The 115,343-nt window shown below is 36.8% G+C and carries 113 protein-coding genes, 1 tRNA gene, 1 other RNA gene, 3 pseudogenes, 1 riboswitch and 1 other annotated feature (1 of these 120 only partly in view); of the genes and pseudogenes, 29 read left to right on the top strand and 89 right to left on the bottom strand.

Annotated elements, in window-relative coordinates; translation table 11 throughout:
• Positions 1–187: 187 nt before the first annotated feature.
• Positions 188–1,630, bottom strand: coding sequence for an alanine/glycine:cation symporter family protein (locus ABH959_RS09550; RefSeq protein WP_113936305.1), 1,443 nt, complete (start codon positions 1,628–1,630; stop codon positions 188–190).
• Positions 1,631–1,852: 222 nt separating this feature from the next.
• On the bottom strand, positions 1,853–3,283 hold the full coding sequence (locus tag ABH959_RS09545; RefSeq protein ID WP_113936304.1) for an alanine/glycine:cation symporter family protein: 1,431 nt from the start codon (positions 3,281–3,283) through the stop codon (positions 1,853–1,855).
• A gap of 301 nt (positions 3,284–3,584) precedes the next feature.
• Between ABH959_RS09545 and ABH959_RS09540 the strand changes: the two genes are divergently transcribed.
• Positions 3,585–4,223: an NAD(P)-dependent oxidoreductase gene (locus ABH959_RS09540; RefSeq protein ID WP_113936303.1), complete on the top strand. Its 639-nt coding sequence runs from the start codon at positions 3,585–3,587 to the stop codon at positions 4,221–4,223.
• A gap of 44 nt (positions 4,224–4,267) precedes the next feature.
• On the opposite strand, the gene ABH959_RS09535 is transcribed toward ABH959_RS09540, so the two are convergent.
• From ABH959_RS09535 to ABH959_RS09515, 5 genes are all read right to left on the bottom strand, one after another.
• Positions 4,268–8,686: a putative mucin/carbohydrate-binding domain-containing protein gene (locus tag ABH959_RS09535; RefSeq protein ID WP_113936302.1), complete on the bottom strand. Its 4,419-nt coding sequence runs from the start codon at positions 8,684–8,686 to the stop codon at positions 4,268–4,270.
• 520 nt (positions 8,687–9,206) lie between these two features.
• Positions 9,207–9,674: a GNAT family N-acetyltransferase gene (locus ABH959_RS09530; protein WP_063218067.1), complete on the bottom strand. Its 468-nt coding sequence runs from the start codon at positions 9,672–9,674 to the stop codon at positions 9,207–9,209.
• Positions 9,675–9,796: 122 nt separating this feature from the next.
• Complete coding sequence (locus ABH959_RS09525) at positions 9,797–10,735, bottom strand: thioester domain-containing protein (RefSeq protein WP_078185084.1); 939 nt, start codon at positions 10,733–10,735, stop codon at positions 9,797–9,799.
• A 123-nt stretch (positions 10,736–10,858) separates the two neighbouring features.
• Positions 10,859–11,698, bottom strand: a complete 840-nt coding sequence (locus tag ABH959_RS09520; protein WP_113936301.1) for an aldo/keto reductase — start codon at positions 11,696–11,698, stop codon at positions 10,859–10,861.
• Between the two features lie 16 nt (positions 11,699–11,714).
• Positions 11,715–12,878 carry an MFS transporter gene (locus ABH959_RS09515; protein WP_161939635.1) on the bottom strand — a complete coding sequence of 388 codons (1,164 nt, stop codon included), beginning with the start codon at positions 12,876–12,878 and terminating at the stop codon, positions 11,715–11,717.
• 394 nt (positions 12,879–13,272) lie between these two features.
• Here ABH959_RS09515 and ABH959_RS09510 point away from each other — a divergent pair, with 394 nt between their 5' ends.
• The 3 genes from ABH959_RS09510 to ABH959_RS09500 all read left to right on the top strand — a co-directional run bounded on the left by ABH959_RS09510 (position 13,273) and on the right by ABH959_RS09500 (position 15,714).
• Positions 13,273–13,620, top strand: a complete 348-nt coding sequence (locus ABH959_RS09510; protein WP_000760478.1) for a winged helix-turn-helix transcriptional regulator — start codon at positions 13,273–13,275, stop codon at positions 13,618–13,620.
• Between the two features lie 430 nt (positions 13,621–14,050).
• Positions 14,051–14,491 carry a DUF1641 domain-containing protein gene (locus ABH959_RS09505; protein WP_002016003.1) on the top strand — a complete coding sequence of 147 codons (441 nt, stop codon included), beginning with the start codon at positions 14,051–14,053 and terminating at the stop codon, positions 14,489–14,491.
• Positions 14,492–14,535: 44 nt separating this feature from the next.
• A complete protein-coding gene (locus ABH959_RS09500) occupies positions 14,536–15,714 on the top strand; it encodes an NAD(P)/FAD-dependent oxidoreductase (RefSeq protein WP_113936300.1) in 1,179 nt (392 codons plus the stop codon).
• Between the two features lie 264 nt (positions 15,715–15,978).
• On the opposite strand, the gene tyrS is transcribed toward ABH959_RS09500, so the two are convergent.
• From tyrS to ABH959_RS09475, 5 genes are all read right to left on the bottom strand, one after another.
• The gene (tyrS, locus tag ABH959_RS09495) at positions 15,979–17,241 is read right to left on the bottom strand and encodes a tyrosine--tRNA ligase (RefSeq protein WP_012261963.1); all 1,263 of its coding nucleotides are present in this window, start codon (positions 17,239–17,241) and stop codon (positions 15,979–15,981) included.
• A 53-nt stretch (positions 17,242–17,294) separates the two neighbouring features.
• Positions 17,295–17,511, bottom strand: a binding site (T-box leader).
• 107 nt (positions 17,512–17,618) lie between these two features.
• On the bottom strand, positions 17,619–18,536 hold the full coding sequence (gene murB, locus ABH959_RS09490; protein WP_002034675.1) for a UDP-N-acetylmuramate dehydrogenase: 918 nt from the start codon (positions 18,534–18,536) through the stop codon (positions 17,619–17,621).
• Positions 18,537–18,922: 386 nt separating this feature from the next.
• On the bottom strand, positions 18,923–19,318 hold the full coding sequence (locus tag ABH959_RS09485; protein ID WP_000573650.1) for an SET domain-containing protein: 396 nt from the start codon (positions 19,316–19,318) through the stop codon (positions 18,923–18,925).
• A 210-nt stretch (positions 19,319–19,528) separates the two neighbouring features.
• A complete protein-coding gene (locus tag ABH959_RS09480; protein ID WP_088040404.1) occupies positions 19,529–21,031 on the bottom strand; it encodes a DUF4077 domain-containing protein in 1,503 nt (500 codons plus the stop codon).
• A gap of 34 nt (positions 21,032–21,065) precedes the next feature.
• Positions 21,066–22,124: an endonuclease/exonuclease/phosphatase family protein gene (locus ABH959_RS09475; RefSeq protein ID WP_404492514.1), complete on the bottom strand. Its 1,059-nt coding sequence runs from the start codon at positions 22,122–22,124 to the stop codon at positions 21,066–21,068.
• A gap of 219 nt (positions 22,125–22,343) precedes the next feature.
• A riboswitch (Fluoride riboswitch) is annotated at positions 22,344–22,403 on the top strand.
• Between the two features lie 54 nt (positions 22,404–22,457).
• On the opposite strand from ABH959_RS09475, the gene crcB (ABH959_RS09470) reads away from it, so the two are divergent.
• Together crcB (ABH959_RS09470) and crcB (ABH959_RS09465) are read left to right on the top strand one after the other, a co-directional pair.
• A complete protein-coding gene (gene crcB, locus ABH959_RS09470; protein WP_404492548.1) occupies positions 22,458–22,862 on the top strand; it encodes a fluoride efflux transporter CrcB in 405 nt (134 codons plus the stop codon).
• Positions 22,859–23,215 (top strand): fluoride efflux transporter CrcB, encoded by a 357-nt coding sequence (crcB, locus tag ABH959_RS09465; RefSeq protein WP_404492513.1) that lies wholly within the window; start codon positions 22,859–22,861, stop codon positions 23,213–23,215. Before crcB (ABH959_RS09470) ends, crcB (ABH959_RS09465) begins: the two co-directional genes overlap by 4 nt.
• A 195-nt stretch (positions 23,216–23,410) precedes the next feature.
• Here crcB (ABH959_RS09465) and ABH959_RS09460 read toward each other — a convergent pair whose 3' ends face one another.
• From ABH959_RS09460 to ABH959_RS09430, 7 genes and pseudogenes are all read right to left on the bottom strand, one after another.
• Positions 23,411–23,635, bottom strand: a complete 225-nt coding sequence (locus ABH959_RS09460) for a DUF3947 family protein (protein WP_113936296.1) — start codon at positions 23,633–23,635, stop codon at positions 23,411–23,413.
• A gap of 100 nt (positions 23,636–23,735) precedes the next feature.
• Positions 23,736–23,969, bottom strand: a complete 234-nt coding sequence (locus tag ABH959_RS09455; RefSeq protein WP_078204922.1) for a DUF3955 domain-containing protein — start codon at positions 23,967–23,969, stop codon at positions 23,736–23,738.
• Between the two features lie 156 nt (positions 23,970–24,125).
• Complete coding sequence (locus tag ABH959_RS09450) at positions 24,126–25,319, bottom strand: MFS transporter (protein ID WP_113936321.1); 1,194 nt, start codon at positions 25,317–25,319, stop codon at positions 24,126–24,128.
• Positions 25,312–26,874, bottom strand: coding sequence for an ABC-F family ATP-binding cassette domain-containing protein (locus ABH959_RS09445; RefSeq protein WP_113936295.1), 1,563 nt, complete (start codon positions 26,872–26,874; stop codon positions 25,312–25,314). The genes ABH959_RS09450 and ABH959_RS09445 overlap by 8 nt, the downstream gene beginning before the upstream one ends.
• Positions 26,875–27,308: 434 nt before the next feature.
• Positions 27,309–27,824 (bottom strand): spermidine N1-acetyltransferase, encoded by a 516-nt coding sequence (speG, locus tag ABH959_RS09440; protein WP_113936294.1) that lies wholly within the window; start codon positions 27,822–27,824, stop codon positions 27,309–27,311.
• Positions 27,825–27,961: 137 nt separating this feature from the next.
• A pseudogene (locus tag ABH959_RS09435) lies at positions 27,962–28,165 on the bottom strand (phosphate-starvation-inducible PsiE family protein); the annotation flags it as partial.
• 259 nt (positions 28,166–28,424) lie between these two features.
• The gene (locus tag ABH959_RS09430; RefSeq protein ID WP_404492512.1) at positions 28,425–28,781 is read right to left on the bottom strand and encodes a hypothetical protein; all 357 of its coding nucleotides are present in this window, start codon (positions 28,779–28,781) and stop codon (positions 28,425–28,427) included.
• Between the two features lie 229 nt (positions 28,782–29,010).
• Between ABH959_RS09430 and ABH959_RS09425 the strand changes: the two genes are divergently transcribed.
• Positions 29,011–29,484: a DUF4362 domain-containing protein gene (locus ABH959_RS09425; protein ID WP_404492511.1), complete on the top strand. Its 474-nt coding sequence runs from the start codon at positions 29,011–29,013 to the stop codon at positions 29,482–29,484.
• A 105-nt stretch (positions 29,485–29,589) separates the two neighbouring features.
• On the opposite strand, the gene psiE is transcribed toward ABH959_RS09425, so the two are convergent.
• A complete protein-coding gene (psiE, locus tag ABH959_RS09420; protein ID WP_002129862.1) occupies positions 29,590–29,994 on the bottom strand; it encodes a phosphate-starvation-inducible protein PsiE in 405 nt (134 codons plus the stop codon).
• A gap of 71 nt (positions 29,995–30,065) precedes the next feature.
• The gene (locus ABH959_RS09415) at positions 30,066–30,422 is read right to left on the bottom strand and encodes a winged helix-turn-helix transcriptional regulator (RefSeq protein ID WP_215584219.1); all 357 of its coding nucleotides are present in this window, start codon (positions 30,420–30,422) and stop codon (positions 30,066–30,068) included.
• 164 nt (positions 30,423–30,586) lie between these two features.
• Here ABH959_RS09415 and ABH959_RS09410 point away from each other — a divergent pair, with 164 nt between their 5' ends.
• The 3 genes from ABH959_RS09410 (at position 30,587) to ABH959_RS09400 (ending at position 32,555) form a co-directional block, all read left to right on the top strand.
• Entirely contained in the window at positions 30,587–31,234 is a 648-nt protein-coding gene (locus ABH959_RS09410) for a nitroreductase family protein (protein WP_404492510.1), read from the top strand.
• Between the two features lie 69 nt (positions 31,235–31,303).
• On the top strand, positions 31,304–32,296 hold the full coding sequence (locus ABH959_RS09405) for an LLM class flavin-dependent oxidoreductase (protein WP_242310110.1): 993 nt from the start codon (positions 31,304–31,306) through the stop codon (positions 32,294–32,296).
• A gap of 19 nt (positions 32,297–32,315) precedes the next feature.
• Positions 32,316–32,555: a DUF896 domain-containing protein gene (locus tag ABH959_RS09400; protein WP_404492509.1), complete on the top strand. Its 240-nt coding sequence runs from the start codon at positions 32,316–32,318 to the stop codon at positions 32,553–32,555.
• A 260-nt stretch (positions 32,556–32,815) separates the two neighbouring features.
• Here the strand turns inward: ABH959_RS09400 and ABH959_RS09395 are convergent, their stop codons facing one another.
• Positions 32,816–33,247, bottom strand: coding sequence for an Lrp/AsnC family transcriptional regulator (locus ABH959_RS09395; RefSeq protein ID WP_002016035.1), 432 nt, complete (start codon positions 33,245–33,247; stop codon positions 32,816–32,818).
• A gap of 167 nt (positions 33,248–33,414) precedes the next feature.
• On the opposite strand from ABH959_RS09395, the gene ABH959_RS09390 reads away from it, so the two are divergent.
• The 3 genes from ABH959_RS09390 to ABH959_RS09380 all read left to right on the top strand — a co-directional run bounded on the left by ABH959_RS09390 (position 33,415) and on the right by ABH959_RS09380 (position 35,888).
• Positions 33,415–33,996 carry a beta-class carbonic anhydrase gene (locus ABH959_RS09390; protein WP_113936289.1) on the top strand — a complete coding sequence of 194 codons (582 nt, stop codon included), beginning with the start codon at positions 33,415–33,417 and terminating at the stop codon, positions 33,994–33,996.
• 34 nt (positions 33,997–34,030) lie between these two features.
• Positions 34,031–34,480 (top strand): cyanase, encoded by a 450-nt coding sequence (cynS, locus tag ABH959_RS09385; RefSeq protein WP_113936288.1) that lies wholly within the window; start codon positions 34,031–34,033, stop codon positions 34,478–34,480.
• A gap of 127 nt (positions 34,481–34,607) precedes the next feature.
• Entirely contained in the window at positions 34,608–35,888 is a 1,281-nt protein-coding gene (locus ABH959_RS09380; protein ID WP_404492508.1) for a purine/pyrimidine permease, read from the top strand.
• 51 nt (positions 35,889–35,939) lie between these two features.
• On the opposite strand, the gene alo is transcribed toward ABH959_RS09380, so the two are convergent.
• From alo to ABH959_RS09315, 13 genes are all read right to left on the bottom strand, one after another.
• Positions 35,940–37,478, bottom strand: a complete 1,539-nt coding sequence (gene alo / locus ABH959_RS09375) for an anthrolysin O/cereolysin O family cholesterol-dependent cytolysin Alo (protein WP_404492507.1) — start codon at positions 37,476–37,478, stop codon at positions 35,940–35,942.
• A 493-nt stretch (positions 37,479–37,971) separates the two neighbouring features.
• On the bottom strand, positions 37,972–38,724 hold the full coding sequence (locus tag ABH959_RS09370; protein ID WP_000590058.1) for an iron ABC transporter ATP-binding protein: 753 nt from the start codon (positions 38,722–38,724) through the stop codon (positions 37,972–37,974).
• Positions 38,721–39,785, bottom strand: coding sequence for an iron chelate uptake ABC transporter family permease subunit (locus ABH959_RS09365; protein ID WP_002144933.1), 1,065 nt, complete (start codon positions 39,783–39,785; stop codon positions 38,721–38,723). Before ABH959_RS09365 ends, ABH959_RS09370 begins: the two co-directional genes overlap by 4 nt.
• A complete protein-coding gene (locus ABH959_RS09360) occupies positions 39,782–40,798 on the bottom strand; it encodes an ABC transporter permease (protein WP_098593423.1) in 1,017 nt (338 codons plus the stop codon). The genes ABH959_RS09365 and ABH959_RS09360 overlap by 4 nt, the downstream gene beginning before the upstream one ends.
• A 19-nt stretch (positions 40,799–40,817) precedes the next feature.
• The gene (locus ABH959_RS09355; protein ID WP_404492506.1) at positions 40,818–41,831 is read right to left on the bottom strand and encodes a siderophore ABC transporter substrate-binding protein; all 1,014 of its coding nucleotides are present in this window, start codon (positions 41,829–41,831) and stop codon (positions 40,818–40,820) included.
• 432 nt (positions 41,832–42,263) lie between these two features.
• On the bottom strand, positions 42,264–42,941 hold the full coding sequence (locus ABH959_RS09350; RefSeq protein WP_002089527.1) for a response regulator transcription factor: 678 nt from the start codon (positions 42,939–42,941) through the stop codon (positions 42,264–42,266).
• Between the two features lie 382 nt (positions 42,942–43,323).
• Positions 43,324–43,678: a transfer-messenger RNA gene (ssrA, locus tag ABH959_RS09345) on the bottom strand.
• Between the two features lie 125 nt (positions 43,679–43,803).
• Complete coding sequence (gene smpB, locus ABH959_RS09340) at positions 43,804–44,271, bottom strand: SsrA-binding protein (protein WP_002034685.1); 468 nt, start codon at positions 44,269–44,271, stop codon at positions 43,804–43,806.
• Positions 44,272–44,609: 338 nt separating this feature from the next.
• Positions 44,610–47,036, bottom strand: a complete 2,427-nt coding sequence (gene rnr, locus ABH959_RS09335; RefSeq protein WP_396022277.1) for a ribonuclease R — start codon at positions 47,034–47,036, stop codon at positions 44,610–44,612.
• A gap of 222 nt (positions 47,037–47,258) precedes the next feature.
• Positions 47,259–47,999 (bottom strand): alpha/beta hydrolase, encoded by a 741-nt coding sequence (locus ABH959_RS09330; protein WP_162836430.1) that lies wholly within the window; start codon positions 47,997–47,999, stop codon positions 47,259–47,261.
• A gap of 161 nt (positions 48,000–48,160) precedes the next feature.
• Positions 48,161–48,394, bottom strand: coding sequence for a preprotein translocase subunit SecG (gene secG / locus ABH959_RS09325; protein ID WP_002016062.1), 234 nt, complete (start codon positions 48,392–48,394; stop codon positions 48,161–48,163).
• 506 nt (positions 48,395–48,900) lie between these two features.
• On the bottom strand, positions 48,901–49,593 hold the full coding sequence (locus ABH959_RS09320; protein ID WP_113936283.1) for an LrgB family protein: 693 nt from the start codon (positions 49,591–49,593) through the stop codon (positions 48,901–48,903).
• Positions 49,590–49,967: a CidA/LrgA family holin-like protein gene (locus ABH959_RS09315; protein WP_404492505.1), complete on the bottom strand. Its 378-nt coding sequence runs from the start codon at positions 49,965–49,967 to the stop codon at positions 49,590–49,592. The genes ABH959_RS09320 and ABH959_RS09315 overlap by 4 nt, the downstream gene beginning before the upstream one ends.
• A 286-nt stretch (positions 49,968–50,253) precedes the next feature.
• On the opposite strand from ABH959_RS09315, the gene ABH959_RS09310 reads away from it, so the two are divergent.
• A complete protein-coding gene (locus ABH959_RS09310; protein WP_404492504.1) occupies positions 50,254–51,204 on the top strand; it encodes a nucleoside hydrolase in 951 nt (316 codons plus the stop codon).
• Positions 51,205–51,254: 50 nt separating this feature from the next.
• Here the strand turns inward: ABH959_RS09310 and eno are convergent, their stop codons facing one another.
• The 11 genes from eno to ABH959_RS09255 form a co-directional block, all read right to left on the bottom strand.
• On the bottom strand, positions 51,255–52,550 hold the full coding sequence (gene eno, locus ABH959_RS09305) for a phosphopyruvate hydratase (protein ID WP_000103948.1): 1,296 nt from the start codon (positions 52,548–52,550) through the stop codon (positions 51,255–51,257).
• A 30-nt stretch (positions 52,551–52,580) separates the two neighbouring features.
• Positions 52,581–54,110, bottom strand: a complete 1,530-nt coding sequence (gene gpmI / locus ABH959_RS09300; protein WP_002129880.1) for a 2,3-bisphosphoglycerate-independent phosphoglycerate mutase — start codon at positions 54,108–54,110, stop codon at positions 52,581–52,583.
• Positions 54,107–54,862, bottom strand: a complete 756-nt coding sequence (gene tpiA / locus ABH959_RS09295; protein WP_002016069.1) for a triose-phosphate isomerase — start codon at positions 54,860–54,862, stop codon at positions 54,107–54,109. Before tpiA ends, gpmI begins: the two co-directional genes overlap by 4 nt.
• 32 nt (positions 54,863–54,894) lie before the next feature.
• Positions 54,895–56,079 carry a phosphoglycerate kinase gene (locus ABH959_RS09290; RefSeq protein ID WP_002016070.1) on the bottom strand — a complete coding sequence of 395 codons (1,185 nt, stop codon included), beginning with the start codon at positions 56,077–56,079 and terminating at the stop codon, positions 54,895–54,897.
• A gap of 139 nt (positions 56,080–56,218) precedes the next feature.
• Complete coding sequence (gap, locus tag ABH959_RS09285; RefSeq protein ID WP_002016071.1) at positions 56,219–57,223, bottom strand: type I glyceraldehyde-3-phosphate dehydrogenase; 1,005 nt, start codon at positions 57,221–57,223, stop codon at positions 56,219–56,221.
• A gap of 26 nt (positions 57,224–57,249) precedes the next feature.
• On the bottom strand, positions 57,250–58,278 hold the full coding sequence (cggR, locus tag ABH959_RS09280) for a gapA transcriptional regulator CggR (RefSeq protein WP_002089545.1): 1,029 nt from the start codon (positions 58,276–58,278) through the stop codon (positions 57,250–57,252).
• A 135-nt stretch (positions 58,279–58,413) separates the two neighbouring features.
• Positions 58,414–58,659, bottom strand: coding sequence for a glutaredoxin family protein (locus ABH959_RS09275; protein WP_002089547.1), 246 nt, complete (start codon positions 58,657–58,659; stop codon positions 58,414–58,416).
• 9 nt (positions 58,660–58,668) lie between these two features.
• Positions 58,669–59,976 (bottom strand): RNA polymerase factor sigma-54, encoded by a 1,308-nt coding sequence (gene rpoN, locus ABH959_RS09270; RefSeq protein WP_002016074.1) that lies wholly within the window; start codon positions 59,974–59,976, stop codon positions 58,669–58,671.
• Between the two features lie 510 nt (positions 59,977–60,486).
• On the bottom strand, positions 60,487–60,753 hold the full coding sequence (locus ABH959_RS09265) for a hypothetical protein (RefSeq protein WP_367964063.1): 267 nt from the start codon (positions 60,751–60,753) through the stop codon (positions 60,487–60,489).
• Positions 60,754–61,158: 405 nt separating this feature from the next.
• A tRNA-Arg gene (locus ABH959_RS09260) sits at positions 61,159–61,234 on the bottom strand.
• 285 nt (positions 61,235–61,519) lie between these two features.
• On the bottom strand, positions 61,520–61,720 hold the full coding sequence (locus ABH959_RS09255; protein ID WP_002129884.1) for a hypothetical protein: 201 nt from the start codon (positions 61,718–61,720) through the stop codon (positions 61,520–61,522).
• Positions 61,721–62,632: 912 nt separating this feature from the next.
• On the opposite strand from ABH959_RS09255, the gene ABH959_RS09250 reads away from it, so the two are divergent.
• The 8 genes from ABH959_RS09250 to clpP all read left to right on the top strand — a co-directional run bounded on the left by ABH959_RS09250 (position 62,633) and on the right by clpP (position 67,232).
• Positions 62,633–62,839 carry a DUF1657 domain-containing protein gene (locus tag ABH959_RS09250; protein ID WP_000216167.1) on the top strand — a complete coding sequence of 69 codons (207 nt, stop codon included), beginning with the start codon at positions 62,633–62,635 and terminating at the stop codon, positions 62,837–62,839.
• 107 nt (positions 62,840–62,946) lie between these two features.
• Positions 62,947–63,435: a YhcN/YlaJ family sporulation lipoprotein gene (locus ABH959_RS09245; RefSeq protein WP_003192317.1), complete on the top strand. Its 489-nt coding sequence runs from the start codon at positions 62,947–62,949 to the stop codon at positions 63,433–63,435.
• A 28-nt stretch (positions 63,436–63,463) separates the two neighbouring features.
• Positions 63,464–63,940, top strand: coding sequence for a stage V sporulation protein AC (gene spoVAC, locus ABH959_RS09240; RefSeq protein ID WP_002129887.1), 477 nt, complete (start codon positions 63,464–63,466; stop codon positions 63,938–63,940).
• Positions 63,941–64,957, top strand: a complete 1,017-nt coding sequence (gene spoVAD / locus ABH959_RS09235; RefSeq protein WP_000938981.1) for a stage V sporulation protein AD — start codon at positions 63,941–63,943, stop codon at positions 64,955–64,957.
• Positions 64,954–65,304, top strand: a complete 351-nt coding sequence (spoVAE, locus tag ABH959_RS09230) for a stage V sporulation protein AE (RefSeq protein WP_000575919.1) — start codon at positions 64,954–64,956, stop codon at positions 65,302–65,304. The genes spoVAD and spoVAE overlap by 4 nt, the downstream gene beginning before the upstream one ends.
• 9 nt (positions 65,305–65,313) lie before the next feature.
• The gene (locus tag ABH959_RS09225) at positions 65,314–65,520 is read left to right on the top strand and encodes a DUF1657 domain-containing protein (protein WP_002034728.1); all 207 of its coding nucleotides are present in this window, start codon (positions 65,314–65,316) and stop codon (positions 65,518–65,520) included.
• A 20-nt stretch (positions 65,521–65,540) separates the two neighbouring features.
• A complete protein-coding gene (locus ABH959_RS09220) occupies positions 65,541–66,410 on the top strand; it encodes a DUF421 domain-containing protein (RefSeq protein WP_404492503.1) in 870 nt (289 codons plus the stop codon).
• Positions 66,411–66,650: 240 nt separating this feature from the next.
• On the top strand, positions 66,651–67,232 hold the full coding sequence (gene clpP / locus ABH959_RS09215; protein ID WP_001049163.1) for an ATP-dependent Clp endopeptidase proteolytic subunit ClpP: 582 nt from the start codon (positions 66,651–66,653) through the stop codon (positions 67,230–67,232).
• Positions 67,233–67,868: 636 nt separating this feature from the next.
• Here the strand turns inward: clpP and ABH959_RS09210 are convergent.
• The 25 genes and pseudogenes from ABH959_RS09210 to ABH959_RS09090 form a co-directional block, all read right to left on the bottom strand.
• On the bottom strand, positions 67,869–68,117 hold the full coding sequence (locus tag ABH959_RS09210) for an HPr family phosphocarrier protein (RefSeq protein WP_002016081.1): 249 nt from the start codon (positions 68,115–68,117) through the stop codon (positions 67,869–67,871).
• Between the two features lie 23 nt (positions 68,118–68,140).
• On the bottom strand, positions 68,141–69,091 hold the full coding sequence (whiA, locus tag ABH959_RS09205; RefSeq protein WP_002016082.1) for a DNA-binding protein WhiA: 951 nt from the start codon (positions 69,089–69,091) through the stop codon (positions 68,141–68,143).
• 88 nt (positions 69,092–69,179) lie between these two features.
• Positions 69,180–70,133 (bottom strand): gluconeogenesis factor YvcK family protein, encoded by a 954-nt coding sequence (locus ABH959_RS09200; RefSeq protein WP_113936267.1) that lies wholly within the window; start codon positions 70,131–70,133, stop codon positions 69,180–69,182.
• 3 nt (positions 70,134–70,136) lie between these two features.
• On the bottom strand, positions 70,137–71,018 hold the full coding sequence (rapZ, locus tag ABH959_RS09195; protein ID WP_002016084.1) for an RNase adapter RapZ: 882 nt from the start codon (positions 71,016–71,018) through the stop codon (positions 70,137–70,139).
• A gap of 20 nt (positions 71,019–71,038) precedes the next feature.
• Positions 71,039–71,497 carry an NUDIX hydrolase gene (locus ABH959_RS09190; RefSeq protein ID WP_001190080.1) on the bottom strand — a complete coding sequence of 153 codons (459 nt, stop codon included), beginning with the start codon at positions 71,495–71,497 and terminating at the stop codon, positions 71,039–71,041.
• Between the two features lie 215 nt (positions 71,498–71,712).
• Positions 71,713–72,519, bottom strand: coding sequence for a DUF368 domain-containing protein (locus ABH959_RS09185; protein WP_002016085.1), 807 nt, complete (start codon positions 72,517–72,519; stop codon positions 71,713–71,715).
• A 162-nt stretch (positions 72,520–72,681) separates the two neighbouring features.
• Entirely contained in the window at positions 72,682–73,638 is a 957-nt protein-coding gene (gene trxB, locus ABH959_RS09180; RefSeq protein WP_404492502.1) for a thioredoxin-disulfide reductase, read from the bottom strand.
• An 84-nt stretch (positions 73,639–73,722) separates the two neighbouring features.
• Entirely contained in the window at positions 73,723–75,234 is a 1,512-nt protein-coding gene (locus ABH959_RS09175; protein ID WP_113936266.1) for a tetratricopeptide repeat protein, read from the bottom strand.
• Positions 75,235–75,379: 145 nt separating this feature from the next.
• The gene (locus tag ABH959_RS09170; protein WP_002139159.1) at positions 75,380–75,886 is read right to left on the bottom strand and encodes an acyltransferase; all 507 of its coding nucleotides are present in this window, start codon (positions 75,884–75,886) and stop codon (positions 75,380–75,382) included.
• A gap of 53 nt (positions 75,887–75,939) precedes the next feature.
• A complete protein-coding gene (gene ppaX, locus ABH959_RS09165; RefSeq protein WP_002112826.1) occupies positions 75,940–76,587 on the bottom strand; it encodes a pyrophosphatase PpaX in 648 nt (215 codons plus the stop codon).
• 66 nt (positions 76,588–76,653) lie between these two features.
• Positions 76,654–77,466, bottom strand: a complete 813-nt coding sequence (gene lgt / locus ABH959_RS09160; protein WP_002034719.1) for a prolipoprotein diacylglyceryl transferase — start codon at positions 77,464–77,466, stop codon at positions 76,654–76,656.
• A 24-nt stretch (positions 77,467–77,490) separates the two neighbouring features.
• Positions 77,491–78,420, bottom strand: coding sequence for an HPr(Ser) kinase/phosphatase (gene hprK / locus ABH959_RS09155; protein ID WP_002016091.1), 930 nt, complete (start codon positions 78,418–78,420; stop codon positions 77,491–77,493).
• A 156-nt stretch (positions 78,421–78,576) separates the two neighbouring features.
• On the bottom strand, positions 78,577–78,957 hold the full coding sequence (locus ABH959_RS09150) for a phage holin family protein (RefSeq protein WP_002089574.1): 381 nt from the start codon (positions 78,955–78,957) through the stop codon (positions 78,577–78,579).
• 114 nt (positions 78,958–79,071) lie between these two features.
• Positions 79,072–79,521 (bottom strand): DUF4275 family protein, encoded by a 450-nt coding sequence (locus tag ABH959_RS09145; RefSeq protein WP_404492501.1) that lies wholly within the window; start codon positions 79,519–79,521, stop codon positions 79,072–79,074.
• A 58-nt stretch (positions 79,522–79,579) separates the two neighbouring features.
• Positions 79,580–82,450 (bottom strand): excinuclease ABC subunit UvrA, encoded by a 2,871-nt coding sequence (uvrA, locus tag ABH959_RS09140; protein ID WP_098167525.1) that lies wholly within the window; start codon positions 82,448–82,450, stop codon positions 79,580–79,582.
• 5 nt (positions 82,451–82,455) lie between these two features.
• A complete protein-coding gene (gene uvrB / locus ABH959_RS09135; RefSeq protein WP_404492500.1) occupies positions 82,456–84,432 on the bottom strand; it encodes an excinuclease ABC subunit B in 1,977 nt (658 codons plus the stop codon).
• Between the two features lie 152 nt (positions 84,433–84,584).
• Positions 84,585–85,016 (bottom strand): DUF4362 domain-containing protein, encoded by a 432-nt coding sequence (locus ABH959_RS09130; protein ID WP_080118320.1) that lies wholly within the window; start codon positions 85,014–85,016, stop codon positions 84,585–84,587.
• Between the two features lie 47 nt (positions 85,017–85,063).
• On the bottom strand, positions 85,064–85,684 hold the full coding sequence (locus ABH959_RS09125) for a hypothetical protein (RefSeq protein WP_016102252.1): 621 nt from the start codon (positions 85,682–85,684) through the stop codon (positions 85,064–85,066).
• Complete coding sequence (locus ABH959_RS09120; RefSeq protein WP_061689022.1) at positions 85,681–86,442, bottom strand: MerR family transcriptional regulator; 762 nt, start codon at positions 86,440–86,442, stop codon at positions 85,681–85,683. Before ABH959_RS09120 ends, ABH959_RS09125 begins: the two co-directional genes overlap by 4 nt.
• Before the next feature lie 100 nt (positions 86,443–86,542).
• Positions 86,543–86,770, bottom strand: a complete 228-nt coding sequence (locus tag ABH959_RS09115; RefSeq protein ID WP_404492499.1) for a hypothetical protein — start codon at positions 86,768–86,770, stop codon at positions 86,543–86,545.
• 20 nt (positions 86,771–86,790) lie between these two features.
• A complete protein-coding gene (locus ABH959_RS09110) occupies positions 86,791–87,186 on the bottom strand; it encodes an ATPase (RefSeq protein ID WP_113936263.1) in 396 nt (131 codons plus the stop codon).
• Positions 87,183–87,404, bottom strand: a complete 222-nt coding sequence (locus ABH959_RS09105; protein WP_002143738.1) for a hypothetical protein — start codon at positions 87,402–87,404, stop codon at positions 87,183–87,185. The genes ABH959_RS09110 and ABH959_RS09105 overlap by 4 nt, the downstream gene beginning before the upstream one ends.
• A gap of 17 nt (positions 87,405–87,421) precedes the next feature.
• Positions 87,422–87,809, bottom strand: a pseudogene (locus tag ABH959_RS09100) (hypothetical protein).
• 11 nt (positions 87,810–87,820) lie between these two features.
• Entirely contained in the window at positions 87,821–88,018 is a 198-nt protein-coding gene (locus tag ABH959_RS09095; RefSeq protein WP_002143740.1) for a helix-turn-helix transcriptional regulator, read from the bottom strand.
• Positions 88,019–88,140: 122 nt separating this feature from the next.
• Positions 88,141–89,163: a YeiH family protein gene (locus tag ABH959_RS09090; protein ID WP_404492498.1), complete on the bottom strand. Its 1,023-nt coding sequence runs from the start codon at positions 89,161–89,163 to the stop codon at positions 88,141–88,143.
• Positions 89,164–89,315: 152 nt separating this feature from the next.
• Here ABH959_RS09090 and ABH959_RS09085 point away from each other — a divergent pair, with 152 nt between their 5' ends.
• The 4 genes and pseudogenes from ABH959_RS09085 (at position 89,316) to ABH959_RS09070 (ending at position 92,845) form a co-directional block, all read left to right on the top strand.
• Positions 89,316–90,209 carry a LysR family transcriptional regulator gene (locus ABH959_RS09085; RefSeq protein ID WP_341026135.1) on the top strand — a complete coding sequence of 298 codons (894 nt, stop codon included), beginning with the start codon at positions 89,316–89,318 and terminating at the stop codon, positions 90,207–90,209.
• 51 nt (positions 90,210–90,260) lie between these two features.
• Positions 90,261–90,629 (top strand): MerR family transcriptional regulator, encoded by a 369-nt coding sequence (locus ABH959_RS09080; RefSeq protein ID WP_002016114.1) that lies wholly within the window; start codon positions 90,261–90,263, stop codon positions 90,627–90,629.
• 4 nt (positions 90,630–90,633) lie between these two features.
• Positions 90,634–91,179, top strand: a complete 546-nt coding sequence (locus ABH959_RS09075) for a flavodoxin family protein (protein ID WP_113936260.1) — start codon at positions 90,634–90,636, stop codon at positions 91,177–91,179.
• Between the two features lie 264 nt (positions 91,180–91,443).
• Positions 91,444–92,845, top strand: a pseudogene (locus ABH959_RS09070) (ABC-F family ATP-binding cassette domain-containing protein).
• 282 nt (positions 92,846–93,127) lie between these two features.
• Here the strand turns inward: ABH959_RS09070 and ABH959_RS09065 are convergent.
• The 10 genes from ABH959_RS09065 to ABH959_RS09020 all read right to left on the bottom strand — a co-directional run bounded on the left by ABH959_RS09065 (position 93,128) and on the right by ABH959_RS09020 (position 105,798).
• Positions 93,128–93,439, bottom strand: coding sequence for a heavy metal-binding domain-containing protein (locus ABH959_RS09065; RefSeq protein WP_002068307.1), 312 nt, complete (start codon positions 93,437–93,439; stop codon positions 93,128–93,130).
• Between the two features lie 65 nt (positions 93,440–93,504).
• The gene (locus tag ABH959_RS09060; RefSeq protein WP_002089591.1) at positions 93,505–95,220 is read right to left on the bottom strand and encodes an ABC transporter ATP-binding protein; all 1,716 of its coding nucleotides are present in this window, start codon (positions 95,218–95,220) and stop codon (positions 93,505–93,507) included.
• 128 nt (positions 95,221–95,348) lie between these two features.
• Positions 95,349–96,533 carry a PDZ domain-containing protein gene (locus tag ABH959_RS09055; RefSeq protein WP_219300923.1) on the bottom strand — a complete coding sequence of 395 codons (1,185 nt, stop codon included), beginning with the start codon at positions 96,531–96,533 and terminating at the stop codon, positions 95,349–95,351.
• Positions 96,534–96,628: 95 nt separating this feature from the next.
• On the bottom strand, positions 96,629–98,065 hold the full coding sequence (locus ABH959_RS09050; RefSeq protein WP_444992483.1) for a S41 family peptidase: 1,437 nt from the start codon (positions 98,063–98,065) through the stop codon (positions 96,629–96,631).
• A 118-nt stretch (positions 98,066–98,183) separates the two neighbouring features.
• Positions 98,184–99,077: a permease-like cell division protein FtsX gene (gene ftsX, locus ABH959_RS09045; RefSeq protein WP_002089596.1), complete on the bottom strand. Its 894-nt coding sequence runs from the start codon at positions 99,075–99,077 to the stop codon at positions 98,184–98,186.
• Complete coding sequence (ftsE, locus tag ABH959_RS09040) at positions 99,067–99,753, bottom strand: cell division ATP-binding protein FtsE (protein WP_002016128.1); 687 nt, start codon at positions 99,751–99,753, stop codon at positions 99,067–99,069. Before ftsE ends, ftsX begins: the two co-directional genes overlap by 11 nt.
• A 323-nt stretch (positions 99,754–100,076) precedes the next feature.
• Positions 100,077–100,400 carry a cytochrome c551 gene (gene cccB, locus ABH959_RS09035; RefSeq protein WP_002089600.1) on the bottom strand — a complete coding sequence of 108 codons (324 nt, stop codon included), beginning with the start codon at positions 100,398–100,400 and terminating at the stop codon, positions 100,077–100,079.
• A 456-nt stretch (positions 100,401–100,856) separates the two neighbouring features.
• Positions 100,857–101,955 (bottom strand): peptide chain release factor 2 gene (prfB, locus tag ABH959_RS09030; protein ID WP_100248371.1). Its coding sequence is split into 2 segments (ribosomal slippage): positions 100,857–101,882 and positions 101,884–101,955, totalling 1,098 coding nucleotides; the frame shifts between segments, so codons are not numbered across the junction.
• Between the two features lie 143 nt (positions 101,956–102,098).
• On the bottom strand, positions 102,099–104,606 hold the full coding sequence (gene secA, locus ABH959_RS09025; RefSeq protein WP_002034761.1) for a preprotein translocase subunit SecA: 2,508 nt from the start codon (positions 104,604–104,606) through the stop codon (positions 102,099–102,101).
• Between the two features lie 253 nt (positions 104,607–104,859).
• Complete coding sequence (locus ABH959_RS09020) at positions 104,860–105,798, bottom strand: helix-turn-helix transcriptional regulator (RefSeq protein WP_113936256.1); 939 nt, start codon at positions 105,796–105,798, stop codon at positions 104,860–104,862.
• Positions 105,799–105,880: 82 nt separating this feature from the next.
• Between ABH959_RS09020 and ABH959_RS09015 the strand changes: the two genes are divergently transcribed.
• Entirely contained in the window at positions 105,881–106,324 is a 444-nt protein-coding gene (locus tag ABH959_RS09015) for a VOC family protein (RefSeq protein WP_002139133.1), read from the top strand.
• 102 nt (positions 106,325–106,426) lie between these two features.
• Here ABH959_RS09015 and hpf read toward each other — a convergent pair whose 3' ends face one another.
• The 7 genes from hpf to ABH959_RS08980 form a co-directional block, all read right to left on the bottom strand.
• Positions 106,427–106,969 (bottom strand): ribosome hibernation-promoting factor, HPF/YfiA family, encoded by a 543-nt coding sequence (hpf, locus tag ABH959_RS09010; RefSeq protein ID WP_002034758.1) that lies wholly within the window; start codon positions 106,967–106,969, stop codon positions 106,427–106,429.
• Between the two features lie 320 nt (positions 106,970–107,289).
• Positions 107,290–107,487, bottom strand: coding sequence for a cold shock protein CspC (gene cspC / locus ABH959_RS09005; protein WP_001990088.1), 198 nt, complete (start codon positions 107,485–107,487; stop codon positions 107,290–107,292).
• 126 nt (positions 107,488–107,613) lie between these two features.
• On the bottom strand, positions 107,614–108,318 hold the full coding sequence (locus ABH959_RS09000) for a ComFC family protein (protein ID WP_107887211.1): 705 nt from the start codon (positions 108,316–108,318) through the stop codon (positions 107,614–107,616).
• Positions 108,318–109,667: an ATP-dependent helicase ComFA gene (comFA, locus tag ABH959_RS08995; protein WP_404492547.1), complete on the bottom strand. Its 1,350-nt coding sequence runs from the start codon at positions 109,665–109,667 to the stop codon at positions 108,318–108,320. The genes ABH959_RS09000 and comFA overlap by 1 nt, the downstream gene beginning before the upstream one ends.
• 130 nt (positions 109,668–109,797) lie before the next feature.
• Positions 109,798–111,144, bottom strand: coding sequence for a C40 family peptidase (locus ABH959_RS08990; RefSeq protein WP_113936253.1), 1,347 nt, complete (start codon positions 111,142–111,144; stop codon positions 109,798–109,800).
• Positions 111,145–111,377: 233 nt separating this feature from the next.
• A complete protein-coding gene (locus ABH959_RS08985) occupies positions 111,378–111,692 on the bottom strand; it encodes a winged helix-turn-helix transcriptional regulator (protein WP_002089608.1) in 315 nt (104 codons plus the stop codon).
• 173 nt (positions 111,693–111,865) lie between these two features.
• Positions 111,866–112,708 carry a DegV family protein gene (locus tag ABH959_RS08980; RefSeq protein WP_113936251.1) on the bottom strand — a complete coding sequence of 281 codons (843 nt, stop codon included), beginning with the start codon at positions 112,706–112,708 and terminating at the stop codon, positions 111,866–111,868.
• 238 nt (positions 112,709–112,946) lie between these two features.
• Here ABH959_RS08980 and ABH959_RS08975 point away from each other — a divergent pair, with 238 nt between their 5' ends.
• Both ABH959_RS08975 and ABH959_RS08970 read left to right on the top strand, forming a co-directional pair.
• Positions 112,947–113,582 (top strand): YigZ family protein, encoded by a 636-nt coding sequence (locus tag ABH959_RS08975; RefSeq protein WP_404492497.1) that lies wholly within the window; start codon positions 112,947–112,949, stop codon positions 113,580–113,582.
• 74 nt (positions 113,583–113,656) lie between these two features.
• Positions 113,657–114,784 (top strand): LCP family protein, encoded by a 1,128-nt coding sequence (locus ABH959_RS08970; protein ID WP_404492496.1) that lies wholly within the window; start codon positions 113,657–113,659, stop codon positions 114,782–114,784.
• Positions 114,785–114,889: 105 nt separating this feature from the next.
• On the opposite strand, the gene wecB is transcribed toward ABH959_RS08970, so the two are convergent.
• A protein-coding gene (gene wecB / locus ABH959_RS08965; protein ID WP_002034751.1) for a non-hydrolyzing UDP-N-acetylglucosamine 2-epimerase crosses the window boundary here: on the bottom strand, positions 114,890–115,343 show its final stretch. The gene runs 662 nt beyond the window's last position; the window shows 454 of its 1,116 coding nt (coding positions 663–1,116); the start codon falls outside the window, past its right edge — the gene reads right to left on this strand; it ends in the stop codon at positions 114,890–114,892.

Raw genomic sequence — 115,343 nt, 5'->3', positions numbered from 1 at the left:
ACCATAAAATCTCTTGTCTCAAAGCCATTTTCCATTCTAACACAAATTATAACTCACATCCGCACTTTTCTTAAAAAAATACATTTTATTATAAAACACTCATTAATGTTCGTATTTTCCCTCTTCCTTTAGTTTATCAACATAAAAAAAACGAGCATCAAATTTCTCTGATGCTCGTTCCTTTTTATTATACAGCTTTTTCTTTATCTGCTACTGCTGGCTTGTCCCAGCACTCTGTATTGTTTAAACCAGGAATAGACTCCGCATAAAAGACTGGATCTTTTCCTTGTTTCTTTTGTTTTACGTAATCTGATAATGCCGCGAAAGCATACTTAGAAAGGAATACAATCGCCACTAAGTTAATAATAGCCATGATACCCATGAATAAATCTGCTAAGTCCCAAACAATTTGAATTGTTGCTACAGAACCTAACATAACCATACCAAGTACCGCGATTCGATAAACATTTAGCAAAACTTTACTTCCATTTAAAAACTCAATATTTGTTTCACCATAGTAGTAGTTACCTACTAATGAACTAAATGCAAACAAGAAGATTGCAACTGCTACAAATACAGAAGCCCACGGTCCGATATGTTGACTTAACGCTTGTTGCGTTAATTGAATTCCGTTTAAATCAGCCGCTCCAGGCACATCTGATAATAAAATAATAAATGCTGTACAACTACAAATTAATAATGTATCTGTAAATACCCCTAAAGTTTGAATGAAACCTTGTTTCACTGGATGCGTTACGTTAGCTGTCGCTGCAGCATTTGGCGCACTACCCATACCAGCCTCATTTGAGAATAATCCACGTTTTACCCCTAGTAAAATCGCAGCTCCTAATCCCCCGCCCACTACTTCTTTAATTCCGAAAGCATGTAAGAAAATTTCTTTAAATACATATGGAATTGCCGTAATGTTTGTTACAACAACGAATAATGCAACTGCTACATATATAATTGCCATTACTGGAACAATCATTTCAACCGCACGTGCAATACGTTTTACTCCGCCGAAGATAATGATTGCAAGTAAACCAGCCATAAACAGACCTACAAACTTACCATCTGTGTTAAATGCTCCATCAAAAGCCGCCGCTACTGTGTTTGACTGCACGGCGTTGAAAATCAATCCGAAACTAACTGTTATTAAAACAGAGAAGACAATCCCTAGCCAGCGTTTCTTTAAACCCTTTTCCATATAATACGCTGGACCACCACGGAATGCGTTCCCATCTTTTACTTTATAAATTTGCGCTAATGTGCTCTCTACAAATGCAGAAGCACCCCCAATTACCGCGATTAACCACATCCAGAATACCGCTCCTGGTCCACCTGCTGAGATTGCGATAGCTACACCAGCTAAGTTACCAGTACCTACACGAGAAGCTGTACTCATACAAAATGCTTGAAATGACGATACACCACTTTTTTCTTTTTGTGCTTTTCTTGTTTTTGAACTCGCTCCATCCCCAAGTAAACGAATCATTTCTCCAAAGTAACGTATTTGAACAAACTTTACTCGGAAAGAAAAATAAAGCCCAAGTCCAATTAGCATTGCAATAATAATATATGACCATAGAACATTATTTATATCCCCAATAACACTAGTTAAAAAATCCATCATTGCGTTCCCCCTCTTCATAACACTAAGAAGATTATATTCTAAAAACTTTTAACAATCAAGAATTTTCGACAAGAAATGTAAGGTTTTATGACATGAAAATGTTAACAATTATAACATCCTTATTTTTCATAAAAATTATATTAATCATCTTTTAGCCTTAATATCATTAATTACAACAAAAAAACGAGCATCGAATTCATCTCGATGCTCGCCTTTTTATTATACTGCTTTTTCTTTATCTGTTACCGCCGGCTTATCCCAACACTCTGTGTTCGTTAAACCTGGAATAGAATCTGCACTGAATACCGGATCTTTTCCTTGTTTCTTTTGTTTCACATAGTCCGCCAACGCAGCATACGCAAATCGGCCAAGAAGTGTAATCGCAATTAAGTTTGTAATTACCATTAGACCCATAAATAAGTCTGCCATATTCCATACAACTTGAAGCGTCGCAATAGAACCGAATAATACCATTCCCACTACCGCAATACGGTAAATCGTTAACCAAGTTTTACTTTGCTTAATAAACTCAATATTCGTTTCACCATAATAGTAGTTTCCTAGAAGTGAACTGAAAGCAAATAAGAAAATGATAATCGCTAAGAAGCTACTTGCCCATGGGCCAATTTGTGAACTTAATGCATTTTGCGTTAATTCAATACCTTCTAAATTTGTTGCTTTATATGCACCAGAACATAGTACGATAAACGCTGTTGATGTACATACTAAGAACGTATCTACTAAAACACCGATTGTTTGAATAAAACCTTGTTTCGCTGGATGCGTTACATCCGCTGTTGCAGCCGCATTTGGCGCACTCCCCATACCTGCTTCGTTCGCAAATAATCCGCGCTGAATACCATATTTCATTGCAGCACCGATACCGCCACCTACAGCTGAATCTAAACCAAATGCCCCTTTAAAGATTTCTGTAAACATATCCGGTATTAAATAATAATTTTTAATAACGACGAAAATTGCTACTGCAATATAAATAAGCGCCATTGGCGGAACGATCATTTCAGACATACGCGCAATACTTTTTACACCACCAAAAATAATAACCGCGACTAGTACCGCTAACACAATCCCAACAACGTAACGCTCAATACCAAAAGCATTTTTAAATGCTAATGTCACTGTATTTGCTTGTACTGAGTTAAAAATTAAACCGTAAGTAATTGTAATTAGAATAGAGAACCAAATTCCCATCCAACGTTTATTTAAACCTTTTTCCATATAATAAGCAGGACCACCACGGAAGCCACTGCCATCTTTTACTTTATAAATTTGTGCAAGCGTACTTTCTACGAAACTTGAAGACGCCCCAATAATCGCAATAACCCACATCCAAAATACCGCTCCAGGTCCTCCCATTGAAATAGCTAACGCTACCCCAGCTAAGTTCCCAATACCAATACGAGCTGCTGAACTCATACAAAACGCTTGGAAAGAAGATACACTACCTTTTTTACGTGTCTTTCCAGTTAATCCATCACTCATTAATCGAACCATTTCCCCTAAATGAGTAATTTGTACGAATTTCAATTTAATAGAAAAATAAAGACCTAAACCAATTAACATTGCAATAAGAATATATGACCAAAGAATTGTATTCGTTGACGAAACAAATTGCTCTAAAATATCCATACAATTAACCCCTCCTTTTCTCCATAAAACGAATTATATTTAAAAAACATTTAAAAATCAACATTTTTCGACAATTTACTCTTTTCCAAATGTTAGTGATTTATAACGTAACAATCTTTTTATGACTCTCCTCCCTTTAAATGTACATACTAAAACAAAAAATAAATCTACAAACAACACCATTGACAAAAATACCGACCTGTAACTATAATAGTTACATCAGGTTGTAACAAACCTAATTACAATACATTCATTTACTTTCAGATATACATTTTAACAAAACACTTTGGAGGGATTTATTATGAAAATCGGAATCATCGGAGCAACTGGTAAAGCAGGAAGTCGTATTTTAAAAGAAGCATTAGATCGCGGACATGAAGTAACTGCAATCGTAAGAAACGCTGCAAAAATTACAGAAGAAAATATAAAAGTTTTAGAGAAAGATGTATTCGCTCTTACATCTAATGACCTACAAGCATTTGATGTAGTTGTAAATGCATTCGGCGCTCCAGCCGGACAAGAACACCTTCACGTAGATGCAGGAAACGTACTTATCGAAGCTATGAAAGATGCACCTAACACAAAATTACTTGTAGTTGGCGGCGCTGGAAGCTTATTTGTAGACGAAGAGAAAACAACGCGTGTATTTGATACGCCAGGTTTCCCAAATGAATATCTTGCAACAGCTCAAAACCAAGGTAAAAACTTAGAAATCCTAAATCAAACAAATGATATTACTTGGACATTCATTAGCCCTTCTGCACTATTCGCATTAGGAAAACGCACTGGCTCTTATACAGCTGGCAAAGACAACCTTCTTGTTAATGCGAAAGGTGATAGCTACGTAAGTTACGAAGACTTTGCGGTAGCAGCACTTGATGAAATCGAAAATCCAAAACATGTAAACGAACGCTTCACAGTTGTTTCTGAAGCTGAGTAATAGAAAAAAATGCGCGTAGATCCAATATCTACGCGCATTTTTTATTATAATGTTCCCTTTACTAGTTCTAATCCACTTTGAGTGATTTTAAATACAACTTCTGCTGAAGCTACTTGTTCTGCTAACTCATTCTTTTTATACCATTTCAGACGACTTGGTTCTGCATGATACACTTTTACAACATCCCCATACTCAAATGGAGTACCATTTACTTGTTCTGCAAAATTCTTTGAGGTTTCTTGACCGTCTGCTGCTATATGCTTTTTCTCATTTCCATTTTGATCATAAATTGTAAAACCTAAATACTGTTCGTTCACAAAACGATAATGAATCACATCATTCGTAAATGTTGCATGTAATTTCTTTTCATCATGATTTAACGTAACAATAGAACGTGTGACATTGGACACACCTTGATACACCAGGCTATCTCCATACGTCACTTCAATCGGTACTTCTGTTATTGTCTTATTCCCAAAACGATCTTTCGTCTCTACTTTTACTTTTTGCTCACCGAGTTTCATTGTGTCTGGTTTCTCTACAAATCCAATTACTTCTCCGTCTTTTACTTCAACAAAGTTTTTCACTTCTAACTTTTCAGCATCTGTTCCGATTACTACTTTTTGCTGTACTGCCTTTACTTCTTGTAGAGCTTCTATTCTTTCAAAACCTTTTTCTGTTACTTTAAAGAATAATTCTTTTTCTACTTTCGCCTTACCTTGACCAGTAAAGTTATTATTTTGATACCAATTAAATCGATCCGATTCTGCATGATACACTTTTACAACGTCACCGTATTCAAATTCTAAGCCGTTAATCGCTTTTGCAAACTCTTTCGTGTTTTCAACACCTTTTACAGTCGCTTTCTTCTTCTCTATTCCTTTTTGATCTAATAATGTAAATTCAAAGTACGTTTCTTCTTTAAAATAATGGTGCACCGGATTCGAATCAGCTGTCGTACTGAATTTTTTCTGATCATGTTGCAATGTTACAATCGATTTAATATCAGTACTATAATTTAGCCCTTTAAATACCAAGCTATCCCCATACGTTACTTCTAGTGATACTTCCGTTACTTTCTTATTCCCGAAACGATCTTTCGTTTCTACCTTTACTTTTTGTTCTCCGATTTTCGTTGTATTTGGTTTCTCTACAAAACCAATCACTTCTCCATCTTTCACTTGAACAAAATCTTTTGCATTTAATTTTGCATCATCTGTTCCGATTACTATTTTTTGTGGTACTGCCTTTATTTTTTGCTGAGCTTCCATTCTTTCGAAACCTTGCTCCGTAACTTTAAAGAACACTTCATGAACGCCATACTGTGCATCCACGAATTCATTCTTTTTATACACTTTAAATCTATCAAACTCTCTTTGATACACTTTTACTATATCGCCATATTCGAACGACATTCCCTTAAATTGCTCTGCGAATGCTTTCGTATTTTCAGACGCTTTTACAGATACTGCTTTCTTCTCTTTCCCATCTTTATCATATACAGTCATTCCCATATATTTCTCATCCGCAAATGAAGTATGCATTTTACCTTCTGAATCTGTTGTACCGAATTTCTTCTCTTCATGGTTCAAAGTTACAACCGATTTAATGTTTGTTCCGCCATAACTTGTACCAAAGAACATAATGCTATCTCCGTAAATTACTTCTAACGGCACTTCTGTCACTTTCTTATTTCCAAAACGATCTTTCGTCTCTACCTTTACTTTTTGCTCACCGATTTTTGATGTATTTGGTTTCTCTACAAATCCAACTACTTCTCCATCTTTTACTTCAACAAAGTTTTTCGCTTCTAACTTTTCTACATCCGTTCCGACTACTACTTTTTGTGGATTTTCTTTTACTGTTTGCTCACCGTCTAACCTTTCAAATCCATTTCCAGTAATTTTGAAGACTAATTCCTTTATCTCTTTACTATTTCCTTCTCCCACATATAAATCTTTTTGGTACCAATGTAAACGAGAAGATTCTGCATGGTATACTTTCACAACATCTCCATACTCAAATGCAAGTCCATTTACTTCCTTGGCAAAAGCTTTCGTATTCTCCAAACCTTTTACCGCTATATTTCCCTTCTCTTTTCCCTCTTTATCGTACAGTGTGAATTCAAAATACTTCTCATCTTTAAAGTAATCATGAATCAGATTCTTTGTATCTGTTGCACCCAGTTTTTTCGTATCATGATGTAACGTTATAATTGACTTCATATCGTCAGTACCATAGCTTAATCCATATACAAGTAAGCTATCTCCATATGTTACTGTTAGAGGAACTTCCGTCACTTGCTTATTTCCAAAACGATCTTTCGTCTCTACTTTTACTTTTTGTTCACCAATTTTTGATGTATTTGGTTTTTCTGCAAAACCACTCACTTCTCCATCTTTTACTTGTACGAAGTTTTTCGCTTCTAACTTTTCAGCATCTGTTCCAATTACTACTTTTTGCGGTACTGCTGTTACTTCTTGTAAACCATCTTTAAATTCGAACCCTTGCGGAGTGATTTGGAATAATTTTTCTTTTTTATTTTTAGCATTTCCTTGATCTACAAGTGCGTTATTTTGATACCACTTCAAACGGTCTGGTTCTGCATGGAATACTTTTACTACATCACCATATTCAAAATCCAATCCATTTAGTTCAAGCGCAAATCGTTTTCCATTTTCTTGCCCTTCTGCCGATACACTTTTCTTTTCAATCCCATTTCGATCATATACCGTTAAGCCCATATATTCTTCTTTTTCAAAACGGTAATGTATTTTATTATTAGTAAAGTTTACATTTATTTTTTTTTCATTGTGACGAAGCATCACTGTCGACATTACTTCATTTGAAAGTCCTTGAAAAATTATACTGTCACCATAAACTCCATTAACTTGGACAGGAATTGAATTTTTATTTCCTTTCTCATCTTCAATTTCTACTAACACTTCCTGTTTTCCATTCTCTAATTTAGGCCATATGATCTTACCTGTTACTTTTACATTCTCACCTAAATTTTGAACGAGTTTACTCGCCTCGTTTTCATCAGAATCCGTACCAACTAAAAGGTTTTGCACCTCATTAGCAGGTTCACCATACGGAACCTTATACGGTTCAACTTGCCTCTCGCGAATATCATTACTATCAGTAGCTTTCCATATTTCTTTTTCTAATTTAGGTAAATTTAATTTTTCTATCTTCTCTCTAGTATCATCATTTGGCGTTAATCCCCATTCCTCAAAGAAAGGAATTAAATTTTGCCCCGCCACTTTTGATGTCATATAAATAAATAGTTGCTTTTTCTCTTCATCAGAATTAGGCATTTCACTCTGAGGCAACAAACGATAAGCTTGATGTAACCTAGGATAAAAATGTTCTCCATACACTACATTTAATTGCCAAAACATTGTAAGAGGATTGATTTCATCAATGACCCTTTCTGCTTTAGGTCTCTCTAAATACTCAAATGACTCTTTATAGTGCTCATCCATTTCTAATTGATTCCCTAATGCCTTTTGAACAGCTAATGAGTAAATATTTACTGTGACTTCCCTTACTTTAGACCACTTCCAAGGTTCTTGCTGATGTAAATGTCCAACTTCATGCCATGGTCCCCAGCCATCCTTTTCAAGTACTTCTAAATCTAAAACTCTATTCATTGCCGTCGGGATATATCCTGTATGATAATTTGTCGCAAACATAAAGTTCCCTTCAGCAGGCTTCCGTTTTTCAACAAACTGAACATAATGAGTTGGAGATTTTGCAACCCCAACACCGTCCTCAGATAATCCTGCCACCGCGTTTTCCAAACGAATAATCTTATCGTGTAATTTCATTAGCTCTGTTGGATCCGTATTCTTCATATATTTCTGCACAGAATCGTAAGTAGTAGTAATTAAGCTTCGCTCACCTTTTAATTCAACTGCATAAGGATCCTTATATTTTTTTAACATTTCATCCCAATCTTTTTTCGTATGTTTACCTAAAATAAACAAAGGGAAATGGCTACCACCATTCGTAACTGAAGCTGTTACCTCTCCTTCGTTATTCATATTATAAAAATATAAAATACCGCCTCTTGGAGATGAAATAACGTTTTTCCCTGGTTTTAAATCAAACTCTTCTGGATCCTTTTCATCATAAGATCTCGTTCCTATGAAAGCTTGAATAGACTGCGTTTCTTTTATGTCAATTGTAATCTCTTCATTTGGCGCTGCATAAATTCCAGTTGGCTCATTAGCAGAAAGTTTCCAAGTAACTCTTAAACGTTTATTTTCTTCATCTACGCTACCTTTACCCGGCAACTGAAACGTCCTCTGCTCAAATTTATTCTCTTCTAAATTCCCACCCTTATTTTCTTCCAAAGGTGCTGCATATACTTTTGATGCTTCGAAAGCTACTGGCGATAATAATGTAGATATACATATTCCAGCTACTAATACCCTACTCGTCTTTTTCTTCGACATAATCTGTGTCCCCTATTCTTTTTGTAATGCAAACCATCATAGATATATTCATTTACTGCAAAATCAATTTATCCTTATACACTCATTTAAAATACACAACAAAACTTCGCGCCCCAATACCGCTTAACTTTATTCCCTATATGTATTCGCTTTTTTATATAACAAAAACTTTTAAGTCTAAAATTCCGCCTCATCTTTCTCTATGTTTTATGATGAGTTCTCCTTTTTTCATCACGGGTAATGATAAGAAATACACCTAACAAGTATTGTTGTCTATACATGAAAAATGTGTATAAAAATATTGTTTTTTACAATTCATTCATAGGCATCCATCTATGGACAGTTTTTCCAAAATGAATTGTACATGATTTCTTTCTCGTTAGATAGCCTTTTCGATTAGATTAATATTACAATTTTATGAATTTAATCCAAAAATCGTAATGTTTAGATTTCTAATTTTTAATGTTATTTTAAAATAAAAACCTGTCCGAAAGATACTATTCTTTCGGACAGGTTTTTATTAATCCAGCATTCGTTTCATTATAAATCCTTTTCCATGTAACCACTCATCCTCTATTTCACCGGTTAAATGGAATCCAATTGATTCATATAATTTTTGCGCGAGTTTGTTTTCTGGATGTATGCTTAAATACATCACTTTGTAATTATATTCTGTTTTAAAATGCTCCATTAACAAATGCAATAATGGTTTTGCATACCCTTTTCCTTGGCATGCACTATCGATGACAAATTGATTTAAATATACAGCCTTTTCTTCTTCCTCAAACCAGCCATACATTGCATATCCAATAGGCACATCGTCATCATATAGACCTACTGAAATTGCATCTTCTTTATATTTTGTTTCAGCATCAACTAAACAATTTTCAACTGTACTTTCAATAAATTTATGCTGTTCTTCTGTTACTTTTAAGTTAGCAATTTTATGCCGATTTTCTTTCGTTATTTCACGAATACGAAGTTTCATTTTTTATCTCTCTTTCTAATTTCTTGTTTCCATTATACCGTGCGGATCAAAACATTAATGCTGGCGATATAAGAAATCCAAAGCATGCAAAAAAGCACTGGCAAACGCCAATGCTTTTTCCACTATCTTTTAATTTGATTCGGTTTATGTGGTTCATTTGGTGTATAGGGTTTATTTGGTTTATTATCATGACCATTTGCTTTCTTCCAACTTACCGCCAACTCTGGACTTGTTTTCTCTTCACTACGCTCAAGTAATACAACCGCATTTTGAATAGTCGGTGTACCTTTATGTGCAATTCCTTGTAGTTTCGTTAAATTCCCTGATACTTTAAAGCTAAATCCACCCGATGGTGTTTGTTTCGGAATTAAAATGCGGAACTTTTCTCCTACATTAAATTCTGTTTTTCCCTCGCCTTTTTCATTTACGAACTTCGCGCCTTCTGGTGCACCTGTTGCTTGCACTTTATACGTTCCACTTTTTGCATTTGTTTGCACTGTGTATAAACCTGTTTCAAAAAACTCATTTTTTAATACTGCCTCTTGTTCTTCTGATGGTACTACACTCATCGTAATTTCTTGTAGTTCTTCACTAGCGTTTGCTTTCGCAACGATATCTTTCGTTACTTTTTCTACATTTTTATTACGGAAATCTAAATCGTTAATATCAATTTGTTTTAACGCATTCCACACCGCGAGCTGCGTTGCGTAATGTGCCTCTCTCCAATCGGAAACGCCTAATTCTTGTGGACTCTTCTGCGGATACCCGTTTAATAGTACACGGTATACGTTAATATCTACTTTACCCATTTCAGGTAAGTCTTGACCGCTCGGAGATTTCAAATCTACATTTAAGCAAAATGCAATTTTTCCATCTGCCGTTTTAATAAGCTCTGTTCGAATTGGTTTCTTCTTTGACCTACTATAACTCCAATCCATTTCATACTTCGTATGATCCATAACTTCCGCGAATGCTTTTTGAAGCGGGAATAATAAGTTCGCAAATACAAATAAAACACTCAAAAAAGCGGCCATTATCTTGAACGATCGTTTTATATTCATGTCTACAACCCCTTATAAAATAACAAATTTACTACTGTTTATTATTTAGTTAGAAATGTTTTTTATGCATAAGTAAAATAAAAAAGAGTGCAAACTATTTGCACTCTTTCTTCCACTATAAGTTTAGAAATCAAAGTTATCAGGATCTGGACCAACGCGGTGGTTCTGATTTAAAGCATCAATCTTTTCCATATCTTCTTTTGTTAATTCAAAGTCGAATATATTAGCATTCGCAATAATACGCTGTTCTTTCGTTGATTTCGGAATCGTTACAACTTCATTTTGAAGATCCCAACGTAAAATGATTTGCGCTGTTGTTTTACCGTACTTATCAGCAACTTCTTGTAAAGTTTCATTATCTAATAATTGCCCTTGCATAAGTGGTGACCATGCTTCCATTTGGATTCCTTGTTCTTTACAGAAAGCTTGTAGTTCTTTCTGCGTTAAACGCGGGTGATACTCTACTTGGTTAATCATCGGCTTAATTTCCGCACCTTCCAGTACGTCTTTCAGATGATGGATTTGGAAGTTACTTACGCCAATTGTACGCACGCGTTCTTCTTTATAAAGTGTTTCTAACGCTCTCCACGAATCTTTATATTTCCCTTCAACAGGCCAATGGACAAGATATAAATCTAAATAATCTAGTTCTAATTTTTTTAAGCTCTCTTCGTATGCAGCAAGTGTCGTTTCATATCCTTGATCTGCGTTCCACACTTTTGAAGTAATGAATAAATCTTCTCGAGAAATTCCTGCTTCTTTTATACCAGCGCGAATGCCTTCTCCAACTGCTTTTTCATTTCCATAAATCGCAGCTGTATCAATGCTACGGTATCCTTCTTTAATGGCTACTTTCACAGCCTCTACAAGTTCCGGTCCATCTTCTACTTTAAATACACCTAAACCGAACCAAGGCATTTCCACACCGTTATGCAATGTTGTTTTACTTTGTAAATTTTTCATTATATTTTTCTCTCCTTTATTTTGCTTGATCTCTTTTTTCTAAGTTCATACTCCAAGCTGTTAAAATAACAGCGCCTACTACCATAATGCCGCCTACCCAAGCTGTATGAATTAATCCTAACGAGTTCGTTACAATACCGCCCAAATAAGCCCCAAGAGCAATTCCTGCGTTAAATGCTGCAATATTCATTGCTGATGCGATATCAACGGCACTCGGCACGAAACGCTCAGCCAATATAACGACATACACTTGTAGTCCTGGAACATTCATAAACGCGAATAGCCCCATAAAAATAATTGTGATAAGCCCCGCTACTTGAAACGGCGCTGTAAATGTTAGTACGAATAATACAATTGCTTGAATAAAGAACATGTAAAATAGTGCACGAATTGGATTATGATTCGATAATTTTCCGCCGACCATATTCCCAATCGCAATTGCAATCCCGTACACTAACAAAATGATTGTAACGGTACTCGATTTAAATCCTGTTACTTCTTGTAATAGCGGAGATAAATACGTAAATGTTACGAATGTTCCTCCGTATCCTAATGCAGTAATGACGAAAACAAGTAAGAGTCTTCCGTTCGTGATAAGTTTGAATTGATCACGAAATGATACTCGTGTACCCTTTTTTAAGTTAGACGGAATTAACATGCTGTTTGCGACTAAGGCAACAATTCCAATGACCACAATCACCATAAAAGATGCTCTCCAGCCAAATTGTTGACCAATAAACGTTCCAATTGGTACACCTGTAATCGTCGCAACGGTTAAACCAGTAAACATAAATGCTATTGCACTAGCACGTTTATTCTCTGGTACAAGCGCAGCCGCAATTGTGGATCCGATCGACATAAAAACGCCGTGTGCAAACGCAGATACGACCCTCGCCATAAGCAACACAGTAAAACTTGTTGCCACTGCCGCAATTCCATTACCAATAATGAAAATAATCATAATCCACATTAATAACGTCTTTCGCGACATACTAGCTGTTAATGACGTTAATACTGGGGCACCAAACGCTACCCCTAATGCATATAAAGAAACGGTTAAACCCGCTGTTGTAACAGAAACATGTAAATCCTCTGAAATAGATGGTAATAAACCGACACTAATAAATTCGGTTGTACCAATTCCAAACGCACTAATTGCTAGTGCTAATAAAGCAAACATACTTCTTCGATTCGTCTGTACCGCTGAAGAAGATACTGTATATGAATTCAATTGAACTCCTCCTTAATGCGAGAAATCCAATCATAATAGTGTGATAAAAAGGCCTTTTTATCTTCTACAAAAATAATGTTACTGCTGATATATGCTATTATGAATGGCTTCACTCTTTTTTTGAAGAACGCACTTTAAAGTACGATAGGTACCAAAAAGTAACATAGGCACTTTTTAGTACCGTACTACTCATTTCCCTCTTACGTATGCTATTATGGAACATATTCAACATGATAAAAAGTACGTACTTTAAAGTGCTATAGGTACTTTTTAGTAACATTTAAATTATTTGGCTTCTTTTGTTGGAGAACTGAAATCTACATTCATCAAAGGAGATTTTTATATGAAGAAATATAATATTCCCGTTGAAGCGACTTTAGAGGTTATCGGCGGAAAATGGAAAGTCGTTATTCTTTGCCACTTAACGAAAGGTACAAAGAGAACGAGTGAATTAAAACGTCTCATGCCTGGTATTACACAAAAGATGTTAACACAGCAATTACGCGAATTAGAAGAAGACGGAGTTATTCAAAGAAAGGTATACAATCAAGTACCACCGAAAGTAGAATATTCTCTTACAGACTACGGTTGGTCTTTAGAATCCATTCTTGATTCTCTTTGTACTTGGGGCGAATGCCACCTTGAAAAAAGCGGTAACACATCAATGCTAATTACAGAAGGTGAACAATAAAAAAAGGAAAAAATGAACATAAATTTGTCCATTTCCTCCTTTTTTTCTTTATATATATGTACATTTTTAAGATAGATAAAATAATTTATGCGCTTTCATGCCTTGTCAGTACTAGGTTACAGAATCAATATCAAATAATTAGGAATCATTTTTATGTTAACATACGTGTATATAGTATATAATATAGGATATATATTATATACACTTTCCGATAAGGGAACTTTCCATTATGCGGACAAGCCATGTATCGGACAGTTCATAAATAATAGGTAGGACATTATGGTTTTGGATTTATGATTTCAGCTTACTTGCTGTCATAAATTTAAAGGCATTTTATTGTGCTTTGTGAAACTTTGTATAAAGTTTCGCAAGTGTTTACTATCTTATCTATCAAAAATAAGAGTATTGCTATCGTAAAGGAGAATTGGAGATGCCAGAAACTATGACTCAAACAAAGCCAGAACAAGAAACTGTACAAATTTCTGCTAGCCAAGGACAACTTGATGTACTTGATCAGTTGTTAAAACCTGAGGTACAAGAATCATTAACAACACTAGTGGAACAGCTTCCAAAATTAACTGAGCTTGTTAACATTTTAACTAAGTCTTATGACTTCGCTCAAACTGTTGCTACTGATGAAGTATTAAAAAGCGACACTGTTAGTGCAATCACAGAGCTTGTAGAACCTGTAAAAGATACAGTGAAAAGCATGGCTGCAACTGCTATCGAAGCGAAAGATCGTGCTGATGAAAGCAACGAAGTTATCGGCCTGTTCGGTCTATTAAAATTATTAAAAGACCCACAAGCACAAAAAATGTTCCGCTTTGTGAACGCATACCTTCAAATTAGTGCAGAACGTAACAATAAATAATTTAACTTATAACAACAATTAGTAAAGACGGGGGATATCATACTATGTCAAAACAAATTGTCATCTTAGGCGCTGGTTATGGCGGTCTTCTTGCCGCTTTAAACGTACGTAAATATTACAGCAAATCAGAAGCACAAGTTACAGTGATTAACCAATACCCAACGCACCAAATCATCACTGAACTACACCGCCTTGCAGCTGGTAACGTTGCTGAGCAAGCAATTGCAATGCCACTTACAAAGCTTTTCAAAGGTAAAGACATCGATCTTAAAATTGCAACAGTTGAGTCATTCTCAGTTGATAGCAAAGAAATCAAACTAGCTGGTGGCACTACGCTATCTTACGATGCACTTGTAGTTGCTTTAGGAAGTAAAACTGCTTACTTCGGTATTCCAGGACTAGAAGAAAACAGCATGGTATTAAAATCTGCTGCTGATGCAAACAAAATCTACAAACACGTTGAAGACCGTATTCGTGAATACGCTAAAACGAAAAACGAAGCTGATGCTACAATCGTAATCGGTGGTGGCGGATTAACTGGCGTTGAGCTAGTTGGTGAGCTTGCTGACATTATGCCTAAACTTGCAAAAAACCACGGCGTAAATCCAAAAGAAGTTAAACTTCTTCTTGTTGAAGCAGGTCCAAAAATCCTTCCAGTATTACCAGACCACTTAATCGAACGTGCAACTGCTAGCTTAGAAGCACGCGGTGTTACATTCTTAACAGGTCTTCCTGTAACAAACGTTGCTGGTAATGAAATTGACTTAAAAGACGGTCAAAAAATCGTTGCTAACACATTCGTTTGGACAGGCGGCGTACAAGGTAATCCATTAATTGGTGAATCAGGTCTTGAAGTAAACCGCGGTCGTGCAACTGTTGATGCACATCTACAATCTACTTCTCACAAAGACGTATTCGTTGCCGGAGACAGCGCTGTTGTCTTCTCTCCAGACGGTCGTCCATACCCACCAACTGCACAAATCGCTTGGCAAATGGGTGAGTTAATTGGATACAACTTATACGCAGCACTAGAAGGCAAAGCATTCGAAGAGTTCGCACCTATCAACTCTGGAACACTTGCTAGTCTAGGACGTAAAGATGCTGTTGCTACAATCGGAGCAAGCAATACTCCGCTTAAAGGTTTACCAGCATCATTAATGAAAGAAGCAAGTAACGTTCGTTACTTATCACACATTAAAGGTCTATTCAGCTTAGCATACTAATCTGAATATAAGCCCGAATCATGCCCTGCATGGTTCGGGCTATTTTTATCCCGCTATTTGCGGGCTGATAATCAGTGGGGATGAACAAAACCCCCCACTGATTAAAGTTTCACTTTATCCGTAATTTTCTCTAACTTATTTATTCGACAAAAGAATAATATAACCTCTTTAATTATCAAAATATACTGACTTTTTTATGTCGAAATTGTGTATATGAAAAGAGCGGAAGTAGATATCTTCCCTACTTCCGCTCTTTCACAAGAACTATTCTCCTAATTCCACTAAGCTGTAGTTCTTCTTCCCTTTACGAATAATGATGAATCGTCCATCAAATGAATTTTCTACAGTAACATCCCTACTGACATCCGTTACTTTTTCACCATTCATAGATATAGCCCCATTATTAATATCTTCACGCGCTTGACGTCTAGAAGGTTCAATTCCTAAATCAACTAGCCACTCTACGATATTTTTCGTCTCTTTTGAAGATTGGAATGTCGGCATCTCTTTAAAACCTTGTTCAATTTCATCAGCTGTTAACGACTTAATATCTCCGCTAAATAACGCTGCTGTAATTTTCACTGCCTGTAAAAATGCTTCTTCTCCATGAACGAATTTCGTCATTTCTTCCGCTAATACTTTTTGTGCTTCACGTTTATGAGGCTCTGTTTCTACCTTCGCTGCTAATTCATCAATTCGCTCTTTCGTTAAGAACGTAAAGTATTTCAAGTATTTAATTACATCACGGTCATCTGTATTCACCCAGAACTGGTAAAATTCAAACGGTGTTGTCTTTTCCGGATCAAGCCAAATAGCACCACCTGCTGATTTACCAAACTTCGTACCATCTGATTTTAATAATAATGGAATCGTTAATCCGAATACTTTCGCTTCATGACCTTCTAACTTACGAATTAAATCTAAACCACTCGTAATATTTCCCCATTGATCACTACCACCAATTTGCAATTGAACATCTTCTTTTGTGTATAAATGATGAAAATCCATCGCTTGCAAGATTTGGTACGTGAATTCTGTGAAAGAAATCCCTGTATCTAAACGACTTGCGACAATATCTTTCGCTAACATGCTATTTATGCTAAAGTTTTTTCCGTAATCACGTAAAAACTCGATAATGTTTATTTTATGTGTCCAGTCATAGTTATTTACCATCTTCACTTCGCTATTCCCGCCAAAGTCAAATAGCTTTTTCATTTGCGCTGTTAACGCATCTACATTATGCTGCACCACTTCTAAAGTTTGCAGTTGACGCTCTGATTGACGTCCACTTGGATCACCAATTGTTCCTGTTGCCCCGCCAATTAAAATAACCGGATGATGACCAGCTAATTGGAATCTCTTCATCATCATAAACGGAATCAAATGTCCGATATGCATACTATCACCAGTCGGATCAACTCCGCAGTATAGTGAAATCTTTTTCTCTTCTACTAACTTACGTAAACCTTCTTCATCTGTCTGCTGATTCACAGCACCGCGCCATTCTAATTCATCAATAATATTCATCTTTTGTCATCCCCTTTATTTTTTTGAAAACAAAAAAGCCCCTATGTCTACGACATAGGGACGATTATTCACCGTGTTACCACCCAGTTTGCATAAATAGCATAGCTATTCATACCACTCTTAGCAATAATATCGATTGCTAGTCCGCTTAGCGTTACCTAAGATACTCCAGAGTGTAATTCACAAGTTTGTTTGTGCTAGGTTCCAGCAATCCCTAGCTCTCTTTGATAACAGTGACAAACTGCTACTGGGCTCTTTCAACGTATAATTTATTTGTTAAATTATTAGCCATTATATTGAATCAAAATCAAATTGTCAACAATACCCAAATGTTATTTCGAAATAATTCATACTTTTATACGTTTTTTATTCAAAGATTACTGTAGATTTTCTCCAATAATCCTTACTTCTCTCTCTAATTTCACACCGAATTTTTCTTCAACTGTCTTTTGTACAAAATGAATTAAATCGATATAATCTTGTGCAGTTCCGTTATCAACATTCACCATAAATCCAGCGTGTTTTAAAGAAACTTCAACTCCGCCAATTCGCTTACCTTGCAGTCCTGATTCTTGAATAAGCTTACCCGCGAAATTATTTGGTGGACGCTTAAATACACTGCCACATGAAGGATACTCTAAAGGTTGTTTTGACTCACGTTTAAACGTTAAATCATCCATTTTTTCTTTAATTTCTTCACGCACACCTTCTTGAAGCTCAAATCTCGCTTCAAGAATAATGTAATGGTTGTTCGCAAATACACTCTTACGATATCCAAATTCAAATGCTTCTTTCGTTAAAGTACGTAGCTCTCCATCACCTGTCATTACGACAGCTTCTGTTAATACAAACGATACTTCACCGCCGTAAGCACCAGCATTCATATATAACGCTCCGCCAACTGAACCTGGGATACCACAAGCAAACTCAAGACCCGTTAAATTATGATCTAATGCAATACGTGATACATCAATAATTGCTGCACCACACTGTGCTACAATCGTCGTTCCTGTTACAGTAACACCTGTAATATGAATTAAACTTACTGTGATCCCACGAAGACCACCGTCTTTAATAATAACATTCGATCCGTTTCCTAAAAACGTAACTGGAATATTGTATTGATTCGCATACTTTATAACTTCTTGAATTTCATCATAATTCGTAGGAGAAACGAACACATCCGCTTTCCCGCCCACTTTAATATGCGTATGATTCTTTAACATTTCATCTTGCTTCACATGACCTTCAGGCAATACTGTACTTAAATATTTATAAACCTCGTGCATATTCATTTTACAATTCCTCTATTTCTATAATCTTTTTATCCCGCTATATACGGGTCCATAATATCCCCACGTAAAAATGCATTACAGAACAACAGCTAGCGTGGTGAATACAGTGTACATAAAGCACACCTATAAACCTCTTAAATTATAAGAGGTTCCACTCATATTAAAATATATATCGCATAATAAAGCAACCCAAATGGGCTACTAAACTTGACATGTAACTATATAGACAACAATTTGTAAAATATATAGGTTTTTCAAAGTAATACCCTTCATTATCTTACTATACCACACGAAAGAAAAGTGGTATTTTTTTGTAATCTTTACTTTATTTTCATCAATAAAAAAGAGCACATCCCACAGAATGTGCTCTTTTTATACTCTTTAATTTATTTTTCGTTCTCTTCTTTTTCCTTATCAAACCATAATAGCTCATCGTCATCAACTTCACCATTATAATTGATTAGAATCTCTTCTCCCGCTTTTATATCTTTGTAAGCAAAGAAGTTAAACGTATGATTCTCGAAGACAATATCATACGTTGCATTCGGATTATATGCATGATTAAATAACATACCGTATCCTAACAGGAATGCCGTATGATTTACCCCATACTCAAATGCGTAGTCAGCAAGTAACGTTTTCTCAATGTGTTCATGCTGTTCATTCGGATAAGAGATAACTGGTGCTGAGTGTATCAACTCACCCTTTTTAATATCACGAGTTGCAAATACCCCTCTATTAAATTCTCCATCACTAAGTTCAGAAGTCTTAACTTCGATCATATGCGTCACCTATATAATTCTTTCTTTGAAGTATTTTATTCCGCTATTTGCGGGGTTCAACTAATAATCAGTAGCGTATAGCCCCACTAATTAAAGTCTCAGTTTATCTCCTTAAGCTTGGCAGAAAACGCGCAGAAAAGCAATTAAATTACTATCAAGTATTCATTTAAATGAAAAAAGAGCACACATGGTGTACCCTTTTAAGAGATATTACTTTTCTAGAATATCTTCTAGCAATTTCACTTGCTCGCTAACAGTATGTAACGTCTTCACCGATGTATCATTTCGATGCTTTTCTTCTTCAACACTCGCTAACACTTCTTCCGTAGCTGCAGAAGTTTGTTGAATTACGTTAGAAGCATGTGTAACGTCCTTTACGATATTCGTCGTTTTAGCTTGGAAACTTTCTTGATGACCAACAATCTCCCTCATTACATCATTAATCGCATCAATAAACTTCCCTAAATCCGTTACATTCGTCAAAACACTTGCTAACATTTCGTTACATTCTTCTTGTACTCTTTCTGACTTCTCTACCTGCACTTCTACTTTACTTGCTTGATTACTAAACTCCTTCAAAATCCCTTGAATTCTCCCCGCAGAACGATTCGATTCTTCAGCAAGCTTTAATACTTCATTCGCTACAATAGCAAAACCTTTTCCATGCTCGCCTGCCCTTGCAGCCTCAATATTTGCATTTAAAGCTAGCAAACTCGTCTGACTTGAAATATTCGTGATTACATCTACAATTTCATTAATTTGTTTCGATTGTGTCATTAATTCTCTAAATATCGTTCCTGATTGTGAAACAACATCATTTAAACTTCTCATGTTAGCTTCAAAATTTCTTAAAGTATTTACACTACCCTTTGAGATTTCCAAACTTTTATCAACACGCATCGACGCATTTCTTACTTGAGAGATGATTTGGTCAATATTTCCCTCCATATCATTCAATACTTCTACTGAACGTGACATCATCTCTGATTGCGATTGAGTTCCCACTGCTACTTCTTCAAAAGCAAAGTTAATTTCACTCATTGACTCCATCGATGTATTCATATTTTGTCTTAAATGATTGAAATTACTATCTAACTTCACAACAGTCTCCTCAATAAGCCTTTGCGTTTCTTCTAACTCCTGAGCTTTCTTCATCACCGCTTGCTTCTCATCCCTTAAACGAGCCAAAAGATTAGAACCAATCTTTGTGACACCCCACATAGCGATCGTTACAATCGCTAACAAGCTTGCGAAATTTGCAGCTTCAGATGACGCTGTATACGCAAAAAATTGATTTGGCCAATAACTACAAAGTATAAATGTAACAACAACTGCTACCCCGCCAAGAATTAAAATAAGACGTTCACTCAAATAAATAAGTGAAACCGCTAATGTAAAATAGATCATTTGAAATACAGCTGGGCTTTCATTAAATGCTTGTACCATAATGAAAGACATAATAAGTAGCATACATGTCATGATGTATTTATACATTGCTTCCATACTTTCTATAAAAGTAAGCAGCGTTCCAAATACTACGATAGAAATACCACACATCCAAAATGCTATTGCTCTCTCTGTAAAAATATATCCGTAATACCCAATCGCGATTATCCCAAGGAAGAAACTACAAATCGTGATAAACAACAATAAATGATTTTTCTGTGATTCTTTCTCAAGGTTAGAAAAACAAGTTCTCTTTAACCACTCCATATATGAAGCCCCACCTTCTACTCATACGTATCGATTACTTCAGCTTGAATACCGCACTCACTGGGTTATGATCGCTATTTTCAAACTTCAAATCTTTCCCTTGTACATTTACAATTTCAACATTCGGTGAAACGATAAAGCCATCAATAATCGTGACAAAGTTTTCACCTTCCACGTATTTCTTTACATCATCTCTCACAGTCATAACAGACGGATCTACAGCCCACTTAAAGCCACCATCAGTAAAGTCCTTCGGTAATTCTACTAACCACTCAGGACGCTCTTTCACAAACTTCGGATCGCTTAACTGAACGTTAGAAAGTAATTGATTCCAGTCTCCGCCCATTATGACATAATCACCATTTTCATAATGCTTGTTCATATATTTTTTTAAATATTCTACTTGCTGTTTTCTAATTTTCCCGCCTTCATCATAAGCAGACAAATGTAGATTTACGAGTCTAACAAATTTCCCATTATTAACAGGTATTTTATGTTCAACAATCGCTCGGTCTAAATCAAATAAACGCTTTGGCCACGGCTCCATTCCAGGAAGCTGAAATCTCTTCGCTGTTTGAACCGTATATTTAGAAAATGTACTTAATCCAGCTTCAGCATATCCCATTGGATTTGTTATTGGCACCGGAACCCATTTCGTATCGTAGTTCTTTCCGAATGACGAAGCATAATCAGGTAATCCTTTTTTCAAAAATTCATGCCCATTTACATCAAATGATCGCATTGATTTTATATCTGTTTCTTGTAATAGTGCAAAATCACTATTCTCATTTTGTAAAAACGAAAGCATATTCTTTAAGTTAGTTTCCGTTTGTTCTTTACTACTTGAACCAGACCCTTTTCCCCCATCCATAAAGAAGTCTTGCTCCTTATCTAGTCCAGCATATCCAATATTAAATGTTGTAACTTTAAATTCATTTCCAGGCGCAATTACGCGCTCCTTATTGTTTTCCACCTTCAAGCTTATAACATCAGCCGGCTGTTCTTTTGTAAGTGTCATATACGCTAAAAACCCACCTACAACTCCCACCCCTACTAAAATACATATAAGTACTATTTTTAATAATTTTTTCAAACAAACGACTCCTTTTCTAAAACATACGATTTTACTTTTCTTTATTTTCAGTTAAATAAAAAAATGACAGACATACGAAACATTTTATCACACCGAAAACCTTATATCACTATATTTAGTTTATAAGTAAGGATTCCTTATCTTAAACTATTATATAAATACAAAATGCACTAACTTCTCCACTGGAAATTAAACGCAATGTTTAGTACACTATATGTAATAATCATAGGCGATGGAGTTCGCCATAACCGCTGCTTAGCTAATGACTCCTACCAGTATAACTACTGGTAGGAGTCTATTTTTTTGAGCAAGCTATTTAAAGAGGTGAGAAAATTGATTTATATTATCGTTGGCATCGCCGGCATATTAGGAGCCCTTTCCCGCTATTATTTAGGTCTTACTATTCATACATTTTGGCATCATTCTTTTCCATTAGCTACATTACTCATTAACTTAGCCGGCTGCTTCTTATTAGCATGGCTAACTACGTATATCGCCCGGCTAAACATCTTACCTTCAGAGCTTATCACAGGCATCGGGACTGGATTCATCGGTTCCTTTACGACGTTTTCAACATTTAGTGTAGAAACTGTGCAATTAATCAATCATTCTGAATGGAGCACGGCTTTCTTATATGTATCATGTAGCATACTTGGCGGTCTCATTATGTCTGGACTTGGCTATACACTAGGTGATTTCTTAATTAAGAAATCACTTACGGAGGGTGATCACTTATGATGGAAGCTTTATTAGTAGCAACTGGAGGATTTTTCGGTGCGATTACACGATTTGCAATTAGCAATTGGTTTAAAAAAAGAAATAAAACATCCTTTCCAATTGCTACATTCCTTATTAATATAACAGGAGCATTTTTACTCGGGTATATAATTGGCAACGGAGTCTCTACAGGATGGCAATTATTATTAGGAACTGGATTTATGGGCGCATTCACCACATTTTCGACACTTAAATTAGAGTCCATTCAGCTTCTCAATCGCAAAAAAATTTACACATTCCTTTTATATTTAAGTACTACTTACATAATTGGTATCCTATTCGCATTCCTTGGAATGAAGCTCGGTGGAATATAAAAAAGCGACTCTATTGAGTCGCTTTCTTTCATAAAAAGTATGTTCCGTCATACGGGATGGAAAATAAAGTAAAACTTTAATCAGTGGGGGTTTTGTTCTTACCCACTGGTTAATAGCCTTCACCAATCGGGCGTTTACGGGCAGCCCGACTCCCACCTAACTTCTTTTTTCCTGCCGAATTTTGAGGTGGGAATTTTACTGCCCGTTAATGCGGGATAAACCAGCTGGATCCACATCGTAATGTACAATTTGCATCGGAAGCTGTGAATACAGCATATACTGACTTTGCATCATTTGTGCAAGCTGTGCTTGTTGCTGCATTTGAATAACTTGATTCGCAGCATGAATGGTCCCCTGTGCCCCGGCTAGCGTTATAGCTGCCCCTACTTGTCTACCATTATAAAAATAATGATTCATCATTATTCAGCTCACTTATTATTTTTCTTCCATATGGTATGTTTCTATTTCATAGTGCGTATTTTGTCCCGATTGATGAATCTCTCACTAATTAAACTTCACTTTATCTATTACTTTTTCTCAGCTTTGAAGTAATAAATCCAAATAGTAATACACCAATACCACTAAAGAACAATACATAACTTATCGGTACTAGGAAAAAGAAAGGTTCTTCAAGAAATCCATCCGCTCCTACTTTACTGTTTGAAGCATGTATAGTTAAAGAAATAATCGCTAAGATCATGAAAGAAATAGCTACTACGTATTTATTTTTCATTTTACATTCTCCTCTATTCATATAATTCTTCTTAATTAACATCATATTATCCAAAATAAAATCATTAGTCAATAAAAATTTATCGTTTTACAATAAATTGTTATTGACTAGAATAAAAACAAAAGGTTTATGAAGCATCTTAAATTGCCTCACAAACCTTTTATAGACAATAATTATTTACACTTCAAACTTCCTGCTTAATACAACATACATTGAACACAATAATACGAATATCCCAGCATAAATTAACAAAACCTCTACACTAAACACATCAGCCAAAGGACCAAATATTATCATCCCTAAAGGAAGCGCGCATGAGTTAGCAATTTGCACAAGGCTAAACATCCGCCCGTGCATAGAAGGCTCTACTTTCTCCTGCAATAACACAGTAACTGGCGTATTAAAGCATGGCATTGTTATACCAATTAAAAAATTAAAGATTAAATACATAATAAATATCGGTGCAATTCCTAGTCCTATCATAAGCAGACCATATAAAGCACAGGCTAGCGCTGTTGTATGCATACGATTACGGAAGCCACCCCACGCTGCAATTAATACTCCACCAGCTGCTGCACCAGCACTAAATGTCATCTCACTAGCAGTAAGTCTCCACATCTCCGCCCCGTAAGAACGAGTTACCATTAACGGTGTTAAAAAGGCAGCTGGACTTATTAAAATCATGACAATGATTAATAAAACGAGTAGCCTTTTAATAAATACATTTTCTTTTAAATAAGCAAATCCCTCTTTTATCCCTTGTAGATTAGATTTTTGCTTACTCTCTGCATTCACATGTCCTTCCACTTGAATAATAAACATCATACTAATTCCGATCATAGCCGTAATAACATCAATAAAAAATGTTGTTTCAATGCTAGCAATAGAAAGAATTGCGGCACTTGCCGCTGGTGAAAGAAACATAATTAAAGATGTAATACTGCTATTTATCCCATTTACTTTCATAAGGTTTTCTTTCGGAACGATTTGTGGAATTAACGCATTCACAGCTGGCGTTTGCACCCCTGTACCAGCTGAGCGAATGAGTAGTACTATAAAAAGTAACCAAATACTTTTATATCCTGTTAAAAATAAAATTGCCAAAACTAACGTAGCAATTGCTATAATCCCATCCGATAACATAATCATCTTTTTACGGTCATAACGATCAATCCACACACCTGCAAACAAAGATATCGCAATTTGTGGTAGGAAACCGCAAACAGTTGAAATGGTCAACATCACTCCTGATGATGTTGTAAGGGTGATATACCATATGATCGCGTACTGTACGAGAGATGAACCGAACAACGAAATCGTTTGAGCGGTCAAAAACATTATTATTTTCACTTTCCAATCATTATCATTTATCATCTTTTTTACTCTCCTCAATTAAACCGCTCTCTATGTTGAAAATACTATCTGTCCAATCAAGATAAAAACTCGCTTCGTGAGATACGAGTATAATGCTGCCCTTAAACTGCATTAATGCCTTTTGCAAAGATTCCTTCGCTTCTGCATCTAAATGATTCGTCGGCTCATCTAAGATTAAAAAATTACACGGTGATAATAACAATCCACACAGTTTCACCTTCGATTGTTCACCACCACTTAACGTACGAATTTCTTGCGAAACATGAGTATCTTTCACACCACACGCAGCTAAATGATGACGTATTTCCTTCATATTCAGTTTAGGAAACTGTTCTGAAATAATTTGAAGTGGCGTTAAAGAATCATTGCTCCAATTTAAATCTTGCTCATAATATCCAATCTTTATTTGCTCTGAAAATTGAAATTCTCCAGAAATACTAGAAATAGTGCCAACGATTGTTTTTAATAAAGTAGATTTCCCTACTCCATTAAATCCTGTAATAACAAATTTTTGTCCTCCTACTACCGAGAAATTCAACTTTGGTAATAAAGCAAACTCATATCCAACCTCAAGGTCATTTACTGTCAAAACCGTCTGTGCTGAAATTGAAAGCTCACGAAAATGAATAGATGGTTTATGAGTAAAATTCGGAGGTGCAATTCTTTCCATACGCTGTAGCTGTTTTCTGCGTCCTTGCGCTATTTTTGAATTCACTCCAGCAATATTTCTACGAATATACTCTTCCGTTTTTTCAATTTTCTTTTGCTGTGCATCATATTGGCGAATATAATCTTTTCGCAAATGCTCCTTTTGTCTTACAAAATCTGAGTATTTTCCGTAATACTTCTTCACCGTTCCAAACTCTACATCACATATGCAAGAAGTCACTTTTTCTAGAAAATCAAAATCATGTGACACTACAATAAACGCTCCTTCAAAACTCATTAAATAATTAGCAAGCCACTCAACATGCTCTTTATCAAGGAAGTTCGTCGGTTCATCTAGTAATAAAATATTAGGCTCTTCTAATAAAAGCTTCGCTAAAATTACTTTTGCACGTTGTCCCCCGCTTAGTTCAGCGATTATACGATTCATGCCAATAGCATCAATACCTAAGCCAGCTGCAATTTTATTAATTGTGCTATCTAACGAATAAAAATCACGAGCCTCAAGTTGTTCTTGATATGCGGCCGCTTTTAACAATTTGTCAGGATCACCTGTCATAGCACTTTCTTCATACAATTTGTTCATTCTATCTTCCATTTCAAACAAATCATGAAAAGCTCTCTTTAAATATTGTGAAATGGTATAATTTCCATCAATTTCTGCATATTGATCAAGATGCCCAATTTGAATATTAGGCTGCCACTTTATGTCTCCCTTATCAGGAATTATTTCTTCAATTAATATTTTCATTAACGTACTTTTCCCTGCACCATTCTGTCCAACAATCCCCATATGTTCTCCTTTATGCAAATCAAAAGAAGCATTTTCATATAAGGCTTTATCTATAAAGCTATGTGATAAACTTTCAACTTTAAGTAAACTCATCCGTATTCCTCTTTTCCTGAAATTAAAAAAAGCAGAGAGATAGCGTCATTCGACACTAGCCCTCTGCTTCGTGGTTTTTTCCTATACTACTCCAATTTTTGTAAATCTCATTGGAATAGCATACACAAAGGGCCATAGACAAAGCATTGTCTATGGCCCCTTAATCTATTTTATACATCAGCTAAAAACCATAACCAAATAAGCATAGATACACTATACTTTTCAGAAAAGTTATTCAGCCGATGAATATAGGGACTTTATGCCCCATGATTAAGCTCCGTACAACGCTTCACCGTATACATTTGTGCGGAGCAAAGTTTTCTAATGAGTTTTACAAATTTTATATAAAGCATATTCTGCACCTTCCTTAATACTTAAAAGGGATTTTAGCATACGTTTTTATGAAGCGTCAACATCAATTACAAATCATTCAACTACTTCTTTTCAAAATATTGCTTCTGAAACATACACATTCTTATCGCATTATGGTAGTTACCATCAACGAAAAATTCGTCTTGTAACTCACCTTCCACGATAAATCCCACCTTTTTATAAACATGTACAGCCTTTTCATTCTCTTTATCAACAACTAAATAGAGTTTATGCATATTTAATACAGAAAAAGCGTAATCCATCGCTAAACGCGTCGCTTCCGCTGCATAACCATGTCCTTGATAATTCGGATCAATAATAATCTGGAATTCAGTTCTTCGATGAATATAATCAATTTCCACTAACTCAACTAATCCAACCATCTCATTATCTTTCTCCAGGATAAAACGGCGTTCACTTTGATCGTGGATATGTTTATCATATAAATCCTGTAGTTCTACAAAAGCCTCATACGGCTCTTCAAACCAATAAGACATAATATGTGCGTTATTATTAAGTTCGTGCACGAACTTTAAATCTTCCCGTTCTAAAGGACGTAACTTTAATTCCTGACTCATTTCTATAACCTCCAAGTAAAATAACCTCTTCACTTAATTTCTCAATTTTTTTCGATTTCAAACGCCCTAATTACATTGTAAACCTTCAAGTAACTTGAAGGTCAAGGTACAAAGAGTAGTGCAAACTTATGTCTGCATTACTCTTTTCTCAAATCTCTCATATTCGATATGTATAAATCAATGACTAAGACAAGAATGGACCTCGCATATAATAACGTCTCCATCGGTTCCTCATAAGATACAATAATTAATCGAATTAATGCCGTAATTCCAATATAAATAAAATAACGTAACGGAAAATGATAATTCGATTTAAAATACTTAATAATTAACGCGATGAATCAATACAAACGAGAAATTTAATTGAGCTGTTAGAAAACCCATATAGATTAGACCACTTTTAAATTACATTTCTACGGACCTTCTCACTAAAAGGTAATGCTTTCTTATAAAAATAGAGATCCCCCGAATTATAGGACTTTTTAAAGCACCCACAATCCAGGGTATTCTTTCTCTATTTTGTTTCTTTTTATTATTCTATCGAGTTAGCAATTTCAATCAATTCTTCAGTAGTAAACTTACCTACATCTTTTTCACCTATTAAAGCATAATATAAGCACTTAAAGGATAGTGCACATTGGAACTCGTTTTACTTTGCGCCCAAAAACTTTGTATATAAGGGTCACCAGAATCAATACTGGTACGTAACTTTACCCCTATTAAACGTTTGTCTTTACTAATAGTACTTGTCATTGATAAATTCCCACTACCACCGCCAGAAAAACCGGCACTATTTGTATAAGAACCACCACTAGATCCAACATTATACTGTTTATACTTATCAACATAACTACCTGCGCTAACTGACCCTAAAGACGAAAAACCTATAAAAGTTGCTAATGCCCCAATTCCACAAATCTTTTTTGCCTTTGAATTTCCCAAAAATTTGTTAAACATGAATCACATCACTCCTTTTTAGATTTTTTGTTACAAAAACATCATAAACTAATATAAAAATTTCATGTCGAAATTTACAACTTATTAACGAAAAAATGAAAAAAATGAGGATATTTACGGTAAATTAATAAAAAAATAAATTACGCTTAATCTAGGCTAACTCTATGTAAGATAAAATATTATTACAAATATAATTTATTGCTAAAAATTAAGAAAAGGGGCTGAATTTATGAAAATACAATATAGAAAGTATGCGTCACCTTTAATCTCGCTAGCCTTATTTACTCTCATTGGTTGTGCTAATAATGAGAAAAGCAACAATAAAAACAAGACATATACTTTTGAGGCTTCCAAAAAACGTGGCGATATTATTGAAAAAGACGATAAAGTTTATAACATAGAAAAATTAGATACTTTCATAGAAAACTATAATTTAAATAAAGATGATTCAGTTAGAATTACTAAATTTAATAACAAGAACGAGCCTACTATCATTGATTTAACTGTAAAAAAAGAAAAGGACTCTACCTCCATCTATTATGATGTCGACTACACAAAAACAAATGAAAAACATAACGAAAACCAAGATATTCAATTTTCAAATAATATATGTCAAAAAATAAAGAAAGATATTGAAGACAACAAAGTAACTTATAAATTAGAATGTCCTGACATTATCAATTTGATTACAGCCTCAAAATAATATCCAATCTCATTAAGGGATGGCTTTGCCATCTCTTTTCTATTCCAGATTTCCTACACCAAACTCAAGCTGCAAATAAAAAAGTAGCACAAACAAAAGTCTGCACTACTCTTTTCTCAAATCTCTCATATTCGATATGTATAAAGCAATAACTAAAACAAGAATGGATCCCGCATATAATAACGTCTCCATTGGTTCCTCATGAGACACAATAATTAAACGAATTAACGCCGTAATTCCGATATAAATAAAATAACGTAACGGAAAATGATAATTCGACTTAAAATACTTAATAATTAATGCGATGAACTCGAAGTATAGGAAATAGACGATGATACTCTCAACTAATTTATAAGATGTATACTTCTTCGCTGAAAATATGTATTGAATAAAAGTAATTGTTTCGTTAATTAAAAAAATCGATAAAACAATGGATAATATGATTAATGCTATATTTAATATCCACTGTAAAACGCTAGCTATATAATGATCGATATTAAATGACTTCATTTTCTCTTTTAGCTCCCCTTCGTGTAAGTACTTATTCATTATAGCAAAATTATACTTACAGAACTGTTAAATCATATATGATCGTCCTCTTTCACGATTACTTCACCATTCGGATATTTATGCTTAATATAATCGCTTCCCCAATCGCAAAGCACCTTCAAACCCTTTTTTAATGATTCTCCCTGTTCTGTAAGAGAATACTCAACTTTCGGTGGTACTTGATTATATACTTTTCTAGACACAAGCCCATCTTTTTCAAGCTCTTTCAATTGCTCAGTAAGCATTTTTTGTGTAATACCAGTTACCAATCGTTTTAACTCACCCGTTCTTGTCGCTCCGCTTGTTAAATGATATAAAATGTGGGATTTCCACTTACCTCCGATCACATCCAAAACGACTTCAATTCTATTGTTATACTCTTTTTTCATATTGAACTCCTTCTGTATTTTGATAGACACTTTCTCGTGCCTATGTCACGAGATGGTGTCTATATCACGGAAAAGTGCGTACTTTTCATAATATCTGTACTATACCATAATGATGCATGTAAGCAACTTATAACAGAGCATTAAATTAGTGGAGGTATTTTAAAATGAAAAATGAAAATCGTACTGCAAATTTTTATGATGTGATTCGTGAGCGCCGTTCCATTCGCTCTTATGATCCTTCAGTTACAATCTCTGATGAAGAAATTAAAGAACTTTTAGAAGAAGCAATACTAGCACCAAGTAGTTCCAACTTAAACCCATGGCGTTTCATGGTAATTACAGATCAAGACTTAAAAGAGAAACTTCATCCAATTGCTTTAAATCAACCACAAGTGCTAGAAGCATCCGCTATGATCGTAATTTTAAGCGAAAATAATGCCCACGAATTCGAACATATCAATAAAGTAAATGAACGTGCAGTAGCTGCTGGATTCATGACAGAAGAAATTAAAAACAGACTGAACAACAGTATTCGTGAGTTTTATGCACCTGTAAGCGAACAAGGAAAAAGAGAATGGCAAATGCTTGACGGTGGTTTGCTAGCTATGCAATTTATGCTTGCTGCAAAAGCGAGAGGATACGATACAGTCCCAATGCTTGGCTATAACGTTGAAGAATTCCGCAAAGCATTTAACGTTCCAGAAAACTTAACTGACGTCTTAATGATTGCATTAGGCAAAGCAAAAGAGCCAGGATTCCCAACAGTTCGATTAACTGTAGATGAAGTAACGTCTTGGAATGGCGAGTTTTAATCACAGTGTTTATCGTACTTTTGGAATGAAAGTACGATAAACACTACTAACAAGAAAAGAGGTTTTCTTATGAAATTAAGTGTTTTAGATCAAACTCCAGTTTCGAACGGGGTAACTACTCAAGAAACTTTTAAAAATACGATTGAATTAGCACAGCTAGTAGATAAACTAGGCTATCACAGACTATGGTATTCTGAGCATCATGGTTCAGCCAATTTTGCTAGTGCTTCACCAGAAATTATGATTTCTCATATCGCATCTGTAACAGAGCAAATTCGCGTTGGTTCTGGTGGAATGATGTTAATGCACCATTCACCATTAAAGATGGCAGAAGTATTTAAAACATTAACATCTTTATATCCAGATAGAATTGATTTCGGTGTAGGTCGAGCGCCAGGTGGCAATCAATTTTCTACACTTGCATTACATGAAGGAAAACATCCAAATATGCTGAATCTGTACGATAAATTAATGGATACGATGATGTTTATGACAGAAACAATGCCTGCAGATCATTTATACAATCGTACACTTGCTTCTCCATTAGGTGCCCCATTACCTGAAGTTTGGCTATTAGGTTCTAGTGGTAGTAGCGCTGCACAGGCAGGAAGATTTGGTATTGGTTATTCCTATGCTCAGTTTATTAGTGGGGAGTTATCTAGTGAAATGTTAGAATCTTATCGTAAAAATTTCGTCCCTTCTGAGTTTATGGTTAAGCCTAAAATAAACATTGGGTATTTTGCACTAGCAGCGGAAACTGCTGAAGAAGCAGAATATCATGCAGCTTCTTTAGATTTATCTCTATTATTTTTAGATAAAGGTAAGTACTTCCACGTACCTTCTCCTGAAGAAGCACTAAATTACAATTACACTGAAATGGACAAAATGCATATACAGAACAATCGTAAAAAATTCCTTGTTGGAAGTGCTAAAGAAGTTGCAAATACACTTCGCGAACATGAAGAAAAATTCGGAATTAACGAAGCTATGATTGGGACAATCAGTCATAATCATGACGCAAAACTACAATCTTATCGACTACTTGCAAAAGAGCTTCTATAAAAAGAAAGGCGGGAAAACAATGCTTGAAGTTTTAAATCGAATCAATGAACTAGCTAAAAAACAAAAAGAAGACGGTTTAACAAAAACAGAATTACATGAGCGTAAAGCATTACGCGAGGAGTACCTTCAAATTATTCGCGGTCAAATCAGTACCACTGTCACAGGATTAAAAATATTAGATCCTTTAGGAAATGACGTGACACCTGAAAAATTAAAAGAACAACAAAAGCTATCACTAAACACAAATAACAATGCATGAAAATACCGAGACTTTTTGTTACTTAATGATTCATCTAAGTAAACATATGATCAGATGGATCATTAAGTTAACATTACATACCTCATCGACGTATCCTTCAAACTTCTAGTTCTAACTTGAAAATCTACAAACAAAAAACCATACCCCCGCCCCTCCGGCAAAGTTATGGTTTTTATCCTACAATGTCACTCTACCTATAAATTTGCCGTGAGTTCCACAAAACAGCAAATAATGTTACTATAACCTCAAAAAAAGAAATCTTATTTTAACTTTCCTATCGATAGGTTAACACGATAATTCCCATACTTTAATAGTCGCCCCAGAAAGTTATCCAATTCTTCATTAGAAGCAAAATGTGTTTTTAATAAATAACATCCCTCACCACTTATACGGTCTACTTCAGAAATCCCTTCTTCTTTTTGAAAGAAATTCATAAACTCTTGATGATTAGCTGTTGTTACGAACAAAGTTACAAATGCAGTCACTACTTGTCCTAATTTGATTCGGTTTATTGCGATTGTGTATTGCTCAATAATCCCTAAATCCTCTAACCTTCGAATTCGATTTCCTACAGCCTGCCCCGTCATATGTATTTTCTGACCAAGTTCTTTCCATTGTATTCTTGAGTTTTCTCCTAATAATTTCAGTATCTCAAAATCTGTTTGATCAATGATATAAACCAATCCTTTCACCGTGAAAGTAGAAAGCCCGAAAGTGTTTCGCCAACTTATTCTGCTTATCGATACAATTCACTATACTTAGTTTATCCTCTTACATCACATTATTTATCAGTTATATTTACTTATAACATAGAGGACGTAACAAAAAAATACATCTAGATTTAAAGGAGGTTACAAATATGTTATTACAAGATATTCTATCGTTCAATGAACAATTTGTAGAAAATAAAGAATACGCTCCTCGTGAAGCGACAAAAATGCCTAAAAAACGTATGGTTGTTGTTTCTTGCATGGATGCTCGTTTAATTGAGCTACTTCCAAAAGCTTTAGATATACACGATGGTGATGCAAAAGTTATCAGAAATGCAGGTGGTAAAATTGCTTCTCCTTTCGATAGTGTTATGCAAAGTGTTGTAGCATCAGTATATGATTTAAATGCAGATGAAATCTTCCTTATCGGACACCATAGATGTGGTGCGAGTCAAACTAATCCAAAAGGAACACTTCAAAAAATATTAGATCGTGGAGTAGCTTCACCCGAAATTTTATCAGCGATTGAATATGCTGGTGTTGACCTTAAAAAATGGTTATTTGGATTCGATGATGTCAACGGTTCAACTCAAGCTAATGTTGATTTAGTAAGAAATCATCCACTTATTCCAAAAGATGTTCCTGTACATGGTTTAGTTATTGATCCTCACACAGGTAAATTAGATTTAGTAGTTGATGGATATAAAGCATTAAATGGTATGAAAAATTAATTATTATTACTTAAATGGAAGGAAGTTATTAGATATGAATAGACAAGAAGCTACGCAAAAAATTATGGAAGCAAAAATTGCAAAAGGTTTAACATGGGAAGAAATTTCAAAGGTAAGTGAAAACTCTGAGACTTGGGTTGTAACAGCGTTATTAGGACAAGCTACAATGACACGTCCAGAAGCAGAAAAAATCGGTAAACTATTAGAATTAGATGCAGAAGTAGTTCAAGCATTAACAGTAGTTCCACTTAGAGGTCAAGTAATGCAAATGCCTCCTACTGACCCAATCTTATATCGATTATATGAAATGATGTTACAATACGCACCAACTCTTAGAGAATTAATTCTAGAAAAAGCTGGCGAAGGTGTAATGAGTGCAATTAACTTCAATCTAGGTGTGGACACACAAGAAGATCCAAAAGGTGGCGACCCTCGTATCGTGATTACACTTAACGGGAAATTCTTACCGTTCCGTACATGGTAATTAATTAAAAATCCATCTATATAATTAAAGTAATTTTATAGATTTACAAAATCCATCCTTTTTAATCTAGCTGTGTAGAAAGGATGGATTTTTACTATGAAATTCTTTTTCGGCAAAGGAGACTAATATGAATAAAAAATATTTTGATACGAGCTTTAGTATTCTACAGTGGTTTGTGTTTTTATTAGCAAATGCAATTGCATTGCCTATAATTATTGGTGGCATATTCCATTTATCAATAGAAGATATCTCAACATTAATGCAACGAACTTTTTTAGTTGTAGGAGTAAGTTCATTTATACAAGCATGGTTTGGGCATCGCTATCCCATAGCGGATGGGCCAGCCGGTTCATGGGTAAGTATATTTGTCATATTGGGACAAGTCGCTATGCATCAGGGACAAAGTGCAAAGGATGTATTACAACTTTTAGAAGGCGGATTAATTATTGCAGGTATATTACTCTTCGTCCTTGGTATAACAGGGCTTGTTCATCGAATTCTACGTTTATTTACACCCTTGGTTACAGGCACTTTTCTTTTAATATTATCTCTTCAGCTTAGTGGTGTGTTACTAAAAGGAATGATGGGATTACAAGGAGCTGTAACTCATCCTGATTATACAACGGCTACTATTGCGCTCTTTGTTTTTGCCCTTATTACTTTCTTATCAATTAAAGGGAACGGATGGATGAAAAGTTACGCTGTGTTACTTGGAATTTCATGTGGTTGGCTTTTGTATGCTGTATTAGGAAAATCATCTCATATGCCTTCACACACACCGTTAGTTAAGTTACCAGAGCTATTTTCTTGGGGCACACCTAGATTAGATATTGGAATGGCTCTAACTGCAACTTTATTTACATTTCTTTTAGTTGCAAATACAATCGCTGCTATTTCGGCTGTAAAACAAGTGGCTCCGTCATCTAAAGAAAATGAAAAGCAAATACTGAACCGCAGCGTGTGGGCCGGAGGCATATCGCATATTATCTCGTCGTTGTTTTCTACAATTGGAATTGTACCATTACCTGCATCAGCAGGCTTTATTCAACTAACAGGACAAAGAAAAGTGAAGTCGTTCCTTATAGCAAGTCTTATATTAGCAGGAATTTCTTTTATTCCTTCAATTGTAAACTTTATATCCTTGCTACCAGGTCCTATTGCTAATGCCGCACTTTTAGCAACATTTGTCCAAGTAATAGGCATTTCATTTCAATCCATTTTACGTGAAGAATTAAATCAACGCCGATTAACTATATTAGGAATTTCATTATTAATCAGTTTGGGAATAATGTTTCTTCCAGAAAGTGCATTTAGCGGAATTCCTTCTTCCTTACAATATGTTTTAAGTAATGGATTACTTATGGGTACCATGCTTGTCATTCTATTGGAACAGTTTTGGAAAGAGTAAAATTTGTGACTAAGTAAAAAAGCGCCCTGCTTACAGGGCGCCTTTTTATACCTAATGACTAATACTAGCAGTTGGGTATAATGTTGTTCCTCCAATTGAAACTTTTATTTCATTTGTTAATGGAACATTTTGTTCATTAATAATTGTTCTCCACCATTCCCATGCAAGACCAGTACATTCTCTTGCTACGATTTTTATATTTTTTGAATTTGGTGGAAGAGGGATAACTGTAGAGTAATGAGCCGTTTTGTCTTTGCCGCTACCATCCCATGTTTTATGTGTTAGTACTTCTTTACCATTTTGATCAAATGTGAATTCATCCCAAGATACATCAAATTGCGCAACGTAAGCACCGTAATGATCCAGTGTCATTTTAGCACTTGAATATTCTGTAGTTGTCGTCTCGATATAATCTGTATTGTTATGAACAGCAGCAGTTGCATTATCTTTTAAAAAAGTACTTGTATATGAAATTGGGTATGCTGGATTTTTAAGACTTAATTCAGCATTATCTTTAATGATATTTCGGATTTCATTGAAATCTTTAGTAACAACCTTGTTATGCTCTTTCGCATCTCCGCCTAATACTACAGCAGTAAAGGTACTTTCTTCAAAAATATCTTTGTACTGTCCATTCGTTTCGACGCTGTTATTCTTAAGTAAGGCTTTAAAAGCAGCTTGTACATCTTTGCTCTTAGATGTTGTTTCTAATTTTACATAAACAGTTCTACCATAAGCTACATTTGAGACCATAACAGGTGGAGCCGAATTACTTACACCTTTACGAGTTAACTCACCAAAAGTAACACTATTATCAAAAAGATCGGATGGATTGTTAGGTAGTTCAGCACTTACGGTATAAAATATTTGCTTATATGCCGCTACCATCACTTTTTTCTCTCCATTTGCAACCGCATTAAAATCAATATTTAGACTGTTATCAAGATATTTAGCGTTAACGTTAAGGGCACTTGCGATTTGTGATTTACTGTAAACCATAGATTCTGTATACTGCATTCTTGCGGGTAACGTATGTGTTTTAGAATACTTTTCATTCCAAGTAGATACTAAATCATCTACTGCTCCAGCCACATTACCATATGTCGGATTTTGGACAGTAATTGTATTTTCTTTTCTCATGCCAGGTAAGTCTATACTAATATTCAAAGGCTTTCTCTTAGCCACTAATAAACTCGGTTGATTGTCTGCAAAAGCTTTATTTGCAAGTTGTACCGCTCCTGGATACGTACGATTCACCACAGAATCAATAATCGAAATATCGACTGGTGAAGTTGTAAGTGATTTTTTCTCGCGTTCCACTACTACAAATTTACCATTTGAATTGATACTTTCTTTCGGAACAAAACTCTCTACCTTATCACCATTTACAGCTAAAACCTCTTGATTATTATATTTAAGATTTGCTATACCAGTATCAATGCCACTAGCATTTTTGGTTACATCAGTTGCAGTACCTACTTGTGTTTCTGCGAAGGAAATAGATGAATAATTAATAGTGCATAGACTAACTAATAAACACGCAAGGAACTTTCTTCTTTTAGTGTTTTTCTTAATATTCAGAAAAATCACCCCGTTCTTTTTTTAATAAGATATGATAATGATTGATAAATGATAGCTAACTAATAAACCTACATAAATGCTTTCAAAAGTTCTTGAATTAACGGGATTACGCCACCTACAAATTTCAAAACTGCCATTGCGATTTCCATATTATTTCCTCCTTTTTTATTGCTACGAAAATGTGATTTATCTTTATGCCCTCATTATAGTGACCCCTTACACTTTTATCAATACACTCTTATATGCAATATTACATACAAAAAAAACAAGCTGAATTCTTATAAAAAGTTATACAGAGATAAATTTTTCGTTTGGTAAATACTTGAAAACACGAAGCATTCCTTTGCATTTTATGAGTAATTTACAAGTTTATTGTTGGAAGCATCGCAGAACCGGAAGTAATGAAATACCTGTGGGACAGAGCTATCATCGGCAATCGCATAAAAAAAACTGCTGCCTATAAAATATAGTCAGCAGCTTTTTTTGCATACTCATTTTGCAACTAATAAACAGCGATTGGACCATAAGGACCATTGATAATTTCTATTTTTGTTTCAAAAATATCTGTCAAAATTGTTGGGTCCATAACCTCTTCTACTGTTCCAAAGGCAGCAATTTGTCCATCTTTCATAGCACAAATTTTATCAGAGTATTTGGCTGCAAAATTGATGTCATGCATAACAGTCAAAATTGTTCTTCCAAATTCATTAGCTGCACGTCTCAAATGCTCCATCATTTGAACAGAACGAGCAACATCAAGGTTGTTCAGAGGCTCGTCCAAAAGTACATATTCAGTCTCTTGGCACAATACCATCGCTACATATGCCCTTTGTCTTTGACCACCAGAAAGCTCATCTAAATATCTATTCTCTAAATTAGTTAAATCTAGGAAATCGATATATTTAGAAATAATAGCTTCATCCTCTTTAGTTAATCTTCCCTTTGAATAAGGAAAGCGCCCAAATCCAACTAATTGTCTAACAGTAAGCCTAGTTACAAAATGATTCTCTTGTCGCAATATAGTCAAAACTTTTGCTAAGTCTTTTGATTTGGACTCAGAAACATCCATATTTGCTACCTGAATTTGGCCTTCATCCATATCTAAAAGTCTTCCAATCATCAAAAGTGTCGTAGACTTTCCAGCGCCATTTGGTCCAATTAAAGAAGTAAAGCCCGCTTTTGGTATTTCAATATCCAAAGGTCCTATTTTCACCTTATCAGTATAGAACTTTTTAACATTATCAATTTTTATCATAAAGCCCTCTTCCTTAAAACTATAGTTAAGAATATTATTCCACCAAATAATTCAATAATAACTGAAACTACACCTTGAGCATGGAATACATGATACATTAAAAAGTATGCACTCGTCATTATCAAAAATCCTATTGCAAAAGCCATTGGAAAAATATATCTATGATCATAAGTTGACGCCGCCTGATAACTCAAAGTTGCTACTAAAAAGCCGTAGAAAGTAAGTGGCCCAATTAGAGCTGTTGAAATGGACATCAAAATAGCAACTAATACAAGCGTATAAATTACACTAGGTTGATATTTAACTCCAAAAGAAGTAGCAACATCCTTTCCTAGTGACAAAACATTCAAATTCTTAGAATGAGCCAAAATTAATACTGCTACAATTATGACCATAGGAATTACAATAGGAAAATATGCAGGATCTGCATGATTAACAGAACCAAATAACCTTGCTTGTAAAATATCAAACTCTGAAGGCGCAAGTAGTTTTCTCATGAAAGTTGACACAGAATTTAGCCCGGTACCAATAATAATTCCAACTAAAAGCATAAGTTGTAAATTCCCGTATTTACCGGAAAGTAACCATCCATAAAGTATCAAACTCATGAAGACCATAACAACAACTTGAAATAAAAATGATCCAATTCCACTAAAATTTATCAATGCACTAGCACCAAAGAAGAATATTGTACTCGTTTGAATTGCTGAATAAAGTGATTCGAAACCTAAAAGCGAAGGAGTAATAATTTTATTATTCGTAATAGATTGGAAAGCAACTGTCGACAAACTATGACAAACTGCAGCAATAATCATAGCAACAATAGCTACTATCCTTCTCTTAACAACTGGGATAAAAGAAGGTGAATCTATCGGAACTGGATTGTTATAAACTAAAAGTCCATATGAAGAAAGGAGGCCTAAAGCAATCAATGTTATCAGTAAAATCCAATAACGTCTTGCTTCCTTCTTAGAACGAAAAGCACTAGCTGATCTACTTTCATTATGAAGGCTAGAATCGATTTCGACATTTTCTTTATTTCTATATTCTAATGTGATCATCGTAGCCTCCTTGGTTTTCTTTGTCTCAATAAAATAGTAATAAACACGACTGCTCCCACTGTTGCAAGTATTAAAGAAACAGGTACTTCAAAAGGCTGTATAATTGTTCGAGAAATGATGTCACAGGCAGTTATTGACCCCATTCCGATCACACAAACCCAAGGTAAATTACTCCTAAGATCATCACCTCTAAACATTGAAACGATATTTGGCACAATTAATCCCAAGAAAGGTAAGTGTCCAATAACAGCTGCAACAATTCCAACTGCAACAGAGATAAGAGCAGTCCCAAAAAGAACAATTCTATTGTAATTAACTCCAAGGCTTGTTGCGACATCTTCTCCTAGTCCAGCTAAAGTCAATCTATTAGCATACATAAAAATAAGAAAAGTAATGATAACAATTAGCCATAAATATTCATATCTTCCCACCTGAACGTTAGCAAATGAACCTACAAACCAAGTTTCAATACTTTGCGTCTTTTGAAAAAGGAGTCCCAAAAAAGTAGACACTGCAGAAATAACTGCTCCAAGCATCAATCCAATAATCGGGACAATTAAAGACGAACGAAGTTTAACTCTTCTTAAAAATAAAAAGAAAATCATAGTTCCTATAAAAGAAAAAATGATTGCACCAGTCATTCTTTGAAGTAAAGTCGGGGCAGGAAACAGTAAATATACAAAAAGCAGGCCTAAGCCTGACCATTCAATAGTCCCCGTTGTAGTAGGTTCAACAAAGCGATTCTGTGTAATGAGTTGCATTACGAGCCCTGCCATCGCCATTGCAGCTCCAGTAAGCATTAATGCAACTGTTCTCGGAACACGAGTGATGAAAAACATCTCCATTCCGTCCTCTTGTCCACGTATATCATAAACTCCAGTAAACAGTGATATAATCCCTAAAATTATAACAACTATAATCGCTATTATAAAAGGTTTTGTCCATAATTTATTGTGATTATAAAACTGGGGTTGAGAAATATTCTCAACCCTAGAAATTATATTTTTTGACACTGCTTCGTACTCCTTTACACTACTTAGCTAAAGTTTTTGCAATATTTCCAAATAACTCTGTATAAGTTTGAATTGATTCATTTGTGTAAGTATCTTCTGGTGCATAAATAACCTGGTTTTTAGAAACAGCAGTTGTGTTTTGAAGAGCAGGTGATTTAGAAATAACATCCTTAGCTGGAGCTGAAGTAGCTGCATCAGATGTTGCAGCATCACGATCTAATACGAAAATCCAATCAGGATTTGTTTGTGCAATAGCTTCAACAGAAACATCATCACCTTTATGACCTGCAGTAGAATTAGCAACTTCTAGTGCTGGAGTCCAACCGAAAATTTCATACATCGGTCCCCAAACGCGACCAGAATGTGGAGCAGCAAAACCAATATTTCCACCAGTAACGATAACACTCATAACTTTATCTTTTCCATTATAAGCAGATTTTGCTTTTTCAATAGATTTATCAAAATCAGCTACTACTTGTTTAGCTTCTTTATCTTTATCAAAGATTTTCCCTAAAGTAATTGTAGAATCTTTAAGTCCTTTTACTAAGTTTTCGCCAGGCTTAGTAGCTTTCTCAGAAACATCAACATTAAGATCAATAACAGCTGCTTTTGGCACTAATTTTTTGATTTCTTCGTAATGACCAGCAAATCTTTGACCAACGATTACAAGGTCAGGATTTGCAGCTGCTAGAATTTCAAAATTTGGTTCGCGGTGATTTCCAATATTTTGAACTTTACTATCCTTTACATATGCTGAATCTGCAGGCATTACATCCTTTGGAGCAGCCGCTAATTTAATTCCCCAATCAGATAAAGTTTCAAAAGTTCTATTATCTAAAGCAACTACATTCTTTGGATTTACAGGGACTTTAACAGTTCCATGTGCATCAGTGATTTCAACTGTTTTTGGCTTATCACTACTATCACCTTTATTAGCTTTCGAAGTTTCCTTACTTGAATCTGAGCAAGCTGCTAACATTAAAGTGAAAATTGCTAAAATACTTACTAATTTTAAAAGCATAGTTTTTTTCATACGTATACTCCTTATAATGTAATTTAGTTCGAAAATGATAACGTCCATAGATTAAATTAGATAGTAACCTTTATGCATCTAAATTGCTATTGATAATCATTTTCATTTGAATATCCTGTTAATAAGTATAGTCATTAATTATGTGAAAATCTTGTGAATGGTGTGAGTTAATAAAATTAAACATAAATTAGATACAGTCTCATCTAATGCGCACCAGAGTCCTCCCCCACACGTACTAATCAATAGATTGGGCACCTTATAAACCATGATTTCTACTGCAAAAAAAATGCCCATTAATAGCTGATTTTTTCATAATCCATTGCCTGGTATCAATCTTCTTTTTATAGTTTCCGTCTTTTAATATTTCACAGAAACTATTTGATTCTCAGGTTTAATAGAAAAAACTGTACTTTACCTATTATTTTATTTTTATCATTCAACCATTGAATAGCCTCTGCCATGTATCGTTTGAATATATCTCTCTTTCTTCTCGCACTTTAACTTTTTTCTTACATACCCAATATATAAGTCTACTACATTTGGATTGACTACTACGTTATATCCCCAAACCTGATTCAAAAGCATTTCACGGCTCAATATTGTATTTTTATTCTTAATTAAAAATACAAGTAAATCGTACTCGCGCTTAGTAAGCGAGAGATTTTTACCACCTTTTTTCACAATATGGCTAGATGCATCAACAAAGAGATCTTTAAACTGAAAAAAGTTTGTCTCATTTTGTTGGATACAGTCACTTCTCCTTAAAATAGCTTGAACCCTCGCTACTAATTCTTCTTTCACAAATGGTTTTCTTATATAATCATCTGCTCCTGCTTGTAGCCCTGCTATGCAATCCTTGCTAGAAATATTGTCGGTCACAATAATTATCGGTGTCGTTTTAACAAGTCGTATTTGTCTACAAATTTCTGGCCCCGATATACTTAATGAATCCCAATCCAATATGATAATATCCCAATCTTGTTCATATACTATATTTAAACCTTGGTTTTCATTGTGAAGTTTTAAAATGAAATAGCCCTCTTGCGTTAGACCGCTTACGATTTTCTTTGCAAAAGACCGTTCATTCTTAATTACTAACACCTGCTTCACCGATGGTTCACCTCTACTTCAATATAACTTAGTTAGATAAAAAATTATCCCAAAAAAATAATTTAAGATTTATAAATATTAAATCCCTAAAAAAAGCCATTATAACAGCTTATTAGGAGAACTCTATATAATCTTACAATAGATATGGATAAAAACACAAAATATATGAAGATTTAAATACATATTATTTAATCATTAAGAGCAACTATATTATCTAGCTGCTTATTATCAATAACGATTCCCTCAGTTTCTGTTTCAAGGGTACCGTCCTCAACTTAAGCATTTTATCAAACCACAAAACAAAAAGAACCATAACCCCGCCAACCTGGCAAAGTTATGGTTCATATCATACAAAATAAAAAACCACCAAACAGTTATGTATTGGTGGAGACGGTGGGAGTCGAACCCACGTCCAAAAATATCGGCACTTAAGCTTCTACGAGTGTAGTCGATATATTAGCATTTCGCGAACTCTTCGGCCTATCGACAGGCTTCCAAGTTGCTAGTCTGATTGTTCTCTTCCTTCGCCCTCAGACGGCGAACTCCGGCGTAGTCCACTTAGTTTGAGTCCCTTACCCTACCACATGGACGATGGAGGGAGGAACCTTTAGTGCAATTAAGCAGCTAAAGAAAGATTGTTTTGTTTGCCAATTATAGGCTTTGACGTTTTAACGAGGCCGATCCCCTCGACTCGCAACCTAAGCTCGAACTATCCCTGTCGAATCCGTAACGTCCCCATGATAAAAATGGAGCATACGAAGAAATATCGTGATAGCTACTAAGAGCTGTTTTTCAATGTGCAACAATCTTACATAAGTTATTATATCATACGCGCGCCGTTTTACAAATGTAAATATCTGTATTACATCTTTTGACGATCACGGAACACGCGTGCAATTTCACGTTTAGCTTCTTTCTCTTTTAAATCGTGACGCTTATCATATTGCTTCTTACCTTTTGCTAAACCAAGTGCCATTTTCGCAAATCCATTTTTCAAATAGATTCTAACTGGAACTAATGCATAACCTGTTTCTTTTGCATAACCTGCTAGCTTATCAATTTCTTTCTTGTGAAGAAGTAACTTTCTTGTACGAAGCGGATCGTGATTAAAACGATTCCCTTGTTCATATGTATTAATATGCATATTATGAACCCATACTTCACCGTTATGTATACGTGCAAACGCGTCTTTCAAGTTCACGCGTCCAGCGCGAATCGACTTAATTTCCGTTCCTTGAAGGACAAGCCCTACTTCGTATGTTTCTTCGATGAAATAATCATGAAATGCCTTTTTATTTTGCGCAATAACCTTACCTGTACCCTTTGGCATATAACGTCCCTCCTCTATTTTTACCATTGTAACAAATGTAAACCAAAAGCGAAAGTGGCTCGCTCAGAATCTTTGGACATTGGAGCTCCCGACAAAGAAGCGCTTTTTGCTTCGTCCGAGGGCGCGAAATGGCCAATAGATTCTAGCCACTGTAGCTGGATTCCAATAAAAAGCGAAAGTGGCTCGCTCAGAATGTAAGGTGGATGGAGCTTCTGGCCTTGAGGCGCTCTTTGCCTCCTGGGAAGAAGCGAAGCCACCAAACATTCTAGCCACTGTAGCTGGATTCAATAAAAAGCGAAAGTGGCTCGCTCAGAATGTGAGGCGAAGCCACTCTTCTCTTACTTGCGCTTTTTCTTTTTCTTCTTGAATCCTGGTACATTTTCAAAGAATCCTTTTTTCTTCTTACCATTACCATTACTATTACTATTTCCATCTTTTTTCCCTGGCTGACTAGCGGATGTGGATGCTGATGCTTTTCCTTTTCCTTGTCCACCACGATCAAACTTTCTTCCTGTGCCGCGTTCACCACCGCGCTCATTACTACGTTCGCTACGTCCACCGCGTTTCTTTCTGCCTGTTCTTGGCTGTTCAATCACAACTGGACGATCTTTGAACTTACGACGAGGTGTGCCTTTCATGCCAACGATTTCAAAGTCGATTGCGCGCTCGTCTTTATTTACGTTAATAACACGAATTGTAATTTCGTCACCGATGCGGAATACGTTACCTGTACGTTCTCCAATCATCGCAAAATGTTTTTCGTCATAACGGTAGTAATCATCTGTTAAATAGCTAACGTGTACAAGACCTTCAATTGTATTTGGAAGCTCTACGAATAAACCGAAGTTTGTTACAGAGCTAATCATACCGTCATACTCTTCACCGATCTTATCAACCATATACTCTGCTTTTTTCATTTCGTCTGTTTCACGCTCTGCTTCAACAGCGCGGCGTTCCATATTAGAAGAGTGCTCTGCAATCTCAGGTAAGTTTTCACGCCATTTCGCTTGCGTTTCGTTGTCTACTTTACCATTAATGATGTATTCACGAATCAATCTATGAACAATCGTATCTGGGTAACGACGAATTGGCGATGTGAAATGCGTGTAGAACTCAGTTGATAAACCAAAATGTCCTAAGCTGTTCGAATCGTAACGTGCTTGCTTCATAGAACGAAGCATAACTGTTGAAATGACTATTTCTTCCGGCTGACCTTGAACCATTTCAAGAATTTGCTGCAATGCACGAGGGTGTATTTCATTCGCACGTCCTTTTACTGCATATCCGAAGTTTGTTACAAACTCGAAGAAACGCTCAAGCTTATCTTCTTTCGGATCTTCATGGACACGGTACATAAACGGTACGTTCATCCAGTGGAAATGCTCCGCTACTGTTTCGTTCGCAACAAGCATAAACTCTTCAATTAACTTCTCTGATACAGAACGATCACGCATTACAACATCAGTCGGTTTTCCTTCTTCATCTACTAGTACTTTCGCTTCTTTAAAGTCAAAGTCAATCGCACCACGGCGCATACGTTTTTCACGTAAAATTTGTGCTAACTGCCCCATTTCTTTAAACATTGGTACTAGCGGCTCGTAGCGTTCAATTAGCGCTTCGTCTTCATCTTCTAAAATGCTTCTTACGTCAGCATACGTCATACGCTCTGTCGTTTTAATTACACTTTGGAAAATCTCGTGTTTTACAACATCACCTAGATTGTTGATTTCCATTTCACAAGATAGTGTCAGACGGTCTACTTTCGGATTTAATGAACAAATACCGTTTGATAAACGATGCGGAATCATCGGAATTACACGGTCTACAAGATATACACTCGTTGCTCTCTCTGCTGCTTCAACATCAATTGGAGAACCTTCTTGAACATAATGACTTACATCCGCAATATGAACGCCAAGCTTATAGTTACCGTTCTCAAGCTTCGTTACTGTAACAGCGTCATCTAAGTCTTTCGCATCCGCACCATCAATTGTAACAATCATTTGATCACGTAAATCACGACGATCTTTTATATCTTCTTCTGAAATCGTTTCTGGTACACTGTTTGCATGCTCCATCACTTCTTCAGGGAATGCTAAAGGTAAATGATGTTTATGAATGACAGATAAAATATCTACTCCTGGGTCATTTTTATGACCTAGAATTTGAATAACTTCACCTTCTGCGCTTAAACGGTTCTCTGGGTAGCCCGTAATTTTCACAACTACTTTATGGCCTTCTACAGCGCCCATAGATGCACTTTTCAAGATAAAAATGTCACTTGTCCAGCGTTTATTATCAGGTATAACAAATCCAAAGTTCTTTGACTCTGTATATGTACCAACTAGTTCCTTCGTTCCACGCTCTAAAATACGAACAATCGCGCCTTCTTGGCGTGATCCACTTGATTGTGCGCTAACACGTGCTAATACTGTATCACCATGAAGTGCACCATTTAATTCTGTCGGCGGGATGAAAAGATCATCATCTCCTGTTTTCTTCTCTTCTGGAACGACGAACGCAAAACCACGTGCGTGCCCAATTAATTTACCGCGTACTAAATTCATTTTTTCTGGAAGACCGTAGCGGTTACTACGTGTGCGGATAACAAGCCCCTTCTCTTCCATCATTACAAGTGCCTTTACGAAATCTTTAAAGCCCTCAGAGCCTTCGATTCCAAATGCCGATTCTAATTCTTGTATCGTTAACGGTTTATACGCTTCTTCCCTCATAAATAATAACAACTTATCAATATGTTCTTGCATGATTTCTTCCAAGCAGAAATACCTCCTTTAAACCCTTATATTATTTAGTGTATCCGAAAGATGGGGGATGTATAAAGTGAAACTTTAATCATCTCCCAATGATTTTTTACAGCTTTCATAAAGTGTAACTTTAACCAGTAGTTTTTTGTCCGTCCCCACTGATTATTAGCCCACAAATAGCGGGATAAAAATTCCCTTATGAAAAAAAGAGGCAACTAGACCTTACCAATCTAGTTGCTCCAAGAAGTTATATACATCCTCATGTAGCACATCACGTTCTTTATCAAGTGTAATGACATGCGTAGAGTCTTCATACCATTTAATGTCTTTTAACGTAGATTCTACACCGTTATAAATAATGTTAGCACTATCTGTATTAATCATCTCATCATGACGTGCTTGTACAACGAATGTTGGAGCATAAATCATATCAACATTATTGCGTACGTCACGAATCAACTCCTGTAATGCTTTTAATGTATTCATTGGTGTCTGTTTAAATTCAAACATTTCCTGCTCAATTCGTTCTGGTGATTTTTGCTCACGCTTTTTATATTCGCGGGCATATGCCAATATACCTTGGTACATAATTTCTTCACTTTTAATGTACATCGGTGCACACATTGGTACAACACCTAAAATCGGTAATGTATAAGCAAGTTTTAATGAGAATACTCCGCCTAATGATAATCCAACCGCAGCTATTTTCTCGTAACCTTGATCTTTTAAATGCTGGTAGGCATTCATTACATCTTTCCACCAGTCTTCAGGGCCTGTATGAACAAGCTCTTCTGGTGGTACGCCGTGTCCTTTATAAATTGGTGCATGACAAGTATAGCCTTTCTTCTCTAAGAAACGCCCTAGCATGCGTACGTCAGCTGAGTTCCCTGTGAATCCATGTAATAATAAAACAGCGCGGTCTCCACCTTCAAATGTAAATGGTTTCGGAGATGCTAATTTCATCATGTACTTCTCCTCTTTCTCTTCTGTAATCTAGTCGTATTCTTTCTATTCTTAGTGTACCATATTTATAATTCTATAATCTAATTAGAAACTTTTTTTGAATAACAAATCAAAAAAAGAAGAACCATTAGCATAATCCGCTAACGCTTCTTCTTTTAATTTTATAAATTTAAGTACGTAACACCAATTGTTAGTACGAAGAATAGTACAGCTAAGACAACTGTAACACGGTTTAATACCGCTTCAATTCCACGTGCTTTTTGCTTACCAAACAATTGCTCTGCACCACCTGAAATAGCGCCTGAAAGGCCTGAGCTATTACTAGACTGCATAAGTACCATAACAATCATTAAAATCGATACAATAATAAGTAAAACTGATAATAACGTATGCACTTGGCGTACCTCCTACAAAGATTCAGTTATTTTAAATGTAGCATAAATTCTATAGAAAAGCGAGAGCTATAAGGTTGCTCTCGCTTTTCTTCCATTAAGGAATTTATAATGCGGGAAAGCCCACGCAGGACTTTAGTCCGTCTTTAAAAGTGGGATGAACGCATCGTTTTTGCATAGCCAAAAATGGTATACTTTATTTATAGTCATGCAAAAGGCTCTAAAACGACTGTTCTCTGAAAACAGAATACATATGAGGTTGGAGTAGCAAATTCTTCTACTCCGTAAAATGTATTAAGTCGTCAAGAAAAAGACGTAAAAACATTTGAGAACAAACAATCTGTACGGTATGGTCACAGTACCGTAGCCCACGAACCTATATGGTCTGTTGTGGGAGTGGTGATGGCACACCGCAATCTTGCACGTCAGCGATACCAGAAATGGACTTCGCCTTTGGTAGCGAGAATCCCACTGACATTAGTCAGCTTGCCCCTTTAGGGGTGGGAGTGTCAAATGAACATCATTGCGAATAACGGTCCAAGCAAACATGTCAAAATTGCTGTTAATGTCATTGTTACCGATCCAATAACACCTTCATGCTCATTATTTTTCATCGCTCTCATAACACCCATAATATGAGACGCACATCCAAAGCCAATCCCTTTACCAACTGAGTTTGTAACACGGCTCCATTTTAATAAAATTGGTCCTGAAATCGTTCCAGTAATCCCTGCGATAACGACGAATGCTGCTGTTAAGGACGGGACACCACCAACTTGTTCAGATACACTCATCGCAACTGGCATTGTCACTGATTTTGGTAAAGAAGATAAAATTAAGCTTTTATCTGTTCCCATAAGTGTGGCGATAGCAAAATCACTTGCAATAGCAACTGTTGTACCTACTAATACACCACCAGCAATTGGTACAACATATTTTTGCAGAACATGACGTTGTTTATAAAGCGGGATTGCAAATGCTACAACACCTGGTCCTAGTAGCTTCGCAATCCAGCCACCACCACTTTCCATATAATTTTGATATGGTATATCAAGCATTATAAATAAGAAAGCCATTAATCCTGTTGCAACAAGCATTGGAATGGTAAATGGTGTTGGAAATAATTTGTAGATTTTTTTAGATAATTGATATAATAGCACCGTAAAAAGAACCCAACCGATTCCGATTAATATTTGGCTCATTGTGTCTCTTTTTCCTTTCTATTCGCAAGATATTGTCCTGTATGTCCTGCGGCAATAATAATTAAAAACGTACTCGCTACAACTGTAATGAAAAGGGAAATTCCTTTACTCATAAAAAAAGCACCGTAATTCATTAAGCCAAGCGTTGGCGGAATTAATAAAAACGGCATAATAGCAACGAGTGTTTCTGCTCCTAAATCAAACCATTTCACTGGAAGTACTTTTAGGCTAAGCAAAACAAGTAGGAGGAACATCCCAATCAAACTTCCTGGAATCGGAAGATTCAACATTTCTTGCACCCAATTTCCAACCATATAAAATACATAAAGAGCAGCAATTTGGACAAGAATCTTTGTAAGTTTCATGTTCATCATCCCTCATGTTTATACGATCTTCTGTTAATATCCTTATCATAGTATAAATTGTAAAAACCTGCAATTTATCAAATCAACAACGAAAATCCACTATATTATACGCTTACACCCTTGATATGACTGCGTTTCCTAATGTGATTTACGTCAAAAACCTTGACCTAATATATAAAGTTTATATTTTCTGAATTTTGATGGTTATTATTTTAATAAAACAAAATCCTTCACTCCATTTTTATTCTGTCTTCTCTCTAGCACACATATATATATAAAGATAGGTGGTGAACGCATGTCTAAAAAAATTCTCATTTTTTGTGATCCTGGAATCGACGATGCGATAGCCCTCCTCCTCGCATTCTTTATCGATGAAATTGAAATTGTTGGGATTGTCGCTGATTACGGCAATGTTCCAAAAAAAATGGCCGTACAAAATGCTCATTTTCTTAAACAAAAATCAAGAAATAGAGATATGAAAATATTTGGTGGTTCAGACCGTCCTCTCAATGGAGGTCCACCTGCTTTTTTTACCAATATTCACGGTAAAGAAGGGTTAGGGCCAATCATCCCAAATGAAAAGTTACAAAACGGAGAAATGGAGAATTTTTTTGAAGTTATCCCTCTTATCGAGCAGTATAAAGACGAACTAATCATTGTAAGTTTAGGGCGACTCACTTCCCTAGCTGTTTTATTTATTTTATGTAAAAACTTAATGCAGCAAATTAAATCTTATTATGTAATGGGTGGTTCCTTTCTGCACCCAGGTAATGTAACTCCCGTATCAGAAGCGAATTTTTATGGCGATCCAATCGCGGCTAACATTGTATTACAATCTGCATCCAACATGTACATATACCCGTTAAATGTAACTCAGTATTCCATCGTTACACCTGATATGGCTGAATATATTGAGGCGAAAGGAAAGGCTTCTCTCGTCAAACCTCTATTCGATCATTACTACTATGGATATTACGAAAAAATTTTACCACAATTAAAAGGCTGCCCTTTTCATGACACGATACCGATATTAGCTTTACTTGATAATTCTATGTTTACCTACTACAAATCACCAATTACCGTCATGACCGAATCTTACGCTCAAGGAGCAAGTATCGGTGATTTCCGCTCTTTAGTAGGATCAAGTCCATTCACCAATCGGCCCTCGCAGCAAATTGCTATCGATTTTGATTATAATCTCTTCTTTAAATACTTCATGTCACTTATGACAGACGAACAATTTTAACATAAAAAAACAGACCGTGATTTCTCACGGTCTGTCGTTATTTTCTACAATTATCGTTTGATGTTGTAGAAAGATTTGATACCATCGTAAACAGCGATTTCGCCTAGTTCGTCTTCGATGCGTAATAATTGGTTGTACTTAGCAATACGGTCAGTACGGCTCATAGAACCAGTTTTGATTTGGCCAGCGTTAGTTGCAACTGCGATGTCAGCGATTGTAGCATCTTCAGTTTCACCAGAACGGTGAGATACAACTGCTGTGTAACCAGCACGTTTAGCCATTTCGATTGCTTCGAAAGTCTCAGTTAAAGTACCGATTTGGTTAACTTTAATTAGGATTGAGTTAGAGATACCTTTTTCGATACCTTCAGCAAGTTTTTGAGTGTTAGTTACGAATAAATCGTCACCAACTAATTGTACTTTATCACCGATACGCTCAGTTAATAATTTGTGACCATCCCAGTCATTTTCGTCTAAACCATCTTCAATAGAGATGATTGGGAAGTCTTTGCAAAGCTCTTCGTAGAAATCAACCATTTCTGCAGAAGTTAAGCCAGTACGGCCTTCGCCTGCAAGGTCATATTTACCAGTTTCTTTATTGTAGAACTCAGAAGAAGCAACGTCCATTCCTAAGAATACGTTCTCGCCAGCTTTGTAACCAGCTTTTTCGATAGCTTCGATGATTACTTCTAATGCTTCACGGTTAGAACCAAGGTTTGGAGCGAATCCACCTTCGTCACCTACTGCAGTGTTAAGACCTTTGTCATGTAATACAGCTTTAAGTGCATGGAATACTTCAGCACCCATACGGATTGATTCTTTGAATGTTGGAGCACCAACTGGTAAGATCATGAACTCTTGGAAGTCTACGTTGTTATCAGCGTGAGAACCACCGTTGATGATGTTCATCATTGGAGTTGGTAATTGTTTTGCATTGAATCCACCAAGGTAACGGTATAATGGAAGACCTACGAAGTCAGCTGCTGCGTGAGCTACTGCCATAGATACACCAAGGATAGCGTTAGCGCCTAGTTTACCTTTGTTTGGAGTGCCATCTAATTCGATCATAGCACGGTCGATACCAGCTTGGTCAGTTACGTCGAAACCAACGATTTCTGGAGCGATTGCTTCGTTAACGTTGTTTACTGCGTTAAGAACACCTTTACCAAGGTAACGAGATTTGTCACCGTCACGTAATTCTACTGCTTCGTGCTCACCAGTAGATGCACCACTTGGTACGATAGCGCGTCCGAATGCGCCGCTTTCTGTGTAAACTTCTACTTCTACAGTTGGGTTACCACGAGAGTCAAGGACTTCGCGAGCATAAACATCAATAATTGTTGACATAATAAATTCTCTCCTTTTTATATAAGCAAATTATTTAATAATTGTTTTACCTGTCATTTCTTTCGGTTGTTCCACATTTAAAAGTGTAAGCATTGTTGGGGCGATATCTCCTAAAATACCACCTTCACGAAGCTCTACATCATTTTTTGTAACGATGAAAGGAACCGGGTTAGTTGTATGAGCTGTCATTGGTCCACCTTCAGCAGTTAACTCCTGATCGGCATTACCATGGTCAGCAGTAATAAGTGCTACACCATCTTTTGCAAGAATCGCTTCTACAACTTTTCCTAAACATTCGTCAGTTGCTTCTACTGCTTTAATTGTTGGTTCCATCATCCCAGAATGGCCAACCATATCACAGTTTGCAAAGTTAAGAATGATAACATCATGTTTATCATTTTCGATGTCATTTACTAAAGCGTCCGTTACTTCATAAATGCTCATTTCAGGTTTCAAGTCATACGTTGCAACCTTCGGTGAGTTAATTAAAATACGCTCTTCTCCTGGGAATTCAGCCTCACGACCACCGCTAAAGAAGAATGTAACGTGCGGATACTTTTCAGTTTCCGCGATGCGAAGTTGCTTTAATCCCGCTTGCGCAACAACTTCACCTAATGTGTTATCAAGGTTCATTGGCTTGAATGCCACGTAACCATCTACAGTTTCACTGAAATGTGTCATACAAACGAACTCAGGAATGTGAGGTACTTTTTCACCACGATCGAACTCACGGAAGTCTTCGTTTGTAAATACACGAGCAATTTGAATTGCACGGTCTGGACGGAAGTTATAGAAGATAACTGCATCATCATTATTGATTGTTGCAACTGGCGTGTCATCTTCGTTAACAATTACAGACGGCAATACGAATTCATCATGAATACCATTTGCATAAGAGTCTTCTACACACTCTTCTGCTGATTTATAAGTAGGGCCTTCACCATTCACCATAGCACGGTAACATTTTTCTACGCGATCCCAGCGCTTGTCACGGTCCATGGAGTAATAACGACCAGAGATAGTCGCGAATTGTCCTACTCCTGTTTCTTTAATTACTTCATTTGTTGCATCGATATAACCTTTTGCTGTTTGTGGTCCAACATCGCGGCCATCTAAGAATGCATGGATATATACTTTCTCCACGCCTTCTTTTGCTGCTAAACGAAGAAGAGCAAACATATGGTTCATGTGACTGTGCACACCACCATCAGAAAGTAAACCGAATAAATGAAGAGCAGTACCTTTTTCTTTCACGCTTTTAATTGCATTTTGGAAAGTTTCGTTCTGATCGAACTCACCTTCACGAATTGCAACGTTTACGCGTGTTAAGCTTTGGTATACGATGCGGCCAGCACCGATATTTAAGTGACCAACCTCTGAGTTACCCATTTGACCTGCTGGAAGACCTACTTCCTCACCAGAAGCTGTAAGCGTTGTGTGAGGGAATTTGTTCCAGTAACCATCAAAATTAGGTTTCTTAGCTTGTGCTACAGCATTCCCGTAAGTTTCTTCACGTAGTCCGAAACCATCAAGAATGATTAAAGCTGTTGGCTTTCTCATTTTACCGCCCCCAGAAGACCTAAGAACGAAGCAGGCTCTAAGCTAGCACCGCCAACTAAAGCGCCGTCGATGTCAGATTGTGCCATATACTCTTTAATGTTTTCTGGTTTTACGCTACCGCCGTATTGAATACGAACAGCTTCTGCAGCTTCTGGAGAAACAGCTTCTGCAACAACTTTACGGATGTGCGCACATACTTCATTTGCATCTGCAGAAGAAGAAGATTTACCTGTACCGATAGCCCAGATTGGCTCATAAGCGATAACAGTTACTTTAACTTGCTCTTCTGTTAAACCTGCAAGTGCTTTTGTTACTTGACCTGCTACTAGATCAAATGTTTTTCCGCTTTCGCGCTCTTCTAAAGTCTCACCACAACAAACGATTGGTGTTAAACCATGTTCAAATGCTGCAAGAGTCTTTTTATTTACTGACTCGTCTGTTTCAGCAAACATTTCACGACGCTCAGAGTGGCCAAGTACTACATAGCCTACTTTTAAGTCGCTAAGTGCTACTGGGCTAATTTCGCCAGTGAATGCACCATTTTTTTCGAAGTGCATGTTTTGTGCACCTACTTGTAAGTCAGTTCCTTCAGCCTTTGCTACTAAGCGCTCTAAGAATAGAGCTGGCGAACAAACTACTGCATCAACAGCTGAAGCTGCTGGGATTTGACCTTTAACTTCCTCTACGAAGCTAACTGCTTCAGATAGAGTTTTATTCATTTTCCAGTTACCTGCGATAATTGGTTTACGCATGCTTTGCACCGTCCTTTTTCTTTGGCTGCTACTTATTTGTCGTTAAGACAAACTACACCTGGAAGCTCTTTACCTTCCATGAATTCTAATGACGCACCGCCGCCAGTAGAAATGTGGCTCATTTTATCAGCCATACCGAATTTTTCAACAGCTGCTGCAGAGTCACCACCGCCGATAACAGAGTATGTATCTTCTGCATCTGCTAATGCTTGTCCTACTGCTTTTGTACCTTCTGCGAATGGAGTCATTTCGAATACACCCATTGGTCCATTCCATACAACAAGCTTAGAATTTTTAATTACATCTGCATAAATTTCACGTGTTTTAGGACCGATGTCCACGCCTTCCCATGTAGAAGGGATAGAGTCGATACCTACGATTTGAGTTGTTGCAGTTTCAGAGAATTCCTCTGTGATTACAACATCAACTGGCATGTAGAAGTTTACGCCTTTTTCTTTTGCAAGTTGCATAAATTCTTTAGCTAGTTCGATTTTGTCGTTTTCACATAGAGATAGACCAATTTCATGACCTAAAGCTTTAACAAATGTGTAAGCAAGTCCGCCACCGATGATTAAGTTATCTACTTTGTCTAATAGATGACGAATTACACCGATTTTATCTTTTACTTTCGCACCACCGATGATAGCTGTGAATGGGCGTTCTGGGTTAGAAAGTGCTTTACCTAATACATCTAACTCTTTTTCCATTAATAAACCAGATACTGCTGGTAGGTAGTCTGCGATTCCTGCTGTAGAAGCGTGAGCACGGTGAGCTGCACCGAATGCATCGTTTACGAAGATATCAGCAAGAGCTGCAAATTCTTTCGCAAGTTCTGCATCGTTCTTTTCTTCGCCCGCATAGAAACGTACGTTTTCAAGAACTAATACGTCGCCTTCGTTCATTGCTGCAACCATTTCTTGTGCAACTGGTCCGAATGCTTCGTCCGCTTTTTTAACATCTTTACCAAGAAGCTCGCCTAAACGTGCTGCTACTGGAGTAAGACGTAATTCTTCTACTGCTTGACCTTTTGGACGGCCTAAATGACTTGCTAAAATTACTTTCGCACCTTGCTCTATTAAATATTGAATTGTAGGAAGAGCTGCACGGATACGAGTTTCATCTGTAATTTTGCCTTCTTTCATAGGTACGTTGAAATCAACGCGGCAAAATACACGCTTACCTTTTAAATCTACGTCACGAATTGATTTTTTGTTCATTGGATTTCCCTCCGACTACTAGTTAGGATTGACAAAACCCATTCAAAAGCTTAACACATTTGCTTCTAAAACGAAAGAAGAGAGAGAGGGAACAAACCCTCTCCCTCGTTTTGTCATTGATTGCTTATATACTTAAGAATTAAAGACCTTTAGAAGTCATGTATGCAGCTAGGTCTACTACGCGGTTAGAGTAACCAGTTTCGTTATCGTACCAAGAAAGTACTTTAACCATGTTACCTTCCATTACCATTGTAGATAATGCATCGATTGTAGAAGAAGCTGTACATCCGTTATAGTCGATAGATACTAATGGCTCTTCGCTGTATCCAAGGATACCTTTTAATTCGCCTTCAGAAGCTGCTTTGAATGCTGCGTTTACATCTTCAACTGTTACTTCTTTGTCAAGTTCAACAACTAAGTCAACAAGAGAAACGTTAGCAGTTGGAACACGTACAGCGCCGCCGTTTAATTTACCTTTAAGTTCTGGTAATACTAATGCTACAGCTTTAGCAGCACCAGTAGATGTTGGGATCATGTTTTCAGCTGCTGCACGAGCACGACGTAAATCTTTGTGTGGTAAGTCTAAGATTTGTTGGTCGTTAGTGTAAGAGTGAATTGTTGTCATCATTCCGCGTTTTACGCCGAATTTTTCGTTTAATACTTTAGCGAATGGAGCTAGACAGTTTGTAGTACAAGAAGCATTAGATACTACGTTGTGGTTAGCTGCATCGTATTGTTCGTGGTTAACACCCATAACTACAGTGATATCTTCGTCAGAAGCTGGAGCTGAGATGATAACTTTCTTAACTGATCCACCTAAGTGTTTCTCAGCGTCTGATTTTTTAGTGAAACGGCCAGTAGATTCTACTACTACTTCTACTCCGTAGTCGCTCCATGGTAATTGAGCTGGGTCACGCTCAGCGATAACTTTAATTTCTTTACCGTTAACAACGATGCTGTTTTCGTTAGCAGATACTTCTGCATTTAAAGTTCCGTGAACTGTATCATATTTTAAAAGGTGAGCTAATGTTTTAGCATCTGTTAAGTCGTTGATTGCTACTACTTCTACCTCAGAGTTGTTAAGAGCTGCGCGGAATACGTTACGTCCGATACGTCCAAATCCATTAATACCAATTTTAGTCATTTAAATTTCCTCCTTGGGGGATTATATTAAAGGGTAATACCCTTTGTTAATTGTTTTGCTGCACCTTCATCTGTAATTAGAATTGAAGTGTGCCCTTGCTTTATTACAGCCTGTATTGCTTTTGCTTTTGAAGAACCTCCAGCGACTGCGACAACGTGAGATACATGTTGTAAATCTTCAAGTTGCATACCAACTGTTCTTACTTTATGAACAACATTTCCTTGTTCATTAAAGTAGTAACCGAAAGCTTCGCCAACTGCTTCGCTTGCCTGAATCTTTAACCAATCTGCTTCTGAAGTATTTCTGCGACGTGCCATTGTTAACGCATCACCAATTCCATGAATGACGATATTGGAAGATCGAATCAACTCAAGAACTTCTTTCACGGAGGGCTCTGTTACAATAGACGCATATGCTTCGCTACTAACGTGATCTGGAACATACAATAAGCGATAATTACTCATCGTATTTTGTGCCATTTTGGCGCAAATGGTATTGGCTTCTAACTCGACACCTTCTCCAATTCCACCACGTGCTGGGACAAATAGCATATGTAAATCTTTGCAATCAAGTTGCATCATGTCCGCAGCAGCAGCTAGCGTAGTTCCTCCAGCCACAGCAACGATATTATTCACTGTCAGACGGTCTTTTATACAAGTCACACAAGCACGGCCCATCTCCAGTTTGACCCAAGGTGATTCATCACTATCACCAGGGACAACGAAAACTTCATCCAAGTCTAATGTTTCCTTAAGTTGTTTTTCTAAAACCTTTAACCCGGAAATTTCTTTCATAAAGTCTTCCAAAGCAAGAACTAAAGCTGTTCCTTCTTCTGTCAAAGTCATTCCAGAAGAAGCGACGTGAACTAAGTTTTGTTCTTTCAAAACTTGAACTTCACTTCGCAATACTCGTTCTGTCATACCGAGACTTGCAGATAAGTTTCTTCTTCCAATCGGCTGCATAAGCCTAATGTACTGAAGCACTTGCATTCTCGTTTGCATAACAGGTAGCAGATCAGGTAATAATTTTTTTGTGTTCTGAATCCATGAGCGCATATCTTTTCTCCTCACTGCATCGGTTCATTTTCCTTCATGGTCACTTTATGTCCCGTAGTGACATTTTGCGTCCCACTTAGGTTAAAAAAATAATCCCTGCTACGTGTATTATTGTAACAGGAGACAGAAACTTATTCAACTCTTAACTGCATTGTTTATATAGTTTATTATGACACCTTTGTGAATGTTACCATATTCTACTTGTCTTCCGCCTATTTCTACAACAGGAATCATTAGATGGTATTTCTCTAAAAGGTCATTATCTTCATATATATCTATTTCCTCAATTTGAAAAGAATATTCATATTGTACTTCTTTTAAAACTTGTTTCGCCTTCACGCAAAGACCACAATCTTTTTTTGTATATAGTACAACCTTCATCTTCTTCACCTATCCAATTGTTTTTCTTAGAGACGAAGCAGGAATATGCATTTGTTCTCTATACTTCGCAACCGTTCTTCGAGAAATAACTATTTCATGCTCTTCTTCTAATAATTTTGAAATCTTTTGATCCGAAAGTGGCTTTTTCTTATTTTCTGCTCCAACAAGCGTTTGAATGAATTGTTTCACACGCTTTGTAGAAACCGCCTCATCTTCCGTCGTAGAAATAGAATTACTAAAGAACGATTTCATCTCAAATAAACCGTGCGGCGTTTGCACATATTTATTACGCGTTGCACGACTAATTGTAGACTCATGCACACCTAACTCTTCCGCCACCTCTTTTAAAGCAAGTGGTTTTAAATACTCTGGACCTCCCCAGAAGAAATCATGCTGTTTTTCCATAATAATATTCATCACTTGTAAGAGTGTTTGTTTTCTCTGTTTCAAACTGCGCATAATCCATTGCACATGCTGATACTTCTCCGATACGTAAGAAGCCACTTCACTTTCACTATTATTTAGTAACGCACTATACTCAGAGTGAATTTCAATTCTTGGCATATTTCTCTCATTCATCTGTAAAACGAGATGATCGCCATCTTTTTTTACCGCCATATCAGGCACGATATAAAGTGGTTTATCAGAAGAAAATGCAAGACCTGGTTTCGGCTGCAATGATGTAATACAGTTCACCGCATCCTGTAATTCCTCGTTGGTACACTTCAACACTTGAACGAGCTTTCGCCAATCTTTCTTAACGAAATAATTAAAATGATCATCTATAATTTCTTCCGCTAACCCATTCCTTCTTTGTAAGCGCTTCAATTGTATTGATAGACATTCCTGAATATTACGCGCACCTACCCCTGCTGGCTCTAACGATTGAACAAGCTCCACGGAACAGTCCACTACATCAATTGGCGCAGAAAGAAGCTCTGATAACTCTTCATTTGTTTCTTGTAAATAGCCATTTCCATCCATGTTCATAATAATGAAAGAAGCTGCTTTTCGCTCTTCTTCATCTATTTTATAATACTGTAGTTGATTTAATAAATGTTGCTGAATCGTTGTAGAATCCACACTGTAGATTTCCATTTGATTCTCGACTTGTTTGCGGGTACTTTTACTTGTGTTAGAGCTCTTTTTCTTCTCCCTCTCAAAACCACCTAACTCAATAAGGGGATTCTCTAACGATTGCTCATACAAAAACTCCGATAATTCTTGTACATTATACTGGAGCATTGTAATCGCTTGCCTTAACTCTTGTGTCATTGCCAAACGTAAGCTTTGTTCTTGTAAAAGACTTGCCTTCAAACTAATCTCCCCCTTGTTTCTATTGTACAATAAGTTTGGTAAAAGGAGAATCCTCACGCAGACACCCATTCCAAAATATTATTAATTTATATGTATTAATGAGATTTAGATCTTACAACCGAAATTTGAATAATATTGAAAGAAAATAATAACGCATAAAAATTATTACCACATACTAATAGTAAATCTTATTATCAGATATAACAAGCGATAATAAAAAAAGGTCTGAACTTATACTTGTAAGTTCAGACCTTTTTTACAATGGCGAGTACATATCGAATATTACACGTTTCTTCACCATTGTCGCATTTTCATTTGATAGATTAATTCCGTTCGTATCCTCTACGAGTACCACACGCACCAAATTCACAGCGTTGCGATTTGCTATAAAGATACTTTCTTGTTTATCTGCTTTGTGTAATTTTCGAATTGTGACTTGGATTACCTCTGAGTTATTTTTCCAGGGTCTATTCTTACAAGTGAACAACATTTATGACATGTACTTTTTACTTAACTGCAATAAATACCTAGCGATGCCGTTATCTTATAAACTTCATTGAAATTTTCACCTTCCATGAAGACCTCCATGATTTCAGGTATTCCTTTTGCATACGCAACTAACATTTCGAATGCATCATCTTTCGTTATCTTGTGACGAGTCACACTACTGTTGTGATGTTCCATCGTTACATAATAGACCTTTTCTCCGCACTCCTCTTCTTCAATACATGTAAGAAACGATTTTATTTCAAATAGCTTGCGAGAACCTTTTTTCATTCTTCTTCTCCTTCATAACGGTCAAGAAAGTCCGATAATGCCAACGAAAGATGATCACTTTTATTAAACTTCAGCTTACTGGCAAAGACGGCTAGCCTGTCCCTATTGCTTTGTGAATCACTACTATCTTACGTGTCATATTTTCGTTCAGCAACTTAACAATACGCTTGTGCAATATATCTCGTTACAATTTCTTTTAGTGCTAAAATCTGTTCTGATTTGAATTGCATTTCACTCTTTAATTCTTTTCATAACGAAAAACCCCCTATACACGATTATTTCTAATCACATACAAGGGGTTTCTTTAGATTTACTATTAATTTTCAACACGTTCTTCACGCTATTATGTGCTATTTACTCAATACTTTTAAATAGAATAGAACACATCACAACAACAATACATAACGCGCCCAGAGGGATTCGAACCCCCGGCAGACGTGGTACCGGAAACCACCGCTCTATCCGACTGAGCTATGGGCGCATGATTATTACGATAATATCAACGGTTTGCCTCCGTCTTCTTCCGACTTGTTCTTACCGAAAGTTAAACGTAGGATACGAACACCAACACGTAGACGTTCGCTTCTTTACATATGGATATTATATCCTGACGCTAACCTAATACGCAAGCATAAAAACCTCTTCTACACTAGCTTTAGCGCGCAGTTTTCCTTCTTTCGTTCCCCCTTAATCTACTTAAATCGAAATAGAACGCATATAGTCTATAAAAAAAAGACAGGCGAAGTGATGCCCGCCCATCTCCGCACTATTTTATATATTTTGATCGCAGGCTAAATATATCTTCCCCTTCACGAATGCCTGCCGATCCCTTCCTCACATTTTTTACGACAGTCCAATTCGGGTTAGTTTCATCACCGATGTTCTGTACTGTAAAGTTGCCGTCACCATATTCTCGGTGACCTTCTGCCAATTTCTCCGTTAAATCATTCTCTTTTGATCTCACCATCTTTGCGCCATCTCCCTTTTTATACAACTCTCTTAAACTGTCCAACCGATTACACGTCCAGTCAATTGGAGATCCTCGTTTTCCGCTTCGATTAATTTTAACACACTGTCGGGGGTAAGTTCCGATAACGGCTGCCCAATCGCATTAGAAACGTTATTTTCTTTGATAGTAGAAACTCGGCGAGAATTGGGTAAAAGACAATTCGCTGGGCTGCGTCAGGACTTCGCGAGAGATCAACCCCCTGATTCAAAAATCACAAATACTATCTCTAAAGGACTCCTGCGACGGCTCAGCGGGGTGGCTTGGAGGGTTCGGAAAATTTTCGTTTGGGTTGGCTTGTGGTGAATAGTGTATTCATTTTGATGAATGACGAATACAACATAAATGACTTTTGTTACTTTCGACTTTCTCTTCTAAACGTTGATTTAAAAGAATTCGCAAGACTTTCGATGAACAAAACAATTCGTAAATGTTTTATGCATTAAAAGAAACGTTGATTTAATAACGTTCTTCTTTCGTGAATGACTTCGATTGAACGAATAAGATAATGAAGATATTATTTTTTTAAAACTGAAAACATCCTTTTTTTTACTATACAAGAAAATTTTATTTTAAATTGAAAATAACTACAATAATAGAAATATATATATTTTATCGATATGTTTTTTGTGAATAACCAGAAATTTAACCTCATGTAATTTTCAGTTACTTTTTAATCTTCAACAGGTAACATACCTACATCATGAATTACATATCATCCTCTTCCATCTTATAAAGCGCCACTATAACAAAGAATTCATTGACGCTTGAATCAAAGCTTCAACTTCAAAAACCTAAATTTTCCAATCATAAATTCACCCAAACCCACAAATTATAATCTTTGAATTGATATTCCAAAGGGGGCTTCATTCAATGACTGTAATTACAAAACTAAAGCAAACTGTTTCTGGATTAAAAAGTGCACAAGCTAGCTTAGAGGGATTCGCTCTTGATACGGATAACCAACAAGCTAAGCAACTTTTCCAAACAGCTGCGCAACAAACACAAACAATTATCGATTCTTTAAACCCGCGTGTTGAAGAAGTCCAGCAAGAAGAACCACAATACACACAGCAATAACCAAAAGTGCCATTTCATCTAATGGTACACAATTTGAGAAAAAGGATGATATGCAATCATCCTTTTTCTCTCACATTACATACTGCAATAGAAATGGAATGATTATAATGCGAAAACTTGGAATCATAACCGCGTTATTTATGCTCCTATTCGGTTCACTTACCGGATGTGATAATAGCCCGTTAGATAAAAAAGTAAAGAAAGAAGAAGCTAAGCGGGCAGATGAGAAAAAGGGCCCTAAATTAACAAAAATGAGTACAGAATCCTTTAATCAATCTATATCGCAAGACGCTAAGAAAAAAGCTCTTGCTATGGAGGGAATTATAGAAGCTACCGCAGTTAATACAAATTTAGATCTTTACATAGCCGTTAAACCTGAACATCACGAAAGATTTGGTTTAAAACCTTTACGAAGTAAATTAAAAAAGAAGCTAAGTGATGAAAACCCTACTTTCGATATTCGTGTAAGTACAGACAAAAAGATTTTTATGCTCATAGAAGAACTTGAAAACAAAATTAAGAACAAGAAAATAAGCAAGGATGGCATTAAAGATCAATTGAAACTCATTCAATCAGAAATGGGATCTAATATTTAAGTTTTCTAAAAGAGAAGGAAGGATTCAAATGTCTAGTAAAGATAAAAATTTAACACCTGTGCAACAAGAATATAAAAAATTCGAACAACAGCGCGAACCGAAGCGCCCCGTTTTAAAAAATTGTATGAAAGCTTTTTTCGTCGGGGGATTAATTTGTCTAATAGGCCAACTGATTTCCACCTTTTATATTACGTACTTTGATTTCACTGAAAGATCTGCCGGGAACCCTACCGTTGCAACTCTTATTTTTATCTCCATGCTACTGACGGGATTTGGCGTCTACGATCGCCTTGGGCAATTTGCTGGTGCTGGTACCGCCGTTCCCGTTACTGGATTTGGTAACTCTGTTATTGCCGCATGTATTGAACACCGTACAGAAGGATTCGTTCTCGGCGTTGGTGGTAACATGTTTAAACTAGCAGGATCGGTCATCTTATTTGGCGTATTTTCCGCTTTCGTCATCGCTCTTATTAAAACAATTCTCTTTCAATGGGGAGGGCTGTAAATGTTACAAGGACACCGAACATGGGTATTCGAAAACAAACCAGTTATCATCTCAACAGGTGTAGTCGGTGGCCCATTTGAGGCAAATGGAAAAATTCCTGAAGACTTCGATACCCTGCATGAAGATTTATGGCTCGGACAAGATTCTTACGAAAAGGCGCATAAAATTTTATTTGAAGAAGCTTGTAGCCGCGCTACCGAAAAGGCAAAGCTCCGTAAAGACGATATTCAATTCGTACTCGCAGGGGATTTAATTAACCAAATAACTCCAACGAGCTTTGCATGCCGCACACTCGGAACACCTTATCTCGGTTTATTCGGCGCCTGTTCTACCTCTATGGAAGGCTTAGCACTCGGTGCAAGTATCGTAAATGCAAAAGGTGCAAAGTATTTATTAACTGGGGCATCAAGTCATAACGCTGCGGTAGAAAAACAATTCCGCTATCCAACTGAATATGGTGGTCAAAAACCTCCTACGGCTCAGTGGACAGTGACCGGTGCAGGCGCGGCTATTTTAAGCGACACTGGATATGGTCCACAAGTAACATCGGCCACCATTGGACGAGTTATTGATATGGGACTAACAGATCCTTTTAATATGGGTGGTGCGATGGCCCCAGCTGCTGTCGATACGATTGAAGCTCATTTACGCGAACGACAAATTGACGCCTCTTATTACGACTTAATCGTAACAGGTGACCTTGGACATGTCGGTCGCGAAATCGCTTACGACCTACTACATAAACATGGAACAAAGGTAAAGAGCGAGCAATTTCAAGATTGCGGAATCATCATTTATAGAGAAGGTCAACCTGTCATAGCTGGTGGAAGTGGTCCAGGCTGTTCAGCAACAGTCGTATACGGACATTTATTAAACCGAATGAAAAGAGGAGAATTCAAAAAAATACTTGTCGTTGCGACAGGCGCTTTACTATCTCCACTTACATTCCAACAAGAAGAAACGATTCCGTGTATCGCTCACGCTGTTTCGATTGAATTTGGAGGTGCAACGCAATGATTTTTTTCTGGGCTTTCGTCATTGGTGGACTCATATGCGTAATCGGACAGCTTATGTTTGATGTCGGCAAACTAACCCCCGCTCATACGATGGCAACACTCGTTGTTGCTGGAGCTATATTAGATGGATTCAATCTGTATGAACCATTAATCGACTTTGCAGGCGCTGGCGCAACTGTACCTATTACAAGTTTCGGTAATGCCCTCGTTCATGGCGCGATGGAGGAAGCAGCCAAACATGGCATCGTCGGCGTTATTACCGGCATGTTTAAAGTAACGAGTGCTGGTGTATCAGCTGCCATTATTTTCGGCTTCATTGGAGCATTGCTATTCAAACCGAAAGGATAAGGTGTTCGTATGACAGTTATCGCTAGCGTTAAAACCTGCCTTGCCAGTGTAAGGGGCGCTCAAGCAAGTTTAAGCTCCCTTTCACTAAATTCACAGGACGCGGAATCAAAACGTGTATTTCATGAATGTATGTTAGAAATGGACAGCATCATCACCGATTTACAGAATAGAGTTTCAGTATTAGAACGTGAGGAACCTCAATATAAAGGGTTTTAAGTAGACTGGAGGAAATGACTATGTCTCACCTGCCGGAATGGACACTTGTCATTCTTCGCTCTGTATTCATATTAATTATTTTATTCGCTATTACGAAATGGTTAGGAAAAAGACAAATCTCTCAGCTCTCCTTTTTTGAATACATAGCCGGAATGACAATCGGTGACATCGCTGCCCAAGTATCTACAGGGCTTGATTCAAAATTTTTCCACGGCGTCTTTGCGATACTCATTTTCGCTGTGGTACCTTTTTTCACAGGAATCCTCTCTTTAAAGAACAAAACAGCTCGAGATTTTTTTGAAGGAAAATCTACCGTATTAATAAAAGATGGCAAAATACTTGAAGATAACTTAAAGAAAGAAAAGTATACAAGTGATGAATTACTTGAGCTTCTCAGAGGAAAAAATGCGTTCAGCGTAGCTGATGTTGAATTTGCTATACTAGAACCGAGCGGTGAATTAAATGTATTATTAAAGAAAGATCGCCAACCACTTACAGCAAAAGATATCAGCTTAAAAGTGCCAAACGAAAAAGAACCGCAAACTGTTATTATGGATGGAAATGTACTAGATGAACCTCTTTCTGCTAGCGGACATAATCGCGCTTGGTTACATTCTGAGCTAGAAAAACTCGGTGTTGTCATTGAAAATGTCTTTCTTGGTCAAGTTGATTCATACGGACAACTTACTATCGACATCTATAATGATAAACTCCAAATGCCTTCTCCTCAAAACAAGCCTTTATTATTTGCATCCTTAAAGAAATGCAATGCTGATCTTGAATTATTCTCTTTAGAAACGAAATCAAAATCAGCGAGTGATATGTATAGTAAAAACGCAAAACAAATCGAGAAAATCTTAAATAAAGTAACCTATCTGTTAAAAGAATAAAAAATGAAAGAACGCTTCTATACAAAAGGCGTTCTTTTGCCTTTTCCACACCATTAATCACGTTTAAATTTATGTAATTCGGTTATGATGTTGAAGATACATAAGCAGGGAATTTTAAAAACATAGCGAATAAATCATGATACAACTACATATTTTTTGATTTAAAGTGGTTTCGTTTGACCTTCATTGACCATAATTGTATTATAAGACTAAGAAAGCTTTTAAAGGAGGAAATAACAGATGAATTTAATTCCTACAGTAATTGAACAAACAAATCGTGGAGAACGCGCTTACGATATTTACTCTCGACTATTAAAGGATCGCATCATTATGCTTGGTAGCGCAATTGATGACAACGTAGCAAACTCAATCGTTTCCCAGCTTTTATTCTTGGAATCTCAAGATCCAGAAAAAGATATTCACATTTACATCAACAGCCCTGGTGGTTCTATCACAGCTGGTATGGCAATTTACGATACAATGCAGTTTATTAAACCACAAGTATCAACAATCTGTATCGGTATGGCTGCATCTATGGGTGCATTCTTACTTGCAGCAGGTGAAAAAGGAAAACGTTACGCACTTCCAAACAGTGAAGTTATGATTCACCAACCACTTGGCGGAGCACAAGGTCAAGCGACTGAAATCGAAATCGCTGCAAAACGTATCCTATTCTTACGTGAAAAATTAAACCAAATTCTTGCTGACCGCACAGGTCAACCACTTGAAGTTCTACAACGCGACACAGACCGCGACAACTTCATGACAGCAGAAAGAGCTCTAGAATACGGCTTAATCGATAAGATCTTTACAAATCGTTAATACACTTAAAAGTGGAGGCGGCTCGTTTAGAACAGGAGGAAGTTGGAACCCCTGATTCCGAGGCGCCTTTTGCCTCGAATGAAGGGGTGAAACGACCGACTGTTCTAGCCGCCTGGATACATCTAAAAGCAGAAGCGGCTCGTTCAGAATGAGAGGGGGATGGAGCTTCTGACAAAGAGGTGCTTTTTACCTCGACGGAAGAAGCGAAGCCACCAACCATTCTAGCCGCTGGAGCTGGATACACTTAAAAGCAGAAGCGGCTCGTTCAGAATCGCAGGGCGTTGGAGCCCCTGATTCCGAGGCGCTTTTTGCCTCGAATGAAGGGGCGAAACGACCGGAGATTCTAGCCGCTGGAGCTAGATACAACTAAAAGCGGAAGCGCCCTTCAACAGGGCGCTTTTTTTATTATGTACAAGGGTATCACATACCCCACCTAGTATCTAATCCAATATATCAGCGATTTTTCAATTTTATCGACCACAACTCAAATTATATCGACGTTTCGACACAACATATCGATTTACCGACAATTCTCGACAAACACGTGCACCCTACATACCCCCACCACTCACCTCAACTCACCGCACCCCACAAACAGAAAAATAAAAAAAGCTATCGCACATTCGCGATAACCCTTTATTGTACATATGCAGTTAATGCTTCCAAAGCCTCTTCTGCATCTGAACCTTCTGTTGTGATTGTAATCATGCTACCAGTTCCGATCGCTAAGCTCATAATCCCCATTATGCTCTTTGCATTCACTGTCTTTCCATCTTTCTCGATGAAGATATCCGCATGAAAGCGATTTGCCTCTTGTACAAACAACGCAGCCGGACGTGCTTGTAAGCCGTTTTTTAATGCCACTTTAACCAGTTTTTGAACCACAGCTCCATTTCCCCTTTAACCTTTTATTTTTTTGCTACTGTTTCCCCCGCGCGTAATTTCTCTGCAATTTCATCGATTTTACGCAAACGATGATTAATACCCGATTTACTAATTTTCCCCCCGGATACCATCTCACCTAACTCTTTCAATGTTACATCTTGATAATCTCTTCGTAACTGTGCAATTTCTCTTAATTTATCTGGCAAAATATCAAGCCCAACCGTCTCATCAATATAGCGGATGTTCTCAATTTGCCTTAGCGCTGCACCAATTGTTTTATTTAAATTAGCTGTTTCGCAGTTAACTAAACGATTTACTGAATTACGCATATCACGAACAATTCGAATATCTTCAAATCTTAAAAGTGCATTATGAGCACCTATAATATTTAAAAACTCTGTAATTTTTTCAGCTTCTTTCAAATACGTAATGTACCCTTTTCTTCTTTCCAACGTCTTACTATTTAAATCAAATCCGTTCATCAGTTCACATATAGAATCATTATGTTCCTTATATAACGAAAAGATCTCTAAATGATAAGATGATGTTTCTGGGTTATTTACTGAACCACCTGCTAAAAATGCACCGCGTAAATACGATCGTTTACAACATTTCTTCTCGATTAATTCCTGCGATATATTTCGAATAAACGAAAAGTCATCTCGAACAATGTGAAGATCTGCTAATATTTCGCGAGACTTCTCAACAAGCCGCACGATATATACATTATTTTTCTTCAATCGCATTTTTTTACGAACAAGTAATTCTACCGTCACATCATATCCTTTTTTCAAAAGCGTATAAATCCTTCTTGCAATTGCTGCATTTTCCGTTTGAATATCGATAGATAGGCGACGGTTTGAAAAAGAAAGCGATCCGTTCATTCGAAGCAACGCCGATAATTCCGATTTCTCACAGCATTCCTTCATTTCAAGGTTGGTCAACTCTTTCTTTGTTTCTGATGCAAATGACACAGTCAACACCTCCTTATACTATTACTTTGGAACAAAAATCTTGTCCTATATGAATGAGGAGCGTTACCTCAAACGAGGCAACGCACATTTATAACAATGAATATAAAATAGAAGCTAACTTTAATGTATCATGCCTTACAACACGCTCATCATATTTCGCTAATCTATCTTGAATGATTTCGATATTATGTTCAGCAAAACGATTTGTATCCAGTGCAACTGGTTCCGACATCTCTTCCTCATATAACTTACGTAATTCATGAGGAATATCACGATTATTTACAATCGCAGTGTCGATAAATGGTTTACCTAAATGATCATGTAACGCCTGCACATGATCAAACGCAGTATAACCCTTCGTTTCGCCCGCTTGCGTCATAACATTACATACATATACCTTCTTCGCTTTTGCAGCAAGAACAGCGTCTCCAATTTTGTTAACAACTAAATTCGGTAATATACTTGTGTACAGACTTCCTGGACCGAAAACAAGCAAATCAGCTCGTTTAATTTCCGTCAACGTTTCACATAACGGTTCTACATCTTCTGGAGTTAAAAAGACACGATTAATCTTCTTCCCGAAATGAGGAATCTTTGATTCACCTGTTACAATTTCTCCATCTTCTAATTCTGCATGAAGTACCGCACTTTGATTCGCTGCTGGTAATACACGTCCTCTGACATTTAATACTTTACTCGTTTCCGTAATCGCGTGGTAAAAGTCTCCTGTAATCGAAGTCATACCTGCCAACAATAAATTTCCTAACGCATGCCCTTTCAGTCCGTCTCCAGTTGTAAAACGGTGCTGAAATAAAGCCTCCACTAATGGTTCTACATCCGATAACGCAACAAGTACGTTACGAATATCACCTGGAGGTGGAATTTCTAGCTCATCACGTAGTCTACCTGAACTGCCTCCATCGTCGGCTACTGTTACAACTGCTGTAATATCAACAGGATATTGTTTTAATCCCCTTAATAAAACAGAAAGTCCAGTTCCACCTCCCATGATAACAATTTTAGGTTTTCTCTCTTTTTTCATCCCCTAATGGCCCTTTCTCTTCTCCACATCACGATGAGATACATGAACGCTATACTCTGGTTTCAAATGTTTCCCAAGGTACTCTGTAAGCGTAACAGAACGATGTTGCCCACCCGTACATCCAATCGCAATTACAAGTTGACTCTTACCTTCTCTTTTATAATGAGGCAGCATGAAAGTGATAAGATCCGTCAATTTCTCTAAAAACTTATGTGTTTCATTAAATTTCAACACATACGACGAAACTTCTTCATCCAGTCCTGTTAATGGCTTCATATGTGGAATATAATATGGATTTGGTAAAAAACGAACATCAAATACTAAATCAGCATCAATTGGAATTCCGTACTTAAATCCAAATGACATAACATTTACACGAAATGCTTGCTCAGTTTCTGTTGAGAATAAGTGAACAATTTTTTCTCGTAGTTCTTTCGGTTTCAAATCAGATGTATCAAGCACAATATTCGCTCGTGCCTTCATATCAGTTAAGAGACCACGCTCAGCTTCAATTCCCTTTAACGGCAAGCCAGTTGGCGCAAGTGGATGCGAACGTCTCGTTTCTTTATAACGAGTTACAAGTGTGCTATCTTTCGCATCTAAAAATAAAATATGAGGAATAATCCATGTACGTTCTGATAAATCATCAAGCGCTCCCCATAAATATTCAAAAAACTCTCGGCCACGTAAATCAATACCGAGTGCCACTTTATTCATTTTTCCTTTTGAATCTGCCATAAGTTCAATAAACTTCGGCAATAACATCGGTGGTAAATTATCTACACAAAAATATCCTAAATCTTCGAAACTTTGTAACGCTACCGTCTTTCCAGCTCCAGACATCCCTGTAATAATTACCATTTTTATATCATTATTCTCTGTCATCGTATCCTCTCCTTGCAGGTTTAACTCGGATCTAATCGATATGAAAGCAACTCAAAATCTGGGGTATATACAAATGTACCGTAGATTATACCATTCCCTTTAATTAAATAATCAATAATGTGATAATCTCCTGGTGCCATTGCTAAATCATCAATTTTATCAAATGTATGCCAACCAATGATGCCTTCTTCGCTCTCTAATTTGTTTTCTCCTGCAAAATCTGTTGCTAAAAAGGAGAACATCATCCATTCAGAAACAACTTTATCACCTTCCTGGATGACAAAAGTGAAGACCCCTTTTAATGCTGGATTCTTTAAATAAATACCTGTTTCTTCACGATACTCGCGAACAACGGAATCTCTTACTGTCTCACCACGCTCCATTTTCCCGCCCGGTGCAACCCACCAATTTCGGCGAGGTTTTTGGAGTAAGAGTACTTCATTATCTCTAATTAACACACAGTTTGTCACTCTTTGCATGTTTCTTCACCTCAGCTACTTGCAGCAAAATTTCTCACTGCATACTCATTTCATTATACTATCAAAAACAGTTTGCTACAACGAAGGTGCCAGTCCCCTTTCGCTAAGCAATTGTAAAAATTCTTTCTATAACAAGCAATCAAAATACCTTACTTCCCATGAATAGCACATAAAAATCCCCTTAACGATTTTTATCGTTAAGGGGATTAAAACACTTATTTCTTACCGAAATAAGTAACAACCGCAAATCCTAAAATAAAAGTAATAATTGAACTTACAATTGAAATTCCACCAGTCGGAATGCCAGGGAACACAATGACAATCGACCCGATAACGAGCCCAATAATTGCCGCAAATGTCATACTTTTATAACGATCTAACAAATAACTAATTCCTTTACTACTTACAACAAATCCGGCCATCACTCCGGCACCGATAACCACGATTAACGGTAAATTGAGTGTAGTTAAAGCGTTAATTGCTGTCGGATAAACACCAATAATTAATAAAATAAACGATCCACTAATTCCAGGAAGAAGCATAGCCATACTAGCCATCCATCCTGCGAAAAATAAACCAATTGCATTTAAAATTGTTAACGTCGTAATCGGATCAGCTGCCTTATCTGGTTTAAAGAATGCTGTTATTGCAACAAGAATTGCTGCAATTATTAATAAGGCAATATGACTACCTTTAAACGTTGCCTTTGCATCAGCTTCTCTCATTAACATCGGTAATATACTAATAATTAAACCGAGGAAGAAAAATTGAGTCGGTTCATAATGATTTGCTAATAAATATTTAATAACATGACTTAACGTTAGAAAAGCTGCCGCTACACCAGCTGCAAGTGGGATTAAAAACGCTAAATGTTTTTTCCATTCACGACTAAAGAATCCGCTAATTGCTGCGAGCAATTGTTCATAAATCCCCAACACAACAGCGATTGTTCCGCCGCTCACACCAGGAATTAAATCACTAACGCCCATACAAAATCCACGATATATATTACGCCATTCCATACTGAATAAATTCCTCATTTCTTATAGTGATTTTTCCCGTAAATTCTAGTATAACAATAAGAAACACTATATTCTTAATTATTTTTGACAAAAGTTTGACATTTGAACAAAAAAAAGAAAGCCACCTATCGGTAGCTTTCTTCCAAAAAGGAAAAAACACCCTTATTTTTCTGTTACAGTCTTTAGTTCCTCTACTAACTCTTCTATATAATGCTGTGCACTCTGCGCTGCAATACTACCATCGCCTGTTGCCGTTACAATTTGACGAAGCATTTTTTCACGAACATCACCAGCTGCGAAAATACCAGGAACTTTCGTTTCCATACGCTCGTTCGTTTCAACATAACCATTTTCATTTGTAATACCTAGCTCAACAAACGGTTTTGATAATGGTAACATACCGATGTATATGAAAACGCCGTCAGTTTTAACTTCTTGCTCTTCTCCGCTGTTTACATCTATAAGTGTTACGCTTCCTACTTTACCATTTGCATCGTTAATTTCTTTTATAGTGTGATTCCAAATGAAATCTACTTTCTCATTTTGGAAAGCACGATCTTGTAAAATTTTCTGTGCACGAAGAGTGTCACGACGGTGAACGATCGTTACTTTTGATGCGAAGCGTGTTAAGAATACACCCTCTTCAACAGCAGAATCTCCGCCGCCAATAACAACAAGTTCTTTCCCTTTAAAGAATGCACCATCACATACTGCACAATATGATACACCCCGGCCGCCAAGTTCTGTTTCACCTGGCACACCAATTTTTTTATACTCTGCACCGCTTGCAACGATAATTGCACGTGCTTTATATTCTTTTTTACCAGCAATAATTGTTTTGTACTCTTTACCATCGATGATTGCTTTCACATCACCGTATGCATATTCAGCACCAAATTTCTTCGCATGCTCAAACATTTTATTTGATAAGTCTGGTCCTAAAATAGACTCATAACCTGGATAGTTCTCTACATCTTCTGTATTTGCCATTTGTCCACCTGGGATACCACGCTCAAGCATCAGTGTGCTTAAATTCGCACGAGATGTATATACCGCAGCTGTCATACCAGCTGGTCCTGCACCAATAATAATGACATCATAAATTTTTTCTTCTGACACACTATTCACTCCCATTCATTCATACACATTAAGTTACCCTCATTATACTGTTAGCATCATTTTTTTCCCAATGATTTGCCTACCCTACGTGTGCGTGCGCTTAACAGCCTGCACATACTTTCGTACAGTCGCTACAGATACATTATATACATCACCAAGCTCTGCCTGTGTCATCTTATTTCTTTGTTCGCCGCGCACAATGTATTCAATTGCCGCTGACCAACCGTACACATTTGTAAAGGTCGCTCCAGATGTATATAAACGTATGAACGTGCAAAACCAAAAATTTAAACACTCTTCGATTAATTCATCGTCTTTTTTCGTATAATTGTATAATGCATCCGCGATTCGTACGCACTGTTCAAATTGCTGTAAATCAGCTGGGATACTTTTATGACTATTAAGTAAAAAGAAATATTTTGCAAGTTGCGATACGATTGGAACACCATTTTTCGCTTGCGTTACATCAAAGAAGAATCCAACCTTCTCTGGTGTTGACAATTCATTCATTAAATATAAAGCTAGCATTTTCTCTTCTAGTGTCGTACTTTGCTGAAATGATTTTCGTAGCTCTTCAAATAAAAGATTTTGTCCTTCATCTGCTAAATTCAGTGCATTCCACGGTTCTTTTCCTTTTTTATCAGGATGCAATTCTACAACATGTTGCCACATTTTTTCAGCTACTTGCTGTTCCTTCACCATATACGCAGAGTATGCAAACCAGTAATAAAAACTGACATCTCCTTCATAACCTTGACGCTTTAATACTTTGAACCATTTATATGCAGGTTCAAAATGACCAATTGTTGCAAGCGTTGTTCCAAGTTTCAAACGATGCTCAAATGAAATTGGATATACCGAAACTAACTGCCCCGCTAATGACTCTACTTGCTTATGCTCTCCAATTGAATATAGAAAAATAAGCGTATTACAAAGCGCATGCATATTACCAGGATTTTTCTCTAAAATCATTTCTGTTAACTTAAGCGCTTGATCTACATTACCTGATTGAAAATGTGCAATCGCTAAATTATTATGTCCTGACCAAAATTCTGGATATTCTTTCGTAACAACTTCTAGTGTAGCAATCGCCTCTTCTAATTGTCCGTTACGAATGTAGCGGTTCGCTTCTTCTTGCATAACAATTAGCTCATCTTCATCCTCAATCTCTTCCGCACCCATTGCATCTTCTTCCATAATCTCAAGCAATTCTAATGTATCTTTTACAAATTCCTTCTCTTCCGCAACTTCTAAATATCGCTCTGCATACTTCTTCGCCTGTTGAAACAAGCCCATATATGCATAATTATTTGAAATAAAATAATAGCATTGCTCAAGTTCAGGATTGGATCTAACAAGCTTTAGAAATATCTGATTCGACTCTTGATATTCACCAGATTCAGATAATGCTATTGCTAGTTGGCATAAAATAAACGGCTCCTTTTCGCTTTGTGCTGCTCTTCGAAAATATTTAATTGCATCTTGCAATTTTTGCCCTTTATAAGCCCTCATCCCTTTTTTATAAAAGAAGTCCGCTAACTGATTAAAAGAGATAACTTGTCCGTTCTCCTTATATATTCTTTGATTTTTCCCCATATATCCTCCAGTTTTTTGTTTTCTTCGTTCACACATTCTTCTATCTATAAGTATAAACGATTCCGTAAAAAACAAAACAGTATATTATACTCAATTATTTCCTTTTTATTCATAAAAACAGAAGGGAAATGTTACATTTTTAACATCAACCTTCTCTAGTGGCCATTTCCTCTTTCGTATAAATAATACGCATCGGATTTCCGCCTACGAAAGCGCCGCCTGGTACATCTTTATGGACAAGTGTGCCTGCAGAAACGATAGCTCCATCTCCAATTGTCACACCTGGTAAAATTGTCGTATTCGCTCCAATCATAACTTCATTCCCTATGACGATTTCTCCGAGTCGATACTCACGAATTAAATATTCATGCGCTAAAAGCGTTGTATTATAGCCGATAATTGAATTGTCTCCCACAGTAATCTTTTCTGGAAACATAATATCTGGCATTACCATAAGTGCAAACGACGTTTTCTTTCCTACTTCCATCCGTAAAAACGTGCGATATAACCAATTCTTTACGGATAAAAATGGCGTGTAACGTGCGATTTGGATGATAATAAAGTTTTTCATTACCTTCCAAAAAGAAACTGTTTTATACACATTCCACAATGAATTTTCTCCTGAAACAGGATAGCGCGTTGTCCGTCGCACTGAACTCTCTCCTCTACTTATATAAAGTGACACTTTAACCGGCAGGAATCTTACTACCCGTTAATGCGGGACAAAATCGGTAGTAAATCACTCATTTTATCTAGCACATAATCTGGTTTATACGCTTCTAAATACGCTCTACCTTTCAATGTCCATGAAACCGCTACTGTTTTCGTACCTGCATTTTGTCCACCGACGATATCATGATGATTATCACCAACCATCAATGTTTCTTCTGGCTTTGCATCTAATAATTCGAGTGCTTTTTGAAGTGGTTCTGGATGTGGTTTCACATGTTCCACATCATCAATCGTCACGACAACATCAAAAAACTGATCAAGTTTCGAAAGCTTTAATCCCATTTCAACCGTCTGTCTCGCTTTCGTTGTAACGATGCCGATCTTATAACCTTGCTTCTTCAATTCTTGAACCGTTTCATATACAGTTTCATACTCTTCCACTAATTCATCATGATGCTCATGATTAAATTGACGATAACATGTAATCATCTCTTCAACCTTACTTGCATCAATCTTACTAAAAGTATCATGCAAAGATGGACCGATAAATGGCAATACATCTTCACGCTTATACTGATTAGAATAATAGTGATTTAACGTATGTAAAAAAGAAGAGATAATAAGTTCATTTGTATTAATTAACGTTCCATCTAAATCAAATAACACTGTATTTATTTTCATCGTCCTTAATCCTTTCATTACCTGAATATGAAAGAAGCAGCATCTTATATAAGATGCTACTTTTCTCTAATTTTCTAAATATCTTTTATCAGCTTGCCCCATTTTTCGTCTCACAATAATGAAAATGATAGAAATAACAACAATTCCAATAGACATTACTTGTGCAATACGAAGTGGTCCTAACATTAAACTATCTGTACGCAAACCTTCTACGAAGAAGCGTCCCACTGAATACCAAATTAAATATGTGAAGAATAATTCACCACGGCGTAAATTCACTTTTCGTAACGCGAGTAGTAAAATAACACCCGCAAAGTTCCATAATGATTCATATAAAAACGTTGGGTGATAATACACACCATCAATGTACATTTGATTAATAATGAAATCTGGTAAATGAAGACCTTCTAAAAACTGTCTCGTTACTTCATCACCATGCGCCTCTTGGTTCATAAAGTTTCCCCATCGGCCAATTGCTTGTCCTAGTAAAATACTCGGCGCAGCAATATCCGCTAACTTCCAGAATGAAAGCCCGCGTCGTTTCGCAAAAAGGATTCCTGTAATAACAGCCCCGATTAAACCACCATGAATCGCCAAACCACCTTGACGAATATTAATAATTTGACTCGGATTTTGCGAATAATATTCCCATTCAAAAATGACATAATACATTCTCGCAAAAAGAATGGCAATTGGTACTGCGATTAATACAAGGTCGATAAATGTATCTTTGTGAATACCAAGCCTTTCTCCCTCGCGGGTTGCTAGCCAAAGACCTAATAGCACACCTGTACCGATAATAACCCCATACCAATAAACAGGGAACGGCCCAAGTTGGACTGCTATACGGTCAAGCTGTGGTACAGAACCTAACAGCATATATATGACCTCCCTCTCCAGAGTCTACTCTTGATTTCCTAACTCAATCGCACTCATTAATCGTTCAGAGAACTGTTGTGCCGCATTGACTCCCATACGTTTTAATCTGAAGTTCATCGCTGCTACTTCAATAATAACAGCCAAGTTTCGACCAGGACGAACTGGAAGTGTAATCTTCGTAAGTTCTGTATCAATAATCTTCATCTTCTCTTCATCAAGACCTAAGCGATCATAATTTTTCTTTTGATCCCAAATTTCAAGATTAATAACAAGTGTAATACGTTTATAATTTCGTACTGCCCCTGCACCGAATAACGTCATTACGTTAATGATACCTAGACCACGAATTTCTAATAAGTGCTCAATTAAATCAGGTGAGCTCCCTACTAATGTATCTTCATCTTCTTGACGAATTTCTACGCTATCATCCGCAACAAGGCGGTGACCACGCTTTACAAGTTCAAGCGCTGTCTCACTTTTCCCGACACCACTTTGACCTGTAATTAAAACACCAACACCATAAATATCTACTAACACACCATGAACAGCTGTTGTTGGCGCTAACTTACCTTCTAAATAGTTTGTTAAACGACTTGATAATCTCGTCGTCGTTTGAGCAGAACGTAATAAAGGCACGCCTGATTCACGTGATGCTTGTAATAACTCATCCGGTACATCTTGATTACGAGTTACAATAATACAAGGCGTCTCCTCAGTACAAAGCGCTTTCATTCTCTCTTGCTTTTGCTCTGTCGTTAACGTATCAAAGAACGTAAGCTCCGTTTTCCCAAGAAGCTGCACGCGATCAGCTGGATAATATGTAAAAAATCCTGCCATTTCAATTCCAGGTCGCGATAAATCACTCGTATCAATCGGACGATGAATCCCTTCTTCACCACTTACTAACTCCAATTGGAATTGTTCAATTAAATCTTTTGTCCTTACTTTCGGCATATGTATAAACCTCCACTCCGCTGCGGGTTCAGTCTCATTTGATGTAAAATTCCATTCTATCGGATATTGTACCATTTTTTTCTGGAAACAAGAAACTCGGTTTCTAATAAATAGAAAAAAACATTTCATATGAATCATGAAATGTTTTTCTTTTTGTCATTTTCTCTTTTTTTCATGTAATGGTTCAACAATTACTTTTTCAATTATCATATTAAAAATAGAAATACAAATTGCCGCAACAATCGCTACACCAAATCCAGATATATTAAAGGCGTCCCCTAATAACGAATCCGTCATCTTTAACGTAATTGCATTAATAACAATTAAGAAGAAACCGAAAGTTACAAGAGTAATCGGTAGCGTAATTAAAATTAAAAGCGGCTTTACAAATACGTTTAAAATCGCCAATATAATACTCGCAATAATTGCAGTTTGTATATTTGCTATGTAAAATGCGTCTGGTGCAACCCCTTTTAAAAGTCCGGATACAGCTATTAACACAACGCTATTTACAAGAAGTGATACAATCCATCTCATTTCCTTACACATCCTTTTAACATATATATTTCATCATACGCTAATAGATAATAAACGCAAGTAACATACATACACTTATATCAACTTATTCTATCCTTCATGCTTGTATACCTATTAACATTTCCTTGCGAAATACGGGCCACACCATCTATGTTCATGAGTTTTCGCAAAGGTCCAAGTGAAATCTTTATCTACAATATAGATATCGCCTTTATACGCATCGTCTGTCTCGCTTAATATATCATCCATACGTAATAAACTCGCATCCTTTATTAGCAGTACTTCGTCACAATGTTGAAAGAAGATGTAACACTCCTTTTTCATTTCATTATGAAACATATTCTCCGCTTCTTTACCTTCTAAACACTTTTTCTTTTCATAACTGAATATGTGCCACAAGTAACCACAGCTATATTTATCCCCATATAAATGAATCTCTTCTTTCTCTTCATAACTCAAATGATTCGCAAAGTTATCCTCCCAGCGCTTTCTAAAGTATACACCCCAATTTTGAAATTCCCTTACCTTCGTATTTTTCTTTCTCAATACCTCTATAAACTCCATTTTCTCCCCCTATGAAATAAAAACCGAGTGTAATTCCCACTCGGCTTTCATTAACAACTTATTGTGATAACTCTACTTCTTTTATTTTCTCTTTCATTCTTGCTTTATCACGATTTAAAATCTCTTTTAAATACTTACCTGTATAAGAGCGCTCTTCTTTCACTACTTGCTCTGGCGTTCCGGAAGCAACGATTTGTCCGCCTTTGTCTCCGCCTTCTGGTCCAAGGTCAATAATATAATCAGCTGTTTTAATAACATCTAAATTATGCTCAATTACAAGTACCGTCTCACCACTCTCAACAAGACGTTGCAACACTTCTAGAAGGCGTGCAATATCATGTGCATGTAAGCCAGTCGTTGGCTCATCTAAAATGTATAACGTACGCCCTGTAGAACGACGATGTAATTCAGAAGCTAATTTCACACGCTGCGCCTCACCACCTGATAACGTCGTAGCTGGTTGTCCTAATTTCATATAACCAAGCCCTACATCTACAAGCGTTTGAAGTTTACGCTTAATTTTCGGGATATTAGCAAAGAACTCTACCCCATCTTCAATTGTCATCCCTAACACTTCAGAAATATTCTTATCTTTATATTTCACTTCTAACGTTTCACGGTTGTAACGTTTACCGTGACAAACTTCACACGGAACATACACGTCTGGTAAGAAATGCATTTCGATTTTAATAATTCCATCACCACGGCACGCTTCACAACGGCCGCCTTTTACGTTAAAGCTGAAACGTCCTTTTTGATACCCACGTACTTTCGCTTCATTCGTGTGCGCAAATACATCACGAATATCATCAAATACGCCAGTGTATGTCGCCGGATTTGAACGTGGTGTACGCCCGATTGGTGATTGATCAATATCAATCACTTTATCTAACTGCTCAAGACCTTTAATTTCTTTATGAGCCCCTGGCTTTGCTTTCGCTTTATATAGCTTTTGAGCTAATGATTTGTATAGTACTTCATTAATTATCGTACTTTTTCCAGAGCCAGATACGCCTGTTACTGCTACAAATGTTCCTAAAGGGAATGACATTTTCGCATTCTTTAAGTTATTTTCTTTCGCGCCGACAATCTCCACTTTACGTCCGTCACCTTTACGTCTTTCAAGTGGTACCGGAATAAACTCTTTACCGCTTAAATATTTCCCAGTTAATGAATTCTCGTCTTGCATAACTTCAGCTGGTGTACCTGCTGATACAACTTGACCACCATGAATACCTGCACCAGGTCCGATATCAAGTAAATAATCAGCAGCCATCATCGTATCTTCATCATGCTCAACAACAATTAACGTATTTCCTAAATCACGCATTTCCTGCAATGTACGAATAAGACGATCATTATCACGCTGATGCAAACCGATAGAAGGCTCATCAAGAATGTAAAGTACGCCAGTAAGGCGAGAACCAATTTGTGTCGCTAAACGAATACGCTGCGCCTCACCACCTGATAAAGTTCCTGCGGCACGACTTAACGTTAAATAATCTAAACCGACGTTCACTAAGAACCCAACACGTTCCTGAATTTCTCTTAAAATTAAATGAGCAATTTTTTGTTGTTTCTCCGTTAACTCAACAGTTGAGAAGAACTCCTGTACTTCTTGAACAGAATATTTCGTTACATCGGCAATCGTTTTATCACCAACGAAAACAGCTAAACTCTCAGGCTTTAAGCGTCCACCTTTACACTTCGGACAAGCTTGCTCTGCCATATATTTCTCCATTTGCTCGCGAATATAATCAGAACTCGTCTCACGATAACGACGCTCAATATTCGGGATAACACCTTCAAATAAAATCTCATTTTCCTTTACTTGACCAAATTCATTCACATAGCGGAAATAAAGCTTCTCTTCTCCGCTTCCGTACAGCACTTTATCAAATAAATCCTTCGGTATATCTTTCACCGGCATATCCATATCGATGCCGTAATGATTACACACAGATTTTAATAATTGCGGGTAATATTGTGAACTTGTCGGTTCCCAAGGAGCAATCGCATGTTCATTTAATGATACATCCCAGTTCGGAATAACAAGTTCTAAATCTACCTCTAACTTCGATCCAAGTCCATCACAAGAAGGACACGCGCCGAACGGACTATTAAACGAGAACATACGCGGCTCTAATTCTCCGATTGAAAAACCACAATGTGGACAAGCATGATGTTCACTAAATAGAAGTTCTTCCTCTCCCATTACATCGATTAAAACTCGGCCCCCGCCAAGCTTTAAAGCACTTTCTAGTGAATCTGCAAGTCGGCTTGCAATTCCTTCTTTCACAACAATACGGTCAATAACAACTTCAATTGAATGCTTCTTATTTTTTTCTAAAGTAATCTCTTCCGATACATCCAGCATCTCTCCATCAACGCGCACACGAACATAACCTTGCTTCTTAATATCTTCTAATACTTTCGCATGCGCACCTTTACGCCCTGACACGATAGGCGCTAGCACTTGCAACTTCGTACGTTCAGGATATTCAAGAACACGGTCTACCATCTGTTCCACTGTTTGTGATGTAATTTCAATTCCATGATTCGGACAAATCGGCGTACCAATTCGTGCGAATAATAAACGTAAATAATCATAAATCTCCGTTACCGTTCCAACCGTTGAACGAGGATTACGACTCGTCGTTTTTTGATCAATTGAAATCGCTGGAGATAAACCTTCAATCATATCAACATCCGGCTTATCCATTTGCCCTAAAAACTGGCGCGCATACGCAGATAAAGATTCCACGTATCTACGCTGTCCTTCTGCATAAATCGTATCGAATGCTAACGATGATTTCCCCGAACCAGACAATCCCGTCACAACAACAAGCTGATTTCTCGGAATGGTTACGTCAATATTTTTTAAATTATGCGCTCTAGCACCTTTTACAACAATAAAATCTTTACTCACTCTTTTCACCCTTCCGCTTTTAATTCTAATAGTAAATCTCTTAATTCAGCTGCACGCTCGAAATCTAATGCCTTTGCTGCTTCTTTCATCTCTGCTTCCATCTTCGCAATTGTATTTTCACGTTCTTTTTTCGTCATCTTCTTAGCTGGTGTTGCTTCATATATTTCCATATCCTCAGCTGCTGTTGTCGCACGAATAACGTCACGTACTCCTTTTTGAATCGTTTTCGGCGTAATACCATGCTTTTCATTGTAAGCTTCTTGTATACTACGACGACGCTGTGTTTCTTCAATTGCAATTCCCATTGATCTCGTTATGCGATCTGCGTACATAATAACGCGGCCGTTTGCATTACGCGCCGCACGACCAATTGTTTGAATTAATGAACGCTCTGAACGTAGGAACCCTTCCTTATCAGCATCTAAAATAGCTACAAGTGATACTTCTGGAATATCTAATCCTTCTCGTAATAAGTTAATACCGACAAGTACATCAAACTTACCAAGGCGAAGATCACGGATAATTTCAATACGCTCCAATGTTTTAATTTCAGAGTGAAGATAATTCACTTTAATTCCTACATCTTTTAAATAGTCCGTTAAATCCTCTGACATTTTCTTCGTTAAAGTCGTAATTAATACACGTTCATTTTTCGCAATCCGGTCATGGATTTCTCCTAATAAATCATCTATTTGTCCTTCAATTGGTCGTATATCAATTGGTGGATCTAAAAGCCCTGTTGGACGAATAATTTGTTCTATTGCTTTCGGTGACTGCTCTAACTCGTACGGTCCTGGCGTTGCCGAAACGTAAATAACTTGATTCGTTTTCTCTTCAAACTCATCAAACGTGAGCGGTCTATTATCTAAAGCTGATGGCAGACGGAATCCATGATCAACAAGCACTTGCTTACGTGCTTGGTCCCCGTTATACATCGCCCTTACTTGCGGAACCGATACGTGCGACTCATCCATAACGATTAAGAAATCCTCTGGAAAATAATCTAAAAGCGTATACGGCGTTGAACCTGCTGGACGAAGTGTTAAATGACGGGAATAGTTTTCAATCCCTGAACAAAAGCCCATCTCTCGCATCATTTCTAAATCATAACGCGTTCGCTGTTCTATGCGCTGCGCCTCTAACAACTTACCGTTATCATTTAATTCTTTTAAACGCTCTTCTAATTCTTTTTCGATATTTTCAATAGCGACCTTCAGCTTTTCTTCACGTGTAACGAAGTGAGATGCCGGGAAGATTGCTACATGATCACGTTCTGCTAATACTTCACCCGTTAATGCATTTACTTCTCGAATACGATCTATTTCATCCCCAAAAAATTCAATTCGAATACAATGCTCATCAAGTGATGCGGGGAAGATTTCAACTACATCTCCGCGCACACGGAATGTACCACGCTTAAAATCAATATCATTACGTCCATACTGTACATCAACAAGTTCACGAAGCAATTGATTGCGGTCCTTTTCCATACCAACTCGAAGCGAAACAACTAACTCGCGGTATTCTTCCGGAGAACCTAAACCGTATATGCACGAAACACTCGCAACGATAATAACATCATCTCTTTCAAATAAAGAAGACGTTGCCGAGTGGCGTAATTTATCAATTTCATCGTTAATTTGCGCATCTTTTTCAATAAACGTATCCGTATGTGGTACGTACGCTTCTGGCTGATAATAATCGTAATAACTAACAAAATACTCCACAGAATTGTTAGGAAAGAAATCTTTCAGCTCACTATATAACTGTCCTGCTAACGTTTTATTATGAGCCATTACAAGTGTTGGCTTCTGCACTTCTTTAATGACATTTGAAATCGTAAATGTCTTACCCGTTCCTGTCGCTCCAAGCAACACTTGCTTTTTCTTTCCACTATTAATTCCCTCTACAAGCTTCTCTATCGCTCCCGGCTGATCACCTTGCGGGGAATACTCTGAGATAATTTCAAATGGATGTTCCAACTAAAAACCGACCTCCTCATAAAAATCTGTATTATTATTTTACCACGAATGCCCATAAAAAACCTAAAAAAAACGAACAGATATTCGGTAAAGTTTTCGACAAGTTATATATAGAAAAAGGAAGGAATAAATACTTCCTTCCTCTACTAACTCTATTTTTTAAGTACATATAATAAGTCATATCCATTGCGCCCATTTTCATTCGTACAATCTATTAACCTATATGAAGTTTCTGATTCACGTTGCTCTTTAACAATCCTTTTACAACTATCTTTATGTAACCCTTTATGGTCACCAGCAAATTGATCTTGCCTATTATCTAACACATAAAGTATATCTTTCTCACTATGCTCTAACGTTTGAAAAATCGGGTCACCTTCATGTGTATACTGTACAATTCTTATTTTATCAACTTCCCCTTGTTCCACATTCCAAACGAACTTCTCGAATTTATCTAGATTAGAAATTTCCGCCCCCTTTGCAACGACATCATTCTTCTTATCAATTGCACTGTTAGGTTGTGAACATGCTACTAAACTAAAGAGAAATAAGCATATAAAACCTGTTCTTTTTCCTATCGTTATCCTCTCCTATACAAACTATTGGTATACTAGAAAAAAGCTACTTTCCTCTATGAAAGTAGCTTCTTATTTCCTTTCTCCTTCTTCGGAAAAATAACATATGAAAATGAAATCGCAGTATCCGCTAAAAGAATAATAGCCCACACTTGGCTTACACGACTTGCTGCTTTATTTAAAACGATTCCTGACTCTAACCAATTCCCCCACTGTTCTACTGGAATAAGCCCATACATGAAGAAAAAGAATATATGAACAGCAATAAACAAAATAAGATGTAAAATCCAATTTTTTATTTCCTGCTTCGCATGCGCCATCCCTGTTACTTCAAGTGGTTCTTCGATAATAGGCGCCGGTTCATTCCGCCACTTCGCAACTAATTTTTGTACATATATATCTAATTTCTTCAAATCCTTTTTCCCATAAAAAACTGCATATAATAAAATGATTACCGTAATGATTTGAAAATTAGAGAACTTCCCTGTTTGATAGTAGTCCACTACTCCTAAAGTTAAAATAAACACTTCATTTACAAGTAGCACAATCCCCATAATAAAACTTGCCTTTTTCAAGCGAAATCCATACCTTAGTAAAAAGAATCCGATAGCTGATAACCAAAATACAATCTCTGCCCCAATTAAAAAATACCAACGATATTCTGCAAGTATACTCATTTATCCCTCTCCCTTTCGTCATATATACGAAAAGCCTCATCCATATATAATAGAAGCTCTTCTTCAATTGGATACATACTCATTTTCTGTGAATCTTCTTTTGACTTTCTTACTTCCCACAATTTATCTAAAAATGCTTCATCACCATTTGCCATCTCTAAACACTTCTGCATTAATTTCTTTGTTGCGCCTTGTACCTCATCACATGATGCTTCCTTACCGTCTTTCATAAAGTTACGTAGTTGCTTTAATAAATTTACCCATTCTAAAACATTCGGGTCTTCTTCACTCATGTTCGGCAAATTATGAAGCAACTTTTGTTCTCCCTTAGAAAAAACTTCATTTTGAAACATCTCACGTATTCGCGGAGACTGTTTCGAAAGCTGAATGAGTTCAAACATAACTTTCCAATCCAGTTCTCCTTCCACATCTACCGAATAAACAACAGCTTGTAAAACACGCTCCATTCGATTGAATTTCTTTTGTTCTTCCTGTACAAACCGAAGTTGTTTTTCAAGAGAATCCTTTAAGTTAAGCTCACCTTTTACTAACATATTCGCAGCCTCTTTTAATGAAAAACCCATTTCTTTTAAAAATAAAATTTGCTGCAAACGAACAACATCTCTCTCGCTATATAACCGATGTCCTCCATCAGTTTTCCCACTCGGCTTTAATAAATCAATTTGATCATAATAACGTAACGTCCTTACTGTAACCCCTGTTTCCCTCGTTAGTTCTTGAATTGAAATCAACTCCATCACCTCTTCTCCTTCATTATAAAAGGTGACGTAACGTAACTTTCAAGTAGTTTGTAAAAAAAATACAAAAAGCTATTTATACCTTTTGTATAAACAGCTTTTATGGAAATAACCCCTTTTGTATAGCACGCCCACAAAATAAAATAATTGCCCCTACAACAACACTTGTTGCTGTTTTATGATAATGCGCTAAAATTAATAAATAGTATGATAAACCTACAGCACCAATCATAATACATACACTTGGCACTGGATTACGAGAGAAGTTTTGTATTCCCCAAAACAAAGCAAAAATAGCCGTAGCGACACATAATACCGCTAATCCCATCCCGTTTCCCCTTTATATATCTATTTACTGGTCTTTGTCGCTAATACACTTGTTGATGCCATGCTAATTAAAAAACCTAAAATAACTATATGTAATAATTCATTTACATCCAAGGTTTGTCTATCTAAGTACTTATTTACAGAAAGATACGCGATAAAAAACAAAAAGAAACCTACCATACAAGCCGTAAAGTATTGCTGCATTTTTTTCATGATTCTCTCATCTAATGCAGGTACACCTTCTTCTTTCCATCGCTTTCGCTCCTTATACTCAGACACAGCGTATAAACTAATAAGGGCTACATTTGAAATCAATATCGCTCCCCACGAAATATTTAAAATGACTAAACTTGTATTTAAAATAAGCCCCGCTAAAGATAAGCTTCCTATAAACCTCATAACTTCTTGCTTATTCATGTATTACCAGCCTCTTTCTTATTTCTATACTTCCACTTCGGCCAATAATTCACAAAGAAATAAACAAACTGTCCTAATACAAATAAAACAAATGGCATGCCCGCATTTCCATAAACAATTAAATTATACAAACTCCATACCGCTAAACTCATTGTTAAAAACAACCCTAAATATTTAAACGCTTTATCCGACTGAAATCTCTCAAACTCATCTTGCATTTTCATTCCTCCTATCGTTATGCCCGTTTTCCCGCCATTACTCCTATGATGAGACTACCCGCAAATAAGGAACTACATATCATAAATATTTCTTGCACTGGTATAACAGCTCTGCCTATTGCTTTACTCGCAACAATATAAACAATAAGCAATAAAAACGCGCATACAAATGAAACATTTACATACCTTTTTATGTTTTCATTTACTCGCTCATCTATATCTGGAAGTTCTTCTTTTTTGTACTTACGCTTTTTGTAATACACACACTATCAAAAATGCAATTGCTAAAATGTTACTCACTACGATTGATAAAATTGGTATAGCCGGATTCATAATATGAACTACAATGTCTCCCAAAAACAATCCAAAAGTCACACCGGTAAATAATTTTTTAGTATCGTTCATTTTTTCTCCCCTTACTCTAGCGTAAATATTTCCTCCACCTTCATCCCAAAATATTTGGCGATTTTTAAGGATAACTCTAGACTCGGGTTATAATGATGGTTTTCAATCGCCACAATTGTCTGCCGCGTCACTTGCATCGCCTTTGCCATTTCAACTTGCGTTATATGATTTTGCTTTCTTAACTCTTTTATTGTATTTTTTACACCCATAGGCTCCACCTTCGAAAGTAAAGATATCTTTACTTTAATTATAAATATTTTCCAATTGTAAGTAAAGATATCTTTACAAAAAAAGGTAAAAAAAGAGACATCTATAAGATGCCTCTTTGCTACTACATAAATCCTAATGCATATACAAGAACGTACCCAAGAACAGATAAGCAAACCGAGCCAATCAATCCTGCCACGAATGCCCTACTTCCTAATTTGCGGAACGTTTTAAACTCTACATTTAAACCGAGTCCTGCCATTGCCATTGCAATAAGCATGTACGCAATGACTACAATATATCCAGCAACAACTTCTGGGATAATCCCAATCGAATGCACTGCACTCATCGCTAAAAATCCAAAGATGAACCATGGAATTGGAAGGTCGCGCCACGATCTTTTTTCCTCGCCATCTTCACTCTTACCAAACCATAATCCAATTAAAATTGCTACTGGCACAAGCATCGCAACGCGCGTTAATTTCACAATAACCGCGATGTCTACAGCCGTGCTACCTCCTGGCGCTGCAGCCGCGATAACGTGAGCGATTTCGTGCAATGTCGCACCTGAAAACACCCCGTAACCGTACGGTGAGAAGCCAAGCACTGGGTATAATAGCGTATAAATAAGTGTAAATATTGTACCTAAAATTGCAATAATCGCTGCCCCAACTGCCGTTTCTTCATCTTTCGCTTTCACTTGCGGTGCAATCGCGACAACTGCGGCCGCACCACAAATCGCCGTCCCGCATGCTGTTAAAATCCCAAGTTTCTTTTCTACTTTAAATACTTTCGTTAGTCCATATACAACGAAAATTGTAAATGTAATAACAACCGCTGCGATGACCAATACTTTCGGCCCCGCCTTCGCAATATCTACAAGATTTAACCGCATTCCAAGTAAAATGATCCCAAAGCGAAGCAACTTCTTACTCGCAAAGTTCGTTCCCACTATCGCTTCTTGAGGAATCCCGATTGCCGCGCGCCAAACCATCCCGATTAGAATAGCGATTACTAATTGTCCCATAATATTTAAAAATGGAAGCTCTGCTAAATATTTCGCGGCGATTGCGATTAATAACGTAATCCCAATACCTTGCGAAAATCCAAAGCCCTTCTTCTTTTGTATAACAAGTGTTTGTTCCACTTTGTACCACCCCAATAATCGTATTGGAACATGCATGTTCTTTCTAGTTACATTATAAGAGAATTTTAATAATAAGTTTAATATCAATATTGAATCCCTATCATCAGAAATACTTATGATAAAATAAAAGCAAAAATAAAGGGGCCTAACAAATGAACGTAGACATTTTAAAGATCTTTGTTACTGTCGTTGAGCAAAAACATTTTTCGCGTGCTGCGGAACTATTAAACCTCTCACAACCTGGCGTTAGTATGCACATTCGCAACCTGGAAAATGAATTTGGGACTACACTTATTCAGCGGTCCCCAAAGCACGTCCAAGTTACGGAAGCTGGAAACATATTATACATACACGCAAAGCAAATGCTTTCACTTTATGAAGATGCAAAACAAGAAATTAACGAGCTGCATAACGTCGTAACAGGAACACTTCGCATCGGCGCTAGCTTTACAATTGGCGAATACTTACTTCCAAAAATACTTGCGCGCTTTGCCAATGAAAATGCACACGTCGAAGTTCATACATTTATCTCCAATACGGAAGAAGTTTTGCAAAGCCTCCGCTCTAATCAAATTGATATCGGCTTAGTGGAAGGCCAAGTCGTATACGCTGACGTAGATGTTGAAACTTTTATGCAAGATGAAATGAAACTCGTCGTCCCGCCAAACCACCCATTGCTCCATATCAAGGGAATTAACGAAAATGCATTGCAAGACCAAGTCTGGGTATTAAGGGAGAGCGGCTCTGGCACACGTGCCTATAGCGATCGCTTTATACACCAACATCATTTAAAAATGAAACGCTTCTTTACATTTAGCAGTATTCAAAGCGTGAAGGAAGCCGTTGCAGCCGGTCTTGGCATCGCTATCCTTTCAGATTGGACTGTTCGAAAAGAACTATTAGCAAAAGAACTATTCCACATCCCTGTTCCGAACGAAGAGCTAATCCGTCCATTCTCCATCGTGCGCGGCAAATATTTTATCCCGTCTAAAGCTATTCAAGTCTTTTTAAAACACGTAGATTCTTTTGCGAAAAAACAGAGTTGACCTTCACATTAGTGTGAAGGTTTACAATACATGTAAAAGGAGTGAAACGCATTGCGAATTGGAGAGTTATCAAAAGAAACTGGGGTTAGCGAAAGGGCACTAAGACATTATGAAGAGAAGGGATTACTCCCTTCGAAACGCCTAGCAAATGGCTACCGTGATTTTGATGAAAGTGCAATCGAAAAAGTAGAGCTGATTCAAATGTACTTGCAAATCGGCTTAAATTTAGAAGAAACAGAACGAATGCTACGTTGCCTCGAAATCGAGCCACATCTTTACGAAAATCCGTGTAGTAGTATCCTTGCACTTTACGAAGACAAACTTGATGAGGTAACGAAGCAAATCACATTACTTTCCAACATTCAAACGAATTTGCAAAAACACGTTTCACTCCTAAAACAAGCAAAAGAAAAGGGATGATTACATGTTTGTTATACATGGCAGTTCAAGACAAAACGGAAATACGGAAGCTTTAACACATATGGTGATTGATGGGATTGAAACAGAACAAATTTACTTGCGTGATCATATTGTCCATCCAATCATAGATCAGCGCCATGATGTAGAAGGATTTCAACCTGTAAATGATGACTACGGGCAGTTAACCAAACGCATGCTAGAGCACGACACGATTATCTTCGCTACACCGCTATACTGGTACGGAATGAGCGGCCACATGAAGAACTTCGTTGATCGCTGGTCACAAAGCTTGCGTGATACATCTCTTCATTTCAAAGAAAAAATGAAAGGCAAAAAAATGTACGTTGTCATCGTTGGCGGAGACAGTCCAAAACTGAAAGCATTGCCGCTTATCGCCCAGTTTCAATATATCTTTGATTTTGTTGGCTCATCATTTGAAGGGTATATTATTGGGGATGCGAATGGACTAGATGAAATCAAGAACGATGCTGAGGCGCTAGCAAAAGCACAATTGTATAATAATAAATTCAAAAATAGCAACCAGAAATAAGTTTGACAAATCCATTTGTATGCGCATACAATAAAAATAATATTATGAAAGGAAGGTACTTTGACCAATGAAGTTCTAATTCTCTTATTTATTTCATCCATCACAAATAGTGAACAAAAATGATGAAAACTAGCAGAGGATTAGTCTGTCCATTTGTCGATACTTTCTTTCGATACGATCATGTAAAAAATCGTTTATTTATGTACGATTTTTACATTGAAGGGCGACATTTATCCTCTCTAGTGAAACTAGGGAGGTTTTTTTATGACTATTTTAATCGCACGTAATATCGAAAAGAGCTTTGGTGATCGCACCATATTTACGTTACCATCACTAGAAATTCAAGCAAACGATCGTATAGGAATTGTCGGAGTCAACGGAGCTGGAAAGTCTACGTTATTACAAATATTAAGTAAAGAAATAGAAGCTGACAAAGGCACAGTAACTCATCATAGTTCTATCGCCATCATTCCACAGCTTAGCGAGGGGATACCGGAAACCGCTTCTTCCCTCGCTAAGGGCAAATGGAATATTTCAAACGTCGCAAATTCAATGAGCGGCGGTGAACGAATGCGCCTAAAGATCGCCCATGCCCTCGAACAAGATGCAGGCAGAATATGATCAATATATACAAGAAAAAAATCGGTTAGAACAGTCAATTTCCCAAAGAAAGCAACGTGCTTCTAGCATGACAAAAATCCCAACACGGTTCAGTTCATCTGAATCTAAACTTTATAAGTGCAGCGGGGCTCATGGGCAAGAAAATGTTAGCAAAGTAGCGAAAGCACTAGAAACACGCCTTGAAAAGTTGGAACAGAAAGAAAAACCGAAAGACTTTTCTCAAGCTCAGTTTGACGTACAATACCACACACCAATTCATAGTAAAGCAGTTGTTCAGTTTAATAAAACAACGAAGAAAATAGGGGATCGCACATTATTTAAAAATATGAATGGAACAATTGTCCCTGGGGCAAAGCTTGCTATTTTAGGGGAAAACGGAAGCGGAAAAACAACTTTGTTCAAAATGCTTCTCACGAACGAGCGTGGCATTCAGCTTTCGAAAAGTTGTAAAATTGGATACTTTGAACAAACATTAGCTATTTTAAAAACAGATAAAACAATTTTAGAAAACGTTCTAGAAGAAACAAACTATACAGAATCGTTCGTTCGAACAATACTTGCACGGCTCCTATTCCGCCGTGAAGATGTTCATAAACCTGTGCACATCTTAAGTGGTGGAGAACGCATGAAGGTTGCACTCGCAAAAGTATTTTTAGGAAACTATAATATGCTTCTGCTCGACGAACCGACAAACTATTTAGACTTGGCAACGCAAGAAGAATTAGAAAGCATGTTACAGGAGTATCCTGGTACAATACTTTTCATTAGCCATGACCGTGCCTTTATTCGTTCTGTTGCAAACCATATTCTACAAGTAGATGAGAGCGAACCAAGAATATTCCACGGCAATTACGAGCAATACACAAAAAGAACCACCCAAGCTTCTGTAAACGTTACTGAACAAGAATTATTACGATTACAAACAAAATTAACAGAAATCATCAGCCGGATTTCTATTCCAAATCAGCATGATGACATCACATTTCTCGAACAAGAATACGAAAAATTATTAGTTCGAATTCGGCATTGTAAAGAAGCGCTCTAATGTCTTCCCCATATATCGACGGGACCTTCCACATTTCCCAAGAAATATCGAGGCTTCGACATAGAATATCACCCTACCTATCATGTTAGACACAATAACAACAAAAAGCCGTGCACCAGCACGGCTTTTCACTTTATCCCGCTATTTGTGGGCAGTAAGACTCCCACCTCAAAATTCGGCTTGAGCAAAGAAATTAGGTGGGAGTCGGGCTGCCCGTAAACGCCCGATTGGTGAGGGCTAATAATCAGTGGGGATGAACCCCCCACTGATTAAAGTTTCACTTTATATACGGACAGCAGTCCCACTCACCGCAACCATTAGCATTCCTTCGCGAACTACTTCGTAGTCCACGTCGATACCAACAATGGCGTTCGCATTTTTTTGTCTTGCGAGAGTTTTCATCTCTTCCATTGCAATGTCGCGCGCTTCTTTTAATTTACTTTCGTAGGCGCCTGCGCGACCACCGACAACGTCACGGACAGAAGCGAAAAGGTCACGCACGATATTCGCACCCATGATTGCTTCGCCATTAACGATATCGATATACTCAATAATTTCTTTCCCTTGAATTGTAGAAGTTGTTGTTACAATCATGCTTTATAGCCTCCCATGTAAGATTTTCACTTACTTATGGTGCACTAATTCAGAAGAAATTATATTTACGAACTAAACTGCGCCTCATACAATCGGCTGTAACCCTCGCCTCGTTCGATTAGTTCCTCATGTGAACCTTGTTCTGCAATACCGTCTTTATTTACAACGACGATGCGATCTGCATTTTTAATAGTTGCAAGCCTGTGAGCGATAACTAATGTTGTACGGCCGACAGATAGTTCTGCAAGTGATTTTTGGATAGCAAGTTCTGTCTCTGTATCTAGCGCAGAAGTTGCTTCATCTAAAATTAAAATTGGCGGGTTCTTCAAGAACATACGTGCAATCGCTAAGCGCTGCTTTTGTCCTCCTGAAAGTTTCACACCACGCTCACCGATAACTGTATCTAAACCGTCTGGTTGCGAGTAAATTAAGTCCTCTAGCTGAGCACGTTTTACCGCCTGCCAAATTTCAGATTCTGAAGCTTTTAAGTTTCCGTAAGCGATATTTTCACGAATTGTTCCTGAGAATAAGAAAACATCTTGCTGTACAATTCCGATTTGCTTACGAAGTGACGATAACGTCATCTCTTTGGTGTCAATGCCATCAATTTGAATTGATCCAGATGAGTGTTCATAAAAACGAGGTAATAAACTACATAGTGTTGTTTTCCCTGCCCCTGATGGTCCAACGAAAGCAACTGTTTCACCTGCATGTATTTTCAAACTAATATCGTTTAAAATCGGCTCTTTATTTTCATATCCGAACGTGATGTTATTGTATTGAATATCGCCGTGTACATGTTTAACTTCTATTGCATCTTTAGAATCTACAATATCCGGCTCTGTTTCCAGAAGTTCTACATACCTTTTAAAACCAGCGATTCCTTTCGGATAACTTTCAATAACCGCATTAATTTTTTCAATTGGGCGGAAGAAAATATTCGTTAATAAAACGAATCCAATAAATCCACCGTACGTTAATTCACCTTGCAGAACAAACCATGTACCACATATTAATACAAAGAGTGTTACAAGACGCATCAACATATAACTAATCGATGAATTTAACGCCATAATTTTATACGCCATTAATTTTGTTGTACGGAAACGAGCATTATTTACAGCAAATTGCTCTTTCTCAAACTTTTCATTTCCGAATGCTTGTACAACGCGGATACCACCTACATTGTTCTCGATACATGCATTGAAATCAGCAACGTCTGAGAATAAACGTCTAAACGTACCTGTCATTTTTTTATTGAAGTAAAGTGCCAACCATAATAAGAACGGGATTACGAAGAATGTTAGAAGTGCTAACTTCCAGTTAATCATCATCATAAATGAAAATGCTCCAACTAAAGTCATAATGGCAATGAATAAATCTTCTGGTCCATGGTGAGCAATTTCCCCAATTTCCATTAAATCGTTTGTAAGACGTGAAATTAAATGACCTGTTTTATTATTATCAAAAAATCTGAATGATAGCTTTTGAATGTGATCAAATAATTTCTGCCTCATATCTGTTTCAATGTTAACCCCAAGCATATGTCCCCAATATGTAACGACATATTGCAAACCTGCATTTAACACATAAACTACGAACAAGCCGAAACAAGCCCATAAAATAAGCGTCCAGTTTTGTCCTGGTAATAACTTATCAATAAATTGATTTACGATAAGCGGGAAACCAAGTTCGAGTAAACCTGCGATAACTGCACAGGAAAAATCGAGTACGAATAAACCTTTGTACGGTTTATAGTAAGAAAAAAATTTACGTAGCATATCTTTCCTCCCTTTTCCAAATTAAAAGACTCTCTAAATGATAACCATTATCAAATAATTATTCAAGTTATCCGTCTATGAAACTAAAAAAACCTTCATCTATATTTGATGAAGGTTTCCATTTTATTTTATATAGCTTCCGAATCCCACTCGTGCTCTTGCTGAACAAATACAACACCTAATTCATGATGTCCTCCGGCGTATAATGCCGTTTGAGCAAGGCGAAGCTCTCCATTTGTATCTACTACTTCTAATTTACAAAACGCTCCTGTCGTCTTCGTTTGAAGCGCGTCATAAAACTCTTCGGTACTTCTTGGAATGATTCCATTTACTTTCGTAATAACTTCTCCAGGCTTTAAATTCATCTCTGCCCCAATTGTATTAGGAATTGTATCTAACACAACAAGTCCATCATTACGTGCGGCAAAGTATGCTGGTCTTTTCTCGTCTGCAATTTTCTCTTGCATCGAGATTGTAAAGCGTCCAAGCATTGCGACTCCCATCGCGATAATTGCGAATACGTGCCACCAGTAACTTGCGATACCTAAAACGAGTACGAGCCCCGCTAAACCATAGACACGTCTTCCTGTAAATAATAAAGCTTCCGTCGGCTCATAACTTCTAACCTTTCTCATAAATCCAATTAAAAATGGAACGAGGAATAAAGAGTATGTAGTCGAACCTATTGAAACGACAGGCCACCAAGAAATAAATCCTGTCACCGCGTCTCCTGGTATAAGAATAAATACTGGTACAAGCCATAAACGATTGGATTCATGTAGTCCAATTCGTAGCCCACGCTTACCTTTATTAATTTTTGGCGTAGAATAACGAACTGCATTTTTAGAGATTAATAAACCCTCTACAACGAGCATAACGCCTAGTAAAATAGCAAGGGATACAATCGTACCCTCCTCACCTTCTCCAAGCTGTAAGAAGGAAACTGGCATCTTAGACGATAACAACACGAGTGCAATCGCGATTCCGAAAGTATAAGCCACAGATAAATATCGATACATAGCAGTTAATCCGAATAATAACGTCCAAAGTAAAATTGCCCATAAACTCGCTTTTGAAACAACAAGCCCCAGCCCAATCGTAATAATAGATACGATTAATCCGTACCCAATACCTGCAAATAGAGTTGTTCGTAGTTCAAACCAAATATCATATACTTTAAAAGAAAAATCTTTTCGTTCTCGTAATATACGTAAGTATCCAACGAAGATACTACTAATTAAAAATACATAGACAGCAGGGTGTAAGAAAAAACGTCCAACTGCTCGTAGTATTTCAAAAATCCATGCCTCCACGAATTCATTCACCACCATTTATATCATTCTTTCTTTTTATTTTATCATATTTAACACATAAAAAAATACAGGCATCCAAGTGCCTGTATTCTTTCTTATTTCGCTATTAATTTCAATGCCGTCTGTAATTGTAAATCGTTTTCTCCAGAACGGATTTTTTCAATAATTTTATTTTGAATTACTTCAGCTGTCTTTTTATCAAGTTGCCCTGTTGCTTCCATCTCATTCGCATTTTGGAATGCTTTTAGTGCTGATTCTGTCTCTTTGCTAAAGTATCCATCTTCACGTCCTGGTACATATCCTAAGCTCTTAAGCATTTCTTGCGCGTGTTTTACTTGTACATCATTTGAATTGTATGAAAGTGTCTTTTCAATTTGAATTGGTGTCGCATGATAATAATCTGGTTGCTTCACTTCTACAGTTGGCGCGATTCCTTTTTTATGAATCCAATTGCCATCTGGTGTTAACCATTTAAACATTGTTAATTTAATATTGCTGCCATCTTTAAATGGAACAGCCTGTTGAACAGTACCTTTACCAAACGTTTTTTCACCAATTAAATCGTATCCTTCTCCTTCTTTTAGCGCACCAGCTAAAATCTCTGAAGCAGAAGCACTTCCGTTATCAATTAATACTGAAATTGGATATGGCTTTCTCTCTTTCAGTTCCGTAGAGAATTTCTTCTTCTCACCATTTCGCTGTTCTACTTGTAGCATTGGCTTTTTATCTGTCATGATGTCTCCTAGTATATCTTCTACACTATTTAAATAACCGCCAGGATTACCACGCACGTCAATAACTAAGCCTTTTATGTTTTTCTTCTCTAGCTCTTTTAACTGATCCTTAAATTCTTTCGCAGTATTTTCAGCGAAAGAAGTAATTTGCATATAACCGATATCTTTTCCGCTATCTTGCTTTACGGAACTAAATACAGTGAAAATCGGAATCTTTTCACGCTTAATTTTAAATTCTATCGGATCAGCCACTCCTGCGCGCTTAATTTCAATTGCAACAGTCGTTCCTTTTTTACCACGAATTTTTAATACTGCTTCTTCACGTGATAAATCTTTCACACTATTTCCATCTACAGATAAAATTTGGTCATTCGGTTTAATTCCTATCTTTTCTGCTGGTGAACCTTTAATTGGCGATACGATAATAAGCTTACCGTCCGTCTTGTTCACTTCAGCTCCAATCCCTTCAAGTTCAGGATCCAGTGACTGACTAAACTGTTTTGCCGTTTCTTTATCCATATACGTGGAATAAGGGTCCTTCAGCGTAGACAACATTCCCTGTATCGCACCTTCGACTAATTTGTCGTCTTTCACGTCTTCCACATAACGTGAATCAATTAGTGCATACGCCTCATTAATCTTTACTAAATTTCCTTGCGCTGTGCCAGCATTACCATTCGATACTGTTTGTGTTACATACGCTGGGTTTATCCCAAACCAGTACATACCACCAAACATCCCGCCAGCACCAATTAAAAATGCAACAACCATTCCAATAATTGCAACTCTACGTTTCAATGCGGAATTCCCCTTTCCAGAACACACAGGTGGTGTAGCAAAAGGCATCACACGATGTGTGATGCCTTTACCTATTTCTACTATATGATAAGCTTGTACGAATTATGTTTGCAACTTTTTATACTTTTAAGAAGCGACGAATTGACATTACACTTCCCCACATACCGATTAATGCACCGATTAACATTAATAAACCAGCTAATTGGAATACGAATGGGTTGTATGGTAGAAGCTCGAAAATTGTTCCGCCAAGTTTTTCATTAAACACACCTTGCAACGAATTATACATAACTAAAATTAGGCCAATTGGAATAATTGATCCTAATACTCCTAGGAATAATCCCTCTAACAAGAACGGCCAACGAATAAACCAGTTTGTTGCACCAACAAGTTTCATAATTTCAATCTCAGTACTACGAGCATAAATTGTAATTTTAATTGTGTTAGAGATTAAGAACATCGCTGTGAATAGAAGACCCGCAATTAACGCAATCCCGATGTTACGACCAGTTTTTACAGTATCAAATAATTTTTCAACTTGACCTTTACCGTATTGAACATTACTTACAAACTGCATTTTCTCAATCTTTTTCGCAATTGTTGCCGTATCTGTTGGTTCTTTCGCCTTTACAACAAATACGTTTTTCAGTGGGTTATCTTGCTCAAATAACTCGAACGTTTTTCCACTATCGCCTAAGCTTTTAATTAAACGTTTCAACTCTTCTTCTTTAGAAGAATATTTAATAGAATCTACTTTCGCAATTTTACTCATATCTTCTTCTAATTTCTTTTGATCAGCCTCTTTTGCTGCTGGATCAACATGCACACGAATTTCTACATCTTGCTCTACTTTCGTCGCAAAATGGTTCATATTCATAATCGCTGTCAAAAAGACACCTACAAGTAATAATGTAACTGTTACTGCACTTACAGAAGCAAATGTCATCCATCCGTTACGGGATAGATTTTTCACACCTTCTCGCAAATGTCGACTAAGGGTTTTAGCCTTCATATCCGTATCCTCCCTCAATCTCGTCTCGAACAATTCTTCCGCCTTCAATTGCAATTACACGATGACGAATTGTATTTACGATATCTGCGTTATGTGTCGCCATAACAATCGTTGTACCACGCTCATTAATACGTTTAAAAATCTTCATAATATCAAGAGCTGTTTCAATATCTAAGTTACCTGTTGGCTCATCGGCAATTACAACCTTTGGCTTATTTACAATCGCTCTTGCAATCGCCACACGTTGTTGCTCTCCGCCCGAAAGCTCATTTGGAAGTGCATCGGCACGCTCTTCAAGACCAACAAGACCTAACACTTCTGTAACGCGCTCACGAATCGCTTCCTTCTCTTCTTCAATTACTTCTAAAGCAAACGCAACATTCTCATATACCGTTAATTTAGGTAGCAATTTAAAATCTTGGAAAATTACGCCTAATTGACGACGGAAATACGGAACATCTCTTTCTGCTAATGTTTCAATTACAAGTCCATTTACATTAATTGATCCTGTAGATGGCTTCTCTTCACGATACATCATTTTAATAAATGTAGATTTTCCGGCTCCACTCGGTCCAACTACGTATACGAATTCACCTTGTTTAATGTTAACTGTGAGACCAGCAATGGCTTTCATACCATTTGGGTACTCCTTATAAACATTCGTCATTTTTATCATTATTTATCACCCAATACTTAATGATTTTTTTCGAAATACTTTTCTGTACATTTGAAAATAAAAGAACAACCTTTATTTTCGCTCGACCATTCTTGTTGAAGGTAGCTTCCATACATGCTCTTTATTAGCAACGCTACTCTATGTAATATATTTCATCAAAATTCTACAAACCCCATTGTAACATCAATCGGTTTCCAATTCGGATACAGTTTTGTTACAGTTCTGTTACATCCCAAGAAAAGGTAAACGAGCTCATGTAATTACTTAACCCGAAGCACTTTTCGGTCAAGTTATACAATCAGCTCGTTTATTAATTACGTTTCTTATTTATGCTCCGCTAACCATTCAGCTACTTTTTTTGCGTCTTCACCTTGAATAAGTCCAGGTGACATTGAGCCGCGACCTTTTTTAATAATTTCTTCGATATCTGCAGCGTCATACTTACTGCCTACTTTTCTTAAATCAGGTCCAGTTGCTCCTGATAAATCTTTAGCATGACAACCTATGCAACTTTTTTGGTAAATTTGCTCTGCGCTATCTGTGCTTGCAGATTGTTTTGATGGTTTACTCTCTTCTTTATTTCCACATGCTCCTAAAGCAAAAACGACTGATGTCCCCAGCGTAATAGCCAACAATTTCTTTTTCACTTCTATCGCTCCCCATTGTTGATATTCTTTTCATTCATAACTAGGCAATAGTTTTCATAACACATTCAATATTCATTATAAGCATTATCTTTATATAGAAAAACTAAGGTGTATTTCATATTTTTTACAAATATAGTGAGAAGCCTAATGAAATAAGCTTTCATAAATTGTTTCAATTCTGTGAACACCTTAGAAAGTTCTATAAAGAGCCTTTTTCTCCAATCAAAACTGAGAAATTCTATATAAAGTCCTACTCTATTACCACTTTGTTTTACTATTCTCTACCTTTTACAAAACAATATACAGCATTGTATTCTACATATAATCTCATCAAAAAGAGAAGTTGTCGTTTCCAACTTCTCTTCCTCTTTATTTCATCAATATAAATAAGATAAGCCTCTTTATATCCTCTTGGACCTCAACATGTGCCAACAATTCTGTTGGCTTTTTCTCTTATTAAATACGAGAACGTAAATACGCATCAATAAACGGATTAATTTCTCCATCCATAACTGCTTGTACGTTACCAACTTCTGTATTTGTACGATGGTCTTTCACAAGAGAATACGGGTGGAATACGTAAGAACGGATTTGGCTTCCCCATCCAATTTCTTTTTGCTCTCCGCGAATCTCATCTAATTGTGCTTGTTGTTCTTCTAATTTCTTTTGATATAATTTCGCTTTTAGCATTTTCATCGCATGCTCACGGTTTTTAATTTGAGAACGCTCTGACTGACATGTTACAACCGTGTTTGTTGGTAGATGAGTTATACGAACTGCTGAATCTGTCGTATTAACGTGCTGTCCACCTGCACCACTTGCACGATACGTATCTATTTTCAAATCTTCTGTACGCACTTCAATTTCAACTTCATCATTGAATTCAGGTACAACTTCACAAGATACGAACGATGTATGACGACGACCTGAAGAATCGAACGGTGAAATACGTACAAGACGATGTACACCTTTCTCCGCTTTCAAGTAACCGTAAGCGTTATGACCTTTAATTAATAATGTAACACTCTTAATACCAGCTTCATCGCCCGGTAAGTAGTCAACCGTTTCTACTTTAAACCTACGTTTTTCAGCCCAGCGCGTGTACATACGTAATAACATCGAACCCCAGTCTTGTGACTCTGTTCCACCTGCACCTGGGTGTAATTCTAAAATAGCGTTATTTTTATCATAAGGATCGCTTAATAGTAACTGCAGCTCGTACTCATTCATTTCTTGAATTAAAGTTTTCACTTCAGATTCTAGTTCCTCATGTAAATCTTCATCATACTCTTCTTTAAGTAAGTCATGCGTCATTTCTAAGTTTTCGAACGTCTCATCTAACTGACGGAACCTTCCAACCATATCTTTCAGCGCATTCGCTTCATTAATTACAGCTTGTGCGCCTTGTTGGTCATCCCAAAATCCTGCGCCCATCATCGTTTCTTCTAATTCTGCAATTTGTTTTTCCTTAGTAGGAAGGTCAAAGAGACCCCCTAAAAGCCGCTAATCTCTTAGCCATTTTTTCTAATTCTTGCCTAATTTCTACTAATTCCATTTCCTTCACCTCTATGTAATTGCTGTTACTTTCATATGAAAACAAGGGAAACTCTCTCCGCTTATTACGGAGAGAGTTTAATCCTTTTCATTATACATTTTTGATGTAAAAATTTGCAAAGCAGTCTAAACTACAGTTTCTTATTACTGCCCAATGCCACAACAGTTTTTATATTTCTTGCCACTACCACATTTACATAAATCGTTGCGTCCCATTTGGTCACCTTTTACAACCGGTTTTTTCTTCGCGTCTTCGCCATCGCTTGATGGATGAACAGCTTCACCTTGAACAACTTCTTGACGCTCTAAGTTTTGCTCAATTTCAGCTTTCATAATGTAACGAGAGATTTCCTCTTCAATAGAAGCGATCATCGACTCGAACATTGCGAATCCTTCCATTTGGTATTCACGAAGTGGATCGATTTGTCCGTAAGCACGTAAATGAATACCTTCACGAAGATGATCCATTGCATCGATATGATCTGTCCATTTCGTATCTACAACACGGAATACAACAACCTTTTCGAATTCACGCGTCTGCTCTTCAGGTAGAAGCTTCTCTCTTTCATTATAACGCTCTAACAATTTCGCGATAATTGATTCGCTCATTTCTTCTGGAGCAAGGCGACGTAACTCTTCTTCTTTTACATCTCCTTCTTCAAGAAGGTTTGTATTTAAGTAATCGACAAGACCTTTAATGCTCCAATCTTCTTCGATTTCTTCTTGCGTATGAAGTGCAACAGCACGTTCTATCGTAGATTTCATCATACCTTCAATAATACTGCGTAAGTTCTCTGAATCCATTACTTCTTGACGCTGTTTATAAATTACTTCACGTTGTTGACGAAGTACATCGTCGTATTGCAATAGTTGCTTACGTGCATCATAGTTATTTCCTTCCACACGTTTTTGTGCAGATTCTACAGCACGAGAAACCATTTTACTTTCGATTGGCTGTGAATCATCCATACCAAGACGATCCATCATCGCTTTCATATTGTCAGAACCGAAGCGGCGCATTAGTTCATCTTCCATTGATAAGTAGAACTGTGTTACACCAGGGTCCCCTTGACGACCAGAACGACCACGTAACTGATTATCAATACGACGGCTTTCGTGACGCTCTGTACCGATAACTGCTAGACCGACGTTTCTAATATCGTCGCCTAACTTAATATCCGTACCACGACCAGCCATATTCGTCGCAATTGTTACAGCGCCTTTCATACCAGCTTCTGCAATGATATCTGCTTCACGCGCATGGTTTTTTGCATTTAAGATATTATGACGTACACCTTTACGTGTTAACATTTTTGAAATAAGCTCTGACGTTTCAATTGCAACTGTACCAACAAGAATAGGTTGCCCTTGCTTATGACGATTTACAATATCCTCAACAACTGCATTGAATTTACCTTCCATTGATTTGAAGATTAAATCAGCACGATCATCACGAATAATATCTTTATTCGTTGGAATTACGATAACATTCATATTGTAAATACTACGGAATTCTTCTTCTTCCGTTTTCGCTGTACCAGTCATACCAGATAATTTTTCGTACATACGGAAGTAGTTTTGGAACGTAATTGTTGCAAGCGTCATACTTTCATTTTGAATTTCTACGCCTTCTTTTGCTTCAATAGCTTGATGTAAACCTTCGCTATAACGACGACCTTTCATAAGACGGCCAGTGAATTGGTCTACGATTACGATTTCGCCTTCTTGTACAACATAATCTGTATCAAGGTGCATAACAACATGTGCACGAAGCGCCTGATTAATATGGTGAAGAAGTGCTACATGTTTTAAATCGAATAAGTTATCGATATGGAAAGCTTTCTCAGCTTTCGTAATACCATCTTCTGTTAACATTACATTTTTCGTTTTCACATCAAATGAATATTCTTTTTCATTTTCTAATGTACGAACGAATGCATTTGCAAACATGTATAGCTCTGCTGATTTTTGAGCTTGTCCCGAAATAATAAGCGGCGTACGTGCTTCATCGACTAAAATAGAATCGACTTCATCGATGATAGCAAAATTAAGTGGACGCTGAACGCACTGCTCTCTATATAACACCATGTTGTCACGTAAGTAATCGAACCCAAGCTCGTTATTTGTGCTATAAGTAATATCAGCAGCATAAGCAGCTTGTTTCTCTTCACGTGACATACTATTTAAGTTAATCCCTACAGTTAAGCCAAGGAACTCATGAAGTTGTCCCATTTCGCTCGCATCACGTTGCGCTAAGTATTCATTGACTGTAACAACGTGAACGCCTTTTCCTGTTAATGCGTTTAAATATACAGGTAAAGTAGATGTTAACGTTTTACCTTCACCTGTTTTCATCTCAGAGATATTTCCTTCATGTAAGGCGATACCACCCATTAGCTGTACGCCATATGGACGCATTCCAAGAACACGATTCGCTGCTTCACGAACAACCGCAAAAGCTTCAGGAAGTAGATCATCTACTGTCTCACCTTTTGTCAGACGTTCTTTAAATTCAATCGTCTTTCCTTTTAATTGTTCATCAGTTAGCGGCTTAATAGATGATTCTAATGCATCAATTTGCTCCACTGTCTTCTGCATACGTTTAATTTGGCGTTGGTTGACATCAAATACCTTTTTTAAAATACCGATCATAGGAAATACGCTCCTCTTTTATTAAAATAAAACTTCCGATTGCTTTCTTTTTCTCTTTACAATCAGTCGTTATAAAAATCAAATTTATGTTATGCCAATTTTTCTCCTAATTAAAAAACTAAAATGTATAAACCTAATGATAATTGTAACACTTGTCTTATAACTATGACAACAATCGTCCAAATGTCGAGCCATAGATTCAGAAAAAGTTTTTATTTTATTTTATTTTTTCCAACAAACTACTATCTCTTCGTTACAAATTTTGTATTAAATCTAAGTAGTATTCTTTCAAGTTCTCTTTTAAAGAAGATGGCTCAATTATTTTTATAGTTTTACCAAAACTAGCTAGATATGAAATGATAAAGTTGATTTCAGCAGGCTCATAAGTTCCTATTAAATATGTATCTTCACATTCTTCCCATAATTTCATCGAAGGATATTGTTGTTGCTTGAATATCTCTATCCCCCTCGCAGTAATTGAGCATTTAAATTGAATAGCTTGTTCAGTTGCCTTCCAAAGACTATGTGCGTTATGTATATTTATATTTTCCAAATCCAGACTATCCTGAGCATCTACCATTTCTAACGACCTAATACGATCACAGCGAAACACTCGATAAGTCGCTTTATCTAAATCGTAAGCCTGACAATACCAATAACCTTTCATTGCATAAATCGAAATCGGCTGAATACGGCGCATTGTCGTTTGTTTCGGCGTTACATAATTTATAGTTAAAGCCCTATTTTGAACAGCAGCTAACAAAATCTCTTCTAGATAACCACATTCATGTGCTTGTTCCAAATGAAAAAAGGATACTCTTTTTTGCAAGTTTTCAATTTGCTCACGCTGTTTTGACGAAACACTATCTAAAAATTTCTGATTAATGGAACGAAACGAGATTTGAAAAGGAATACTTACAAAACTACTTAGTGCCTGCATTGCAAAATAAAGTGCAAAAACTTCATGATTTGTAAATGAAATCGGTGGTAATGTCATCGTTTTTATTAAACGATACCCTCCATACCGACCATACTCTGCAAAAAGAGGTACACCCATTTCCTCTAATGATGCAATATCACGTAAAGCTGTCCTTTTTGAAATTTGAAATTCATCCATTAAATCTTTCAATGTGAATATTTGTTTTTGATTAATAAAACGTAGCATCTGATTTAAACGCTCAACTTTTTTCATAAACTCTCCCTATAGGTGCCACATATTGGCACCTTATATTTGTATAGTAATAAGTGTAAACATATATGAAGGAGGCAATACAATGAACTTTGAAGTAATCCCTTTTTTATCATTAAATGGGCAAGGTGCTAAAGCAATTGCATTTTACGAACAGTATTTAGACGCAAAAGTTTTATTTAAAAAGAATTATAAAGAAATGAAAGAAATAGATCCGAATTTCACGTATAAAGAAAGCCAGGAACATTATATTACCCATTCCGTTTTACAAATTGGCACTAATAAAATTATGATTGCAGAACAGGCAGTGGATTCCACACGCCCTTGGCAATTAAGTAATAGCTCATCATTATGCATTCAATCTAAAGATTTCCAAACCATTGAAGCACTCTATCACAATCTAATTCAACATGATGAGGTTTATATTTTAACACCTTTTGAAAAAAACTCCTTCAGCCCTGGTTACGCCATTGTGCGAGATCCTTTTGGAATAGTAATACAATTGACCGTTACAAAACATGACTTCTAAATTTCATTACGAATAAGCCATTTAAATTCATATCAATATTACAAGATAGGAAGGCAAAAACATATAAAAAAGCGCAGCCATTTCGGCTGCGCTTTTGAATGATTATTTAGTTTCGATTAAACCATATTTCCCATCTTTACGGCCATATACAACATTAGTTTCATTTGTATCAGCATTTGTGAAGACGAAGAAACTATGTCCTAGCATATCCATTTGCAAGATCGCTTCTTCAACGTCCATCGGTTTTAAATCGAATCGTTTTGTACGTACAAGTTCTAATTCATCCTCTTCTACCGCATCCAGAACAGCTACTGCTTCTGGAAGGATAAAGTTAGTTTTCACAGAACCTTTCTCACGTAATTTACGGTTTACTTTTGTTTTATGTTTACGAATTTGTCGCTCAATTTTATCAACTACTAAATCAATCGCAGCGTACATATCGCTATTTGTTTCTTCTGCACGAAGTAATAAATCTGTAAATGGAATTGTTACCTCGATACGTTGCTTGTCAGAGTATACTTTTAAATTAACCTTAATCTCTGGGAATGTATCAAAATAACGCTCTAATTTACTTAGTTTTTTCTCTACATATTCCTTTAATGCTGGAGTTACTTCAATATTTTCACCACGAATGTTGAATTTCATAGATGAATTCCTCCTTTCAAGCCTATGTACTATAATTTCGACATTGGCTTAAAAACTCCTTCTAATTTTTTTGAAAAATTAGTGGAATTGCGATTTTTTTATCGTTTTTTGTTGAAATGAAAAGATGCATCGTTTCTATCTTTATTTTATCCTATTAACATCATGAATAACGAATGTAACTGTGGACAATTAGTTACAGAAAAGAAACAACTTTTTGACAACTTACCCACAACAAAAAAGCCCTTGTTACGAGCAAGAGCTTTCGCCATCTATATAATGCTGTTAAAAATACAGCTCTATCTTTTCCAAAAACTTAATTTTTACAGTTTCACAACATTAGCCGCTTGTGGCCCACGTGCTCCATCAACAATATCAAACTCCACTTGTTGACCTTCTTCTAACGACTTATACCCATCTTGTTGAATAGCAGAAAAATGAACAAACACATCGTCACCATCCTCACGCTCAATAAACCCAAATCCCTTTTCTGCATTGAACCATTTTACTCGTCCTTGCATGTTCATTCCATTCCCTTCACTCTTAAAATCAGGGCATTCGCCCCATATTCTGACTATAGCGAATGACAAGACTGTAAGTCAAAGAAGACCTGTCGTCTTTTTATTACCCCTTTCGACATTCACATATTAACCTCTACAAAGCGTCAAACAAGAAACCTCTCTCGCTCCTCGATCATACAAAAGGCTTCCAATTTGCCTAACAGTAATTCCTGTCGTATACACATCATCCACGATTAAAACATGTTGCTCATGAAACATCTCTTCTCCCTGAAAATAAAAAGGATTAACTCCCGATATCCTTTCTTTACGCTTCTTCTTACTTTGTTTTTCTGTTTCTATTCTTCTTAATGATGTACAAAACATTTTGATAGGCAAACAAGAAGCTAGTAACTCCGCTTGATTAAAACCACGCTCGTATTCTCGCTCTTCACTAAGAGGAACAGGAATGGCAACTGAAACATTCGCAAAATATTTTTGAAAAAGACTTCGAAAAGGCTGATGAAAAATATGCACTAATTCAGCATCTCCTCGAAATTTAAACTGTGCTAATATTTCTTTCATCGCTTCATCATACACATACAACGAACGATTTATGAGAGGCGGAAACCCCTGCTCGTTCGTCCACCTTATGCAGTCCATACAAATATCCCCGTTTTTATATTCAGCTGGTACAAGTTCTAAAGGCCGACCACACTCCTTGCAAATATCTCCTATAATATAGGAAAGTTTTTGTTCACATCTATCACATATATACTTTTTATGAAGCTTAACAAAAAAAGTGTACCAACTAATCGCATATGAAATATACTCATCACAAAGTAGACAATGCATCAATCTATCAATCCTTGTTCTTTAGCATTCTTATTCATACTTTGAATATGTTTTTTCGCACGCACCATCGCCTCTGTCTTTCCATAATGAAAATAGATAACATCTCCATGCGGTTCATCAGAGCTTCTACCAGCACGCCCTGCAATTTGAACGAGAGCACTTTCTGAAAATATTTCTTCCTCAGCTCCTAAAACTGCAACTTGTAAATTTTTCACAGTTACTCCTCGTTCCAAAATCGTCGTTGTAACTAATAAAGGGATTTCTCCTTTTCTGAAAGCTGCTACCTTCTCTTTTCTCGCCGAATCTTCTGCATGCACACCGTCAATTTGATTGTTTAATGATTTTAATAACTGGCTAATTTCTTCTACATATCGCACATGAGGAACAAATAGAAAAATGGGGTATCCTTTCGATAAGTACAGATTTAACCATTGTAATAAAGCACGAGGAATTTTTTTACGTATAAGACCCTTTTTCCAATTTCCGCACCACCGAAATATCGGAACTGGCAATGGATGACGATGGTATCGCCCTGAAATAATAACCCCTTTTTGCTTACCACTTCGCAACTTACGCTTCCACTTTTCATCTGGAGTTGCAGTTAAATAAATACGTGCTGCCTTCTCTTTCATCGCTTCGTTTACTGCATACTGCAACATCTTATCTGCATGATACGGAAAAGCATCTATCTCATCTACAATCATGACATGGAACGCCCTATAATAACGTAACAATTGATGTGTAGTTGCAACGATTAACGCTGCATCTTTTTCTCGGTCTAAACTCCCTCCATATAAAGCAGCTACATTTATATTTGGAAACACTTCTTGTAATCTTGGTGCTAATTCAAGTACAACGTCCGTTCTCGGCGTTGCAATACAAACCCTTTCTCCCTTTTGTAGTGCCTCTGCAATTCCGCGAAACAACATTTCTGTTTTTCCAGCCCCGCATACCGCCCAAATAAAAAATGATTCTTTCTGCTTAACAGCGTCAACGACACTTTGCGCAGCTAACTCCTGACCGTCAGACAAAATGCCTTCCCACTGTAACGGATTCAAATAACTTTCTCCGCTTATTTCAGCAATCCCGCGAACAAGTACAGTACATTCACTTACCCTGCCCATCGTTATACATTTCCGGCAATACGTACATACTTCATTGCACCTTTTACATAGCAATGATACAAATAGTCGCTGCTCTATATTTCCGCAGCGCTGACACATATATTTTGAAGACTTCTTAATTACCCCTTGTACACAAACGACGTCTCGATTCCTTTTCAGATGATCCAATTTATTCTGCAAATCTGAAGAGAGTTCTTCTAACAGTAACTGTCTACCAGCTAACATCATCAATAGCCACCTCCAGCACTACTATAAATCCTTCTCTTTATCTCGTAAAAACTCAAAAAAGCCGATAACCTACTTATAAAATAGTAAGCTATCGACTTTATACACGTTTTTTATTCAGTTATAAACCCTAGAATCTACCGTATCCTAAGAAATGTTTTTGGTTGTAGCTACTGCTTAAGCTAGCGTAAGCAATCCCTTTATCACCTGCATGAATCATCTGGTCGTTACCAACGTAAATACCGATGTGAGATGGACCGTCTTTATAAGTATTTTGGAAGAATACTAAATCTCCCGGCTGCGGGCTACTTACTTTCGAAACTGAATTCCAATATCCATTAACATCTTGACGTCCTACACCAAATACGTAAGAAATGAATCCACTACAGTCAAAACCACCGTTTGATGGAGATGCACTTGCCCAAACATATGGCATACCTAAGTATTGTTGCGCTTTACCAATTACGCTAGGAGCCGGAGTTGGACCTGGTACTGGCTCTGGTTTTTTGTTTTCTTGTTTAGGTGTCTCTTTTTTAGGCTCTTCTTTTTTAGGTTCTTCTTTTTGAGCTTGTCCAGCATTGTTTGCTGGTGCAGCTTGTTCTGCAGGCGCTTGCGCTGGTGCAGCTTGTTGAGCTTGTGCTTCTTTAGCAGCTTGTTCTGCTTGTTTTTGAGCAGCAGCTTCTTGTGCCGCTTTTGCTTGCGCTTCTTCTTCCGCAATACGTTGTAATTGCAGTGCTTGTTTCTCAAGATCTTTCAATTGACCTTCCGTACTTGTCATTGTAGTTACAACTGTATCCATTTTACCGCTTAAATCGTTTACTGCTGTTGCTTTTTTCTCTTTTTCAACGTCAAGTTCTTTCTTAGCAGTTTCAATTTGAGCTTGTGCTTCTTTTAATTCTTTTTGTTTTTCTTTTACTGTCTCAACATCTTTTTTCACGTTCGTTTGATCTTCTTGTTGTGTTTTCATGATATCTTCGTCAGATTCCATAATTTTAGACACAGAAGCTAAACGATCAACTAAATCTGCAACGTTTTTAGAGTTTACAAGAACTTCTGTTACAATGTTCGTATTTGGCTGTTCTTGTAGTGCAACTAAACGTTTTCTTAATAACTCTTCACGTTTTGCAATCTTTGTTTGTAGTTCTGCAATATCTTTATTTTTATTTTCGATTAATTGCTCAGTATCAGAAACTTTTTTTGTTGTTTCATCAAGTTTTGAAGCGTTCTCTTGAACAGACTTATCCAAACCTTGGATTGTTTTGTTTAAGTCATTCATTTGTTTTTGTAATTCATCACGTTCTTGTTGTTGTTTATGTAAAGTATCATTTTGTGTGTTAATTTGTGATTTCACGTCAGAAATTTTATCTTCTGCAAATACATTTGGTGTTAGCCCAGAAAACATTAACCCTGCAACTAATGCGCAAGATGCCATTTTTAGCTTTTTCATTTTATTTTTTACACCGCTTTCTTTTTTCATTTTCCGTATATAACCTATTAAAATTTATACCATAATTCGGGAGTTTTTTTGCTAATGTTACGGTTTTGTAAAATAAATGTAATATTACATTTATCTCTATAGCAAAGTATATCTAAATTTGTATATATATGTAGAATTTCAAGAGCCTTACACCGTTTTTTATAGGATTGAAAAAAAACGTAAGGGAACCCCTTACGTTTTGAAAATACTACAATATGAATGAAATAGAAACGTTACTTCATCCATTTTTCAGCCCAATTTTGGACCTCATCCATAACACTTTCCAACGCTTTCCCTTTATCAGTTACACCGTACTCGATTCTAACTGGTACTTCTGGATAAACATTACGAACTACAATACCTTCGCCTTCTAATTCCTTTAAACGTTCTGACAACATACGATCGCTCATATTCGGTATAATATCTGCGATTTCTCTGAAACGTTTCGGCTCTTCGAGCAAAGATTTAATAATTAAGCCAGTCCATTTCTTACTAAGCATTGTAAAAGCTGACTCAAACTTTGGACATAAACAAGAATTATGCTCCATATGTTTCACCTCTCTTCTATTATAATATAGTTTCTTGTAAAAAGTAAGTAATAAAACTTTCCTCATTATTTAATTTTACATACATTTTACCATTTCCAAATATTAACTTGTCAAATCCCCGTAAAATACCCGTAAAAAAACCCTCTTCAAGTAAGAGAGCTTTTATATCTTTATCACTTCGTATACCAACCTAAACCAAGCGCACCTTCACCTAAATGCGTCCCAATTACAGCTCCGAAATAACTCGTACGAATTGTAACATGAGGGTATATCACTTCTAATTCTTGTTTCCATTCATTAGCTTCCTCTTCACGATTCGCATGAATAATAACAGCTTCCATAGGCACACCTTTATTTGCCTGCTCATCAAAGATTTCAACGATACGCTTTAACGCTTTTTTACGCGTACGAATTTTTTCGAATGGAATAATTACTTTATCTCTAAAGTATAATACTGGTTTTACTTGTAACAAACTACCAATGAAAGCTTGTGCACTATTTAATCTTCCACCACGTTGTAAATGATGTAAATCATCCACTACAAAATAAGCATCCATCGTTTGCTTCATTTCATCAAAGCGAGCGATAATCTCTTCTGGGGCTTTCCCTTCACTTACTAATTTCGCCCCTTCACGCACGTAAAACCCTTGTACTTCACAACTAATTTCAGAGTCGTACGTATATACATCAATACCATCTACCATCTGTCCAGCTGCCGTTGCTGTTTGATATGTACCACTAATTCCACTGGAAAGGTGAATGCTAATAACTGCATCATATTCTTTAGATAACTCTTCATATAACTCTAAAAACTTTCCAATTGCTGGCTGCGAAGTTTTCGGAAGTTCTTCTTGTTCACGTACTTTTATATAAAAATCATTTGCTGAAACTTCAGCCTCTTCTTGATAAGATTCCGTTCCAAACACAACGTTTAATGGAATCATATATATATTGAGTTCGTCACGAATATGCTTCGGTATATATGCTGTACTATCGGTAACAATAGCTGTTTTCATTTTCGTACCTGCCTTATAAAAAATTTTTATCCCCTAATTTTACACGAAAACTAGAAAAGGTGCATCCATACATAAAAATGCCGGCTAGAAACTACAATCACTCGCTCGACAAATTACAACAAAAAGATAAAATACTCACCAAAAATTTCAACATATTTGTAAAAAATGTTTGAATATAAAAACGCTCGCTTTTAAAATGTAAAGTACTAGTTATTTTGAAAGATAGGGGCGTATACCATTGTTATTACAATATTTAACAATAAAAGGCTATGGAGAGCACGAAATTGTGATTCAAAAATCAAGATTCATTTGCTATGTAAATCGCGCCACAACGGAAGAGGAAGCTCAAGCATTTATACAAAAAATAAAAAAACAGCATTGGAATGCAACACATAATTGTTCCGCATATTTAATCGGTGAACAAGATCAAATTCAAAAGGCAAACGATGACGGCGAACCGAGCGGCACAGCTGGTGTACCTATGTTAGAAGTATTAAAAAAGCGAGGTCTAAAGGATACTGTCGTTGTCGTCACGCGCTATTTTGGTGGCATTAAACTTGGTGCTGGTGGATTAATTCGCGCATATGGAAAATGTACAAGTGAAGGACTTAATCACGTAGGTGTTGTTGAGCGAAAACTAATGCGCGTTATGGAAACAGAAATTGATTACACATTGCTTGGCAAAGTTGAAAATGAATTACGTAATTCAGAATATAACATTAAAGATATACGTTATCTAGAAAACGTCACATTCGATACGTATGTAGAAGAAAATCGAAAACAAACATATACAGATTGGATGATTGAATTAACAAACGGGAAGTGTACAATTAAAGAAGGAGATATGTTGTACTTAGAACAAGGTGTTATCTAAGAATAGCTAACGTCTCGCCTTTAAAGATTAATGTAGTGAATTAATTCCCTACAAATGAACTAAGGAGATTATATATGGAAGAACGTTATAATCATCTCCAAAATAGCAGAATAAAAAAGAAACGTAGAAGAAAGTTTTTCTTCTTTCTTATTTTCGCATTTTTATTTGGTAGCGTAGGACTTTATATGTTAAATTCCTACTCTTCTCTCATGGGGATGTACAGTGGATTTAGCCGTGAAAAATCTAAATTACGAGCAGCAGATGTGGAAATCACAAAAAAACCTTTCACAATACTCATTATGGGTATTGAAGATTATGCAACTGACGGTCAAAACGGTCGAACAGATTCACTTATGTTCGCGACAGTTAATCCAAACTCAAAAAAGGTTTCACTTATGAGTATCCCGCGCGATTCTCGTGTTAAGATTGTTGGCAAAAATAAAGAAGACAAAATTAACGCTGCTCATGCTTACGGTGGAGAAAAAATGACAGTCGACACCGTCGAAGAGTTTTTAAAAGTTCCTGTTGATCATTATATTAAAATTGATTTCCAAGGATTTAAAGGTATCGTTGATGCTGTTGACGGTATTACCGTTGATGTCCCCTTCGATTTTTGGGAACGCTCTGACGTGGATTACTATAAAAAAATCCAATTTAAACAAGGTCAACAGAACTTAAATGGTGAAGAAGCACTCGCATACGTCCGTATGCGAAAGCAAGATCCTAACGGTGATTATGGTAGAGCTGCTAGACAAAGACAAGTACTGGCTGCTGTTGCCCAAAAGCTAAACTCTGCTTCTACCGTATTTAAAATTAAAGATTTAACAAAGGTAGTTGGAAAATATATAAAAACCGATATTCCTATTTCAGACGGACTTGCTCTTTACAATAAAATCTCTGGATTCGACCCTTCTACAATACAAACGTTAAAACTTGAAGGAGAAGACAGAAAAATTGGCGGTATTTATTACTTCCTTCCAGATCCAATCAGTGTAGAGACTGTACGTAACGAAATTGAAAAGGAAATAGGAGAAAAAGCAAAAGTTCCAACAGAGACTACGAAAAATGAGAATACAAATTCCGATTCAAATTCTAACTCCAGCGCAAAAGCAAAGAAGGAGCCGAGTGAGAACAAAACACCACCACCTCCTCCCCCTTCTACAAATGCTCATGCAGAGTGGATTATGAGAAATCAGCAATAATAAAAAAGAGCCAAATCAAATACGATTTGGCTCTTTTTTCATTTCCCACGATTGGTGCGAGCTAATAATCAGTGGGATAAACACCCCATTGATTAAAGTTTCACTTTACTTCTTAAAGTGTTGTAAAATCGCTTCTACAATACGCTCAGACGCACGGCCATCACCGTAAGGGTTAGATGCTTTCGTCATCTTATCATGAGCTTCTTTATCAGATAACAACTCATCAGCAAGACCAAAGATTGTCTCTTCATCTGTTCCTGCTAATTTCAACGTACCTGCTTCGATACCTTCTGGGCGTTCCGTCGTATCACGAAGGACAAGGACTGGCACACCTAGTGATGGTGCTTCCTCTTGTACACCACCAGAATCAGTTAACATTAAGTATGAACGAGCTGCAACGTTATGGAAATCAATTACATCTAACGGCTCAATTAAATGAATACGGCTATGCTCGCCTAAAATATCATTCGCTATTTCGCGAACAACAGGATTCATATGAACAGGGTATACAACTTGTACATCTTCGTGCTTATCAACAAGACGCTTAATTGCACGGAAC

Origin of the sequence: Bacillus sp. RC51 (assembly GCF_044908115.1) — a bacterium.
In the GTDB taxonomy this organism is placed as follows: Bacteria; Bacillota; Bacilli; order Bacillales; family Bacillaceae_G; genus Bacillus_A; species Bacillus_A mycoides.
The sequence above is the reverse complement of the archived record's forward strand: the minus strand, read 5'-3'. Positions and strand labels throughout refer to the sequence as shown.

Coding starts and splice junctions, on each gene's coding strand:
- ABH959_RS09190 (WP_001190080.1), bottom strand. CDS start 71,497: ATGCAAAGAGTGACAAACTGTGTGTTAATTAGAGATAATGAAGTACTC.
- ABH959_RS09105 (WP_002143738.1), bottom strand. CDS start 87,404: ATGCAAGATGAGTTTGAGAGATTTCAGTCGGATAAAGCGTTTAAATAT.
- gap (WP_002016071.1), bottom strand. CDS start 57,223: ATGACTAAAATTGGTATTAATGGATTTGGACGTATCGGACGTAACGTA.
- ABH959_RS09075 (WP_113936260.1), top strand. CDS start 90,634: ATGTTTGTTATACATGGCAGTTCAAGACAAAACGGAAATACGGAAGCT.
- ABH959_RS08985 (WP_002089608.1), bottom strand. CDS start 111,692: ATGGAGCATAATTCTTGTTTATGTCCAAAGTTTGAGTCAGCTTTTACA.
- spoVAE (WP_000575919.1), top strand. CDS start 64,954: ATGATTTTTTTCTGGGCTTTCGTCATTGGTGGACTCATATGCGTAATC.
- ABH959_RS09175 (WP_113936266.1), bottom strand. CDS start 75,234: ATGGGGAAAAATCAAAGAATATATAAGGAGAACGGACAAGTTATCTCT.
- ABH959_RS09460 (WP_113936296.1), bottom strand. CDS start 23,635: ATGATGAATCATTATTTTTATAATGGTAGACAAGTAGGGGCAGCTATA.
- hpf (WP_002034758.1), bottom strand. CDS start 106,969: ATGAAATTCAACATTCGTGGTGAAAATATTGAAGTAACTCCAGCATTA.
- ABH959_RS09530 (WP_063218067.1), bottom strand. CDS start 9,674: ATGAAACTTCGTATTCGTGAAATAACGAAAGAAAATCGGCATAAAATT.
- secA (WP_002034761.1), bottom strand. CDS start 104,606: ATGATCGGTATTTTAAAAAAGGTATTTGATGTCAACCAACGCCAAATT.
- ABH959_RS09355 (WP_404492506.1), bottom strand. CDS start 41,831: ATGAAAAAAACTATGCTTTTAAAATTAGTAAGTATTTTAGCAATTTTC.
- ABH959_RS09145 (WP_404492501.1), bottom strand. CDS start 79,521: ATGGAGTTTATAGAGGTATTGAGAAAGAAAAATACGAAGGTAAGGGAA.
- ABH959_RS09290 (WP_002016070.1), bottom strand. CDS start 56,079: ATGAACAAAAAATCAATTCGTGACGTAGATTTAAAAGGTAAGCGTGTA.
- ABH959_RS09320 (WP_113936283.1), bottom strand. CDS start 49,593: ATGAGCCAAATATTAATCGGAATCGGTTGGGTTCTTTTTACGGTGCTA.
- ABH959_RS09545 (WP_113936304.1), bottom strand. CDS start 3,283: ATGGATATTTTAGAGCAATTTGTTTCGTCAACGAATACAATTCTTTGG.
- speG (WP_113936294.1), bottom strand. CDS start 27,824: ATGAGTCAGGAATTAAAGTTACGTCCTTTAGAACGGGAAGATTTAAAG.
- ABH959_RS09380 (WP_404492508.1), top strand. CDS start 34,608: ATGAATAAAAAATATTTTGATACGAGCTTTAGTATTCTACAGTGGTTT.
- ABH959_RS09115 (WP_404492499.1), bottom strand. CDS start 86,770: ATGGGATTAGCGGTATTATGTGTCGCTACGGCTATTTTTGCTTTGTTT.
- ABH959_RS09515 (WP_161939635.1), bottom strand. CDS start 12,878: ATGTTTGCTTTATTAGCACTAGCAATTAGTGCGTTTGGAATTGGTACA.
- lgt (WP_002034719.1), bottom strand. CDS start 77,466: ATGCTGTTAGGTTCTGTACCACAGCTTGACCGTATAGCAGTCCAACTT.
- ABH959_RS09250 (WP_000216167.1), top strand. CDS start 62,633: ATGACTGTAATTACAAAACTAAAGCAAACTGTTTCTGGATTAAAAAGT.
- rapZ (WP_002016084.1), bottom strand. CDS start 71,018: ATGACAGAGAATAATGATATAAAAATGGTAATTATTACAGGGATGTCT.
- ABH959_RS09540 (WP_113936303.1), top strand. CDS start 3,585: ATGAAAATCGGAATCATCGGAGCAACTGGTAAAGCAGGAAGTCGTATT.
- ABH959_RS08990 (WP_113936253.1), bottom strand. CDS start 111,144: ATGAAAAAAGAAAGCGGTGTAAAAAATAAAATGAAAAAGCTAAAAATG.
- ABH959_RS09535 (WP_113936302.1), bottom strand. CDS start 8,686: ATGTCGAAGAAAAAGACGAGTAGGGTATTAGTAGCTGGAATATGTATA.
- ABH959_RS09550 (WP_113936305.1), bottom strand. CDS start 1,630: ATGGATTTTTTAACTAGTGTTATTGGGGATATAAATAATGTTCTATGG.
- hprK (WP_002016091.1), bottom strand. CDS start 78,420: ATGCCGAAAGTAAGGACAAAAGATTTAATTGAACAATTCCAATTGGAG.
- ABH959_RS09120 (WP_061689022.1), bottom strand. CDS start 86,442: ATGGAGTTGATTTCAATTCAAGAACTAACGAGGGAAACAGGGGTTACA.
- ABH959_RS09365 (WP_002144933.1), bottom strand. CDS start 39,785: ATGATCACATTAGAATATAGAAATAAAGAAAATGTCGAAATCGATTCT.
- ABH959_RS09110 (WP_113936263.1), bottom strand. CDS start 87,186: ATGAATAAGCAAGAAGTTATGAGGTTTATAGGAAGCTTATCTTTAGCG.
- ABH959_RS09370 (WP_000590058.1), bottom strand. CDS start 38,724: ATGATAAAAATTGATAATGTTAAAAAGTTCTATACTGATAAGGTGAAA.
- ABH959_RS09255 (WP_002129884.1), bottom strand. CDS start 61,720: ATGGTGAGATCAAAAGAGAATGATTTAACGGAGAAATTGGCAGAAGGT.
- crcB (WP_404492513.1), top strand. CDS start 22,859: ATGATGGAAGCTTTATTAGTAGCAACTGGAGGATTTTTCGGTGCGATT.
- ABH959_RS09425 (WP_404492511.1), top strand. CDS start 29,011: ATGAAAATACAATATAGAAAGTATGCGTCACCTTTAATCTCGCTAGCC.
- ABH959_RS09520 (WP_113936301.1), bottom strand. CDS start 11,698: ATGAAAAATTTACAAAGTAAAACAACATTGCATAACGGTGTGGAAATG.
- ABH959_RS09455 (WP_078204922.1), bottom strand. CDS start 23,969: ATGAATAGAGGAGAATGTAAAATGAAAAATAAATACGTAGTAGCTATT.
- ABH959_RS09330 (WP_162836430.1), bottom strand. CDS start 47,999: ATGAAATTAGCATCTCCGAAACCATTTACATTTGAAGGTGGAGACCGC.
- ftsE (WP_002016128.1), bottom strand. CDS start 99,753: ATGATAAAAATGACGAATGTTTATAAGGAGTACCCAAATGGTATGAAA.
- clpP (WP_001049163.1), top strand. CDS start 66,651: ATGAATTTAATTCCTACAGTAATTGAACAAACAAATCGTGGAGAACGC.
- cggR (WP_002089545.1), bottom strand. CDS start 58,278: ATGCGCTCATGGATTCAGAACACAAAAAAATTATTACCTGATCTGCTA.
- ABH959_RS09185 (WP_002016085.1), bottom strand. CDS start 72,519: ATGGAATGGCGTAATATATATCGTGGATTTTGTATGGGCGTTAGTGAT.
- murB (WP_002034675.1), bottom strand. CDS start 18,536: ATGAATATGCACGAGGTTTATAAATATTTAAGTACAGTATTGCCTGAA.
- ABH959_RS09430 (WP_404492512.1), bottom strand. CDS start 28,781: ATGTTTAACAAATTTTTGGGAAATTCAAAGGCAAAAAAGATTTGTGGA.
- rnr (WP_396022277.1), bottom strand. CDS start 47,036: ATGCAAGAACATATTGATAAGTTGTTATTATTTATGAGGGAAGAAGCG.
- comFA (WP_404492547.1), bottom strand. CDS start 109,667: ATGTTAGCTGGTAGACAGTTACTGTTAGAAGAACTCTCTTCAGATTTG.
- ABH959_RS09415 (WP_215584219.1), bottom strand. CDS start 30,422: ATGAAAAAAGAGTATAACAATAGAATTGAAGTCGTTTTGGATGTGATC.
- gpmI (WP_002129880.1), bottom strand. CDS start 54,110: ATGAGAAAGCCAACAGCTTTAATCATTCTTGATGGTTTCGGACTACGT.
- tpiA (WP_002016069.1), bottom strand. CDS start 54,862: ATGCGTAAACCAATTATCGCAGGTAACTGGAAAATGAATAAAACTCTA.
- ABH959_RS08980 (WP_113936251.1), bottom strand. CDS start 112,708: ATGAAAACAGCTATTGTTACCGATAGTACAGCATATATACCGAAGCAT.
- ABH959_RS09315 (WP_404492505.1), bottom strand. CDS start 49,967: ATGATGAACATGAAACTTACAAAGATTCTTGTCCAAATTGCTGCTCTT.
- cynS (WP_113936288.1), top strand. CDS start 34,031: ATGAATAGACAAGAAGCTACGCAAAAAATTATGGAAGCAAAAATTGCA.
- ABH959_RS09065 (WP_002068307.1), bottom strand. CDS start 93,439: ATGATTGTAACAACAACTTCTACAATTCAAGGGAAAGAAATTATTGAG.
- ABH959_RS09445 (WP_113936295.1), bottom strand. CDS start 26,874: ATGAGTTTACTTAAAGTTGAAAGTTTATCACATAGCTTTATAGATAAA.
- ABH959_RS09525 (WP_078185084.1), bottom strand. CDS start 10,735: ATGAATATAAAACGATCGTTCAAGATAATGGCCGCTTTTTTGAGTGTT.
- ABH959_RS09405 (WP_242310110.1), top strand. CDS start 31,304: ATGAAATTAAGTGTTTTAGATCAAACTCCAGTTTCGAACGGGGTAACT.
- ABH959_RS09060 (WP_002089591.1), bottom strand. CDS start 95,220: ATGCTACGTAAATTTTTTTCTTACTATAAACCGTACAAAGGTTTATTC.
- ABH959_RS09095 (WP_002143740.1), bottom strand. CDS start 88,018: ATGGGTGTAAAAAATACAATAAAAGAGTTAAGAAAGCAAAATCATATA.
- ABH959_RS09310 (WP_404492504.1), top strand. CDS start 50,254: ATGTCTAAAAAAATTCTCATTTTTTGTGATCCTGGAATCGACGATGCG.
- psiE (WP_002129862.1), bottom strand. CDS start 29,994: ATGAAGTCATTTAATATCGATCATTATATAGCTAGCGTTTTACAGTGG.
- ABH959_RS09085 (WP_341026135.1), top strand. CDS start 89,316: ATGAACGTAGACATTTTAAAGATCTTTGTTACTGTCGTTGAGCAAAAA.
- ABH959_RS09485 (WP_000573650.1), bottom strand. CDS start 19,318: ATGATCGAAGTTAAGACTTCTGAACTTAGTGATGGAGAATTTAATAGA.
- ABH959_RS09200 (WP_113936267.1), bottom strand. CDS start 70,133: ATGAAAAAAGAGAGAAAACCTAAAATTGTTATCATGGGAGGTGGAACT.
- spoVAD (WP_000938981.1), top strand. CDS start 63,941: ATGTTACAAGGACACCGAACATGGGTATTCGAAAACAAACCAGTTATC.
- ABH959_RS09000 (WP_107887211.1), bottom strand. CDS start 108,318: ATGCATTGTCTACTTTGTGATGAGTATATTTCATATGCGATTAGTTGG.
- ABH959_RS08970 (WP_404492496.1), top strand. CDS start 113,657: ATGGAAGAACGTTATAATCATCTCCAAAATAGCAGAATAAAAAAGAAA.
- ppaX (WP_002112826.1), bottom strand. CDS start 76,587: ATGAAAATAAATACAGTGTTATTTGATTTAGATGGAACGTTAATTAAT.
- ABH959_RS09510 (WP_000760478.1), top strand. CDS start 13,273: ATGAAGAAATATAATATTCCCGTTGAAGCGACTTTAGAGGTTATCGGC.
- ABH959_RS09265 (WP_367964063.1), bottom strand. CDS start 60,753: ATGAAAAAAGGTTCTCGCAAGCTATTTGAAATAAAATCGTTTCTTACA.
- ABH959_RS09020 (WP_113936256.1), bottom strand. CDS start 105,798: ATGAAAAAAGTTGAGCGTTTAAATCAGATGCTACGTTTTATTAATCAA.
- tyrS (WP_012261963.1), bottom strand. CDS start 17,241: ATGAATATTATTGATGAATTAGAATGGCGCGGTGCTGTGAATCAGCAG.
- smpB (WP_002034685.1), bottom strand. CDS start 44,271: ATGCCAAAGGGTACAGGTAAGGTTATTGCGCAAAATAAAAAGGCATTT.
- ABH959_RS09150 (WP_002089574.1), bottom strand. CDS start 78,957: ATGAGATGGATTGTATCACTTCTTGTAAATAGCGTTGTGTTAATAGCT.
- eno (WP_000103948.1), bottom strand. CDS start 52,550: ATGTCAACAATTATTGATGTTTATGCTCGCGAAGTCCTTGACTCTCGT.
- ABH959_RS09410 (WP_404492510.1), top strand. CDS start 30,587: ATGAAAAATGAAAATCGTACTGCAAATTTTTATGATGTGATTCGTGAG.
- ftsX (WP_002089596.1), bottom strand. CDS start 99,077: ATGAAGGCTAAAACCCTTAGTCGACATTTGCGAGAAGGTGTGAAAAAT.
- ABH959_RS09390 (WP_113936289.1), top strand. CDS start 33,415: ATGTTATTACAAGATATTCTATCGTTCAATGAACAATTTGTAGAAAAT.
- ABH959_RS09245 (WP_003192317.1), top strand. CDS start 62,947: ATGCGAAAACTTGGAATCATAACCGCGTTATTTATGCTCCTATTCGGT.
- ABH959_RS09275 (WP_002089547.1), bottom strand. CDS start 58,659: ATGAAGGTTGTACTATATACAAAAAAAGATTGTGGTCTTTGCGTGAAG.
- cspC (WP_001990088.1), bottom strand. CDS start 107,487: ATGCAAGGACGAGTAAAATGGTTCAATGCAGAAAAGGGATTTGGGTTT.
- ABH959_RS09225 (WP_002034728.1), top strand. CDS start 65,314: ATGACAGTTATCGCTAGCGTTAAAACCTGCCTTGCCAGTGTAAGGGGC.
- spoVAC (WP_002129887.1), top strand. CDS start 63,464: ATGTCTAGTAAAGATAAAAATTTAACACCTGTGCAACAAGAATATAAA.
- ABH959_RS09480 (WP_088040404.1), bottom strand. CDS start 21,031: ATGGAGTGGTTAAAGAGAACTTGTTTTTCTAACCTTGAGAAAGAATCA.
- ABH959_RS09505 (WP_002016003.1), top strand. CDS start 14,051: ATGCCAGAAACTATGACTCAAACAAAGCCAGAACAAGAAACTGTACAA.
- ABH959_RS09220 (WP_404492503.1), top strand. CDS start 65,541: ATGTCTCACCTGCCGGAATGGACACTTGTCATTCTTCGCTCTGTATTC.
- ABH959_RS09500 (WP_113936300.1), top strand. CDS start 14,536: ATGTCAAAACAAATTGTCATCTTAGGCGCTGGTTATGGCGGTCTTCTT.
- ABH959_RS09125 (WP_016102252.1), bottom strand. CDS start 85,684: ATGAGTATACTTGCAGAATATCGTTGGTATTTTTTAATTGGGGCAGAG.
- ABH959_RS09400 (WP_404492509.1), top strand. CDS start 32,316: ATGCTTGAAGTTTTAAATCGAATCAATGAACTAGCTAAAAAACAAAAA.
- ABH959_RS09015 (WP_002139133.1), top strand. CDS start 105,881: ATGAACTTTGAAGTAATCCCTTTTTTATCATTAAATGGGCAAGGTGCT.